Annotated in this window: 96 protein-coding genes and 6 tRNA genes (2 of these 102 cut by a window edge); 24 read left to right on the forward strand and 78 right to left on the reverse strand. The window is 54.4% G+C overall.

Translation table 11 applies throughout. The annotated features are described in order from the left end of the window. The 6 genes from JTP09_RS02645 to ftsY form a co-directional block, all read right to left on the reverse strand. Positions 1 to 142, reverse strand: partial view of a hypothetical protein gene (locus JTP09_RS02645; RefSeq protein WP_204876750.1) — the beginning only. The gene continues 1,745 nt to the left of window position 1, outside the view; only the first 142 of its 1,887 coding nucleotides appear in the window; it begins with the start codon at positions 140 to 142; its stop codon lies beyond the left edge, outside the window. A 130-nt stretch (positions 143 to 272) separates the two neighbouring features. After that, positions 273 to 758, reverse strand: a complete 486-nt coding sequence (locus tag JTP09_RS02650; RefSeq protein ID WP_204876752.1) for an NUDIX hydrolase — start codon at positions 756 to 758, stop codon at positions 273 to 275. A gap of 150 nt (positions 759 to 908) precedes the next feature. Continuing rightward, complete coding sequence (gene ffh, locus JTP09_RS02655) at positions 909 to 2,486, reverse strand: signal recognition particle protein (RefSeq protein WP_204876753.1); 1,578 nt, start codon at positions 2,484 to 2,486, stop codon at positions 909 to 911. 458 nt (positions 2,487 to 2,944) lie between these two features. Beyond that, complete coding sequence (locus tag JTP09_RS02660) at positions 2,945 to 3,772, reverse strand: exodeoxyribonuclease III (protein WP_204876754.1); 828 nt, start codon at positions 3,770 to 3,772, stop codon at positions 2,945 to 2,947. Positions 3,773 to 3,824: 52 nt separating this feature from the next. Further along, positions 3,825 to 4,034, reverse strand: a complete 210-nt coding sequence (locus tag JTP09_RS02665) for a hypothetical protein (protein ID WP_204876755.1) — start codon at positions 4,032 to 4,034, stop codon at positions 3,825 to 3,827. A gap of 545 nt (positions 4,035 to 4,579) precedes the next feature. Further along, positions 4,580 to 5,668, reverse strand: a complete 1,089-nt coding sequence (gene ftsY / locus JTP09_RS02670; protein WP_204876756.1) for a signal recognition particle-docking protein FtsY — start codon at positions 5,666 to 5,668, stop codon at positions 4,580 to 4,582. Between the two features lie 144 nt (positions 5,669 to 5,812). Between ftsY and JTP09_RS02675 the strand changes: the two genes are divergently transcribed. After that, the gene (locus tag JTP09_RS02675; RefSeq protein WP_239478665.1) at positions 5,813 to 7,162 is read left to right on the forward strand and encodes an MFS transporter; all 1,350 of its coding nucleotides are present in this window, start codon (positions 5,813 to 5,815) and stop codon (positions 7,160 to 7,162) included. A 108-nt stretch (positions 7,163 to 7,270) separates the two neighbouring features. Here the strand turns inward: JTP09_RS02675 and smc are convergent, their stop codons facing one another. Continuing rightward, the gene (smc, locus tag JTP09_RS02680) at positions 7,271 to 10,726 is read right to left on the reverse strand and encodes a chromosome segregation protein SMC (protein WP_204876760.1); all 3,456 of its coding nucleotides are present in this window, start codon (positions 10,724 to 10,726) and stop codon (positions 7,271 to 7,273) included. A 309-nt stretch (positions 10,727 to 11,035) separates the two neighbouring features. On the opposite strand from smc, the gene JTP09_RS02685 reads away from it, so the two are divergent. From JTP09_RS02685 to JTP09_RS02695, 3 genes are all read left to right on the forward strand, one after another. Beyond that, positions 11,036 to 12,067, forward strand: a complete 1,032-nt coding sequence (locus JTP09_RS02685; RefSeq protein ID WP_204876761.1) for a 3-oxoacyl-ACP synthase III — start codon at positions 11,036 to 11,038, stop codon at positions 12,065 to 12,067. Positions 12,068 to 12,171: 104 nt separating this feature from the next. Beyond that, on the forward strand, positions 12,172 to 14,850 hold the full coding sequence (locus JTP09_RS02690; protein ID WP_204876765.1) for an alpha/beta fold hydrolase: 2,679 nt from the start codon (positions 12,172 to 12,174) through the stop codon (positions 14,848 to 14,850). Further along, positions 14,850 to 15,914, forward strand: coding sequence for an NAD(P)-dependent oxidoreductase (locus JTP09_RS02695; RefSeq protein ID WP_204876767.1), 1,065 nt, complete (start codon positions 14,850 to 14,852; stop codon positions 15,912 to 15,914). Before JTP09_RS02690 ends, JTP09_RS02695 begins: the two co-directional genes overlap by 1 nt. Before the next feature lie 72 nt (positions 15,915 to 15,986). On the opposite strand, the gene mutM is transcribed toward JTP09_RS02695, so the two are convergent. The 5 genes from mutM to coaD form a co-directional block, all read right to left on the reverse strand. After that, positions 15,987 to 16,946, reverse strand: coding sequence for a bifunctional DNA-formamidopyrimidine glycosylase/DNA-(apurinic or apyrimidinic site) lyase (gene mutM / locus JTP09_RS02700; protein ID WP_204876769.1), 960 nt, complete (start codon positions 16,944 to 16,946; stop codon positions 15,987 to 15,989). Positions 16,947 to 17,079: 133 nt separating this feature from the next. Then, positions 17,080 to 17,790 (reverse strand): ribonuclease III, encoded by a 711-nt coding sequence (rnc, locus tag JTP09_RS02705; protein WP_204876771.1) that lies wholly within the window; start codon positions 17,788 to 17,790, stop codon positions 17,080 to 17,082. Positions 17,791 to 17,803: 13 nt separating this feature from the next. Continuing rightward, on the reverse strand, positions 17,804 to 18,007 hold the full coding sequence (gene rpmF, locus JTP09_RS02710) for a 50S ribosomal protein L32 (protein WP_204876773.1): 204 nt from the start codon (positions 18,005 to 18,007) through the stop codon (positions 17,804 to 17,806). Positions 18,008 to 18,032: 25 nt separating this feature from the next. Next, positions 18,033 to 18,521 (reverse strand): DUF177 domain-containing protein, encoded by a 489-nt coding sequence (locus JTP09_RS02715; RefSeq protein ID WP_204876775.1) that lies wholly within the window; start codon positions 18,519 to 18,521, stop codon positions 18,033 to 18,035. A gap of 233 nt (positions 18,522 to 18,754) precedes the next feature. Further along, positions 18,755 to 19,216: a pantetheine-phosphate adenylyltransferase gene (gene coaD / locus JTP09_RS02720; protein ID WP_370592476.1), complete on the reverse strand. Its 462-nt coding sequence runs from the start codon at positions 19,214 to 19,216 to the stop codon at positions 18,755 to 18,757. 238 nt (positions 19,217 to 19,454) lie between these two features. On the opposite strand from coaD, the gene JTP09_RS02725 reads away from it, so the two are divergent. Next, positions 19,455 to 20,036: an LURP-one-related/scramblase family protein gene (locus JTP09_RS02725; protein WP_204876779.1), complete on the forward strand. Its 582-nt coding sequence runs from the start codon at positions 19,455 to 19,457 to the stop codon at positions 20,034 to 20,036. A gap of 97 nt (positions 20,037 to 20,133) precedes the next feature. Here JTP09_RS02725 and rsmD read toward each other — a convergent pair whose 3' ends face one another. The 5 genes from rsmD to JTP09_RS02750 form a co-directional block, all read right to left on the reverse strand. Next, positions 20,134 to 20,700: a 16S rRNA (guanine(966)-N(2))-methyltransferase RsmD gene (gene rsmD, locus JTP09_RS02730; RefSeq protein ID WP_204876781.1), complete on the reverse strand. Its 567-nt coding sequence runs from the start codon at positions 20,698 to 20,700 to the stop codon at positions 20,134 to 20,136. 439 nt (positions 20,701 to 21,139) lie between these two features. After that, entirely contained in the window at positions 21,140 to 23,899 is a 2,760-nt protein-coding gene (locus tag JTP09_RS02735; protein WP_204876783.1) for a DEAD/DEAH box helicase, read from the reverse strand. Between the two features lie 29 nt (positions 23,900 to 23,928). Continuing rightward, a complete protein-coding gene (locus tag JTP09_RS02740) occupies positions 23,929 to 24,780 on the reverse strand; it encodes a DAK2 domain-containing protein (RefSeq protein WP_204876785.1) in 852 nt (283 codons plus the stop codon). Further along, on the reverse strand, positions 24,773 to 25,816 hold the full coding sequence (thiL, locus tag JTP09_RS02745) for a thiamine-phosphate kinase (RefSeq protein ID WP_204876787.1): 1,044 nt from the start codon (positions 25,814 to 25,816) through the stop codon (positions 24,773 to 24,775). Before thiL ends, JTP09_RS02740 begins: the two co-directional genes overlap by 8 nt. A gap of 41 nt (positions 25,817 to 25,857) precedes the next feature. Beyond that, on the reverse strand, positions 25,858 to 27,063 hold the full coding sequence (locus JTP09_RS02750; RefSeq protein ID WP_204876790.1) for a hypothetical protein: 1,206 nt from the start codon (positions 27,061 to 27,063) through the stop codon (positions 25,858 to 25,860). A gap of 117 nt (positions 27,064 to 27,180) precedes the next feature. Between JTP09_RS02750 and JTP09_RS02755 the strand changes: the two genes are divergently transcribed. Then, entirely contained in the window at positions 27,181 to 27,738 is a 558-nt protein-coding gene (locus JTP09_RS02755) for a DUF3515 family protein (protein WP_240334019.1), read from the forward strand. Between the two features lie 71 nt (positions 27,739 to 27,809). Here the strand turns inward: JTP09_RS02755 and JTP09_RS02760 are convergent, their stop codons facing one another. From JTP09_RS02760 to leuC, 6 genes are all read right to left on the reverse strand, one after another. Next, on the reverse strand, positions 27,810 to 28,928 hold the full coding sequence (locus JTP09_RS02760) for a D-alanine--D-alanine ligase family protein (RefSeq protein WP_204876792.1): 1,119 nt from the start codon (positions 28,926 to 28,928) through the stop codon (positions 27,810 to 27,812). A 36-nt stretch (positions 28,929 to 28,964) separates the two neighbouring features. Then, a complete protein-coding gene (locus tag JTP09_RS02765; RefSeq protein ID WP_370592477.1) occupies positions 28,965 to 30,017 on the reverse strand; it encodes an NAD(P)H-dependent glycerol-3-phosphate dehydrogenase in 1,053 nt (350 codons plus the stop codon). Continuing rightward, complete coding sequence (locus JTP09_RS02770; protein ID WP_204876794.1) at positions 30,018 to 30,797, reverse strand: 1-acyl-sn-glycerol-3-phosphate acyltransferase; 780 nt, start codon at positions 30,795 to 30,797, stop codon at positions 30,018 to 30,020. It lies immediately after the preceding gene. 5 nt (positions 30,798 to 30,802) lie between these two features. Then, a complete protein-coding gene (gene murA / locus JTP09_RS02775; RefSeq protein ID WP_204876796.1) occupies positions 30,803 to 32,125 on the reverse strand; it encodes a UDP-N-acetylglucosamine 1-carboxyvinyltransferase in 1,323 nt (440 codons plus the stop codon). Positions 32,126 to 32,371: 246 nt separating this feature from the next. Next, the gene (gene leuD, locus JTP09_RS02780) at positions 32,372 to 32,971 is read right to left on the reverse strand and encodes a 3-isopropylmalate dehydratase small subunit (protein ID WP_204876798.1); all 600 of its coding nucleotides are present in this window, start codon (positions 32,969 to 32,971) and stop codon (positions 32,372 to 32,374) included. A gap of 37 nt (positions 32,972 to 33,008) precedes the next feature. After that, positions 33,009 to 34,430 (reverse strand): 3-isopropylmalate dehydratase large subunit, encoded by a 1,422-nt coding sequence (gene leuC / locus JTP09_RS02785; protein WP_204876799.1) that lies wholly within the window; start codon positions 34,428 to 34,430, stop codon positions 33,009 to 33,011. A 217-nt stretch (positions 34,431 to 34,647) separates the two neighbouring features. Here leuC and JTP09_RS02790 point away from each other — a divergent pair, with 217 nt between their 5' ends. Then, the gene (locus JTP09_RS02790) at positions 34,648 to 35,355 is read left to right on the forward strand and encodes an IclR family transcriptional regulator (RefSeq protein WP_204877202.1); all 708 of its coding nucleotides are present in this window, start codon (positions 34,648 to 34,650) and stop codon (positions 35,353 to 35,355) included. A gap of 98 nt (positions 35,356 to 35,453) precedes the next feature. Here the strand turns inward: JTP09_RS02790 and JTP09_RS02795 are convergent, their stop codons facing one another. The 11 genes from JTP09_RS02795 to JTP09_RS02845 all read right to left on the reverse strand — a co-directional run bounded on the left by JTP09_RS02795 (position 35,454) and on the right by JTP09_RS02845 (position 47,413). Continuing rightward, positions 35,454 to 37,178: a dynamin family protein gene (locus tag JTP09_RS02795; protein WP_370592478.1), complete on the reverse strand. Its 1,725-nt coding sequence runs from the start codon at positions 37,176 to 37,178 to the stop codon at positions 35,454 to 35,456. Next, the gene (locus JTP09_RS02800) at positions 37,171 to 38,880 is read right to left on the reverse strand and encodes a dynamin family protein (RefSeq protein WP_370592492.1); all 1,710 of its coding nucleotides are present in this window, start codon (positions 38,878 to 38,880) and stop codon (positions 37,171 to 37,173) included. Before JTP09_RS02800 ends, JTP09_RS02795 begins: the two co-directional genes overlap by 8 nt. 322 nt (positions 38,881 to 39,202) lie before the next feature. Then, positions 39,203 to 39,275 (reverse strand) — tRNA-Glu (locus tag JTP09_RS02805). A gap of 246 nt (positions 39,276 to 39,521) precedes the next feature. After that, a tRNA-Glu gene (locus tag JTP09_RS02810) sits at positions 39,522 to 39,594 on the reverse strand. Positions 39,595 to 39,618: 24 nt separating this feature from the next. After that, positions 39,619 to 39,690, reverse strand: a tRNA-Gln gene (locus JTP09_RS02815). Positions 39,691 to 40,046: 356 nt separating this feature from the next. Then, entirely contained in the window at positions 40,047 to 41,564 is a 1,518-nt protein-coding gene (gltX, locus tag JTP09_RS02820; RefSeq protein WP_204876800.1) for a glutamate--tRNA ligase, read from the reverse strand. 45 nt (positions 41,565 to 41,609) lie between these two features. Continuing rightward, positions 41,610 to 42,383: a fumarylacetoacetate hydrolase family protein gene (locus JTP09_RS02825; protein ID WP_204876801.1), complete on the reverse strand. Its 774-nt coding sequence runs from the start codon at positions 42,381 to 42,383 to the stop codon at positions 41,610 to 41,612. A 211-nt stretch (positions 42,384 to 42,594) separates the two neighbouring features. Next, positions 42,595 to 43,698, reverse strand: coding sequence for a branched-chain amino acid aminotransferase (locus JTP09_RS02830; RefSeq protein ID WP_204876802.1), 1,104 nt, complete (start codon positions 43,696 to 43,698; stop codon positions 42,595 to 42,597). Positions 43,699 to 43,776: 78 nt separating this feature from the next. Next, entirely contained in the window at positions 43,777 to 44,832 is a 1,056-nt protein-coding gene (locus JTP09_RS02835; protein ID WP_204876803.1) for a 3-isopropylmalate dehydrogenase, read from the reverse strand. 137 nt (positions 44,833 to 44,969) lie between these two features. Further along, positions 44,970 to 46,403 (reverse strand): threonine synthase, encoded by a 1,434-nt coding sequence (gene thrC, locus JTP09_RS02840; RefSeq protein WP_204876805.1) that lies wholly within the window; start codon positions 46,401 to 46,403, stop codon positions 44,970 to 44,972. An 80-nt stretch (positions 46,404 to 46,483) separates the two neighbouring features. After that, positions 46,484 to 47,413: a hypothetical protein gene (locus JTP09_RS02845; RefSeq protein WP_204876806.1), complete on the reverse strand. Its 930-nt coding sequence runs from the start codon at positions 47,411 to 47,413 to the stop codon at positions 46,484 to 46,486. Between the two features lie 112 nt (positions 47,414 to 47,525). On the opposite strand from JTP09_RS02845, the gene JTP09_RS02850 reads away from it, so the two are divergent. Beyond that, the gene (locus JTP09_RS02850) at positions 47,526 to 48,572 is read left to right on the forward strand and encodes a hypothetical protein (protein ID WP_204876808.1); all 1,047 of its coding nucleotides are present in this window, start codon (positions 47,526 to 47,528) and stop codon (positions 48,570 to 48,572) included. A 122-nt stretch (positions 48,573 to 48,694) separates the two neighbouring features. Here the strand turns inward: JTP09_RS02850 and metG are convergent, their stop codons facing one another. From metG to JTP09_RS02875, 5 genes are all read right to left on the reverse strand, one after another. Next, positions 48,695 to 50,236, reverse strand: a complete 1,542-nt coding sequence (metG, locus tag JTP09_RS02855) for a methionine--tRNA ligase (RefSeq protein WP_204876810.1) — start codon at positions 50,234 to 50,236, stop codon at positions 48,695 to 48,697. Positions 50,237 to 50,418: 182 nt separating this feature from the next. Further along, the gene (gene serA / locus JTP09_RS02860; RefSeq protein WP_204876812.1) at positions 50,419 to 52,014 is read right to left on the reverse strand and encodes a phosphoglycerate dehydrogenase; all 1,596 of its coding nucleotides are present in this window, start codon (positions 52,012 to 52,014) and stop codon (positions 50,419 to 50,421) included. A gap of 364 nt (positions 52,015 to 52,378) precedes the next feature. Continuing rightward, positions 52,379 to 53,407, reverse strand: a complete 1,029-nt coding sequence (ilvC, locus tag JTP09_RS02865; protein WP_204876814.1) for a ketol-acid reductoisomerase — start codon at positions 53,405 to 53,407, stop codon at positions 52,379 to 52,381. Positions 53,408 to 53,549: 142 nt separating this feature from the next. Beyond that, positions 53,550 to 54,059, reverse strand: coding sequence for an acetolactate synthase small subunit (gene ilvN, locus JTP09_RS02870; RefSeq protein WP_204876820.1), 510 nt, complete (start codon positions 54,057 to 54,059; stop codon positions 53,550 to 53,552). A 5-nt stretch (positions 54,060 to 54,064) separates the two neighbouring features. Then, entirely contained in the window at positions 54,065 to 55,909 is a 1,845-nt protein-coding gene (locus JTP09_RS02875) for an acetolactate synthase large subunit (protein ID WP_204876821.1), read from the reverse strand. 462 nt (positions 55,910 to 56,371) lie between these two features. Here JTP09_RS02875 and JTP09_RS02880 point away from each other — a divergent pair, with 462 nt between their 5' ends. After that, on the forward strand, positions 56,372 to 56,833 hold the full coding sequence (locus JTP09_RS02880) for a hypothetical protein (RefSeq protein WP_204876822.1): 462 nt from the start codon (positions 56,372 to 56,374) through the stop codon (positions 56,831 to 56,833). A gap of 187 nt (positions 56,834 to 57,020) precedes the next feature. Here the strand turns inward: JTP09_RS02880 and JTP09_RS02885 are convergent. From JTP09_RS02885 to JTP09_RS02895, 3 genes are all read right to left on the reverse strand, one after another. Then, a tRNA-Lys gene (locus JTP09_RS02885) sits at positions 57,021 to 57,093 on the reverse strand. 306 nt (positions 57,094 to 57,399) lie between these two features. After that, positions 57,400 to 57,472: transfer RNA gene (locus JTP09_RS02890), tRNA-Lys, on the reverse strand. Positions 57,473 to 57,672: 200 nt separating this feature from the next. Beyond that, positions 57,673 to 58,191: a MarR family winged helix-turn-helix transcriptional regulator gene (locus JTP09_RS02895; protein WP_239478667.1), complete on the reverse strand. Its 519-nt coding sequence runs from the start codon at positions 58,189 to 58,191 to the stop codon at positions 57,673 to 57,675. A gap of 193 nt (positions 58,192 to 58,384) precedes the next feature. Here JTP09_RS02895 and bcp point away from each other — a divergent pair, with 193 nt between their 5' ends. The 8 genes from bcp to JTP09_RS02935 all read left to right on the forward strand — a co-directional run bounded on the left by bcp (position 58,385) and on the right by JTP09_RS02935 (position 66,468). Next, positions 58,385 to 58,858 (forward strand): thioredoxin-dependent thiol peroxidase, encoded by a 474-nt coding sequence (gene bcp / locus JTP09_RS02900; RefSeq protein WP_204876824.1) that lies wholly within the window; start codon positions 58,385 to 58,387, stop codon positions 58,856 to 58,858. Positions 58,859 to 58,939: 81 nt separating this feature from the next. Beyond that, positions 58,940 to 59,021 (forward strand) — tRNA-Leu (locus JTP09_RS02905). Positions 59,022 to 59,156: 135 nt separating this feature from the next. Further along, positions 59,157 to 60,857: an ABC transporter substrate-binding protein gene (locus tag JTP09_RS02910; RefSeq protein WP_204876825.1), complete on the forward strand. Its 1,701-nt coding sequence runs from the start codon at positions 59,157 to 59,159 to the stop codon at positions 60,855 to 60,857. 141 nt (positions 60,858 to 60,998) lie between these two features. Then, complete coding sequence (locus tag JTP09_RS02915) at positions 60,999 to 62,489, forward strand: malate:quinone oxidoreductase (RefSeq protein ID WP_204876827.1); 1,491 nt, start codon at positions 60,999 to 61,001, stop codon at positions 62,487 to 62,489. Between the two features lie 171 nt (positions 62,490 to 62,660). Then, positions 62,661 to 63,791: a YihY/virulence factor BrkB family protein gene (locus JTP09_RS02920; RefSeq protein ID WP_204876829.1), complete on the forward strand. Its 1,131-nt coding sequence runs from the start codon at positions 62,661 to 62,663 to the stop codon at positions 63,789 to 63,791. 99 nt (positions 63,792 to 63,890) lie between these two features. Then, a complete protein-coding gene (locus JTP09_RS02925; RefSeq protein ID WP_204876830.1) occupies positions 63,891 to 64,658 on the forward strand; it encodes an alpha/beta fold hydrolase in 768 nt (255 codons plus the stop codon). Positions 64,659 to 64,718: 60 nt separating this feature from the next. After that, positions 64,719 to 65,807, forward strand: coding sequence for an S-(hydroxymethyl)mycothiol dehydrogenase (locus JTP09_RS02930; RefSeq protein WP_204876831.1), 1,089 nt, complete (start codon positions 64,719 to 64,721; stop codon positions 65,805 to 65,807). Positions 65,808 to 65,820: 13 nt separating this feature from the next. Beyond that, on the forward strand, positions 65,821 to 66,468 hold the full coding sequence (locus JTP09_RS02935) for an MBL fold metallo-hydrolase (RefSeq protein WP_204876832.1): 648 nt from the start codon (positions 65,821 to 65,823) through the stop codon (positions 66,466 to 66,468). 100 nt (positions 66,469 to 66,568) lie between these two features. Here JTP09_RS02935 and JTP09_RS02940 read toward each other — a convergent pair whose 3' ends face one another. From JTP09_RS02940 to JTP09_RS02950, 3 genes are read right to left on the reverse strand one after another with little or no spacing between them, the layout of a single operon-like run. Next, positions 66,569 to 67,909, reverse strand: a complete 1,341-nt coding sequence (locus JTP09_RS02940; RefSeq protein WP_204876833.1) for a hypothetical protein — start codon at positions 67,907 to 67,909, stop codon at positions 66,569 to 66,571. Next, the gene (locus JTP09_RS02945) at positions 67,896 to 71,051 is read right to left on the reverse strand and encodes an AAA family ATPase (protein ID WP_204876834.1); all 3,156 of its coding nucleotides are present in this window, start codon (positions 71,049 to 71,051) and stop codon (positions 67,896 to 67,898) included. Before JTP09_RS02945 ends, JTP09_RS02940 begins: the two co-directional genes overlap by 14 nt. Beyond that, on the reverse strand, positions 71,048 to 72,193 hold the full coding sequence (locus JTP09_RS02950; RefSeq protein ID WP_204876835.1) for an exonuclease SbcCD subunit D: 1,146 nt from the start codon (positions 72,191 to 72,193) through the stop codon (positions 71,048 to 71,050). The genes JTP09_RS02945 and JTP09_RS02950 overlap by 4 nt, the downstream gene beginning before the upstream one ends. 71 nt (positions 72,194 to 72,264) lie before the next feature. Here JTP09_RS02950 and JTP09_RS02955 point away from each other — a divergent pair, with 71 nt between their 5' ends. Next, on the forward strand, positions 72,265 to 73,305 hold the full coding sequence (locus JTP09_RS02955) for an ADP-ribosylglycohydrolase family protein (protein ID WP_204876838.1): 1,041 nt from the start codon (positions 72,265 to 72,267) through the stop codon (positions 73,303 to 73,305). Positions 73,306 to 73,348: 43 nt separating this feature from the next. Here the strand turns inward: JTP09_RS02955 and JTP09_RS02960 are convergent, their stop codons facing one another. From JTP09_RS02960 to clpS, 7 genes are all read right to left on the reverse strand, one after another. Further along, a complete protein-coding gene (locus JTP09_RS02960; protein ID WP_204876839.1) occupies positions 73,349 to 74,218 on the reverse strand; it encodes a phosphotransferase in 870 nt (289 codons plus the stop codon). A 32-nt stretch (positions 74,219 to 74,250) separates the two neighbouring features. Next, positions 74,251 to 74,886 (reverse strand): RdgB/HAM1 family non-canonical purine NTP pyrophosphatase, encoded by a 636-nt coding sequence (gene rdgB, locus JTP09_RS02965; RefSeq protein ID WP_204876840.1) that lies wholly within the window; start codon positions 74,884 to 74,886, stop codon positions 74,251 to 74,253. A gap of 1 nt (position 74,887) precedes the next feature. Next, positions 74,888 to 75,628, reverse strand: coding sequence for a ribonuclease PH (rph, locus tag JTP09_RS02970; protein ID WP_204876842.1), 741 nt, complete (start codon positions 75,626 to 75,628; stop codon positions 74,888 to 74,890). Positions 75,629 to 75,660: 32 nt separating this feature from the next. After that, on the reverse strand, positions 75,661 to 76,506 hold the full coding sequence (locus tag JTP09_RS02975; RefSeq protein WP_204876843.1) for an MBL fold metallo-hydrolase: 846 nt from the start codon (positions 76,504 to 76,506) through the stop codon (positions 75,661 to 75,663). 11 nt (positions 76,507 to 76,517) lie between these two features. Then, positions 76,518 to 77,522, reverse strand: a complete 1,005-nt coding sequence (gene murI / locus JTP09_RS02980) for a glutamate racemase (RefSeq protein WP_204876844.1) — start codon at positions 77,520 to 77,522, stop codon at positions 76,518 to 76,520. A gap of 147 nt (positions 77,523 to 77,669) precedes the next feature. Next, a complete protein-coding gene (locus JTP09_RS02985) occupies positions 77,670 to 78,251 on the reverse strand; it encodes a DUF2017 family protein (RefSeq protein WP_204876845.1) in 582 nt (193 codons plus the stop codon). 3 nt (positions 78,252 to 78,254) lie between these two features. Beyond that, entirely contained in the window at positions 78,255 to 78,569 is a 315-nt protein-coding gene (gene clpS / locus JTP09_RS02990; RefSeq protein ID WP_370592479.1) for an ATP-dependent Clp protease adapter ClpS, read from the reverse strand. Positions 78,570 to 78,734: 165 nt separating this feature from the next. On the opposite strand from clpS, the gene JTP09_RS02995 reads away from it, so the two are divergent. The 3 genes from JTP09_RS02995 to JTP09_RS10280 all read left to right on the forward strand — a co-directional run bounded on the left by JTP09_RS02995 (position 78,735) and on the right by JTP09_RS10280 (position 81,975). Then, entirely contained in the window at positions 78,735 to 80,048 is a 1,314-nt protein-coding gene (locus tag JTP09_RS02995; protein WP_370592480.1) for a nicotinate phosphoribosyltransferase, read from the forward strand. A gap of 4 nt (positions 80,049 to 80,052) precedes the next feature. Then, on the forward strand, positions 80,053 to 80,679 hold the full coding sequence (locus JTP09_RS03000; RefSeq protein WP_204876848.1) for an isochorismatase family protein: 627 nt from the start codon (positions 80,053 to 80,055) through the stop codon (positions 80,677 to 80,679). 213 nt (positions 80,680 to 80,892) lie between these two features. Beyond that, entirely contained in the window at positions 80,893 to 81,975 is a 1,083-nt protein-coding gene (locus JTP09_RS10280) for a CAP domain-containing protein (protein WP_204876850.1), read from the forward strand. Between the two features lie 218 nt (positions 81,976 to 82,193). Here the strand turns inward: JTP09_RS10280 and JTP09_RS03010 are convergent, their stop codons facing one another. From JTP09_RS03010 to JTP09_RS03030, 5 genes are all read right to left on the reverse strand, one after another. Continuing rightward, positions 82,194 to 83,990, reverse strand: a complete 1,797-nt coding sequence (locus JTP09_RS03010; RefSeq protein WP_370592481.1) for a DEAD/DEAH box helicase — start codon at positions 83,988 to 83,990, stop codon at positions 82,194 to 82,196. 247 nt (positions 83,991 to 84,237) lie between these two features. Beyond that, the gene (locus JTP09_RS03015; RefSeq protein WP_204876853.1) at positions 84,238 to 84,525 is read right to left on the reverse strand and encodes a DUF3039 domain-containing protein; all 288 of its coding nucleotides are present in this window, start codon (positions 84,523 to 84,525) and stop codon (positions 84,238 to 84,240) included. Positions 84,526 to 84,614: 89 nt separating this feature from the next. After that, positions 84,615 to 86,198 carry a hypothetical protein gene (locus JTP09_RS03020; protein ID WP_204876854.1) on the reverse strand — a complete coding sequence of 528 codons (1,584 nt, stop codon included), beginning with the start codon at positions 86,196 to 86,198 and terminating at the stop codon, positions 84,615 to 84,617. Further along, complete coding sequence (locus JTP09_RS03025) at positions 86,183 to 87,103, reverse strand: ABC transporter ATP-binding protein (protein WP_204876855.1); 921 nt, start codon at positions 87,101 to 87,103, stop codon at positions 86,183 to 86,185. The genes JTP09_RS03020 and JTP09_RS03025 overlap by 16 nt, the downstream gene beginning before the upstream one ends. Before the next feature lie 130 nt (positions 87,104 to 87,233). Continuing rightward, positions 87,234 to 88,163, reverse strand: a complete 930-nt coding sequence (locus JTP09_RS03030; protein WP_204876856.1) for a tetratricopeptide repeat protein — start codon at positions 88,161 to 88,163, stop codon at positions 87,234 to 87,236. Positions 88,164 to 88,319: 156 nt separating this feature from the next. On the opposite strand from JTP09_RS03030, the gene JTP09_RS03035 reads away from it, so the two are divergent. Further along, a complete protein-coding gene (locus tag JTP09_RS03035) occupies positions 88,320 to 89,570 on the forward strand; it encodes an AI-2E family transporter (protein WP_204876857.1) in 1,251 nt (416 codons plus the stop codon). A gap of 106 nt (positions 89,571 to 89,676) precedes the next feature. On the opposite strand, the gene JTP09_RS03040 is transcribed toward JTP09_RS03035, so the two are convergent. Next, positions 89,677 to 89,988 (reverse strand): ATP/GTP-binding protein, encoded by a 312-nt coding sequence (locus JTP09_RS03040; RefSeq protein WP_204876858.1) that lies wholly within the window; start codon positions 89,986 to 89,988, stop codon positions 89,677 to 89,679. A gap of 104 nt (positions 89,989 to 90,092) precedes the next feature. Here JTP09_RS03040 and nucS point away from each other — a divergent pair, with 104 nt between their 5' ends. After that, complete coding sequence (gene nucS / locus JTP09_RS03045; protein WP_204876864.1) at positions 90,093 to 90,809, forward strand: endonuclease NucS; 717 nt, start codon at positions 90,093 to 90,095, stop codon at positions 90,807 to 90,809. A 94-nt stretch (positions 90,810 to 90,903) separates the two neighbouring features. Here the strand turns inward: nucS and JTP09_RS03050 are convergent, their stop codons facing one another. The 12 genes from JTP09_RS03050 to JTP09_RS03105 form a co-directional block, all read right to left on the reverse strand. Beyond that, positions 90,904 to 91,161 carry a F0F1 ATP synthase subunit epsilon gene (locus JTP09_RS03050; RefSeq protein WP_204876866.1) on the reverse strand — a complete coding sequence of 86 codons (258 nt, stop codon included), beginning with the start codon at positions 91,159 to 91,161 and terminating at the stop codon, positions 90,904 to 90,906. A gap of 2 nt (positions 91,162 to 91,163) precedes the next feature. After that, positions 91,164 to 92,627, reverse strand: a complete 1,464-nt coding sequence (gene atpD, locus JTP09_RS03055) for a F0F1 ATP synthase subunit beta (protein ID WP_204876875.1) — start codon at positions 92,625 to 92,627, stop codon at positions 91,164 to 91,166. A 52-nt stretch (positions 92,628 to 92,679) separates the two neighbouring features. Next, positions 92,680 to 93,606, reverse strand: a complete 927-nt coding sequence (locus JTP09_RS03060; RefSeq protein ID WP_204876877.1) for a F0F1 ATP synthase subunit gamma — start codon at positions 93,604 to 93,606, stop codon at positions 92,680 to 92,682. Positions 93,607 to 93,690: 84 nt separating this feature from the next. Further along, on the reverse strand, positions 93,691 to 95,316 hold the full coding sequence (gene atpA, locus JTP09_RS03065; protein ID WP_204876879.1) for a F0F1 ATP synthase subunit alpha: 1,626 nt from the start codon (positions 95,314 to 95,316) through the stop codon (positions 93,691 to 93,693). A gap of 170 nt (positions 95,317 to 95,486) precedes the next feature. Continuing rightward, complete coding sequence (locus JTP09_RS03070; RefSeq protein WP_204876881.1) at positions 95,487 to 96,299, reverse strand: F0F1 ATP synthase subunit delta; 813 nt, start codon at positions 96,297 to 96,299, stop codon at positions 95,487 to 95,489. Beyond that, positions 96,299 to 96,850 carry a F0F1 ATP synthase subunit B gene (locus JTP09_RS03075; protein ID WP_204876883.1) on the reverse strand — a complete coding sequence of 184 codons (552 nt, stop codon included), beginning with the start codon at positions 96,848 to 96,850 and terminating at the stop codon, positions 96,299 to 96,301. Before JTP09_RS03075 ends, JTP09_RS03070 begins: the two co-directional genes overlap by 1 nt. Positions 96,851 to 96,899: 49 nt before the next feature. Then, positions 96,900 to 97,109: an ATP synthase F0 subunit C gene (atpE, locus tag JTP09_RS03080; RefSeq protein WP_204876885.1), complete on the reverse strand. Its 210-nt coding sequence runs from the start codon at positions 97,107 to 97,109 to the stop codon at positions 96,900 to 96,902. Between the two features lie 150 nt (positions 97,110 to 97,259). Next, positions 97,260 to 98,048 carry a F0F1 ATP synthase subunit A gene (gene atpB / locus JTP09_RS03085; RefSeq protein ID WP_239478672.1) on the reverse strand — a complete coding sequence of 263 codons (789 nt, stop codon included), beginning with the start codon at positions 98,046 to 98,048 and terminating at the stop codon, positions 97,260 to 97,262. A 341-nt stretch (positions 98,049 to 98,389) separates the two neighbouring features. Further along, entirely contained in the window at positions 98,390 to 98,857 is a 468-nt protein-coding gene (locus JTP09_RS03090) for a hypothetical protein (protein WP_204876887.1), read from the reverse strand. Beyond that, positions 98,850 to 99,869, reverse strand: a complete 1,020-nt coding sequence (locus JTP09_RS03095; protein WP_239478674.1) for a glycosyltransferase family 4 protein — start codon at positions 99,867 to 99,869, stop codon at positions 98,850 to 98,852. The genes JTP09_RS03090 and JTP09_RS03095 overlap by 8 nt, the downstream gene beginning before the upstream one ends. Continuing rightward, entirely contained in the window at positions 99,866 to 101,758 is a 1,893-nt protein-coding gene (locus tag JTP09_RS03100; RefSeq protein WP_204876889.1) for a nucleoside-diphosphate sugar epimerase/dehydratase, read from the reverse strand. Before JTP09_RS03100 ends, JTP09_RS03095 begins: the two co-directional genes overlap by 4 nt. Positions 101,759 to 101,762: 4 nt before the next feature. Then, positions 101,763 to 103,637, reverse strand: a complete 1,875-nt coding sequence (locus JTP09_RS03105) for a glycosyltransferase (protein WP_239478676.1) — start codon at positions 103,635 to 103,637, stop codon at positions 101,763 to 101,765. A gap of 261 nt (positions 103,638 to 103,898) precedes the next feature. Here JTP09_RS03105 and JTP09_RS03110 point away from each other — a divergent pair, with 261 nt between their 5' ends. Beyond that, a complete protein-coding gene (locus JTP09_RS03110; RefSeq protein WP_204876890.1) occupies positions 103,899 to 104,969 on the forward strand; it encodes an NAD(P)-dependent oxidoreductase in 1,071 nt (356 codons plus the stop codon). A gap of 116 nt (positions 104,970 to 105,085) precedes the next feature. Here the strand turns inward: JTP09_RS03110 and JTP09_RS03115 are convergent, their stop codons facing one another. From JTP09_RS03115 to argS, 8 genes are all read right to left on the reverse strand, one after another. Next, on the reverse strand, positions 105,086 to 106,087 hold the full coding sequence (locus JTP09_RS03115) for an L-threonylcarbamoyladenylate synthase (protein WP_370592482.1): 1,002 nt from the start codon (positions 106,085 to 106,087) through the stop codon (positions 105,086 to 105,088). 39 nt (positions 106,088 to 106,126) lie between these two features. Beyond that, positions 106,127 to 107,032, reverse strand: a complete 906-nt coding sequence (gene prmC, locus JTP09_RS03120) for a peptide chain release factor N(5)-glutamine methyltransferase (RefSeq protein WP_204876895.1) — start codon at positions 107,030 to 107,032, stop codon at positions 106,127 to 106,129. A 6-nt stretch (positions 107,033 to 107,038) separates the two neighbouring features. After that, positions 107,039 to 108,118: a peptide chain release factor 1 gene (prfA, locus tag JTP09_RS03125; protein ID WP_204876897.1), complete on the reverse strand. Its 1,080-nt coding sequence runs from the start codon at positions 108,116 to 108,118 to the stop codon at positions 107,039 to 107,041. A gap of 142 nt (positions 108,119 to 108,260) precedes the next feature. Next, positions 108,261 to 110,357, reverse strand: a complete 2,097-nt coding sequence (rho, locus tag JTP09_RS03130) for a transcription termination factor Rho (RefSeq protein ID WP_204876899.1) — start codon at positions 110,355 to 110,357, stop codon at positions 108,261 to 108,263. A gap of 512 nt (positions 110,358 to 110,869) precedes the next feature. Continuing rightward, positions 110,870 to 111,862 carry a homoserine kinase gene (gene thrB, locus JTP09_RS03135; protein ID WP_204877210.1) on the reverse strand — a complete coding sequence of 331 codons (993 nt, stop codon included), beginning with the start codon at positions 111,860 to 111,862 and terminating at the stop codon, positions 110,870 to 110,872. 62 nt (positions 111,863 to 111,924) lie between these two features. Further along, positions 111,925 to 113,223: a homoserine dehydrogenase gene (locus JTP09_RS03140; RefSeq protein ID WP_204876901.1), complete on the reverse strand. Its 1,299-nt coding sequence runs from the start codon at positions 113,221 to 113,223 to the stop codon at positions 111,925 to 111,927. A gap of 145 nt (positions 113,224 to 113,368) precedes the next feature. Then, positions 113,369 to 114,853 carry a diaminopimelate decarboxylase gene (locus tag JTP09_RS03145; protein WP_204876903.1) on the reverse strand — a complete coding sequence of 495 codons (1,485 nt, stop codon included), beginning with the start codon at positions 114,851 to 114,853 and terminating at the stop codon, positions 113,369 to 113,371. After that, positions 114,854 to 115,343, reverse strand: partial view of an arginine--tRNA ligase gene (argS, locus tag JTP09_RS03150; RefSeq protein WP_204876905.1) — the 3' end only. It continues 1,172 nt past the right edge of the window; only the last 490 of its 1,662 coding nucleotides appear in the window; its start codon lies off the right edge, out of view; its stop codon occupies positions 114,854 to 114,856.

Raw genomic sequence — 115,343 nt, forward strand, 5'->3', positions numbered from 1 at the left:
CGCCCTGATCCTCTTCACCTGCGATCTCTTCTGCCAGCTCATAGCCGCGCGGTCCGAAATCAAGGCTAATTCGAGCCCATGAGGTTTCGTAAACAGGCGCACTATCATCCCCTGAAAGTGGTTCAGAGTAATGATCAGACATATTGATACGTATTCCTTAACTCAAATTTTTTATGACACTACCTACTAAGACGGGCGTGTACCGTTACTTCTCACGCGGCGCACACACCCCGCGCAGTCAGTATCAATTATATAAAGCCAGATAGCCCTTATTACGCGATGCTGCTATCAAGTTCAACAACGCACCCAGTTTCAAGCGCCCGGTAACACTGCCTAAGATTGTAGGTAAAACTAGCTGAAAAGTAATCATCAAGATCCTCTTCAGCTACCCAGCGGTACTCGGTGAGTTCCTCTTCTTGCAAGGTAATCTGCGCCGACGAGTCAATCACGCCACCATCGTAAATGTAGTAGGTGGAGTCACCCCAGATACCCATCTGCAACCCGTGGAATAGGAGCAAGAGCCTACCGGGCTCCAAATCTAAACCGACCTCTTCAATAACTTCGCGGAAGCATCCCACCTTAGGCGACTCGCCTGCCTCAACGGTGCCGCCAGGCATCGTCCAACCGTCCTTGTAATTAGGCTTAACAGCGAGCATCCGCCCCTTCTCATCGCGAATCAAAGCAGCAGCTGCCAAACGACGGGTCGGTAAGCTCTCAATGAACTTCACCAATTCATCCTGCGGAAGATAAGAATTCACGGCGCGCTCCTTACACACATAGCGGTTATCACAAACTACATTACGCCCTGAGAACAGTAAAGGCGCGATGATCCAACGATCAACGCGCCCCTCACCTCAAACACGCTTGACTCAGCACCTACCAAAACTTCACAAGTGCCAGTTCAAAACCTAGTTGCCCAGGAACTTCTCAAAACCCTTCGGCAGGTTCATGTCCTTCATATCGAAGTCTTGGTTGTTCTGCTGACCAAATGCTGAACCCTTAGCCGCCTGGGCCTTCTGCTGCACTGCCTGCTCCTGCTGAGCGCGCTTGGCAGGGTTGCCCGAGCCCTTCTTCTTTTTGTTGTTGCCCTTAGCGTTCTTCTTCTTAGCACCACCGGCTGCTGCCATACCGGGAACCTGCATACCGCCGGGCATACCGGGCATCTGACCGTTAGCCAACTTCTTCATCATCTTCTGTGCCTGAGCGAAGCGTTCCATGAGCTGGTTAACCTCAGAAACGGTAACGCCTGAACCCTTAGCAATACGAGCACGACGCGAACCGTTAATAATCTTGGGTGCCACACGTTCGTGGGGGGTCATCGAGCGGACGATTGCCTCAACACGGTCAATTTCACGCTCATCAAATGCCTCTAGCTGCTGGCGCATCTGCGCAGCGCCGGGCATCATCATGAGCAGCTTCTTCATGGAACCCATCTTGCGGATCTGTTGCATCTGCGCCAAGAAATCCTCAAAAGTGAAGTCTTCGCGATCGACGAACTTCTGCGCCATACGGTCGGCTTCAGCCTTGTCCCAGGTCTGCTCCGCCTGCTCAATGAGTGAGAGCACATCACCCATATCAAGAATGCGCGATGCCATACGGTCGGGGTGGAACTGCTCAAAGTCAGTGACGTTCTCGCCGGTGGAGGCGAACATGATGGGCTTGCCGGTTACTGATGCTACTGACAGCGCTGCACCACCGCGGGCATCGCCATCGAGCTTTGAGAGCACCACGCCGGTGAAATCTACACCCTCGTTGAAGGCGTTAGCGGTGTTCACCGCGTCCTGACCAATCATCGCATCGATGACGAACAGAACTTCGTGAGGGTTGATAGCGTCGCGGATATTGCGTGCCTGAGCCATCAGCTCTGCATCAACACCCAAACGACCCGCGGTATCGACGATAACGACGTCGTGCAGTTTAGCGCGAGCTTCAGCGACACCGTCGCGGGCTACCTGAACCGGGTCGCCGGTAACGGTATCAAACTCGCTGGTAACGCCGGGGTGAGGAGCGTAGACGGGAACTCCCGCGCGCGAGCCCACCACCTTCAACTGGTTAACCGCGTTGGGGCGCTGCAAATCGGACGCCACCAGCATGGGGGTGTGCCCCTGCGCTTTGAGCCAGTGCGAGAGTTTACCTGCCAGAGTGGTTTTACCGGCACCCTGCAAACCAGCCAGCATAATGATGGTCGGGCCGGTCTTCGCCATATTGATGCGGCGAGTCTGACCACCCAAGATTTTAACGAGCTCTTCGTTAACAATCTTGACAATCTGCTGGGAGGGGTTCAGAGCCTCTGAAACCTCAGTGCCTAGGGCACGTTCTTTAACACCAGCGGTGAACTCGCGAACCACAGGAACCGCGACGTCAGCATCGAGCAGCGCACGGCGAATCTCGCGAACTGTTGCATCAATATCAGCTTCGGTCAGGCGGCCCTTGCCGCGGAGGTTCTTAAAGGTTGCTGTCAACCGGTCTGAGAGTGAATTGAACACGGTACGTGATCTACTTTCATCGCTTGGGATTTCGGAGCAAAGCCCGCTGGTCTATAAGTCAACTTCTAACAATATCGCATCGGGTGAGCAGACGCGAAGACACAGGCTAACAACGTGCCAGTTACGCTGGCAACCGCCCCATGCTGGCAGGCATGAGATTCACCCCTTGCTATTGGATTCTTTATCACTGGTTGAAAAGGCGTGATAGGGAGTCAACGAGTTGAGCGATAGCTCGGACTAAATCTGCGATGGGCGCAATCCATTCGCGGTTGGTCCGAGCTATTTTTGCTCTTACCCTTAGACACAATAGCCACCCCCCTTCGGTGGCTTCACTTCACGGCAAGTTGATGACGTGTTGTACCGTGAGGAGTCCGCGAAGAGGGTTCTTAAAGTGTGAAGGCTAGGATGCAATAAGGCACCCTAGCCCTGATCATCAAGAGAGTTTCCCTGGCAATACTTTACAGCTCAATCTCCAGCAGAATCGGGGTGTGATCCTGGCGGGTGCCCGAGTCAATCATCTCTGACTTTGTGACCTTATCTGCCACACGATTAGAGACCAGCCAGTAGTCGATGCGCCAGCCCGTGTTATTAATTTTTGAGGTGCGCGAGCGCTGTGCCCACCAGGTGTAGGCGCCGGTGACGTCCCCGTGCAGGTGGCGGAAGGTGTCGGTGAAGCCCTTGGCTAGCAGGTTGGTAAAGCCCTCGCGTTCTTCGATGGTGAAGCCTGGTGAGCGGGTGTTGGATTTGGGGTTTGCCAGGTCGATTTCAGTGTGGGCTACGTTGAAGTCGCCGGTAGCCAGTACGGGTTTGCGTGCGTCCAGAGTTGCAAGGTAGTTAGCGTAGAGGGTATCCCATACCTGGCGGTCGGCTAGGCGCTTCAGCCCGTCGGAGGCGTTGGGGGTGTAGACTTGGGTGACGTAGAAATCCTCAAATTCGAGGGTAATCATGCGTCCCTCGGCGTCCATGGTGGTGGGGCTTTCAATCTTGGGGTAGGTCACCGTTGGCGTGTGCTCGGGCTTGTAGAGGAACATGGTTCCGGCATAGCCTTTGCGGGCGGGCTCATCTGAAGATACCCAGGCAATCTGGTAGCCGGGAAAGTAATCCTCAAGCACTTCGAGGTGCTTTTTGGTAGGGCCCTTGGCTGGGAGCTTGGTTTCCTGGATAGCAAGGACGTCGGGTTCGTGGTTGGTGACGGTGCGCAAGACTTCGCGGGACAGCAGGGCGCGCGGTGAATCGCTGGTGAGGGCGGCGTTCAGTGAGTCAATGTTCCAGGAGATAAGTTTCATGCTCACCATTCTACCCAGTGCCCATCAGCGTACCGGGTAGAGCAGCTAGATTCTAGGCAAGGTCGAAAGCGACTACCGAATAAGGGCGGTTATCACGTTCAAAACTGCCGATTTTTTCTGCTTCCAGGTGCCGGTGCATAGCCAGTGATTTTTCGTTGGCATCTTCAACGGAAGCTGTCAGATGACTGAACCCGTGTTCCCATCCCAAACGGGCGACGTCCGCAATGGGTGCCTTACCCAGCCCCTGCCCCGGCGTAGTCATCAAGCACAGCGAGGGGCCACGTACAAGGTGCTTCTCAGCAGCGAGGTGAGAGTGCTCTTACACTGCTGTAGCAATACCCAGCGCCATCTGCAGGCTCTGTTAGTTCTGTGGGCACCGGTGAGCCAAAGAGCACGCCCACAGCCTTTTCGTGGTGTTCGATAAGGCTTGCCCCGCGTGTGAACACGGTAATCTCTCTTTCTTAAATCTTAGGAGGTACTTGCTGGGTACGTTACTCCACGGGCCGGGTAAAAATGCTAAAAAGCCTGTCCTCAAATTCGTACTCTGCAAGCATTTCTAGCTGCACTTTGTGGTGAACTGTCGTTGAGACAGTGCTGACACTCTCAACAAAAGAAATAATGCGCTCGGCACCGCGTCTACAGCTGAGAACGGGCATACGCCCCGTCCCTCTTGCTCACACGTAGTTGCTGAGGATAGTTTTCTTCCCCAGCTAAGAAAAAGTGAGTGTCATCTGTCTGCCCACTATGTCACTTGAACATGATGAGGAAACAGCCGACACCCACCTTCAAAAAGCGGTGTATGTAGCTTTAGTCAATCAGCGCGTCCACGAACTCTTCAGCATTGAAAGGTGCCAAATCGTCCGGGCCTTCGCCCAGACCAACCAGCTTGACCGGTACACCCAGGGTTTCCTGGATAGCAACTACGATGCCGCCCTTAGCAGTTCCATCAAGCTTAGTCAGTACGATACCGGTAATATTCACTACCTCAGCAAAGACCTTCGCCTGCACCATGCCGTTCTGACCGGTGGTTGCATCAATGACCAGCAACACCTCGGTAACAGGAGCTTCTTTCTCAACCACACGCTTGATTTTGCCCAGCTGGTCCATCAGCCCTGCTTTATTCTGCAGGCGTCCGGCGGTATCGATCATCACGGTATCAACCCCGCGTTCTTTACCGACCTTGATGGTCTCAAAAGCAACCGATGCGGGATCTGCACCCTCCTTATCGCTGCGCACGGTCTCAACGCCCACGCGGTCGCCCCAGGTCTGCAACTGATCGGCTGCCGCTGCACGGAAGGTATCGGCGGCACCCAGCAGAAGGTTCTTCTCTTCTGCCACCATAACGCGGGCTAGCTTACCTACGGTGGTTGTCTTGCCAACACCATTGACACCTACCACCAGCACAACACCGGGGTTACCGTCAGCACCGTCAAGTGCCAGCGAGCGGTCAAGGGACGGGTCTACGACCTTCAGCAATTCTTCACGCAGCATCTGCTTCACGTGGGCGGGGTTCTCAGTGCCCTCAACCCGGACGCGTGCCTGTAAAGCCTCTACCAAACGCTGGGAAGGCTCAGCGCCCAGATCAGCCATGAGCAGAGTTTCTTCAACCTCATCCCACACATCCTGATCAATGCGGTCGCGAGAGAGAAGAGCAAGAAGACCTTTGCCCAGCATCGAGTTTGAGCGTGAAAGACGCTCGCGCAGGCGAACCATACGACCAGCAACGGGCGATGGACGCTCGGTAGTGGGCGTTTCTTCAGCGGGATCATTGGGGTCGCGGGTGGTGGGGTAACCCCCGGGAGGCGCTTTCGGGCCGCGCAATAGCACAGCCAGCAAACCGCCCAGTACCGCAACGCCCAGCACAATGTACAAAACTAAGGTCAGGGTATCGTTCATACTCTCTAGCTTGCCACAGAATGTTCCCCCTGCACCGGCTCAGACTTATTTTGGTCGGTAATTGGAATTTTTTTAGCAAGGCGTAGAGTTGATAATTATTAGTTTATTGAGCAACTACATACTGTGGGAAGGTGCCTACGCACGATGAAAGAAGATACGGAACCGCTCGACACTAATTCGATGTCTGTTGTTCCCCCTGAAACCGGTGTCATACCTGTTATTCCCCCCGCCGATCGGCAAGTGCCGTTGCCGGTGAAGGTTAAGATTCCTGAGCAGATTAAGGTCATGCTCATTGCGTCCTTCCTTATTGCGCTGGGCTTTGGGTTGATTGCCCCGGTTCTGCCACGCTACGCCACGACCTTCGGTGTAGGAACAGCTGTTGCTGGTGTAGTGATTTCAATTTTCGCAACCACTCGTCTGCTGTTCGCCCCGACCTCTGGCAAACTTATTGAGAAGTTCACCGAGCGTCCTATCTACATAGCTGGGTTGCTCATTGTGGCGTTGGGGTCATTAGGTACTGCCTTCTCCCCCAATATTTGGGTTCTTCTTTTCTTTCGCGCCTTCGGTGGTATTGGCTCCGTCATGTTCACCGTTTCGGCAATGGCTCTGCTGGTACGTCTTGCCCCTCCCACGATTCGCGGACGTGTCAGTGGCTACTACGCGACGTCCTTTTTGATGGGCAATATTTTGGGCCCGGTTGCCGGGGCGCTAGCTGCTCCCCTGGGTATGCGTCTGCCCTTTATCTTTTATTCGCTGATGCTCTTTATCGCCTCAGGTTTTATCTACTTCAAACTCAAAGACACGGGTATGACCACCACCATGTTGCGGGCGCAGTCCAACCCGCCGCTGACCTTCAAACAGGCTCTGGGGTTCAGCAACTACCGTTCGGCTCTCTTTGGTAACTTCGCTATCGGCTGGGCCGCTTTCGGTATTCGAGTTTCGCTGGTGCCACTGGCGGCGCTGGCAGTGGTTACTCTCATGTACGGTGAAAACGGCAACCTCGATAACCAGGCAGCAATGCTCGCCGGTGTCTCGATGGCAACCTATGCCGCCGGTAACGCCCTCTCGCAGAATATCGCCGGACGCTACAGCGACCGCGGTGCCCGCCGTCCTTACATTTTTGCGGGCTTTTTGGTTGCCGGTGCTGCTACCGTTTTCTTCGGTCTGGCACCCAACGCTCTCTGGTTCATTGCCCTTTCGGTGCTCACCGGCATCGGCACCGGCATTCTCGCCCCTGCGATGCAGGCGTCCCTAGCAGATATTATCGGCAACAAACGATCCGGTGGTGCCGCCCTGGCAAATGCTCAGATGTTTGCCGACGTAGGTCAGATTATTGGCCCCATTCTTGCCGGCGCTATCGCCGACTCACTCGGTTTTGGGTGGGCATTTGGTGTCTCCGGCGCTCTCATGATTATTGCCGCTTTCGTGTGGAGCCCCCTGCGCAAACCTACCTTCCCCGTTCATCTGGCGGACGAAGGCTACACCGGCCGTTAGCCGCTACTACTACCGCCCCCTGCCACTGGTGAAGCACACACAAGAAAAGGGGGTAGGTTCTTTAAAGAACCTACCCCCTTTTCTCGTATGCACAGCCATTTTTTGTGGCTACGCTCCAGCGCTGTTGAGCAACTGGCGAATACGATCAACATTCTGGCTCACCACGCGTGATACGCCCTCGCGCATACTCACACCGTAGAGGGAGTTAGCTGCCTCCATAGAACGAGTTTTATGGGTAATCATCAATACCTGGGATTGTTCTGCCAAGTCATCTATAACCTCCAGCACCCTCCCCAAGTTACGGTCATCGAGGGTAGCTTCAACCTCATCCAGCACATAAAAAGGTGCCGGGCGCGCCTTGAACAGCGCCACTGCGAATGCCAGTGACGCAAGTGATCGCTCACCACCCGAAAGGAGGGAAAGTCGCTTGACCTTTTTGCCGGCTGGACGCGCGTGTACCTCTACCCCGGTGTTAAGGGCATCCGCGGGGTCTGTGAGCACCAGGGTTCCTTCGCCGCCTGGGAAAAGAGCTGAAAAGGCATCGGTGAAGGCGGCGCTGACATCCTTAAAGGCGCTCATAAAAGCATCGGTAATGTGGGTGTTCACATCTTTCATAATGGAACGCAAATCAGACCGCGACGCTTTCAAATCGCTCAGCTGGTCCGTAAGATAACGGTGGCGTTCACTCAGCGCCGTGTACTCTTCAAGTGCCAGCGGGTTAGTGACCCCCATCTTTTCAAGCTGGGAGTTGAGCTTTTCAAGATCGGTCGCTAGCTGCATTTCATCGTTTTCTACCGGAGAATCCTGCAAGAGCTGACTGATCTCAAGAGCAAGCGTCTCATAAACACGCCTCGCTAATTCGTCCAGAGCGGTTTCGAGCTTTGCCAAGCGGATTGAGCGTTGGTTTTTCTCGGTGTCATGTGCCTGCTGGTGGGCACGGGCAATGGTCAGCTGTGAGGTGATATCTTCACGCTGCACAGCAAGTTTTTCACTGCGAGCGCGAAGCTGTTCAAGATGATGGGTTTCGTGGGCGCGGGCTTTTTCGAGGACGCGGGTCATCACTTCAGTTTTCGCCAAGGTCTCTGCTGCTTGTGTCCTTAGCCGTTGGTTGCCCTGGTACTGGGCGAGCGCGTCCGCTAATTGTTGCTGGGCTGTGTGCAGGTTCTGGCGGGCATCGTCGCGGCGGGTAGCGCTGAGTTGGGCTGAGGTGCTGGTGGCATCGTATCTGGCGGAGGCGGCAGAGAGGGCTGCTGACGCGCGGGTTGCGCGGGTGCGAGCTGTCATTAGGGCGTGTTCTAAGTGCTCGATTTCAGCAGGTGATGAGTTGTTAGGCGCGTCGAGCTGGGCACGGGCGGCGGTCAGTTTTTCTTCAGCTGCCCTGTGCCTCTCGGTGGCTGTTTTGACCCGGTGGGTGTGGCGGGTGAGCTCTTGGTCCAGTGTTTCAAGACGCGCTTTAGCACCAGAGATGGCGCGTTCTGATTCGTGGACGCGGGTGGTAAGAACACCCACGGTATGTGCAGACTTTTTCTCGGCTTTTACCGCCTCTTGCTTGCGCGCTACCAGTTGTTTTTGCTTTTCTTCTGCGGCAGTGATTTTGTGCTGCAATTCTTCGTGCTGGGCACGCGCGGAAGAAAGAGCCGCTGAGAGTTCGGTGAGGCTGGTTGTTTGGTGGGTATAGAGCACTGACCAGCGGCTAATTCGTGTTCCTTCTGGTGTATAGGCGAGCGTGTGTGGGCGCTGTGTGACGAGTTCGAGTCCTTCTTCAACTGTTGCTACAGCGTAGGTGTGGGCTAAAGCTGCTTCGAGCATCGGTCGGACGCGCTGGTTGGCTGTCACCAGTTGAAGCAGGGGCTGAAACTCAGCAGGCGGAGGCGTTGAGTTATCAGCTGTAGATAGGTCGATGGGCAGGTACACCTGCGAGAGGTGTTCTTCATCAGGTTGAAGGCGTGTATCGGGAGCTAACCAGGCTTCGTCAGCGCCGTGAAGTGCTGCGGCGAGGGCTGGCTCCCATCCCGGTTCCACCGTGTATTCGGTGTACAGCTGTGAGTAGGATTCAGGCGCATTGGCTGCTTGGCTACGGGAACCAACGGTGCGTTGCAGGGTATTGATTTCTGCTGTGAGAGCAACATGGTGCTGATGGATGCGTGCCTGCTGGGCGGCGCAGTCAGTGACTTCTTCTGCTGCGCGCGTCCTGGCAATCCGCGCGTCTTCAGCTGCCTGTTGAGCTTCAGCTAGTTCTACCTTCAGTGCCCGGTGGGCTTCACGCTGCTGCGACAGGGTGTGATCGCCGTGCGTGATGAGTTCTTGCACATCAGATAACTCTCGCTGGCGCTCCTGAAGTTCATCGGCGGCGCGAACAGTGCGGGCGTGTGCAGCCGCAACCTGCTCTAAAGCACGCGAACGGGCGGCTGCCTCTTCTTTAGCCGCGGTGTGGGCGGTGTCCACACGCTGCTGGGCAGTTACCTGCTCTGTCTCGGCAAGAGCGGTGATGATGCGTGCGGTTTCCAAGCGTTCGCGGGCGTCATGGCTAGCCCATGACGCTTCAAGGTTCTCGCTAGTAGTCAGCGTGTAAAGAGCTGTAGCACGATTGACGGCGTGTTCGTAAGGCTCACTTTCAAAAGCACGCTGTTGGCTGCGTTCGTGAGCGAGTGCTTGGGTTGCTTGCACCTGGTGGTGAAGCCCCCGGTAGGTGTGTACTCGCGATTCAGTAGCGGTTATTTGCCGCTGGGTATCAACAATGTGCTGGGAAATCTCACTGTCTTGGCTCTGCAAGGACTCAATTGTTTTAGCCGCCGCCTCATGCTCCTGCCCCGATGCCGATAAGGCGGTGCGCGCGTTGAGTACCTGCTGTTGAAGATTCTGGGCTTGAACAGTCAGTAACTGCCGCTGAGTGGCGCGAATCTGCGCCTGCACTTCACCGGCTGCACGGGCTGCTTCTGCTTGCTCCCCCAAGGGTTCTAACTGGGTTTCAAGCTCACGGGTCAAGTCTTCAACGCGGGTGAGGTTCTCTCGCATCGAATCCAACCGGCGAGCGGTTTGATCTTGTCGGCGACGATAAACTGTAATGCCCGCTGCCTCTTCAATCAGGGTACGACGCTCATCGGGGCTGGCAGTCAGAAAGCGTTCCAGCTGCCCCTGCCCCACCACGGTATGCATGTGTTTACCGATGCCAGCGCGCGCCAAGAGTTCCTGAACATCCGCCAGCCGGACGGGCGAACCATTAATCTCGTATTCAGACCCGCCCGATCGAAACATCGTGCGACTGATTGTTACCTCGTCGGTGGGCAACTCCAAGCTAGCATCAGAATTATCGAGGGTTAGCACCACTTGGGCACGACCCAGCGCCGCTCTTTCACCAGAGCCGGCAAAAATAACGTCCTGCATGGTGCCGCCGCGCAACGATTTACTGCCCTGCTCGCCCATCACCCAGCTCAGCGCGTCCACTACATTCGACTTGCCCGATCCATTCGGACCCACCACAGCCGTCAGCCCACGGTCAAACTCAAAAGTAGTAGCCGAAGCAAAAGATTTAAAACCGCGAATGGTCACAGAACGCACATGCATACTAGCTCAGGCCTCTAACTTTCACGAGGAATCAGAATATTTGATGAGAACTGCAGAAGAAAACTGCCCCTTAACCGTACCGCAGGTGGCAGGCAATACTACCGCACAGACACCCCACCGAGACTTTCTGCAAGTGCGAGTACACAAAACGCCCTGTGATATTGCCCCGAGGGTGAAATCCGTACGCTGAGGGTCAAAGGGAACTAAACTAATAGCTACTTATGCATTTTTTTGATAAATGCACCCCGCCATCGTTTCTGCAGGTTTATCTACAGAAACCCCCAGCTCACGGTACGAAAGCGTAGCCCCTTGACTCAGAATTCCGATATCCGCCACTCGAATGCTTCGTTACTAGCAATTGCTCACGAGATTCCCACCGAGGTCGTTCCCTCTTCTTTCTTTGAAGACCAGCTCTCAGATACTTACAAGCGCTTGGGTCTGCCCAAAGGTCTTCTAGAGCGTTTGGCAGGCATCAAAGAACGACGTGCGTGGGCTGATGGTGTGCATTTTGAAGACGGCGCTGTGGCGGCTGCTGAAAAAGCTATCGCAGAGTCAGGTGTTACTAAAGATCAGATTGGTCTGATTATCAACGCTTCTGTTACCCGTGACAACCTCGAACCCGCTGTAGCTGTTGGTATTCACGACCGCCTCGATCTACCGCGCCATGCTCTAGATTTCGATATCACCAACGCTTGTCTTGGTTTTGTAAACGCAATGACCGTCGCCTCATCCATGATTGATGCCGGTTCTGTTAAGTACGCGCTGATTGTTGCTGCCGAAGATCCCTCGCCCTGGCACCGCACCGCCATGCGTATTCTGAGCAAGCCCGATACCACCCGCGATGACGTTTTGGCGCAGTTCGCCACCCTCACCCTGGGTTCTGGTGCCGCTGCTGCCGTTATCGGTCCCAGCAACGCGCATCCTGAAGGTCACAAGATTGTGGGCACCGTTTCACGCGCGGGCACCGAGCACCGCAACCTGTGCATCGGTGGCGAAGCTGACCAGGGCATGCAAACGGATGCAGCAGGTCTGCTCAAGCACGGTCTGCAGCTGGTTGCCGAAGCATGGCGCGAAGCTCAGAATGAAGGCTGGGACTGGTCAAACATGGATTCAATTGTGACCCACCAGGTCTCTAACGCCCACACTAACGCCATTATTGAGGCTGTCGACCTTGACCGAGAGAAGCTGCCGCTGACCTTCCCCACCTGGGGCAACGTGGCATCAGCAGCTCTGCCCATGACTCTCGCACAGCAGGCACCCACCTACTCAAAGGGTGACCGCATTCTTTGCCTGGGTGTAGGCTCCGGTCTGAACACCGCGCTCACCGAAATTATTTGGTAAGCTCCCCCCCCCCCATTTTTAGCTCAGAACGCTGCCCATTGCCTGCGCCCCAGGCATTGAAGGTCACGTTTGACGTTCCATTGATAGTTTGAAAGTAGTTGCTGATGGCACAGATTCCCTTTGATGCTTCATACTGGCCCGGAATAAACCCTCTCTGGTCAAAAACTCTCACCGTTGAATCAACCGCGCCCGTTGAGGCTGCTGGCACTTCACGCACCTGGCACTACCTCGATAACATTGATGCCCTAGAGGGTCGAGAGTATGTAGGCACGATTCTGTGCGTTCACGGTAACCCTACCTGGTCATATCTGTGGCGTAGCGTCATCGCCGCGGCAACCGACGCTGAGCGTCCCTGGCGCGTTATTGCCGTTGACCAGATTGATATGGGCTTTTCAGAACGCACAGGCTTGGTGCGTTCGCTTGAAGATCGTCTGGCTGATTTAGGAGACTTCACCGCCGCTGTTGGTCTTGATGATACTCAATTGCCGGTAGTTACCCTCGCCCACGACTGGGGCGGTCTCATCTCTTTGGGCTGGGTTTTGGCTCACCGTCATCTGGTGCGCGGTGTCATGCTCACCAACACCGGAGTCTTCCACGACTACCGCGAAAAACTGCCCGCTGCCCTGCGTCTAGCCTTGGCACCCAAGTTCCATCCCTTCGGTACCTCAAAGACCACCGCTTTCTTGGACGTCACGCTGGGTCTTACCCAGGGAGGATTACCCAAGGACGTACGCGCCACCTACCGTGCCCCCTACCGCACCGAATCCAGGCGCGCCGCCATCCAGCATTTCGTGGGTGATATTCCCTTTAATCCCGGCACCAAGTCACACCCCTTTATGGTGAAGATCGCTGAGGGTATTAAAACTCTGGACGTTCCTGCTTTCTTCCAATGGGGCACTAAGGACCCGGTCTTCCAGCGCAAGTACATGATGGATCTGATACGCCGTATGCCTCACGCCCAGGTACACCGCTACGAGAACGCATCTCACCTGGTGGCTGAGGACGAAGATATCGCCTCCCCCATCATGAGCTGGTTAACCCAGCACTTTGTCGATGAACAAACCCACCGCCAGGCGCACACCCAAGCACGCGCGTCCTTGCACGGTTCTGCCAACTACCTATCAATGCTCAGCGAGATTACCGCTCGCAGTAACGATTCCAGCCTTGCCGTGGTTGATATGGGAGGCGATGGTACTGAAGTGATTGCTCAAAAGAGCTGGGCGCAGTTGGCAGCAGAGGTAAACCGCCTAGCTGCCGGTCTGAGCCAGCTGGGTGTCAAGCGCGGAGACCGCATCAACCTCATGGTGCCTCCGGGTTCACGCCTCACTGCGATACTGTACGCTTGCCTCAAAATTGGTGCTGTCGTGGTCGTTGCAGACACCGGTTTGGGTGCCAAGGGTCTAACTCGTGCCCTCAAGGGCGCCCAACCCGATTTTATCGTCGGTATTAAAACTGCTCTTCTTGCAGCAAAAACTCTGGGCTGGCCCGGTGCTCGCATCAGTGCGGACGCCCTGCCTGCACCCGCTCTGAAGGCTCTTGGTGCCCTGGGTTCAATAGCAGATTTCGCGCCCGTTTCACTCTTCGAGGTAGAAGAAGCTGACCCCGATGCTGATGCTGCGGTGCTCTACACCTCCGGTTCGACAGGCCCGGCCAAGGGCGTTGTTTACACCCACCGTCAAATGGCTGGTATGCGCGATGCTATTAAAAACACCTACGGTCTAAAAGCTGGTACCGGTTTGGTTGCCGGGTTCGCGCCTTTTGCTCTGCTGGGCCCCGGTCTAGGATGCACCTCGGTCACCCCCAAGATGGATGTCACCAAGCCCAAGACCCTCTCGGCTTCGGCGCTGGCGTCCGCTGCCGCGGCCATTGATGCAACCGCCATTTTTGCCTCCCCTGCAGCTCTCGTAAATGTGGTGGCAACAGCCGATGAGCTGACCGCCGCCCAGCGTCAGGGACTCTCCTCGGTGAATCTGTTGCTCTCGGCAGGTGCGCCTATTCCGCTGCCGTTGCTGGAGAAAGTACAGCAGCTACTGCCCTCGGCTTCACTTCACACCCCCTACGGCATGACTGAGGCTCTGCCCATTACCGATGTCAGCTTTGAAACTATTTTGGCTGCCCACGATGACGGCGAGAACGAGCTGCACACTACTCCCATGGTTGGTGCCGGTAACGGCGTCTGCGTAGGTACTGCTGTCTACGGTGCCCAGGTTCGTCTCGCTCCCCTTAATGCGCACGGTGTGCCCGCAGCAGAGCTAACCGAGGAGCCGGGCATAACCGGTGAGATTGTGGTCAGCGCCCCGCACGTCAAAGACCGCTACGACACTCTCTGGGTGACGGAGGAAACTTCCATTCAGAACCCGGGCTGGCATCGCACTGGCGATGTGGGGCACTTCGATGCTGAGGGCCGTCTGTGGGTTGAGGGTCGTCTAGCCCACGTTATGGTTACCGGGCAGGGGGTACTCACCCCGGTAGCTGCTGAGCTTGCTGCTGAAACGGTGGCAGGTATCAAGCGTGCTGCTGTAGTGGCAGTGGGACCTTCGGGGACGGCAACTCCCGTGGCAGTGGTTGAGACGCACGAAAAGATGCCCGCAGGTCAGGCACCTTTTGATCTGACTCAGCAGGTGCGCTCGGCAGTAGCTGAGCATACCGGTGTTGATCTCGCAGCGGTTTTGGTCGTGGATGAACACCCCACCGATGTTCGCCACAATTCTAAGATTGATCGCCCCCTGTTGGCTCAGTGGGCAGATAAAATTCTCAGCGGCAAGAAAGCGAAGCTCGCATAATGTCTGTTATTTCTTTGCATTCACTCACCGAAGATTCTTTTGCTGACGCTCGTAGCGAGCGGGTACTCGTGACCGGCGCGTCCGGTATGCTCGGACGCGAGGTGGCTCTGAAGCTCTTGCGCGAGGGTTTTGAAGTGCGTGTTTTCCAGCGTTCGGACGCGGGCTTGGCTGCTTTGCTGCCTAAGTCGGTGCGCGAGCGTTTGAGCCAGGTGCGCGGTTCGGTTTCTGATTTTCATGCTGTTGATCAGGCAATGGCAGATGTTGATGGTGTTATTCACATCGCGGCGAAGGTTTCGGTTTCTGGTCAGTGGGATCAGTACCTGGAAGCCAATGTTATTGGTACCCGCACCCTTTTAGAGACCGCTAAAAACCACGGCGTTGAGAAGTTTGTGTACATTTCTTCACCGTCGGTGGCGCACGCAGGTTCTTCGCTGGTAGGTGAGGGTAACACTCCAGCTGACCCTGATCACGCCCGGGGTAATTATGCCCGTTCTAAGGCGTACGCCGAAAAACTGGCTCTAGAGGCTGATGCCGATGACTTCCGGGTCGGTGTTTTGCGTCCGCATCTGATCTGGGGCCCCGGTGATACCCAGCTGGTGGAGCGGTTAATTGAGCGCTCCGCCGCCGGTCGTTTGCCGTTACTTAGCGGTGGTACAGCCCTGATAGACACACTCTATATTGACAACGCGGTGGACGCTGTTCTTGCCGCCTACCAGCGTCTTGAGCATATTCACGGTCAGCCGTTGGTTGTCACCAATGGTCAGCCGCGCACTGTTGCTGAGATTCTGGCGGGTTTTACTCATGCGGCAGGTGTGCCTGCACCTCAGCGCTCGGTGCCCGCTAAGGCAGCCTATGCTGCCGGTTGGGTTATTGAGAAGGTCTGGGAGGTTAAGCCCGGCGAGGACGAGCCGCCCATGACCGCCTTCTTGGCTGAGCAGCTATCGACCGCCCACTGGTTTGACCAGCGCACCACCCGCGAACTTTTACAGTGGGATCCCGCTGTTTCTATTGAAGAGGGCTACGAGCGCCTGCGCAGCTTTTATCGAGGGCGCTACAGCGCATAAATCAAGTATTAAAGTGCAAGAGCACCGCCTCCATGGCGGTGGTGCTCCTGTTCTCTCTATAACTGGAGGGCACTATCGTGGTTGTCGCGGGGTGCGCTGACAGTGGGGGCAGCGGTAGGAGCTGCGGTTCATAAAAGGTTCTCGCACAATGATCGATGTTCGCCCAGATTCAAGGCAGCGGCTACAGGGCTTACCCGCCTGACCATAGGCGTTGAGCGACCGGTCAAAATAACCGGACTGACCGTTCACATTCACATAGAGAGCATCAAAAGAGGTGCCACCGGCGACCAATGCTGCCTGCATAACCTCGGTCACTGCGTCCAAAAGTTCACGAGTCTGCGCGGCGGTGAGCGTTTTAGCGGGCTTGTTATAGTGTAGCTTCGCCCGCCACAGCGCCTCATCAGCATAAATATTGCCCACCCCCGAAATCACCGATTGATCCAGCAGTAACCTTTTCACACCAGAAGAAGTACGCAGCATTCGAGAACGCACCTCAGCGTAAGAAAAATGAGAATCCAGCGGATCACGAGCAATATGAGCAACCGCCCGCGGAATCACCGGTAGCTGCTGCTCAGACCGCGACGCAGCAGGAATCAAGGTACCCTCCACGTCGGTAGTGGGTTCTAATTCATCAAGAAACATGCCACCGAAGATTCTCTGATCCACAAACCGAAGCTGCATCGCTGCCCCATCAGGTAACAGCACATCCAGAGTAATTTTCAGATGCTTATCGGGAGCAAAAGTTGAATCTTTAATGAGCAACTGACCGCTCATTCCCAGATGCACCACCAACCCGGGCAGGGCACGCGCGTCCCCCTGCGCTGATTCTGCCAAGAGCAGCCACAGGTACTTGCCACGGCGGGCAACATCCACAATGAAGGTTCCCTCCAACACGCGAACAAAATCAACAGAGCCACCGGTATGACGTCTCACAGAACGGGCATCGTGTACCGTCACAGACTCGATGCAGGCACCCAGCAGATGATGAGCGACCCCGGCACGCACCGTCTCAACTTCGGGTAATTCAGGCATGACAAACCCACCTATCTTTTCTCTTGATGATCGCTACCATAAGTTCTTCTTCAAGATACAACAAAAGCGCAGCAGGCTCTCTTTCTCAGAACCCGCCACGCTTCTGTTGGCTGGTGTCATTGCCTTGCAACTTTTAGGATTGGTTGATTCCAAAGCGCTGTTTGAGAATCTCAAAACCACGGTGGGCAGCTTCTCGCTCAGCTTCTTTTTTATTGCTGCTTTCACCGCCGCTAGCAACGATGTCTTCGCCAGCAACTACCAAAACCGCAGTATAACGACGCTCGTGGTCGGGGCCAACACCATCAACCCGGTAACTGGGCTCTCCCAGCCCCTGGTGAGCCACCAGCTCCTGAACAGATGTTTTCCAGTCGGCACCGGCACCCAAAACCTGCTCGTCCTCCAACAAATTGCCGGTCAAACGCAAGACTAAATCACGTGCCGCTTCACGTCCTTGGTGCATATACACAGCACCAAAAATCGCTTCGAGTGTATCAGCGAGAATAGAATCTTTATTCGCGCCGCCGCTTTGTTTCTCACCCTTGCCCAAAAGAATGTGCTCACCCAAACCGAGTGAACGGGCAATCTGCGCCAGAGTACGAGTAGACACCACAGCATGGTGACGCGATACCAACTCACGCTCAGGAACATCGGGCAGACGACGGTACAGCTCTTCAGCTACAGCCAGTGAAAGAACAGAGTCGCCCAAAAACTCCAGGCGCTCATTATGGGGCACACCGTTGTTCTCAAAAGAATATGAGCGGTGTGTCAGCGCAAGCACAAACGTCTCGGCGTCGATATCGACGCCGAGACGTTGCAAAAAAGCTCTATGTACAGAGTCAGTCATTGACGCTTAAGAATTAGGCGTCAGCGACCTTGCGGCCCTTGTACTCGTAGAACAGTGCGTTACCGGTTGAATCGGTAACAACCTTAGCCTGGTGAGGCAGGCTGTAGGTTACGCGACCGTTTTCGATGGTCTTTACCAGCTGAGGCACTGATGCCTTCCACTGTGAACGACGTGCGCGGGTGTTAGCACGGGACATTTTCCGCTTGGGAACAGCCACAGCTATCTCTTTTCTCTTAAATAACTTATAAGTTCTTAGTCTTCTCGTCGAACAACCCGGCTAGGGCGTTCCAACGAGAATCAAGCACCTCATGGTGATGCTCGGGGTCATCTTCGAGGCGTAATCCGCACTCAGAGCACAAGCCCAAGCAGTTTTCCCGACAAACGGGCTGGAACGGCAGCTGAAGAATCACTGCGTCCCGCAGTACAGGCTCAAGGTCGATTGAATCGTCCTCTACAGCGTACTGTTCATCAATTTCATCTTCGGGGCCACCAGCGGGTGCCTTCTCGAAGACAAAGAGCTCTTGAACATCGGCAGATACTTCATAGTCGATTGAATCAAGGCATCGGCTACACTCACCGTGTACATCCACGGTGGCAACACCGCTTACCAGAATACCATCTACAACGGATTCAAGGCGAACATCAAGATTGATGTCGCTGCCTTCTTCCGCCCCAATGAGAGCATTACCAAAATCTTTTGGCGCTGGAACTACTTCATCGAGCGTTTCCATAGCTCCCGGTCGATGACTCAGCTCTCGCACCGAGATCTCCAGGGGCGATGAATTTTTTCGTGAAATGACGAACTCCTGACGAATTTTAGAACCAACCTACAATTTTAGATGCAAATTGCAGGTAGTACAAGCATTCCACGTTAAACCTTATCAATCAATGCGGTGAACTGTGGGTTTAAGCTCACTGCGAGCGTATGGTGATTGTGATGTGAGCGGACGCGGCGGGGCTGATTTCAGAGTTGCCCGAAGGCTTTTTGCACCGAGCGTGGCACGAAAGCTGTTACGTCCCCCTTGTAGAAAGCGATCTCTTTAACAATGGTCGATGAAAGGTGAGTCCACTTGGGGTCACCCACCACAAAGGAGGTTTCAACCCCTGAGATATGGCGGTTCATAGATGCCATCGGTGCTTCGTACTCAAAATCCGCGACGTTGCGTAACCCCTTGACCATGAGACTTGAGCCCTTGGAACGCACAAAGTCAGCGAGAAGAACATCTGGTGGCAGCGCCTCCACTGTTACCCCATCAAGGTACTCAAAGGTATCGCGCACCATCTGAACCCTCTCGTCCAAAGAGAACCGGTAGTTCTTTTTAGAGTTGTGAGCAACCGCCACCAGCACAGAACCATAGGTTTTGGCGGCGCGGGTAATAATTTCAACGTGACCGTTGTGAATGGGGTCAAAAGAGCCGGGGCACACTACTAACTGCATAAAATAAGGGTACAGGGTTTTAGGTCTCGCGTGCGGTTGATAAGCACTCAATTACTGAGAGGCTTTACCTGCCAATAGAATATGATTCACCGGTTAGTTCCCTCTTAGCTATTTTTGCGCTAGAGGTCACACTGCATCAGGTAAACTACACACATACAATGTTTCGTGAGCGATGAATATCGCTGACGGTAGCTAGTACCTGCACCCAAGAACGAGGAGTGTCATCATGACCGAAGCACCCCATCCCCAGCAGAACCTCCCGGCGCTACTCACCGAAAATTCTCTCATCTTTCAGCAGACCAGCGGTTTTATGAGCAACGATTTCCAGTTGCTTTCTGCTAACGACCAGGTACTCGGTGAGTTCAAAACCCAGGGTGACTCAGTATCCCGCATGGTAATGGGCAGCCGCTATTTTGATCTTTTGGGTCCCGACGGTCTGGTCTACCTCAAGGTGAATGATGAGGTGACATTGGGGCGCGACCGCTTTGAGATATACAAAGGCAACGGTGAGCACCTAGCGTCCGTGGTGCAAAACTTCACCCTCTTCAAAACCAAAGTAACCGTTGAGATGGCGCAGAACCTCACCCTCACCTTAGAGGGCAACCCCCTTAGCTTTGATTTTGCGGTGATGGTCAATAACCACCGTGCCGCGCAAGTATCACGCGCATGGGCAGGGCTGGGTAAGGGACTGCTGGGTCGCAGTAAATACCAGCTTGAGCTCGATCCGCAGGCCCCGGCAGATGTGCGTCTAGCAATCTTCGGCACCGTGCTGGCGCTCGATCTCATCAGAGCTAAAGCCAAAAAGTAATTTAGCGAAAAAAGACCGGTGGGGTAGCTATCGTGGTATAGCTACCCCACCGGCTTTTCTCATGGTGTTCTTTCCACAGACTGAGATGATCGACCGATTACGCAGCAGGTTCTACGTACCAGAGGGTCGTTTCGCCATACTTTTTGGACGCGAAAACCTCCAACCCCGACGGAGGCAGGGGGTCATCGCTGCGAGTAGAGCGTTCCAACACCACAACAGCACCCGCTGCTAGATGAGGAGTGAGTAGCTCAAGAATCTCCGACAGCTCCTCGTTAGTCATCGCATACGGCGGATCACAGAAAACCAGATCAAAAGGCTCACTGAAATAGTGAGCCACAAAGGAACGCGCAGTCATCTTGTGTACGCGCCCACCTGCATCCGGCACAGCCTTCAACACCGCAGCAAGGTTCTTTTCACAGGTAGCCACCGCTTTCGGATACACATCAAGAACATCCGCATACGCCGCCCCTCGCGAGAGCGCCTCACACGCCAAAGCACCCGAACCACCAAAAACATCAAGCACGCGAGCGCCCTCAACAACACCGTAGCTCTCCAACCGAGAAAAAAGCGCCTCCTTCACCCGATCAGTCGTCGGACGCGTGTTATCCCCCGCCACACCCGCCAACCGCAACCCACCAGCAACACCAGCAACAATACGACTCATCAAACACTCCTCACGTCAAACAACAAGACAGCAATAATCTACAACACCCAGACCCCAAACCGCCCGCCCCTCAAAAGTGTCATCACTCTATAAGCGAGTAAGCACACTGCAAAAACTCAAACACCAAACACATCAACCCCACGCCCACACACACCACACAACAAGTGGCAGCTAACGCGGCTGAAAATTTATTTCCTCGCTCGAACGTAGTCATCAAACACGCGCATTAAATAAGTCAACCCAGCGCTGATTCTAGCCATTCTCAAAAGAGCTGCCCAGCGGTGGCTAACGCGGCTAACTTTTTCTTTCCGCTGGCGCATAGTAATCGAGCACTCATCACTAATAGGTCGTCCCAGCACCGGTTCTAGCCATTCTCGTGAGTCTTGACTAGCGGCGGCTAACGCGGCTGAAAATTTATTTCCTCGCTCGCTCGGAATTTTCAGCCGCGTCCTAAAAATGCCTCGGCATCATCATCCAAAGCACGCTCCAACGTCCGCACAATATCCGGATACCCCGCCAACGTCGGATCAACATCCACCAACCCCTGAGCATCCTCCCGAGCTTTCTCAATCAACGGCGCATCAGTCAAAGCACGCAAAAGTTTCAAAGTCGACTTCTTCCCCGACTGCGCCGCACCCAAAATATCACCCTCACGCCGCTGCTCCAGGTCAATCTTCGACAACTCAAAACCATCCGTCGACGCAGCCAACGCAGCAAGACGCTCACGCGAAACCCCATCCGCCGGCTGCTTAGTCACCAACAAACACGTACCCGCCAAAGAGCCACGCCCAATACGCCCGCGCAACTGATGCAACCCAGAAATACCAAAGCGGTCCGCATCCATAATCACCATCAATGTAGCATTCGGAACGTTCACACCCACCTCAATAACCGTGGTTGAAACAAGCACATCAACCTCACCGGCACCGAACCTGCGCATCACATCAGACTTCACCGCCGTATCCATACGACCGTGCAAGCCCTCAATACGTACACCGCATAAAGCAGGAACAGTCGAAAGCTCATCAAGCATCGACGCCACAGAAGTGAGCGGCTCACGTAATTTCTCCTGCGCATCCGCCCCTAAAAGAGTCTGCCCCGTCCCATCACTGCCCATCTCATCAGCCGTACCAGCACCGATCTTGGGAACCACAATGTAAACTTGGTGACCAGCATCAACTTCTTCGCGGGCACGCTGCCACAGACGCTCTCGCCAGGTAGGTTTCTCAGCAAGAGGAACCACGTGGGTAGTAATTTTCTGGCGTCCGGCAGGTAGCTGATCGAGCACCGAGGTATCAAGGTCACCAAAAACTGTCATCGCCACAGTACGTGGGATAGGGGTAGCTGTCATGACCAGCCGGTGCGGGAGTGCCCCGTCAGCACCGCGCAGAGCGTCGCGCTGCTCCACACCAAACCGGTGTTGCTCATCAACCACAACCATGCCCAAATCAGCGAACTGAACCGCATCGGCTAAGAGGGCATGGGTGCCAATCACAATGTGAGCCTGCCCCGATGCCATTTCCAGCAGGGTCTGTTTCTTGATTTTGGCGGGCATAGACGCCTTAAGCAGTACTACACGCACCCCAGCGGTGCCCGGCTTACTGGTAGCAAGCTGTCCCAAAATATCGAGAATCGAATAGTAGTGCTGTTCAGCCAGTACTTCGGTGGGCGCTAGCATGGCAGCTTGACCGCCGTTATCTGCTACCTGCAACATGGCACGCAAGGCAACCACTGTTTTTCCCGAGCCTACATCTCCCTGCAGCAACCTGTTCATGGGTATTTCAGACGCTAAATCAGAGGCAATCTGCGACCCTACTTTCTGCTGACCTACAGTCAGTTCATAGGGCAATAGCTCCAGCAGTTTCTGAGCATACCCTTGTTCGAGAGCGGGTCGGGCAACAGTCTGGTGGGCTTTGCGGGCAGCACGGGTGCGTGCCAGGGCAATTTGCAGAATAAATGCTTCGCGGTACCGCAAAGAGTAGTGGGCTGACCGCCACGTCTCTTCAGTATCTGGAGTGTGAAGGGCACGGTAGGTCCATGCAAGCGAGGGGATCTTGCGGGCACGGCGAATAGAGGCGGGCACGGGGTCTTCTAGCTCGCGCAGGGGCGCTTTATCGAGTACTTGCTCGATGGCTGCAGCAATGCGGTCGGTAGGTAGTTTTGCCGGTGCTTTGTAGACGGGTATGGGAGCTGTTGCCCGGTGTTTGGCGCGTTCGATGGCTTCTGCGGACGCGCGTTCGGGTACTTCGTCGCCAGTGAGTACGGCGAAGTGAGGGTTGGTGAGGGTGAGTTCACCTCGATAGGTGCCGACCTTGCCTGAGAACATGACGTGATCGCCGCGGTGGATTTCTCGTGCTGCCGTCCAGGCGTTGAAGAAACTGAGGGTCATCTGTGATTGGTTGCGGGTGAAGTTGCCTGTGCCCCAGTGCCCTAGTGGTGCGTGAGTCGGTGGAAAGTCAAAGAAAGCGTCATTGGGGACCCCGTAGGTGTCGGAGTAGCCAGAGGCGCTACCTGTCACCCGTGGGTTGGTTGCACCGCCACCAGGGGTAAAGGTGGAGCGTCCGCCCTGCACGCCAAATCCACCGGTGGATGCGGTCGTATCATCATCGGTGAGTTGGTCGGTGATAACGATTTCGGTGATGGATCCACGACGCGATTGCATAGAGCGGGTGCTGACGCTGAGCACTTTAGCGAGCAAGGTGACGTCTTGACCTTCGATGAGTTGCGCGAAACTGGTGAGTTCCCCGCGGGGTAGGTATTTGCGCGGGTAGTATTCGAGCAGCTCCCCCACTGTCTTGCAGCCTATGTGGGTAGAGATGCTTTTGGCAGTGGTGTGATGTAAATAGGTGGTGAGTGGCTCATTTTCTAGGCGTTTTTCGCTGCTGTACTGCGCTTTGATTTTTTGTACCTGCTGTCGGGTGTTATCGCTGGCAGGTGTGCGGGGTGAGGTTTTCTGTGAGCGGGTTTTCTTGACCGGCGCTTTTTTCTCAGGTGTTGAGGCGGAGGTAGCCGGTGCGGTTTGCTGGGTGCCGTCCGTGGTTTTCGCTGTGCGCGGGGTACGCGCTGTTGCTGTTCGCTTTTTCTGCGAAGAAGCAGCTTTGCCCTTGTCAGGACGCTTGGCGCGGGCAGGACGTGAGGAGGCTGGACCTTCGGGGTCGGGAATCGTGAAGAGCGCCTCGGTATCGGGTGCATCCAGCATGGCTACATCGTTCTTTCTGTGGTTCAGGTTTAGAGAGCGGTGGTGCGCCAGTTGCTCAGGGTGCCTGCGTATTCAAGAGCTTGGCGCACGGCACCGGGGTCATCAGTGTGAAGGTGTACTGCCCAGAGCAGAGGGTCTGCTGATGAGTCAGCGAGAGCCACACTGAGGGAATCGCCCATTTGTGCTAGCTGGCTACGGGCAATCGCCATGGAGGTAGCGTCTGCCTGCACGCTCACCATGACTTCAAGGGCAGCAGATGAGTCGCGCCCTGACGAGGCTGTTTGTGGCATCTCGCCGCTAGAAAGATGATCTTTATCGATCTCCTCAGTTACCGAATCGCCCGTATAAAGTTCAGCGAGCACACTAAAAACGTAGAGAAAGCCCAAAGCGCCTGAATCGACCCGCTGAGTACCGGCTAGTTCTTTGAGCTGCGAAGAGGTAAGAGCAACTGCTTGCCGAGCTGCCGTTACAGCGGATGACATATCCGTGACCGTGCCCTCTGCCAGGCGATCAGCGACGCTGAGCATGGTTCCCTCAACAGGTTCTGTCAGTGCCTCACGCATAGCAGAAGCACCGGCAAGAAAGGCCTCCACCAAGGCTTGTTGGGTGGGTAGTTCGTCCCGGTCCTGGGTAAGTTCGCCAGCTACCGCCGACCACCAGATACTCCACAGCGTCCCCGAATTACCGCGCGCATCCAATAATGCTGCACGGGCAGATTCCACCGCAGTATGACCGCTACCGGCAGCCTGCAAGGTCAAGCGCAGATTAGTGCCAGTATCAGCATCAGGAACAGGAAAAACATTCATGGCGTTAAGCTGCTGCTCGCGCTCGCTGATGACGCGCTGAGCTGATTCAAGCCATGTCTTCCACCAGTTACTCAAAATGATCCCATCCCTGACCCGCGTAGACTGCCCCGTCTACCGTGACGGGCTGATTTTTATCATACGCAAAACAGGTGCCCACCTGCACAAAGTCAGCAGGCATCTCATCTACCCGCGAAAAAGTAGCCAGCAACCCGTGGTTTTCACCGCCGGTTAGCACCCATTTTTGGGCTAGCTCGTAAGGTGTTCCGTGCTCAAGAGCCTCATCAGTATCTTGCAAGAGCTTGGCAACAGGAACCAAAGGTGCAATAAAAGGCTCTAACGCCTGGGAAGAAAAATTCAGGCTCACCTGTGAAGCCGCTGCAATGCGCGCGGCATCTCGCAACGGCCCATCAGAAATATCCATCATTGCGCTGGCTTTACCCGCCGCAGCTACTCCGGCTGCCAGCGGTGCAACAGGACGCTGTTGGGCGCTCACGCAGGCACGGGCGTTTGTCTCAAAGACGTGATTCGAGAGGGGGGAATCCAAAAGCTCTAACCCAGCAGCGGCGGTGCCCAGCTCCCCTGCAACGGCAAGAATATGCCCTGGGCGCGCCCCGCTTCGATAGACAGGGTGCAAGGTAGTACCCAACGCTGTAACCGTCACCGATATTTCAGTGGATCCACCAATATCTCCCCCAGCAATAGTGCAGGTACTCGCACCCATCGCCACGCAGGCGTCCGTAAGCCCTTTCGCGAAGTCAGTAACGAACTCTAGGGGTGTGTGAGGTGGCAACGAAAGCGAAACTACCATGGACGCAGGTTGCGCACCCATCGAGGCAACATCGGCAAGGTTCTGGGTGGCTGCTTTCCACCCCACATCGTATCCGCCGGTGATGGCACCGCTTGACCATTCAAGCCTGAAATCTTGCCCCTCAGTCTGGGTATCGGTGGTAACCACCGTCAGTGCCCCGCGCAAATCAAGTACAGCAGCATCATCCCCCGGTCCCGTCACTAGCACCTGAGACCGTTCCTGGGCACGCTGGTTGTGAGCGCTCAGCTGCGGGGCAAATGCCGCGATGATCTCCTGCTCCGAAAAGTCACTGACCTGCGCCATGTACCGCCCCTTTCACGTGTGAGCCAATCGTCCTCACAATTTTAGTCACCGTTATTGGTCTGCGCGAACCGCCGCACAATGACGGAGATGATTGTCACCGCGATACCGGTAAAGAGCAAGAGCGGCCCAGCACCGGGAATGACGGAGACCCCGCGGGTGATAGTGCCGGAGCTTTCAACGGTACCTGCTTGAGCATTTGCCCCGTCTGCACCCGAAACACCAAGATTATTACCGGCAGCTGCTACTTTGTCTTTGTTTTTAGTGCTGTGCTGAAGGTAGTCGCCTACCCAGTCCTCAGCCCCAGGAATCCTCAAGAGATTGCTCATCGCTGCATCTGTTGGCTCATCAGCACGCACGCGTCCTTCAATGCCTTCTACGGGGTTCTCAAAGTGTACGCCGAAGATTTCTCCGGAGCTCAACTGCCTCTCAGTAGAGTCGATTTCGCCCAGCAAGGCTGATGAAAAATCAGAGCTTGAACTCTGCCTGTTTTCACCCCGTCCGGCAAAAGTGTCTTCGAGTTTCCCCGTAGCGCCCTGCGATCTTTGAGAATCAGAGGTCGAATTCTGCGCTCTCCCAGGAACCTCTAGGGAAGGCGTATTATCTGACCCATCGACGGCCCCTGGTGCTCGGTTGGAGGGCTGCACGGTGTCAGATTCCCCGTCGGGCTGTGCCTCAGCTGATTCGTCATCTGCCGGTGGCACCTGATTATCACCGCCCGAGTCATCAACGCTAGCTGCTCCACCGATGATGGGTGACTCCGGTGACGGGTCAGGTTGCTCGGGCGTGGGCGTAGGCTCCGGTGATTCAGGTTCTGGTGAGGGCTGCTCTGGCTCTGATGGCGCGGGCGTTTCAGGATCAGGCACCTCAGGTTCAGGAGACTTCGGTGAGGGGTCTGCCGGTGTTGAGGGGTCAGGTGAGGGTTCTGCCGATTCCCCTGGATCAACCGGAGCGACGGGGTCTTCAGGGGTATCAGAAGATGAAGGCGGTGCTATAGGCTCCTGCGTAACGGATGGTACCTGCGACGGTTCGGCAGGTTCAGCGGGTTCGGCGGTGACCGTGGGCTGCGCGACAAGCTCCCTAAACCTTAAATCCGCGGCACCATTTGTCTGCGGTGCAGAGAGCAATTCCCCCACCGAAAATTGAGAGGGAATCACGGCATCATCACCGTATGCAGCACTTGCCGGCAGTGATAGGGCTGCTACTGCGCCCCAGACCGGAAGGCTGTACTGGATCAAACGTCGTTGCATATTCTCTCTTTCATCAATTGATGTTGTTTAGCTTACCGGCTGATCTCTTGAACACTCAATAGCACGCATCACCCTTTCTCGACACCGGCACCGTTTGTCATCGCCTAAGATGAAAGGGTGTCAACTTCATCTTTTCTCTCTCGTTTGTTCCCACTCACCGGTGTGACCGCTCTTTGTCTGGTGGCGTGTTCGTCTCCGGTGAACCTTACAGCAGCACCGGACGCCGCCCACCCGGATTGCGCCAAAGCAATGGTGGCGATGCCCCAAGAACTGATGGGTTTTACCCAGCGCGAGACCACGGCGCAGGCTACTACAGCCTGGGGCGATCCGGCTGCAATTATTGTCAAGTGCGGGGTGAACATTGAGCAGCCGGTGACTGACCCGTGTGCTGAAGTCAATGGGGTCGATTGGATTCTCAACCCCCTTAAAGAATCTGAACCTCAGGACACGAGCGTCCCCGCAGATGCTGGGGTGAGCGAAACATTGCGCTCCTCTGAGCAAACAGCTACAGGCACCTGGACGGCTACCACCTTCGGCAGAGCCCCCGCAATCACCGTTACTTTTAATGCCGACGAAGTTGCATCGTCCACCCTGCTCACCAGCCTTAACTCCGCTGTTGCACAGATTGAACAAACCCAACAGTGTCTCAGTGCTGATGATGTGACCGGTTCTTAGATGAATGTATAAAAGCTGCCTCATTGTTGTTCGCAGTGAGGCAGCTTTTATGTTTAATCTTGTTCAAAGATTTAGCGCAAACCCAGCGGTCGGGCCAGTGCTAATTCAATCAGCTCATCAATAAGATCAGAGTAGTTAATACCGGAGTTCTCCCACATGGTTTTGTACATCGAAATGGGAGTGAAACCGGGCAGCGTATTGACCTCGTTGATGATTAGCTTTCCGTCTTGAGTGTAGAAGAAATCAGCGCGGCATAGCCCCTCACCATCAACTGATAGAAAAGCTGCAACAGCAAGCTCACGCAAACGCTCTGAGACCTTAATCGGCAAATCTGCCGGGCATTGGGTGGTAGCAGAGGTTTTTGAAACGTATTTGGCATCAAAGTCGTAGAAGCCGTGTTCTTCATCGGTCACCACAATTTCGCCTGGGTAGGACGCTCGTGGCTGGGCACCGTTGAGGCTATCAAGCACAGCGCATTCGACTTCGCGGCCCACGATACCGGCTTCAACAACGAGCTTGGGGTCGAACTTATGGGCTTCTTCAATGGCGGCATCAAGTTCTGCTACGGAATCCACTTTGGTAATACCGAAGGAAGAACCCGCGCGGGCAGGTTTGACGAAAACAGGAAAGCCAAGACTCTCAATGCGGGTACGCGCAGCTTCCGGGTTCTGTAGCCACTGGCGTTTGGTGATGACTTCGTAGGGGCCAACCTGCAAACCGGCAGCTTCAAAAGCGACCTTCATGAAATGCTTATCCATCGCAACAGCTGACGAGGTAACGCCGCAGCCCACGTATTTCAGGTCAGCCATTTCAAGCAGACCCTGCAGGGTGCCATCTTCGCCGAAGGGACCGTGTAGCAGCGGAAAAACCACGTCTACTGACTCTGAATGATTCAGCGAACCGTCCTCATTAATGACGCGCAGGCGGGAATCCCCTGCTCCCAGCGGCAAGAAAACCTGCTGACCGCCTTCCGGGAAACTAGCAAGCGCATCCCGACGAGTGAGTTCGCGTAGCTGCTCTTCGGTGGTGAGATACCACTTACCGTCGCGGGTGATACCGATCGGTAGAACGTTGTATTTTTCGGTGTCGATGGCTCCCAGTACACCGCAGGCGGTGATGAGTGAGATGGAGTGCTCTGATGAACGACCACCGCACAGCAGGGCTACGGTTGGCTTGGTTGCACTGGTCATAAAAATGTTTACTCTTTCTTCGGTATCGAAAGTCGCTTAGTGGTTCGCCTCAGACTTGAGGGTGCGCCCCAGTAGCGCGGGGGCGAGTTCATCCACAGTAATTTTGTGCGATAACACGGCAACTACCGCCTCAGTAATGGGCATTTCGATGCCCAGTCGATGGGCGAGTTGGGCAACCACGGGGGCTGTTTTCACGGACTCAGCGGTTTGGGTCATGACGGCGCCCAGTTGGTCGGGGTCTATTCCCTGTGCCAGTAGTTTACCGGCGGTGTGGTTACGTGAGAGTGGGGACGAGCAGGTTGCGATGAGATCGCCCATACCCGCCAGGCCACTCATAGTTTCTAGTTTGCCACCAAGAGCCAACGCTAGGCGCGTGGTTTCGGCGAGTCCGCGGGTCATGACGGAGGCTTTAGAGTTGTCCCCGTAGTTTTTTCCCTCGCACATGCCAACGCACAGCGCGATAACGTTTTTAACCAAGCCGCCAATTTCAACGCCCACAATATCAGTGTTGGTATAGGGACGAAAATAACCGTTAGCGCACACTGTAGCAACACGTGCTGCTGTGGGTTCGTCGGGGGCAGCTATTACAGACGCGGTGGGTTCTTCCTGCACAATTTCGCGGGCAAGATTGGGCCCTGACAGCACCGTGACGCGCTGAACTACATTCTGGTTGCCGAGCTCGGTGAGAACTTCGGTGATGACCTCGGACATACGGTAGCCGGTGCCGCCCTCTAGACCCTTTGCCAGTGACACCAGCACGGCACCGGGTTCAATCTGGGTGCCCCAGTTCTTCAGGTTCTCGCGCAAAGATTGTGCTGGCACCGCCAACACCACGATACCTGCATCTTTCAGGGCAGCTGCCGTGTCAGAGCTGTACTCGATGCCCGCAGGCAACTGAACCTCAGGAAAATACCGCTCGTTGATACCGCTAGCGCTCATGGACGCCATTGCCTCAGCGTTGCGTCCCCACAGGCTCACGGTGAGATTTTGCTGGGTTTGGGCTGCCGTGTCAGCAACAATTTTGGCAAAGGCAGTACCCCACGAGCCTGCGCCCATGACAGCTACTTTTTCAGTAGATAGTGCTGTCACTTAGCGACCGCCTTCTATACGGGGTTCGCGGACGCCGGTGCTGGGGTTCCAGCGTCCGGTCGGTGCTTCCTCGCCACGAATATCAGCCAGCAGCTCGGTCACTGAATCCATCATGAGGTCGGTGACCTCCATGAGCTGGGCGCGGGTGGGCTTAGACGATCCGTTCTTATCTACAAGGTCAGAAAAATCCAGAGGGTCGCCGATAGAGACCACTGCGCGGTGGCGCTTACCGAATACGGGCTTACCGCTATAGGGCAAGAATTCGTGGTCACCCCAGTGAGCAATAGGCACCACCGGCGCACCGGTTGCCAGGGCGAGGCGTGCCGCACCGGTGCGTCCGCTCATCGGCCATCCGTCAGGATCTGTTGTCAGAGTACCCTCAGGGTAGATAATGATCGAACCGCCAGCATCAACAATGTTTTGTGCTGTTTCTAAGGATTTACGTGCGTCCACTGACCCGCGTGACACCGGAACGTGCGCGATAGTACGCATCAACCAGCCCAAAGCAGGGGCATGGAACAGGGATTCTTTCGCCAAAAAACGAGGCAACGCACCCTTGATGAACATGGGGTAGGCTACGGTAATCGGATCTACCATGCTGGTGTGGTTAGCAACAACAATAAACCCGCCTCGCGGTAGTTTGTCCTGTCCGCGGAACTCAATATCAATCACCAGGTTGTAAAGTGGTCGAACGATGTTGCCCGCAACCTTGTAAACGATATCTCCCCACTTGGTGGGTTTGAGTTCGGGTAGCTGCCTCTTTTTTGATGATGAAGCCATGGTCTTTAGCCCACAACCTCGAAGCTCGCACCGAGATCAGTGAGCTTGTCGACGAAATGCTCGTAACCGCGTGAAATAACCTGTATGCCAGTGACATTGGAGGTGCCTTCAGCTGCCAAGGCTGCAATGACGTGCGAGAAGCCACCGCGCAAATCCGGCACGTGAATGTCAGCGCCGTGCAACTGTGATTTACCGGTAATGATTGCGGAGTGTTTAAAGTTCTTGTGGCCAAAACGGCAGGGTGTCGGGCCCAAGCAGTCTTTATGCAGCTGTACCGTTGCGCCCATGCGAACCAGCGCGTCCGTAAAACCAAAACGGTTCTCGTACACGGTTTCGTGAACCACAGAGACACCCTGCGCTTGGGTCATCGCAACCACTAGGGGCTGTTGCCAATCGGTCATGAAACCGGGGTGTACATTGGTCTCAACAAAGAGGGGATTCAAATCGCCGCCGGGGTGGTAAAAACGAATACCGTCTTCACGAATATCCAAACCGCCACCGAGCTTGCGGAAAACGTTAATGAAGGTGCTCATATCTTTCTGCGACGCATTGCGCACAAAGATATCGCCACCGGTAGCAAGAGCTGCTGATGCCCATGATGCTGACTCGTTGCGGTCAGGCAGTGCAACATGGTTGTAGCCCTTGAGTTCTACAACGCCCTCAATAATAATCTGACGGTCAGTCTCAACAGTGATGATGGCACCCATCTTCTGCAGAACAGCAATGAGATCCATGATCTCAGGTTCAATAGCCGCGTTCTTCAGCTCAGTCTTGCCTTCTGCCATGGTGGCTGCCAGCAGAACCTGCTCGGTAGCACCCACAGAGGGGAACGGCAGAGTAATAGAAGCGCCCTTAAGGCCACCAGCAGGTGCTTTCATAGAGATACCGGTGGGTAGTTTCTCAACCTGCGCACCAAATTCTTCCAAAACGCGCAGGTGGTAGTTAATGGGTCGATCACCAATACGGCAACCACCGAGATCAGGAATAAACGCCTCACCGATGGTGTGCAAGAGCGGACCACAAAGCAAAATCGGGATGCGTGAATCACCAGCGTGAGCATCGATATCAGCGTGCTGAGCTACCGACACATTGGAGGGATCCATGGTGAGATCCCCGGTGCTCTTATCGAGAGTCACAGCGACACCGTGAAGTTCAACCAGTGAGGTGACAACCTGAACATCTTTAATCTCAGGTACGTTGCGCAATACTGAGGGGGTAGAGCCGAGCAGAGCGGCAACCATCGCCTTGGGAACCAGGTTTTTGGCTCCTCGAACATTGACCTCACCGGTCAGCGGAGTACCACCTTCGATACGAAGTGCGCTGGTCATGTAAATCCAATCGTTTATAAGCCTGTAAACACGCCACCGCACGAAGGCAGAAGCGTGTTGAATGAGAAATTCTCTTGTATGGCCGTGCGAATAAGCTAATACGTCTTATCAAATAGCCTAGCACTATAAGCATAATCTACCGACATTAAATTCCCGTACTTAATATGGGTATATATCGCTCACACCGACTCACACAATGAGGTCAGAATGCCTATAAAAAAGCGTTCTGACCTCGTTGGTTTTTACTTAGGACTGTGCAGACAAAGTACACGGCAACCACGCCGGACGATTCGCTTCAAACTCGATAATCGCGTCCTCATGGTGCAGAGTCAATCCAATATCATCGAGACCTTCCATGAGACGCCAGCGCACATAATCATCAATCTGGAAAGGTACGGTCAGGGCACCGCACTGTACGGTCTTTGATTCCAAGTCGACAGTAATCTCGGTGCCGGGTTCGTTCTCAATCTGCTTCCAGATCAACTCAATATCATCCTGAGCTACCTGAGCTGCAACCAAACCCTGTTTGCCGGAATTACCGCGGAAGATATCTGCAAAACGGGCTGAGATGACAACCTTGAAACCGTAATCTTTCAGCGCCCAGACAGCGTGCTCACGCGATGAACCTGTACCAAAATCAGGACCTGCTACCAGCACTGAACCGCGTTTGTACGGCTCCTGATTGAGAATAAAATTCTCATCTTTACGCCACCCAGCAAAGAGGGCATCGTCAAAACCAGTTTTAGTAACGCGCTTGAGATACACCGCGGGAATAATCTGGTCGGTATCAACATTTGATTGGCGTAGCGGAACGCCAATACCGGTGTGCTTAATAATCGGTTCCATCAAAGAATCCTTTATCTCTTTCAGTTCCGTGACGTTCTTATAAATCTGCAGGTGATGAGAGCGTGCCGCGAATAGCGGTTGCTGCTGCTACCAACGGGGAGACCAGGTGGGTGCGTCCGCCCTTGCCCTGGCGGCCTTCAAAATTGCGGTTCGAGGTGGACGCGCAACGCTCCCCCGGTGCCAGCTGGTCGGGGTTCATCCCCAGACACATGGAGCAACCGGCAAAGCGCCAGTCTGCACCGAAGTCCCTAAAGATTTGGTCGATTCCCTCTGCTTCTGCGGCAGCACGCACCTTAGCGGAGCCAGGCACCACCATCATACGAACATTCTCAGCCAGCTTCTGCCCCTTGACAATCTCAGCTGCGGCGCGGAGGTCTTCAAGACGCGAGTTAGTACAGGAACCCAAGAAGACCACATCAACGGGAACCTCTTTCAAAGGGGTGCCCGCTTTGAGGTCCATATATTCAAGGGCACGGGCGGCAGCTTTCTGCTCGTTCTCATCCTCAAACTCTTCGGGGAAAGGCACCGCCTGCGAGAGAGGCACACCCTGACCGGGGTTGGTGCCCCAGGTGACGAAGGGCTCTAGTTCATCGGCGTTGATGAAAACTTCTGCATCGTAGGTGGCACCTTCATCAGTTTTCAGGGACTCCCAGTAGTCAACAGCCTGGTTCCAGGTTTCACCGGTGGGTGCATGCGGGCGACCCTTGACATAGTTGAAGGTAGTCTCATCGGGTGCCACCATTCCGGCGCGAGCACCAGCCTCAATCGACATGTTGCACATGGTCATGCGTCCCTCCATCGAGAGGGATTCAATAGCTGAACCGCGGTATTCCAGCACGTAGCCTTGACCGCCACCGGTACCGATCTTGGCAATAACCGCAAGAATAATGTCTTTAGCGGTAACGCCGGGCTTAAGGGTGCCCTCAACGTTGATAGCCATGGTCTTGAAAGGAGCAAGAGGAAGGGTCTGGGTTGCCATGACGTGCTCCACCTCTGAGGTGCCAATGCCGAAAGCGAGCGCACCAAAGGCACCGTGGGTTGAGGTGTGGGAGTCACCGCATACTACGGTCATGCCGGGCATCGTCAGACCCAGCTGGGGGCCCACCACATGCACAATGCCCTGTTCAGCATCTCCCAGGGAGTGGATGCGGACGCCGAACTCTTCTGCATTGTTGCGCAGGGTTTCAATCTGGGTGCGCGAGGTGATATCTGCGATGGTCGAGAAGATATTCTCGGTGGGAGTGTTGTGATCTTCGGTGGCGATCGTTAAATCGAGACGGCGAAGGGGGCGGTTTTCTAGGCGCAGACCCTCGAATGCCTGGGGCGAGGTGACTTCGTGGATGAGGTGCAGGTCGATGTAGAGGAGGTCGGGTTTTCCGTTTTCTCCTCGGACGACGGTATGTGCGTCCCAGACTTTTTCAGCCAGGGTGCGAGGTGCTGTTGTGGTGCCACCTGCCATGTTTGCCTCCAGTGTGATGAGTTCTCTTCTGTTCTATAGTCGCTGAAACATAAAGTGGTTTCCAGAGAATGAACTTGCATATCATAATATGAGACTGCATCATGGTTCTATGAACTCACGCCCGTACCAGCACCTCGCCCAGCGTCAAGCCGCCGCTCAACCACCGCTTGCTACGCCAGTAGCCCCTTCTGCAGCTGACCTCGAAGACACCGCTAGCATGCGCTCTTCGGGCGTCGGTGTTCTAGACAAAGCTGCTTATATTTTGGATTGTCTTGAAGCTGGCCCTGCTACTCTCTCTCAGCTCGTGAAGGCAACCGGGTTAGCGCGTCCTACCGCCCACCGACTCGCGGTTGCTTTAGCCCACCACCGTTTTGTAGCGCGCGATATTCAAGGACGTTTTACTTTGGGTCCGCGTATGAGTGAGCTTGCTTCGGCAGCAGGTGAAGATCGTCTGATTGCTGCAGCCGGTCCTATTCTCAATAACCTGCGTAACGTGACCGGTGAGAGTTCCCAGGTTTTCAGGCGCCAGGGTGATTGGCGTGTGTGCGTGGCTTCAGCCGAGCGTCCGATTGGTCTGCGCGATACCATTCCGGTAGGTACTCAGCTGTCGATGAAGGCTGGTTCAGCGGCTCAGATTTTGGTGGCGTGGGAAGATCACTCTCGTTTGGTAGAGGGTCTACGCAATGCGCGCTTCTCAGCGACCATGCTGGCTGCTGTGCGCCGTCGTGGATGGGCGCAGTCTATTGGCGAGCGCGAACGCGGTACAGCCTCGGTGTCAGCGCCCGTACGAAATCCTTCGGGTAAGGTCGTCGCCGCTATTTCTATCTCGGGGCCGATGGAGCGTCTCACCCGCCAGCCCGGACGTTTGCACGCTGAGGTGGTCTGCGAGGCAGCTACTCAGCTGACCGAGGCACTGCGCAACTAAAACAGTTCTATCGGTAGCTCTAATAGACACCGCTGCGATAAAAAGCCGGGGTGAAATCAGTTTTTAGGCTGATCTCACCCCGGCTTTGTATAACGGTTTTAGTTGCTCAGGCGAGCGTTGTAGAGGGCATCTACATAGGCTTCGCGCCGCTCCAGTTCCTTGCGAACCGGCTCTACCACGTAGTCACGAGTAGTGTCGCTCACGTGGCTAAAAATTTGCCGTTCAATCTTACGAGCATAGATTTTGTGCCCAATTGCTGCGCACACTCTACCCAATGCCGCAATAACAATGCCTAGCAGCAAACCGGTCATCACCAGTAGCGTCGGCAACGGGAAGGGGAATCCTTCCACATACGGCGGGGGCGGCAGTTGAATCTGGAAGTACTGGGCAGCGAAGATACCGGTGAGCCAGAGTAAGCCCACCAAAGCCGCGGCAATACCCAACCACTGAATAACGTTGAAGAGCTGCCACCACCACTGCTTCTTGGTGGCGCGGTAGTTGGTGCGAGCAATCGAACGTTCTAAGGCATTGGGTAGCTCAGCTTCGCGGCTGCGGGCAGCATCGCGAATACTGTGACTCCACGGCTCTCCCGTTCTCTGGGCACTAGAGGTTGCAAAACTGCGTAGCGCCGAGCTCATCGCCGCTTTCTGCGAGGGATTCAGGGGAGGCAGGGAGGATTTCGAGAGGGGTTCACCCGAGTGATCTTCGTGAAGGTGCAAGCGTTTGAGCGGATCTTTACGCATCTTAAGTAACCAGCGGGTAGGAATCCACCCCGTATTTTGCGCCGCATGCAGTTTGTAGGCGTCTCCGGCTGCTTTGACCACCTGGGGCGCTCCCGATGCTTCATAGAGTTTGTTCTCAAGAGTTCGGGTACTGGTGCCGGTAATACCACCTGGAATTCCCCCACCATCGTGAGCTGCTAAGGACGCACGGGCGGTCTCAACATCAGCACCGATACGTGCCACCGCGGCGGATTTTTCAACCGCCACGCGTCCAAGAGTTTCCCGCAACTTAGCGATGTTGTACCCGGTCATTGCCGAGACCGCCAGCGGAGGTGCCAGCAAATTACCGGTGAGACCGTCTTGTGCGAGTAAAAGCTTCAACGAGTCCAGCACATGAGGAATCTCTGCTTCATCCAGTCGATCTGCCTGGTTGAGCACCGCCAACATGACGCCGCCGTGCTCAGCCAGCGGTGCAATGAAGTCATCGTGAATAACAGCGTCGGCGTATTTCTGGGGATCAACCACCCACACCAACACATCAACCATAGAGACCATACGCTCAACGATAGTGCGATTAGACGCCTCTACCGAGTCGAAGTCGGGCAGATCTAACAGAATCAGACCGCCCTGAGCAGTTTCAGTGGAACCACGACCAACCGAAGTTTTCACCCTGTTCCAGAAGCCAGTGGTGACCGGTACCTGCGCACTGTTGAGAGCTTGAGCGGCATCATCCCCACTACTGTCCATCACGGTTGCGTTCTTAACCTGCAACCAGTCCAGTAACTCCTGGCTGCCTGCCTCGCCCCAGACAGCGGCTTGGGCGGTGGACGTGGTGGGCCGGCGAGCGGCAGAGCGGGCGAGTTCTTTGCCCACAACAGCGTTAAAGAGGGTAGATTTACCCGACCCCGTTGCACCGAAAAAGCCAATCACAGTGTGTTCAGCTGACAGCTCACGGCGCGAAGCAGTACGCTCCAGCACCCGCTCAACATCAACCAGCACGGCAGGGTCAACTCGTCCTTGACCCAGCTCCCAGGCAACCTGAACCTGCTCCACTGAGCGCGAGAGCGCAGTCATCTTTGATTCCGTTTCAACCTTAGCCACGGGTGCCTCCTGCGGTCATCGAGTCACTGACAATTTCAAGGCTACCGGCAGCCTGCTCTACTACAGCAGGTTCGGGGCCCAAGTCTACGGCATCAAGACGCGCATCAAAACGCTGTTGGTGAGTAGAAAGCACCTCGCGGATGCGTGCCTCAAGACTCTCACGCGCTGCCCTGGTCATACGGCGTACTGCGTCCTCACCGAAAATAGCTTCCAGTAGTTTCTGCCCGACAACACCCGAGCCACCTGCGATGCCCACTTCAAGACCGGTCAAGCCACCTGTCATCGAGAACACCGCTACCATAAGAACCACAGCGGTTGCGTTCAGACCCAAAGACATGAAACGCGCCTTCTGGCGTTTGTCAGCGCCTTCACGCTGAATCAGATCCATGATGTCCTGCTGCCAAGCGCGAATACTCTCGGCAACCTCACCGGAGAATCCCTCGTGCAACTGACCGAGGTCATCTCCTGCTAACAGGGCGCGTCCGGCGGGTTCATCAAGCCACCGACGCTGAGAAGTTTCAGCAGCTTTGGCTGCCTCCTCAAGAATAATGGCGTGCAGCCCAACTTCAAGAGCCTCTTCAACCGGGGCAGCCTGGGTAGGCTGACCGTTGAAGAAACCTGCGATGCGGTCGCGCAAACGACCAATGCTGGTCTCCAATGACCGGAAAAACTCGCCCGTTCCCACAAAATCTTGCCAGCGTGAGAGCACCTCACCCCGCAGCAGAGAACCATCTTGGGTTGCTGCGTGAATATTTGCGTACGCATCTTCATAAGCACGGCCTACGGTAGTACGCAGATGCTGGGCTGTTGCATACTGGGCGCTCTGCCCCTTTTGCAAAGACCGGGTTTGGGCAGCAATCGAGCGCAAGGCACCTTCAAGGGTCTTACGCGCAATCTGCGAACGTTGAGCGCTATCAGCGCCCAGCTCACGCAACCAGTAAATCAAAGGAACAACAGAGGCGGGTGAAATCAGCCCCTGCTCATCGCGCTCTTGCTCAATGACGGTCATCAAGAAAGCAGCCTCAATACCCGCATCTGCAAGCATGCGCCGTAGATCCTCTTCAATTTCGTCCTCACCCCCCTCAGGGACGCGGTTGAGCACCACAGCAACCGTAATATCGCGGGTTGCCGCCTCATTCAACAGTTCCCAGGGCACAGCGTCCGCATAGCGGTTAGCCGTGGTGACGAACAACCACAAATCAGCAGCCGAGAGAAGCTGCTTCGCCAAACGGCGGTTATCTTCAGAGACCGAATCAATATCGGGGGCATCAATGAGTGCAATGCCAGCAGGAATCTCTTCTTCGGGCATCATTATGAGCTGATCGACACCGGTGTGCGGGTCTGCACCGGGCAAACGACCGTTTTCAGCGTGGACGCGCACCAGATGCGGCAGAATGCGCTCGGGAGCGTAAGCCGCCGCATCTTCAGGACGGTGCAATAAAACTGGCTGACGCGTCGTGGGACGGATAGCCCCCGAGCGGGTAACAGGCTTACCGATGAGGGTGTTGACCAGAGTTGATTTACCCGCGCCCGTTGAACCGCCGACCACCACCGTCAGTGGGGAATCCACAGAAGCAAGTTTAGGCAAAACATAATCATCGAGTTGCGTCGCCGTTTTACGTAACTGGGTGCGGTAACCGGGTGCATCCGTCGTTTCTAGAGGAAAGCTAAGGTCTTTGACAACTGCTGTTGCAGTTCGCACCTGACGCAGGTCTTCGGCGACGCTTTCATCGACCGGTGCGGCAGCAGAGTGCTCTACAGCCCAGGACTGAGAGAGGTCGGAGGCTAGCTCGAGAGACGAAATAACCTCGGTTGGCTGATCCTGTGACTCGTCATTGAGCGGCAGATCAAGGCGAGTTGGTTCGCTCTCATGGGCGTTATGTTTTTGATTGTTGTTCTCCACTCCCCCATTTTCGCACGAAACAAAGAGTTTGAGGGGCGTTTTCAGCAAGCATTACTAAGGGTGGTGATATTTTGGGGCAAGAAAAAGCTCCCAGGTGTAATACCTGAGAGCTTTTAGTCTGTGACCCCAACCGGATTTGAACCGGTGTTGCCGCCGTGAGAGGGCGGAGTACTAGGCCGCTATACGATGGGGCCGTGCAACTTCTGAGAAGAAGCAACAGATAAAAGTCTACACAGTAAGCATCCCGTAGACAAATCGAGAGTTGGTGACATGCATCTCTGTCAACAAAACAAGCAATTCACTTTTTAATGCAGGATTCACCCCTTGTCGCGAGGTGAATCATGCACCTAAAGGTGAACTGCCCGCAGACAGAACCCCAAGGGGCAAAACTCTCTAAACACAAAAGCTCCCAGGTGTAATACCTGAGAGCTTTTAGTCTGTGACCCCAACCGGATTTGAACCGGTGTTGCCGCCGTGAGAGGGCGGAGTACTAGGCCGCTATACGATGGGGCCGAAACATTTTCAAGAAAATGTCCGCTGGGATACCAGGACTCGAACCTAGAATGACGGTACCAGAAACCGTAGTGTTGCCAATTACACCATATCCCATTACGCTACTGTGATGCTTTTCAATTTCTCACTGTCATCACCGCAACGAGTAATAACTCTACGCGAGGTTTTTTAGCCACGCAAATCGAAAACCATTGACAGTCGTCACATTTTACGCCGAACAGTCGAAAAAACCTTGATATTTCAAGGTGAAACTGGCAAAAACTTTTTCAAAACTTTTTTCCCAGAGCCCCAAAACACCCATTTTTGGTGCTTTATGGGGTGCCTCGGGGGGGGCAGTGAACTCATCTCAAGGGTCCTCGCTCTACTCAGAAGGTGGCGGATATCAAATGTGGTGGCAGCTCTCAAGAGCTACCACCACGCTAATTTCTGATGTTGTTTTCTGCCGTTAGAACCTATGCCTGCAGCTGAATCAGCAGTGCCCGCAATCGAATCAGTGAAGATTCTTTACCCAGAATCTCCATAGATTCAAAGAGCGGGGGTGAAATGCGCTCGCCTGAAATAGCAGTACGCACAGGACCAAAAGCCAAACGAGGCTTGATACCCAAACCATCAACAATGGATTCGCGCAAGGCGCTCTGAATGCCCTCAGCGGTGAAGTCCTCCAAGGATTCTACGGACGAGATAGCCGCCTCAAGAACCTGCGGAGCCGACTCTTTGAGCTGCTTGGCTGCGTCCTCAGCAACAACAATCTCTTCGTCCTTCTTGAACAGGAAGCCGAGCAGCTGCGGGGCTTCACCCAGCAGTTGCATACGCTCCTGGGTTAGCGGAGCAGCAGCAGTCAAGATTTCCTGCTCGCGGGCGGTCAACGCCTCAAAGGTCTCCGCTGAGAGGATGCCCGCAGTGCGCAGGTAGGGTACTAGGCGGTTGCGGAAGTCTTCAGCATCCAACAAACGCACGTGCGAGCCGTTAATAGCCTCAGCCTTCTTCACATCAAAACGTGCCGGGTTGCCCAGAACGTCCTTGATATCGAAGTTAGCTACAAGATCATCGATACTGAAAACGTCTTGGTCAGAGGAAAGCGACCAACCCAGCAGTGACAGGTAGTTCAGCAAGCCTTCCTTGATGAAACCGGCATCGCGCAGTAAGAAGAGGTTAGATTCGGGGTCTCGCTTTGAGAGCTTCTTATTGCCCTGACCCATCACGTAGGGCAGGTGACCGAACTCAGGAATAAAGGAGGCAACACCCACCTCAACCAGGGCACGGTACAAAGCGATTTGGCGGGGAGTTGATGAGAGCAAATCTTCACCGCGCAGAACATGGGTAATGCCCATCAGAGCATCGTCCACCGGGTTAACCAGGGTGTAGAGAGGCTTGCCGTTGGCGCGAACTACGACGAAGTCAGGCACAGAACCCGCGCGGAAGGTAATTTCGCCGCGTACCAGGTCAGTAAAAGTGATGTCTTCATCGGGCATACGCAAACGCAGTACGGGTTCGCGACCCTCGGCGCGGTAAGCTGCCTTCTGCTCTTCGGAGAGGTCGCGGTCAAAGTTATCGTAGCCCAGCTTGGGATCTTCGCCCTTGGCTTTGTGGCGGGCTTCTACTTCCTCAGGGGTTGAGAAATCCTCGTAAACGTAACCGCCTTCTTTGAGCTTCTCTACGACCTCAGCATATTTATCCATGCGCTGGGACTGACGGTAGGGCTCGTGGGGACCGCCCACTCCAACGCCCTCGTCCCACTCAATACCCAACCAGTGCAAGCTATCGAGCACCTGGTTGAAGGACTCTTCAGAGTCACGGGCAGCGTCGGTATCTTCAATACGGAAAATCAACTTGCCGCCGGTATGACGCGCGTACGCCCAGTTAAAAAGGGCAGTACGAATCAAACCCACGTGAGGGGTGCCAGTGGGTGAGGGGCAAAAGCGAACGCGGGTTTCGCGGGGATCTTTCAGGTTCAACGCGTAATCAGTCATAGCTTTATATCAATGCTTTCAGTAACAATCAGTGAATAAAAGTTTTTAGCGGCGGAAGGTATTGACCAGGGAGCCGATACCCTCAACTTCAATTTCCACTTCGGCGCCTTCATCAATCAGATCAACGCCTGCCGGGGTTCCGGTAAGAATGACGTCGCCGGGCAAGAGAGTGAACATTTCTGATGCAGCAGCAACCACCTCGGCGACCGAGAAGATCATCTCTGCGGTGGTGCCCTCCTGCTTAATATCACCATCAACCCAAGTGGTAATGGAAAGATCGTCGGTATCGAGTTCGGTCTGAATCCAGGGGCCCAGCGGGCAAGCACCGTCGAAGCCTTTAGCCCGCGTCCACTGCAAGTCAGTCTTCTGAGCATCACGTGCGGTGAGGTCGTTTGCCACGGTGTAGCCAAAGATAATTTCGGGGACGCGTTCAACCGGCACCGATTTGGCAATGCGACCAATGACCACAGCAAGTTCACCCTCAAAAGAGACAGCCTCGCTCCACTCGGGTAGAGTCACGGGGTCGTTGGGACCCACCACAGCGGTGTTAGGTTTGATGAAAAACTGCGGTGAGGTAGGTGCCTCATTACCCAGCTCAGCAGCGTGGTCGTGCCAGTTGCGGGCAGTTCCCACCACCTTGGAGCGGGGAATAATGGGCGAAAGCAGACGTACATCTGCAATCTCAAAAGTCTTATTGGTGGTTTGAATACCACCGTAGAAGGGATCCCCTGCCAAGGCAGTCAGTGTCTCCTCGCCGGGTTCACCGTCAACCAGGCCGTAGTACAGTTCATTTTCAGCGGTAAATCGAGCAATGCGCATACACACTAGGCTACCGCGTTTTGGCACGCTGGGGCTAACCCTCTCCTCCCCAAAACCACCGGGTTTACCTCTTACCTCGGCTGAGGGTTATTGGGCTGTGCGTCCACCGAGCGAAAATAAAGGGTAGCTCCTCGCATCTAGTGAGGAGCTACCCTGGCACTGACGCCTATTCGTCCTTGATGAGAAAAACGATCTACGCCCTATTCAAACCTTAGATGAGCTGGGTAAGCCAACCGTACTTATCTTCGCGCAGACCGGTCTGAATACCAACGAGTTCCTCGCGGATTGCCATAGTGATCTCTCCGTTGGTGCCTTCACCGGCAGCATTAGGAATCTCAAAACCCTTAGCTTTGAGCTTGCCGATAGGCTGGATGACAGCGGCGGTGCCGCAGGCAAAAACCTCGGTGATAGAACGGCTGGCAACCCCGTCTTTCCACTCATCTAAAGTAACGCGACGTTCTTCAACGGTCATCCCCCGATCGCGTGCCAGCTGCAGAATTGAGTCACGAGTGACGCCTTCAAGGATGGTGCCAGTCAGCTCAGGAGTGACAATCTTGTTCTCCGGTCCAAAGACAAAGAAAACGTTCATACCGCCGAGCTCTTCAATGGCGTGCCCGTGGTTCTTATCGGTAAAGATAACCTGCTTGCAACCATTGTTCTCAGCCTCGATCTGAGCGACCATTCCACCGGCATAGTTACCGCCGCATTTGGCGAAGCCGGTGCCGCCCTCAGCAGCACGGGAATAGTTGGTGGAGAGCCAGATATCAACCGGTGACGGAGTACCGAAGTAGTTACCAACAGGTGACCCAATCACCATGAACCGTGCCTGGCGGGTGGGGCGTACCCCCAAAAACTTCTCAGTAGCAATTTGGAAAGGACGCAGGTAAAAAGCCTCACCCTCCCCCGTAGGAATCCACTGTGCATCTACCGCAATCAACTGCTTGATAGATTCGATGAAAAGCTCAGGGGGCAGTTCGGGCAAAGCCATACGGCGAGCCGAGCGATTGAAACGTTCAGCGTTCTTTTCGGGGCGGAAGGTCCACACCGAACCGTCAGCGTGACGGTAGGCTTTGAGACCCTCAAAGATTTCCTGTCCGTAGTGCAGTACTGAGGACGCGGGGTCAAGACTGAGCGGACCGTAGGGGATGACCTTGGCTTCGCCCCATTCGCCACCGGTACGGTAGTCCCCGTTCCACTCAATCGAAACCATGTGATCTGAGAAAAAATCACCAAAACCGGGGTTGGCGAAAATTTCCGCGCGAGCTTCTTCACTGGCAGGGTTGGGATTGCGTTCAAGGCTGAATGATGCAGTCATTTTTGTCCTCTGTGAGGTGGGCGGATAGGTAATTGTGAGATAAAGCTGAGAGGGCGTTTTTACTTCTTGTAAAAAGCCTTAAAGAGCTTGAAGAATAGCGTCGCCAACCTCGATCGTTGAACGGCTACTCGCCACGTTCGCAGCAAGATCTTTCTCCACAGCGTCTTCAATCATTCGGGCTTGCTCGGTGTACCCCAGGTGGTTCAGGAGCATACCGGCTGCCAAAATTGCTGCTGTGGGATTAGCGATGTTCTGCCCGGCAATATCGGGAGCTGAACCATGAACAGGTTCAAACATCGAGGGGTAAGTGCCTGAGGCGTTGATGTTGCCTGACGCCGCGTAGCCAATACCACCGGTGATGGCACCTGCTTGGTCAGTAATAATGTCACCAAAAAGGTTATCGGTAACAATCACATCAAAACGTGCCGGGTCGGTGGTCATAAAAATCGTAGCGGCATCAATGTGCAAATAATCTACCGTAACATCGGGGTACTCCGCGGCAACAGCGTTGAAATAGCGCGAGTACAGCTTACCAGCGTTCACGAGCACGTTGGTCTTGTGAATCAGGGTAAGTTTCTTCTTCTCACGTGAATTCGCCAACTCAAAAGCATAACGAATCAAACGCTCCACACCGTGAGCAGTATTCAGAGACACCTCGGTGGCAATTTCTTGGTCAGTATCAGGACGCAGACGCCCACCGTTGCCGGCGTAGGGGCCTTCGGTGCCCTCGCGTACCACGACGAAGTCAATGCCGCCGGGGTTACTCAGCGGCGAAGTCACCCCCGGGTAGAGCTTGGAGGGGCGCAGGTTGATGTAGTGGTCAAAAGTGAAACGCAATTTCAGGAGCATTTCACGCTCAATCAAACCAGAAGGGATGGTGGATGATCGCGGGTCTGCGCCCACCGCGCCAAAAAGAATCGCATCATGGGTGCCTAGCTTCTCCATGGTTTCTTCGGTCAAGGTCTCCCCCGTTGCCAGCCAGTGTTCAGCCCCCAGAGGATATTCGGTGTGGGCAAGATCGAGCCCGGTTTTCGAGGCAACTTTTTCAAGCACACGTAGCGCCTGAGCCACAACCTCCGGGCCAATGCCGTCACCGGGAATTACTGCAAGATTGAGAGAGCGAGTTTCAGTCATGGTTCAACCGTAATACCCACCACACCCTTTTGCCCACACTGTGACATAAATGTTCAGATGATGAACAAACACCGTGAGCGCCAACCAACAATCGCTGGTTGGCGCTCACGGTGTTAACGAGCCGAGCCTATGGCCTTCTAGCGAGCAGCGTTCTCCGCCACGTACTTTTTCACTGCTTCAGCGTCATTGGGAAGATCAACCACGTGACGTTCAGCCTTCATGACGTTAGCAAAACGCTCAGGAACCTCAGGTTCGCTGCCAATTGCCTCAGAAATAGTCTCGGCGAACTTCACCGGCAGAGCAGTTTCCAAGCAGATGATGGGGGTTGAAATTTCGTTGCTGAGTTCGCGGGCAACCTTGATACCGTCGGCGGTGTGGGGGTCAATCAATACCCCCAGGCGCTCGTGTACGTCGCGAATGGTTTTCACTCGGTCAGCGTGGGTTGATTTACCCGATGCAAAACCGAATTTCTGTTTCAGATCAGTGAAAACTGCGTCCTGGCTCAGATCGAAACCGCCGGCTTTGACCTTTTCGCCAAAGAGTTCACGGGTACGATCAGCATCGCGATCGAGTGCATCAAAGATGAAACGTTCAAAGTTGGATGCGCGTGAGATGTCCATGGAGGGGCTTGAGGTCACAAAAGTCTCGGCAGATGAGCGTACTCGGTAGTCACCGGTTTTGAAGAACTCATCGAGCACATCGTTTTCGTTGGTTGCCACAATCAGTCGGTCGATAGGCAAACCCATCTGGCGGGCAATGTGACCGGCACAGATGTCGCCGAAGTTGCCCGTGGGTACGCAGAATGAGACTTTCTGGTCATTACTTTCGGTGATGCGAATCCAGCTCGAGACGTAGTACACCACCTGAGCCAAGAGGCGTGCCCAGTTGATGGAGTTCACGGCACCAATGCGGTGTTCACGCTTGAAATCCGCATCGCTGGCAATGGCTTTAACAACGTCCTGGCAGTCATCGAACATACCGTCGAGGGCAATGTTGAAGATGTTGGGGTCATCAAGACCAAACATCTGTGCCTGTTGAAAAGGGGTCATGCGGTCTTTAGGAGTCAGCATGAATACCCGAATACCACGGCGACCGCGCATAGCGTACTCAGCGGAAGACCCGGTATCACCCGAGGTCGCTCCCACAATTGTCAGGGTGTCATTTCTGCGGGCAAGTTCGTACTCGAAAAGCTCACCGAGCAGTTGCATCGCCATGTCTTTGAAGGCAGCAGTGGGTCCTTCAGAAAGGTGACCAATGTACAGGTTGCCCTCCAGATGACTGACCGGCACAATGTCTTCACTCGCGAATTTGGGGTGGGTGTAGGCACGGGAGGCAATGCCAGCGAGATCTTCTGCGGGAATATCGTCTACAAAAAGTTGCAGAATTTCTGCTGCGAGCGCGTGATACCCCTGATTGGCAAGTACAGTGCGCCAGCGCGTCAGGGTGGCATCGTCAAGCTGAGGATACTCTTCGGGCAAGTAAAGACCGCCGTCGGGTGCTAACCCCGCGAGGAGAATATCGCTAAAGGTTGCCTTGGTGGCTGATGAGTCGCGAGTTGAGATGTAATGCATAGAACAAGATTAGCCCTATTTCTATTCATCTGTCAGACCAGCGTCTCACGATGCACACATGCTAGGCGCTCGGGGTGTTTTTATGATGCGGACGCGGTGGGTGTGGGTTGAAGCTCAATCGGCGAGCTGTCTTTGGGGTCAGTTTTATCTGCCTCAACGTTTTTGGCTGCTTGATCGTGGATTTTTTCAAGCTCGTCGCCCACATTTTTGACGCGTTCGTAGATGCTGGCGAAGTAACGCTGGGAAATATCAGATACTTGAGCGTCGAAGTCTACGTTGTGGCGGCAGGTGGCATCAGCAATTGCGATTTTTTTCTGCTCTTTGGGCAGGTGGCTGTTAGCGTGAGCGGGTGCCTGGGTGGTATCTGAGATATCTGGGAACCCTTTTTCGCTCATGCAGGTTGCCCACCGGTTTTGGAGGTCTTTGTACTTTTCATCATCGAGTACTTCATCGCGCACGGCTCGCCCGAAGGATGGAGCAAGTTCAGCAGCTTTGAGACCATCTTCGACGCTACCGTAGATGTATTGGAAGCTCTGAGCAAGGCAACTGTTAGCAGCAATTTTTCCTGAGGAATACCCCAGAAGTGAGGTCTCAACGGTGCCTAGTTTTGAGTTACCAAAATAGGCTGATCTACCCGCTGTATCAGAGTTAGCAAGCCCGTCTCTTGCACCAGCGTTAGCTAGTTCGTAGCCGTGTTTATCTGCTTCTTCGACGGTGAAACCGGTGCCGAGAATTCCTTCGAGGGTGTTCTGTTGGGCATCGGCTATGGTATAGGTTCCGCCGCCGTTGGCAGCAACGCATCGCTCAATAAAAGCAGCGCGAGCTTTCTCAGCTTCTTCGGGTGGGAAAATCCACGAGGTGAGTTGCTCAAGGTTCTTCTCATTGACCTTATCAACTGGTTCGAGATCGTTGAGGTTTTCGGGTGCGGAGGAGCACCCGGCGACCACCAGCAAACCCAATACAGTAAGAGAGCGCACAATAAAAGAGGACGTGACCATTGTTACCGACAAACTCCACCTTCAGGACGTATCTTTCGTATAGTCTTACACACTACACTGGTTATCTGCCAACGGATTTCGTTGCATTTTTGTACTTTTTGATCACGGAGCAAGATTCACGCTTATGACTTCTGCTGATTTGCCAGCACCAGCCCTAACAACCTCTCGCCGAGCCTTGATGCTTGGTGCTTTGGCAACAGGCGTGGGCGTTGCCGCTGCATCTGCCACCAAAGCTACCGCCGAGGAAGTCATTGAGACCCCTCAGTTTTCATACCAGTCACCCAAGGGTTTTTCTTTGGCCTTGTGGGGTAGCTCAACTATTGAAAACTTGCACGTTGCTCAGGGTGTGCCCAAGGGGTTAGACGCTCGCATCGAGACGTCATTGAAAGCTCTTAACGGTATCGAGGTACTGAATTTTGGACGCAGCGGTGAGATTTCGTCAAATATTCTTGCCCGCCGCGGTGTTAAGGCATACCGTTACCGCTTGGTTTTCCCCAACGATATGATTCCGGCTTCTGGTTCTGTGATGGTCGATGTAGACCCTTCAACTACTACCGAGTGGAACCCCCATACGGTATTCCCCGGTTACGTGCAGGATATCCCCGGTGTGCTTTCGGCTGCTGACGGCGTTAAGGGTCAGCTCCGTTTCTTCCGTTTGGTCAACGGTGAAGAACGCTACGCGCCGGCGGGCATCGCCACAGATTTCCATTCCCGCCAGGAGATGATTTCTCGCGCGTCCCACCACCTTATTCAGATTGGTCGTAACAATCTAAAGAATCTGGCGAAGCTGCAGGAAGACACAGAGGCGGCAATATCAGTTGCCCCCGAAACCACTTTGGTGATGGGCCACTATCCCTCAGCTAAGCAATCCCCTGATTCTGAGCAGCTTGCCCAAGTTAATGCGTACAACACCTGGGCAGCTAACACCTACGGGGACCGCTACCTCGACACCATGGGTTGGCTGCGCATTCGTTCCCAGGAACCCTGGCTACGCTACGGTGACTTAGCTGGTTCTGATGTGTGGAAGTCAGATGATGACCGCAAAGATTTCGATGCTGGTAACGCCCCGCGATCGCTCTACGCCGATGATTACTTCCACCTCAATGGTTGGGGATATCTCGTGATTTCCCACATGATTTCAGCTCAGCTCACCCGCCTGGGCTGGGTCTAGTAACTACGCGAAAAGCTGCACCGACCGGTGCAGCTTTTCGCTTTAAGTAGTCTCTAAACTACGCAAAGGACGCGCAGTGCCCAGACCGCACCTCTTTGCTGGTTGTAAAACTCTTAAGAGTTTTAGGCATCCTTAGGTTCCTCATAACGAGGGAAGACCGGTGACGGTGCGGGTAGCTCGGCACCAACCGTCAACTTGTTCTCCAAGGCCGCGAACACGCGGTTCTCTTCTGAGACGGCCAAAAGGTCAAGTAACTTACCCATCGATTCGGGCATGATCGGCTGAACCAGGGTTGCGACCACGCGCAGAACTTCGGCAGTGACGTAAAGAACGGTATTCATACGTTCGAGGTCAGTTTTACGCAGTTTCCAAGGCTCCTGCGCGGTGAAGTAGCGGTTTGCTTCAGCAATAACCTGCCAGATGCGCTCCAATGCCTTATGGAAAGCAAGATCCTCGCAGTCCGCGCGGACGGGGGTGTACAGGTTATAGGCTGCCTCTAACATCGCGGTGTCTTCGGCAGCGAACTCACCGTGAGCAGGTACCTTACCCTCGCAGTTCTTAGCAACCATCGACAGCGAGCGCTGCGCCAAGTTGCCCAGATCATTTGCCAGATCAGAGTTAATGCGGCTCTTAATCGCTTCTGCTGAGTAAGAACCGTCCTGACCGAAGGTTACCTCGCGCAGGAGGAAGAAACGCACCTGATCCAAACCGAAGGACTTCACTAGGTCGTTGGGATCAACCACGTTGCCCACGGATTTTGACATCTTTTCACCGTCTACCAGCAAGAAACCGTGTGCGAAGACGCGCTTGGGCAGCTCGATACCCGCCGACCAGAGGAAAGCAGGCCAGTAAATAGCGTGGAAGCGGGAAATATCTTTACCAATGACGTGGTAGTTTGCGGGCCAGAACGTAGTGAACAGCTCGCTATCGGTGTCGGGGAAACCAACACCGGTCAGGTAGTTGGTGAGCGCGTCCACCCACACGTACATGACGTGCTTTTCGTTACCGGGCACAGGCACACCCCAGTCAAAGCTGGTGCGAGAGATAGATAGGTCAGTCAGCCCGTCTTTCATGAACCCGGCAAGCTCGTTACGGCGAGATTCGGGGTAGACAAAACCCTCAGCAGCATACAGCTCTTTGAGGCGATCAGCGTACTTCGACAGACGGAAGAAATATGACTCCTCTTCAGTCCATTCTACCTCGGTACCGGTTGAGCTGGCATAGCGTACGCCATCACGCACCTCAGTCTCATCCTCAGCGTAAAATGCCTCATCACGCACCGAGTACCAGCCAGCATACTTGTCAAGATAAATGTCACCGGCTTCTTCCATACGCTTCCAGATCGCCTGGGATGCAGCGTAATGATCAGCATCAGTAGTACGAATGTAACGGTCATACGAGATACCTAGGGCATCATCCATCGCCTTAAAACGAGCAGCATTCTGATCAGCCAGTTCTTTAGCAGTCATCCCCAATTTCGCGGCGGTAGTCTGCATCTTCTGACCGTGTTCATCGGTGCCGGTCAGAAAACGAACGTTGAAACCGTCCAGGCGTTTAAAGCGTGCCATCACATCGGTGGCAATGTGCTCGTAAGCGTGCCCGATGTGGGGGTCTCCATTGGGGTAAGCAATGGCGGTAGTGATGTAAAAAGGTTCTGAAGTCATACACCCAACTTTACCGAAAAAGCAGGTAAAGCCCTATTTAGAGTCTCACCCATGGCAGAAGGAAACCGCAGTCTATACCCCGCACAGTGAGCTAGTACTCGGCGAAGGGTGAGACTGCGGTTTCACGCTCATTGTTCTCGGTTTAGGTCTTGGTTGAATGTAGTGCAGCTGTTGGTGGCAGCTTAGTCAGCCAAATTGATGTGCGCTGCGCGGTTTGCGTTAACAACCTTGCGGATTGACTCCACTACCTCGTGCGGTACTGCTGAATCGAGTGAGAGCACTGAGACAGCACGCTTATTCTTCTCGCTACGAGAAACCTGCATACCCGCGATGTTGATGGACGCGGTACCCAATAGGGTACCCATCGCAGCAATGATGCCAGGACGATCCTCGTATTCAAGAATCAGCATGTAATCAGTGATAGGCGTTTCAAGGTCGTAACCGTTGATACTAGTCAGCTTGATAATGTGCTTGGGTCCGGTCACCGTACCGCCCACACTCAGGTTGTCTCCGTTGCTCAGCGCGCCGGTCAAAATAGTTTCGTTGCGAAAGTAGTCAGTTTCAGCGGTGGTTACCAAATCAACATCTACTCCGCGCTGCTCTGCAATGACGGGTGCGTTCACATACGAGACTTTGTCAGAAACAACATCGGTAAAAACGCCCTTGAGTGCTGACAACTTGAGGGAGGTGACGTCCTTGGTAGCAATCTCGCCGGCGATCTTCACTTCAACGCGAGCAAGAGCCTCATCTTCGCCCAGGGCAGTGAGAATGCGTCCGAGCTTTTCGGCAAGAGGAACACCCGGTCGCACGTCCTTATCAATAGCGCCACCAGCGATATTAACCGCGTCCGGCACCAAATCTCCCTCAAGAGCCAAGCGCACCGAACGAGCCACCGAGATGCCTGCCTTCTCCTGAGCCTCAGCAGTTGAAGCGCCCAGGTGAGGGGTTGCCACCACGTTATCGAGTTCGATAAAGGGCACGTTCTTAGCGGGCTCTTTCACGTAAACGTCAATAGCCGCACCGGCAATCTCACCGGCACGCAAAGCAGCGTCAAGATCAGCTTCATCAATCAAACCGCCACGTGCCACGTTAACGACGCAGGCGCTGTTCTTCATCTTGGCAAAAGCATCGGCGTTAATCATGCCCAAGGTTTCGGGAGTGCGAGGCATATGAATAGTAATAAAATCGCTGCGCTCAATGAGCTCATCAAGTTCAACCAGCTGAGCGCCAACCTGAGAAGCGCGGGCTGCGGTCACAAAGGGATCGTAGGCAATGATCTCGGTGCCAAAAGCTTTCAGACGCTCTGCCACCAAGGCGCCAATGCGCCCCAGACCGATAATGCCAATGGTCTTCTCATACAACTCGGTACCCGAATACAGTGAACGCTTCCACTCCCCCTGCTTCATAGAACGGTCTGCCGCTGAAATATTGCGGGCAAGCCCCAGAATGTGCCCGACCGTAAGCTCTGCCGCTGAAATGACGTTGGAGGTGGGCGCGTTAACAACCATCACGCCAGCTGCGGTAGCTGCCTTGATATCGATGTTGTCCAAGCCCACACCAGCGCGGGCAATCACTTTGAGCTTGTGGGCAGCAGCGATAGCCTCAGCATCAACCTGGGTAGCTGATCGCACCAAAATCGCATCGACATCAGCAATTGCTGACAAAAGCTGGGTGCGGTCAGCCCCGTCAGTGGTGCGGATTTCAAAATCAGGACCCAACGCTTCAATGGTAGCGGGGGAAAGTTCTTCAGCGATCAGTACAACGGGTTTTTCAGTCACGGGAGTGTTCCTTAGAAAATCTTGGGTAAGAAGTCTCTTGCGATGCCGCGCGCTGAGGTAGCTTTATGAGCCGCAGCGCTGGGAAGGGACGCGAAACACAGGGCGCGCTTCGCTACAGAGAGTTTGCATCGGTTCACCATTTACGGCCAACGCACACACCTGTGGGATTGGTTCTATTGTGCCACCAAAATGGCACAGACAATAAACATTGATTGGTGCGAACGGTTAAAAATATGTAACAGTTGCCCAGCGGTTACCTCCTGTTCTATGAAGGCAAGTAACCGGTGCAAAAACACCGCCGAGCACCCGCAGAATTTCTACGGGGTCTCGGCGGTGCATCATGACAGCATCAATAAAACTGAATTTAGCGGGCTACGCTACCTTCGGTGTAGTCATCAGCAGCCTTGTTCCAGGAGAAGAGCTGACGTAGTTCGCGACCGGTTGCCTCGATGGGGTGAGCTTCACCCTTGGCGCGCAGTTCCTTGAACTCGGGAGCGCCAGCAGCCTGATCTTCCATGAAACGCTTCGCAAAAGCGCCTTCCTGAATATCGGTAAGAACAGCCTTCATGTTCTCCTTGACCTCGGGTGAGATCACGCGGGGGCCAGAAACGTAGTCGCCGTACTCAGCGGTGTCTGAGATTGACCAGCGCTGCTTGGCGATGCCACCCTCAATCATCAGATCAACGATCAACTTGAGTTCGTGCAGCACCTCAAAGTAGGCGATTTCAGGCTGGTAGCCAGCTTCGGTCAGAACCTCGAAGCCGTACTGAACGAGCTGTGAGGTACCACCGCACAGCACAGCCTGCTCACCGAACAGGTCAGTCTCGGTTTCTTCAGTGAAAGTAGTTTCGATAGCGCCTGCGCGAGTTGCGCCCATTGCCTTAGCGTAAGCCAGTGCCAGCTCAAGAGCCTTGCCTGACTCGTTCTTTTCAACAGCGACGATGGCGGGGACGCCGCGTCCTGCTTCAAATTCACGACGAACGGTGTGACCGGGACCTTTGGGCGCAACCATTGCGACGTCAACGCCAGCGGGTGCTTCAATGTAGCCGAAACGGATGTTGAAACCGTGAGCGAAGAATAGAGCATCGCCTTCGGAGAGGTTGGGGGCGATATCCTTCTTGTAGACCTCAGCCTGTACCTGATCCGGAACCAGAATCATGATGAGGTCAGCTTCTGCAACGGCGTCTGCTACGTTCAGCACGCGCAAACCTTCGGCTTCTGCCTTAGCGCGTGACTTTGAGCCTTCAGCCAAACCAACACGTACGTCAACACCTGAATCGCGCAGGTTAAGAGCGTGTGCATGACCCTGTGAGCCGTAGCCGATGATAGCTACCTGGCGCTCTGAAATGTTTGCCAGATCAGCGTCATCGTTGTAGAAAATTTTTGCTGCCATAAGAGGTTTCTCTCCTTGATAGTTTTTCAGGCGCTTTTATCAAAGCAATGTACCTGAAATCAATAATAGGGGTTTTGGGTGCGAGATGGTGCCCGGCACCACAGCGTCTTATATAGTGAACATCACATTCACATAATGGGCATTAGCCGCGCAATGCCTTTTCACTCATCGACCGCGGACCTCGCCCAAGCCCCAAAGTACCCGCACGAACAATCTCACGAATACCAAAAGGTTCCAACACATCGAGCAGGGCGTTATTCTTCTCAGCCGAACCCGTTGATTCAATCACCACCGACTCGGTTGAGACATCAACAATGGACGCGCGGAACAAATCAGCTGCCTGAGTCACCTGCAAGCGAGTCGCAATATCAGCACGCACCTTGACCATAATGTGATCGCGCTGCACCGAAGTTTCTGCGGGCAACTCCACAATCTTGAGTACATGAATCAGCTTATTGAGCTGCTTGGTAACCTGCTCAAGGATTGCCGCATCAGCATCAACCACAATCGTGATACGAGAAATACCGGGAACCTCAGTGTGCCCCACTGCCAATGAATCAATGTTGAACATACGGCGGGCGAAAAGCCCAGATACACGCGCCAAAACGCCCGGTTTGTCTTCAACCAAAACTGAAAGAGTATGACGAGCCATGACTTCTAAACTTCCTCTCGGTCAAAGTCGGGTGAAGTTTCTTTAGCAATCTGAATTAAATCGTTTGAAACTCCGGCAGGCACCATCGGCCACACCATCGCATCGGGGCTAACCGTAAAATCAATCACCACAGGACGATCGTTGATAGCCAAAGCCTGCTCAATCGTTGCATCTACCTCATCATCGCTTTCGCAGCGCAGACCCACCGCACCGTAAGCCTCAGCCAGCTTGACGAAATCGGGGATGCGAGCGCTGTTAGCACCGGTGTTGAGGTGGGTGTTGGAGTAGCGACCATCGTAGAAGAGGGTCTGCCACTGGCGCACCATACCCAAGGACGAGTTGTTAATGATGGCTACCTTGATGGGAATGTTGTTCTGAACGCAGGTTGCCAGCTCCTGGTTGGTCATCTGGAAGCAGCCGTCGCCGTCAATTGCCCATACTACAGCTTCGGGATGAGCAACTTTTACGCCCATCGCTGCCGGAACAGAGTAACCCATTGTGCCCAGACCTGCCGAGTTGATCCAGTGACGGGGTTTTTCGTGCTTGATGAACTGGGCTGACCACATCTGGTGCTGACCGACGCCCGCCACATAGTAGGCGTCAGGACCTGTCATTTCACTGATGCGTTCAATCACGTGCTGGGGCTGCCCCAGACCGTCCTCTGTTGAGCTGTAGCCCAGTGGGAAGTTTTTGCGCCACTTCTCAAGAACAGACCACCATGGACTCAAATCACTCATGGAGCCAGCAAGTTCGGTGCTTAGGATTGCGTTCAGCTCAGGCAGAACAGATTTTACATCGCCCACGATCGGCACATCTGCGTAACGAATCTTGGAGATTTCGGCGGGGTCAATATCAATGTGAACGACCTTGGCATCGGGGGCGAAAGTGTCAACCACACCGGTCACGCGGTCATCGAACCGAGCACCCAAGACCACCAGCACATCTGATTTCTGCATAGCGGTCACCGCGGGCACCGTTCCATGCATACCGGGCATGCCCAAACTCTGTGGATGAGAATCAGGGAATGCACCGCGTGAGGTCAAGGTGGTTACTACCGGTGCGCCGGTAATCTCAGCGAGCTGTGCCAATTCGTCGGACGCGTCCGCGCGAGTGACACCACCACCCACGTAGAGCACCGGACGCTGTGCCTCTGCAATCAAATGCGCAGCTTCACGAATCTGTTTGGAGTGACCTCGAGTCACCGGATGATAGCCGCGCACATCGATGGCTGGGGGCCATGAGAAATCCATCATGCCCTGCTGCGCGTCCTTGGTAATATCAACCAGTACCGGACCGGGGCGTCCAGTTGCAGCAATGTGGAAGGCTGTTGCGATGCAACGGGGAATTTCTTGGGCATCTCGCACCATAAAAGAATGCTTGGTGATGGGCATGGTCATACCCACGATATCTGCCTCTTGGAAAGCGTCAGTACCAATAACTTTTGACGAAACCTGACCAGTAATTGCCACCATCGGCACAGAGTCCATGTTCGCATCTGCCAAGGGGGTGAGGAGGTTCGTTGCACCGGGACCAGAGGTCGCAATGCAGACTCCCACTTCACCGGTTGATACCGCATACCCCTGAGCAGCATGACCTGCGCCTTGTTCGTGGCGCACGAGAATATGGTTAATCTTTGTGGAATCAAGAAGCGGATCGTATGTGGGCAAAATAGCGCCACCGGGCAAACCGAAAACTGAAGTGACGCCCAACTCCTCAAGCGAGCGGACAATTGCCTGTGACCCCGTCATGCGCTCTACGGCGGGCTTCGAGGTAGCTGCAGACGCGGCGTTTCGACGCTCACCAGTGTGCGATGCAACTGTCGCAGGAGTGCCTGGTAATCCCGTGCTCATGTTTCATCCTTGCTGATTGATGTCAGTGATAAAAGCTTTAGTACTGTGCGGTGTGATAGCTCAGCGGTCGTTATCTCTAACCTGTTTATAATCTTGTGTCATTTATACCAGCTGTGCCGGCATGTGACGCTTTGGGTACTTAGCGCCTATAAAAAAGCCCTTCGCCGTGGGGGTTGGTGCGAAGGGTGTATGTGTTTTATCAGGGTCATTGATAAGCCTGCGACCACCCTAGGGATTGACCACAAGCTTAAGAATTTCTACCTGAACATACTGCATAGACATATCTAACAGTATGCGGCGGGGGCAGTGGGAGGGTCAAAGCCTGCTCACCTTTTGAGAAGCAGGTCTCATTCATGAAGCAAGTGAGTCACGTAGCTGGGGCTAAACGTAACAAAATGTTTTATGGTTCTTTACAGTTTTTTCTCTGCTCTTTTTACAGGGCTACCGAGTAGACTGGCTCACATGAAACTAGTAGCACTGACCAGCGATGAAATAGCTCAGATACTGCACACCGTCTTTGATGAGCAGATTATCAACTTTGGCGCCTACAACCTCGTCTTAGCCACAGGAACCTCACGCTATGACAATGAGGACATTGCGACCGGTCAGCAAGAAGACCAGACATACTTTCTCGTGGGTTACCGGGACGCACCACGCGGAATCGTTGTTGCACCCGTTACCTTCCCTGAGATCGCCAGCGGAGGAACCCCCACCTCAGTAGACAACACTAATCTCGTGAGCCTTGGTATTGACCCCCACGAACAGCTTGTTATTGAAACCACGAACGGATCATCTTTCGCACTGAACTTTCAAGCCCTACACTCTTTCGAAAGCAGTCACGGCACTGGCACCCTCGATCAGACCGTTGACTTAGAGGATTTTGCAGAGTTCTTGAAGCAATCCACCGTTTTAGAGCAGCTGTAGATTCAATGGCTGTTGTCTCCTGCCTCTTTCTTCATTCAGATTTGAGGCGCAGAGGCAAGTTATCTCACGAGGCTTGAGGTTATAGAGCTTTTCACTCCCCGGGCAAGCAAAAAGCTGATCAAGAATCTTGGGTATAGAAAATACTTGAGGGTCTCACCAAACGGTGAGACCCTCAAGTATTTATATGTACACCCCGTGGGACTTGAACCCACAACCCATTGATTAAGAGTCAATTGCTCTGCCAATTGAGCTAGAGGTGCGTAGCTTCTGAACGAAGCAACAGGTAATACTCTACACAGTCACCAGCTCACGAACAAATCAAAAGGCAGTGATGTGCATCTCTACTAGCCAAAACCACTAAACCACCCATTGATGCATGATTCACCTCTTACCATGAGGTGAATCATGCGCTTAAAGATGAAGCTCGGGATTACAAGAAGTTTTAGAACAAAAAGTGTTCCCCTTACAGCTCAACGGCTCAAGCCGCACTTTTACCGCAACAGCTCAAACAGATTCTTCGGCAGACGCAAAAAAGACCTTACCGTAAGCGGTAAGGTCTTTCTCAGTACACCCCGTGGGACTTGAACCCACAACCCATTGATTAAGAGTCAATTGCTCTGCCAATTGAGCTAGAGGTGCATATCTTTTCGACTAATGCCGTGAAGACTTATATAACTATAGAACACCCAGATGAACCGCGCAACTCAAAAAGAGCAAATGTTAGCAAGGGCACTTTATTTGCTTATTCACCACTGTCCCACCCCGTGCCCACTTCCAGCACCTTAGGGCATAAAAGAAGGCGGCAGTTCGCACTGCCGCCTTACAGGTATATGGATGAACTATTTATTTTTCAGCCCTGACCCAGAGTCTGTTTCAATCACTGCGGTGACGTCTGTGTCTGCTGACAGTTCAGAATCCACCTGCAGGTTGTTCACTTTCTCCGTACTGGGCTTGAGGTTGCCCTCAGTGGCTGACTCGAAGATTTCTTTACCACCTTCGTGGGTGGAGAGCTCTTGAATCACGCTGATGAGCATATTTTGAAAGTCGGGGTTAGCAAGCTCCCCCGACTGCGATAACTTATTATCAACTTCTTCAGCACGATCGAGGGCAGCAAGACCACTCTCAGTGATAGTTAGAAGGTAGCTACGACGATCCGTAGTACTTCTTACCCGTTCAATATGACCGTAGGCTTCAAGACGCGCGAGGGTTTTCCCCATCGTCTGCGCCTGCACGCCTACAATGTGGGCAACTTGCACCTGAGAAATTTCACCGTTTTGAGAGATAACTCCCAAAGCAGTGACTCCTGCGTGCGTCAGCCCCAAGTCTTTGAGTTGAGCATTCCAACTGTGCTCAAGCATCCGAGCTGCTGTTGATAATAAACGATTTATGGACCACTTACCGATATCAGGCATACGGTCATTATAGGGTTAACTGAAGAAATTTTTTATAGCTCTGAGCAAAAAATTTTCTCACCCCGCCTATATTCATGGGGAGAATATTTATAAGATGTTCATGCATTGTTCACAGTCTCTGCAACGAAAGTGATGGGTTATGAGCCAGCGACTTACCCCCGGTGATACAGCACCAGATTTCAGCCTGAAGGACGCAGCAGGCAACACGGTTGCTCTTGCTGACTACAGCGGGCAGCAGGTGATTATCTATTTCTATCCCAAGGCGTCCACCCCCGGATGTACCACCCAGGCTTGCGATTTCCGTGACAGCCTTGAGAGCCTTGCCGGGCATGGGTACAAGGTTTTGGGCGTCTCCCCCGATTTACCGGACGCGTTAGCACGGTTTGCCACCAACCAGTCGCTGACCTTCCCCTTGCTTTCCGATGAAGATCATGCAGTGGCTGAAAGCTACGGTGCGTGGGGCGAGAAGAAGAACTACGGCAAGACCTATGTGGGTTTGATTAGGTCAACCATTATTGTTGATGAGAAGGGCAAGGTAGCGCTTGCTCAATACAACGTGCGGGCCAAAGGTCATGTGGCTAAACTTCGCCGCGATCTGGGTATCGACAGCTAACCAGTCACCTCTCGACCGGTTCGATTAGGAGATTTTCAACGGATTACGGTAGTATGTTTTCCGTTGATATTTACTATCTCAGCGCGAGTGGTGAAATTGGCAGACACGCAGGATTTAGGTTCCTGTGCCTTACGGCGTGAGGGTTCAAGTCCCTCCTCGCGCACTGAAGCCCAGATTTTCATCTGGGCTTCAGTTATTTGTGGCGGTTTGTAAGCGGGTGGCACGCAATGGTGCGTTGCTTTTTCCCCGCTAAAGATTCGCCACTGAGTCGCTAGTTCGTAGAGAAAGCTGAAGATTCATGGATTCGTCTGCCCTCTCCCGCCGAGATTTCACCCGTCTCTCAGCTCTAATCGCCTTGGGTGTCCCCCTCTCAGCATGCACGAGTGATGCGATTTCCCCCGCAGATAGTGCCCCAGCGGTTCCTGAGAAAGTGCTTCGCTTTGCCAACGCTGCCCCCGTTATTTCGCTTGACCCCGGTATCTCAACCAGCTTTGAGACCGGACGCGTGTGCGCGCAGATACTTGAAGGGCTGACTCTTCCTAACCTAGATACCGGGCTACCAGAACCCGGTCTCGCAAAGAGTTGGGAGGTCTCAGACGATGGATTGGTCTACACCTTTGAGGTGCGCACCGATGTTATGTTCCATGACGGAGAAGCCCTCAACGCCGAGGTTGTTGTACAAAACTTCGACAGGTTTAAGCAGCTTGCCAGCGTCCCCCAGTCCAGCGCTGTATCGCGCTACCTCAGCTTTTTTGGCACGGCTACCCCGGCAGGAGAATTAGAGCCGCTCATTGCTTCCTATCAGGGGCAAGGAAATCAGCTAGTTGTGCGGCTATCACGCCCCAGCGTCTCCTTCCTCGCAGCGCTGAGCCAACCAGCTTTCGGTTTACGCTCACCTTCTGCCCTTGACCAACAACCGTCTGCTGAACACCTGATCGTAGGCACAGGCCCTTTCCGTTGTACCTCATGGAACAAGGGCGCAGTAACCCTCGAAAAATTTGAGAATTACTGGGGCACAACGCCCAGTATTGACAGGGTGGAATTTAGCGCCATCACCAGTTCTCAGATGCGTTATTACCGCCTCACCAAGGGTGAGATTGACGGCTACGACCAAGTAGGTCTTAACGATTTTGTGCCCTTGGCGCGTGCGGGCTATCAAACCCGCATCCGCGACCCTTACGCACTTGCCTACGTAGGTTTCAACCTTCAAAACCCCCTCATGCAAGATTCCCTCATTCGTCAGGCTATGACGCATGCTATTGACGCGAACGCTATCGTTTCGGGGATTTTCCCGCAGGGCTCCACCCGCGCGCGCGATTTCATTCCCCCGCTGTTCATGATGGATTCTGATGAAATCAACCAGCTCATTAGCTACGACCCCGAACGCTCCAAAAAGCTGTTGCAAGAATCCGCCTATAAGGGAGAGCCCTTAGAGTTCTATTACCCCACTGATGTCTCTCTCCCCTCCATGGAGAGACCAGAGGTGGTATACGCCAGCGTCGCGGGGCATCTCAGCAGAGCAGGTTTTAACATCAAGCCACGACCGATCAAGTGGTCTGACGGTTACTTAGAAGCCGTACGTTCTGCACCCGCCGAACAGGCTCTTTATCTCGACGGCTTCATTGGTGCTTACCGTGATCCCGCAGCATTTCTAGGACGCGTCCTGGCTCCCCTTCGCGGTATCAGTGGAGACATTGACACTGCCATCTCTTCCTCTGACATTTCAGCGGCAACCGGTGACTCAGCCGCTGTTACCCCCGTGCAGAATCTCTCTGACACTTTCAAAGAACTCTACGCAGCTGATGCTATTGAAGATCTCACCGAGCACCGCGAAAAATACGCGCAAGCAAGCTACCACCTCATGCAACATTTCGTTGCTATACCCCTAGCTTTCGCTGTTAGCTCCGTTGCTCTCGCCAACACAGTCACCACCTACCCTATGAGCGCCACCGGTCTCGACAACCTTGCCTACGCCGGCGTTTCACCCCGTACGTCCTAAGTTTTGCGTCATCTTTGCCCAACCTCGGTAGATACGTTAGGCATTGGTAGGTATCACGCGATACCCTAACAGTAGTAACTGCTCAGAGTAATTTCTGGGCAGATAAAGACGGGTTCTACGGCAGAGCCCTTCGCACAACTGATGGAGTTTTTCACTGTGACACGTACTGAAACTGCAGACGTCGTCCTCGTTGGCGCGGGTATTATGAGCGCCACCCTTGGCGTCCTGCTAAAAGAAGTTGAACCCTCCTGGAACATCACCATTCTTGAACGGCTTGATAAGCCCGCCCAGGAATCGTCTGGTCCGTGGAACAACGCCGGTACCGGTCACTCTGCCCTGTGCGAGCTGAACTACGCACCGGCAGCAGCCGACGGCAGCGTTGATCCCACCAAAGCTATTGGAATCAACGAGCAGTTCCAGATTTCTCGTCAGCTGTGGGCGTCCTTGGTCGAAGAAGGCAAGGTTCCCAACGCTGAGTTTATTAATCCTGTACCGCACATGTCGCTGGTTTTCGGGGACGCGCACAGCGACTATATGAAACAGCGCTACGCAGCTTTGGGCAACCAGAAGCTGTTCGAGCGTATGGAGTTTAGCGAAGACCGCGACCAGATCGCGCAGTGGGCACCGCTGACCATGAACGGTCGTACTCCCGGACGCGTAGCGGCAACCTACTCCCCCGAGGGAACTGACGTTGATTTTGGTGCGCTCACCAAGCACATGATCAACTACCTGAAAGAAAACGGTGCTCAGGTTGAGTTCGGTCAGCAGGTTACCAAGGTCACCAAAGAAACCGACGGTAGCTGGACCCTCTCTGTGAAGAACCGTCTGAACTCAGAGCACAATAAAACCATTCGCGCCAAGTTCGTTTTCTTGGGTGCCGGCGGTGGCGCCTTGAGCCTGCTACAGAAATCGGGCATTCCCGAGGGTAAAGGTTTTGGTGGCTTCCCCGTCTCTGGTCTCTTCTTGCGTAACACCAGTGAAGAAACCGCTCTCAAACACAATGCCAAGGTCTACGGTCAGGCGTCGGTGGGTGCTCCCCCTATGTCTGTTCCTCACCTGGATACCCGCTACGTTAACGGTAAGCGTTCACTGCTGTTTGGCCCTTACGCAGGGTTCAAGACTAACTTCCTCAAGCAGGGATCGCTGCTTGATCTTCCGCTGTCGCTGCGCCCGGATAACATCTACCCCATGGCGCGTGCTGGTCTAGATAACATGTCGCTCACCAAGTACCTCATCACTGAAGTACTCAAAAACCGTGAGGCTCACATCGCGTCTTTGCACGAGTACTACCCCGAAGCTCAGGCAGATGAATGGGAGCTCATCACCGCAGGTCAGCGTGTTCAGGTCATGAAGAAGGACGCGAAAAAGGGCGGCATCTTGCAGTTCGGCACCGAACTTGTTGCCGCAGGTGACGGCTCTATCGCAGCTTTGTTGGGTGCCTCACCCGGTGCTTCCACCGCAGCGCCCATCATGTTCAAGCTCCTTGAGCAGTGCTTCCCCACCCGTATGGGCGAGTGGGAACCACGCCTGAAAGAACTGGTGCCCGCCTACGGTGTTCCCCTCAACAGTAACCCAGAGGTTGCCGATGAAATCATGGCGTACACCGCCAAGATTCTGGGCATCAATAACTAAACTCGCAGTAAAAAAAGTGGGGCTACTAACTCATTCAAAAAGTAGCCCCACTTTTTTGTTGAAGTGGTGCCAGATAAAATTCCACTATTTACTGAACTGAGCAGTAAACTGTGTATTCGATAAAACCACATCTTTGACGTTCACTTTTCTCTCTTTTAGAAAACGAGACCCATGCAAACTCCAGAAGAACAGACCATCAAGCGGGCAGAGCACGGCTCTGACCCGCGTTCCGGTGAAAAGCCGCAGAAACTGACGCAGCTCGGTAAGCCCAGTTGGATTTATATTTTCAAGCGTTCGCTGAGAGAGTTCCTCGCTAACGGCAGCACCGATCTTGCAGCGGCTCTGACCTATTTCGCGGTGTTTTCCATTATGCCGATGCTTCTGGCTTTGGTATCACTTTTGGGTGTTTTCGGTCATGGTCAACAGACTACGGACGCGATTCTGAACTTCCTCTCAGACTACGCTCCCAAAGATATTTTGGGTGTCGTTGAGCAGCCCATCTCTCAGCTGACTGCTTCAAGTGCCGCTGGTTTGGCGTTGGTGACCGGTCTGGTGGGTTCGCTCTGGACGGCATCGGGCTACGTTGGCGCTTTCGGGCGCGCACTCAACCGTATTTACGGTGTTGTTGAGGGGCGTCCTATCTGGAAGCTGCGTCCTATCAATCTTGTTGTTACCCTCATCATGGTCTTGATTATGGTGTCGATGATGATGGTTCTGCTGACTTCTAAGGACGTTCTCGACGTCGTGGGCGATTTCACCGGTATGGATTTTGGTGGCTTCGCAGCTATCTGGAACTATGCTCGCTGGGCTGTCATGCTGATCATTGCCATTATTTTAGTGGGCGTGCTCTACTTCGCGACCCCCAACGTTAAGCAGCCAAAGTTCCGTTGGATATCCCCCGGTGCAGCTTTTGCACTCATCATGATGGGTGTAGCTGGTGCTGGTTTCACCTTCTACGTTTCAAACTTCGCCAACTATAACGCAACCTACGGCGCTATCGGTGGTGTGATTGTCATGCTAATGATGGTCTGGATCATGAACAATGTTCTGCTCTTTGGTGCTCAGATTGATGCTGAAATTCAGCGAGCACGCGAGTTGCACGCCGGTATTCCGGCTGAGGAGACTCTAAAGATTGAACCTCGTGATGACACCATGGCGATTAAGAACCTGGAGAAGCTCGATAAGCTGGTCGAAGAGGGGCGTGAGATTCGCCTACAGAATAACTCTGGCATGAATATGCAAGAAGAAGCTGCAAAGAACGAAAAGGAAAATATCAACGATATCGACCTGTCAAAGAACTAGTAGTCTTGCTGTAGTAGCTAAGTAAGATCTAGTGGGTAAACTCTAAACCCGGTGCTCTGCAAAGAGCGCCGGGTTTTTGTGTGGTGAAAGAAGAACGCGATGGAGTCTCAGGTTTTTGAACCAGTCGGTGAGTATGTGGCAACGGTGGTTGCTGTACACGGGTTTGGTGGTTCTGTGCAGCAGAGCTGGGTGAAAACAGGGTGGGTTAAAACCCTGACGCAGGCAGGTTTTAGGGTGTGGGCGGTAACGCTTCCCCTCCATTCTGTAGAAGATGACGCTGAGGTAGAACCCGGTGAAATGCCCAAAGATATCAACATCATGGTGCAGCATCTCAACAGTGAAATCTACCAGCTAGCTCAACCGGTAGTAGGACTGGGGTTTTCCTTGGGCGGGCGCCTTATCTGGGAGCTGGCAACGGACGCTTCTAGCCCGCTGGCTGCGGCAACCATCATCGGTATGGGAGCACACAATCACCTTGATATTGCCGCCCATGAGCTTGTTTCTTCAGACCCAGCACCGGGGCACGACGAACGACTTTTTGATCAGGTTCTCGCTCACACCCGTGTTCCTCGCCCAGCACTATTGACCTTTGCTCGGGCACTGTCGAACCCGCTCACCAGTTTTCAGGCACGCGTCCCGGTACTTCTACTTCACGGAGAACACGATGCTCTAGCCGCAGGCGCTCAACAATTAGTTGACGCCACGTTAGCCGCAGGTTATTCGGCACGCCTAGAAGTTGTTGCAGGACGCGACCATATCTCGGTGCTCACCTCGGGCAAAGCACGCGCGACAGCCAGAGATTTCTTACGCCAAGAACTAACCTCAACGCTGGAGGTAGAGGTTAAATCACAGCATGGGCTACGGTAGGTAATAGGCACTTTTATCGGTGCGCCACCACACAGATTAATATCGTTGCAAGGAGAATCAGTGCACAAGGTTAAAGCCGTTGTAGCTCTCGAAAAAGGTAATGTCAGCGTTACCACCATTAATATTCCTAACCCCGGCCCCGGTGAAGCATTGGTCAAAGTACTCACCTGCGGTGTATGCCAGACCGATGAGCACTATGTTGCAGGTGGCGTCGGCAGTAACTTTCCCTACCTACTGGGTCACGAGTCATCGGGTGTAGTTGAAGCTGTCGGTGAGGGCGTTACTAACGTTGAGCCCGGCGACAAGGTTATTCTCAACTGGCGTGCAGTGTGCGGTGAATGCCGTGCATGCAAGAAGGGTCAGTTGCAGTACTGCTTTAACACCCACAACGCCACCCAGAAGATGACCCTGGAGGACGGCACTGAGCTTGAGCCTGCACTCGGTATCGGCTCATTTGCAGAAAAGACTCTAGTAGCTGCCGGGCAGTGCACCAAGATTGAAGCTGACCTTGACGATGACCAGTACGCAGCAGTTGGTTTGCTGGGTTGTGGCGTCACCGCAGGCCTCGGCGCAGCCCTGAATACCGGTGAGGTTAAGCGCGGAGAATCTGTTGCTGTTATCGGTTGCGGTGGCGTAGGTACCGCCGCTATTGCCGGTGCTAAGCTCGGCGGTGCAACCACCATTATCGCCGTTGATATTGATGATGCTAAGTTGGAACGCGCCCGCGCGCTGGGTGCTACCCACACTATTAATTCCAAGCAGGCTGATGCGGTCGAGGGCATTCAGAAGCTCACCGGTGGCTTTGGTGCTGATCTGGTGATTGATGCCGTCGGCATTGTGCCCACCTTCAAACAGGCTTTCGAGGCTCGTGATTTGGCAGGACGCATGGTTCTCGTGGGTGTGCCCGCTCCCGATACCATCGCAGAGCTACCTTTAGATCAGGTCTTTGGACGCGGCGGTTCTATCAAGTCATCGTGGTACGGCGACACTCTACCCTCACGCGACTTCCCCATGTTCGTTCAGCACTACCAGCTGGGTAACCTTGACCTCGACGCTTTCGTGACCGAGCGTATTGCCCTTGAAGACGTTGAAAAGGCTTTTGAAACGATGAAGAGCGGCAAAGTCTTGCGCTCAGTCGTTGAGCTGTAAGGAGTACTTTTTCATGTCAGAACGCATTGAAAATGTTGTTACCAGCGGTACCTTCTCGTTAGATGGTGGCACCTGGGAGGTCGATAATAATGTGTGGATTATCGGCAACGATGAATCTGTGGTGATTATCGACCCCGCCCACAACGTTGATAAAATCTCGGCCACCGTTGACGGTCGCACCGTTGAGAAGATTCTCTTGACGCACGCCCACGACGACCACATCCGCAGCGCCAAAGAAGCAGCGGATCGGTTCAACGCGCCCGTTTATCTGAACAGTGCCGATAGGGTGCTGTGGGAGATGGTTTACCCTGATTGGGAGTTCGACAGCGACTTAGCCGATGGTGACACTATCACCATCGGCACCACCGAACTCACCGTTTTAGAAACCCCCGGTCACTCCCCCGGCTCTGTTTGCTTCTACTCACAAGACCTCAGCTGGGAGAACAGTAGCGGTGTCGTCTTCTCAGGCGATACCCTCTTCAGCGGTGGTCCTGGAGCAACCGGGCGTTCGTACTCAGATTTCAATACCATCATCGAATCCATCAAGAACAAGCTGTTCACGCTACCCGATTCAACCGCAGTATTGACCGGTCATGGCGATAGCACCGGCATCGGTCTTGAAGCCCCCGAGCTGGACGCATGGATTGCACGCGGTCACTAGGAGAAACCGCTAGCACCTGGGCGTATAGCGTGCGTTAAAAACCACCGCAGAGGCAAAAAATCTCTGCGGTGGCTTTTGTATATACGCTAAGTTGCGCGGCTTAGAAGGTTGATTCGAGGTGTTCTTCGTACGATCTGCGCCAGTAAAAACCAAAAATGTGACCCACCACGAAGTAGGTGGTGGCAGCAACAACGGGAATCAGCATACCTACCTGGTAGCCGTAAGTCTCGCTCAGAATCGCGCCCCATACCAGTCCCAGCGCTAAGCCCGCAGTCAGAGTTGCCTGCGATGAGGTCAGCGCACGGTCGAGGTAGCCGCGTAAAGAAGCTGAGGTGGTCACAGATTCCATGCAGACTGTTGCCGCACCTGTGCCCACCCCCAGCCCAACCATCGTGAGCACCACACCGAACCCCGTCACCGGGATAGAAAGCAGCATGGTCAAAGCGATAAGAACCGCCCCGCTCACCAACCAGCTGTTCCAGCCTGCCACTCGTACGCGTCCGAAAAGCAAGAAACCACCGGCAAAAGCGCTCGCTAAACCCATCACTGCCACGTAAAAACCCAGCTGTTCAATCGAATCAGAGCCCAAAGTCAGTGACGCTAAAGAAGACTGCGCAGAGCCAACAATCACTCCCACGCACGCGGTGCCTAAGAGAGGCAGCCACGTAAAATCGCGTGAAGAAGGCACCTTGCCTACCGCTGAATAGGTTCTGAACCCCTGGGCTGATACCGCCGGGAACAGCGGTTTGTTGACGCGCGAGACCACAAACAGCATGCCCAACATGTTAATAATAATGAGAGCAAACAGGCAGTACATCGGCCCAATGAGCAGCGCGATCAAGCCGGTAACAACAGCAGCTACCGGCAGCGTAGCCACCTCAAAAAGAGACTCGAAAGCAATAGTTGAGTTCAACATTTTACGGTCGCGGGTACGCTTATATTCCCGGCTCCAATACGAACGCATCATCGAAGACATCGGTGGGATGGTCGCCCCAGCAACACTGGCAGCTATCAAAATACCCGTAGCGTTAACAGTGGTGGGTGCCTGCGCAGCAATCTCTACCAGTTGCCACGACAGCAAAGACATCGCCGGAATATTCGCAATACCTGTACACAGCAAAAGACGGGCATGACCAAACCTTTGAGCCAGGACGCTGTACACCGGCATCATCGCCGCGTACGTGAGAGCAACAATGCCAGCAGCGAACCCGCCCACGCTCACCTCACTCGTCTGTTCAGCAACACCAATCAGCAGCGATAGCGACAGCATAGGCGGCACAAGACGCATCAGCACCACAAAAGCCATAAACTGCCCGCCCAGGGCATCGGAAAGCAACCGGAACCGCTGCAACGTGTAGCGCGCTGAATAGCGCCACCGCTGCCGAATACCCGGATGCGCGTCAAACGCCATCAGTTCACCGCGGGTTTTAAGAGATGACAAGAGAAGAACCCTCCGGTGAACGGTTCACTTGAACCTGGGTTGGGATGCGGTTTTTCATTTCAGCAACGTGCGAAATAAGACCGATAACGCGACCACCGGCTCGCAGCGAATCCAGGGTGTTCATAACTTCTTCCAGGGTCGAATCGTCCAAAGAACCAAAGCCTTCGTCCACAAAGAGCGTGTCTATATCGATACCTCCGCTGCGCTGCTGAACAGCCTCCGCCAGCCCCAAAGCAAGGGCAAGAGAAGCCATGAAAGTTTCACCGCCCGAAAGCGATTTGGTGGGTCTATCATCATCATGCCAGGCATCGTGTACCACAATGCCCAACCCAGCGCGGGAGTTGCCTCTGCCCTTACCTTTTTCTCTCTCGTGGCTGTACTTCAGGGTGTACCTGCCGTGAGTCATCCGCTTAAGATGATCGGAAGCATTAGCCGTCACCTCACGCAACTGGGCAGCCAGCACATACGTCGTAAGAGTCATATTCAGGCTGTTATCAGACCCCGACCCGTTAGCAGTTTTCGCCAACAGGTTCCATCGGGCTGCTTCATCCACTAGGGACTGTGACACTTCAGCCTGACGCTCGTAGCGCTCGCCCACGCTCACCAACGCTCTACTGTTTGCGGTCATCTCAGCTTGTAAATGAATCACACGATCACGGGCATCGGCCAGTTGCTTCACTAGCGTTTCAAGGTCCTCGACTATTTGCGAGTCGGGGGCGTTTACGCCCTGTTCCTGTGCCTGCGCCACTGCCTGAAGCACAGGATCTTCCAGCTGCCCGGTCAAACGCTCATCAGCAGTGCGGAAATCGCTCACCACTGTGTTAAGACGTCTGATCTCAGCAGCTGGTAGCGAGGCTTTCTCCGCATGTTCAGCTGTCTCAAATTCCGATGCCATCAGCAACTGGGTGAGCGCGGTTTTTGCTTGATCTAGACGCTCACTTTCAGAGTCAGTAAGCTCTTTGAGGCGGACGCGCTCAGCTGCTGCGGTGCCGTAGTCACATACCAGCTTTTTGCGGGTGGCTACGCTGCGTTCTGTTTCACGCCCTTCAAGTTCTAGTTGTAATCGGTCAAGCTCCTGGGCATAGACACTCACTAGCTGCTGTTGCTGGGTTATCGTGATTGCTGTTGCAGCCAGTTTCGCTTCAAGTTTCTTGCCTTGCTCTTCTAAGCGAGTAAGAGTTCGGTGGAGAGCATCTCGCTCTGAGATTCTCTGCTGGATACCTTCAACAGCGGTTTTCGCCCGTATCTCAGCCTCGGCAGCGTGCGCCGGTTCTACAGCGCCCTTTGCGACCAGTTCCTTGAGTTTCTGATGGGCTGATTCAAAAGCTGTTTGGGCTTTATCGCAGGTTTTTTCAGCGCGATTACGGTGCTCGATGGCAGCATCAATATCACCCTGTTCGATGAGCTGAGTATCGTGCGGAGCGGTAGCTGGTGCCGGATGTTCGGCGGAACCACAGACGGGGCACTTCTCATTTGCTTGTAGCTGCTGCGCTAACAGATAAGCTGCCTGGCTAAAACGCAGCTGCTGGATATCCTCAGCCGCTTGAGCGGCATTACGCCTGGTAGCTTCAGCTTGTTTGAAAACAGTTTCAGCGCTAGCAACCTTTTTCTGTTGTAGCTTCCACTGCTGCGACAGTTCAACAACAGCGACAGCCCGCTGATGGCTATGCTGAGCCTCTTCAAGCTCTCGTTCGATGCCTTCAAAAGCGGTCAGTTGTTCGATGACCGTTGAGGTTTGCTCCCGATGCTGGGTCTCGGCAACGGAAAGTTCTGCTTGTGCGTGCTCAGCTTTTTCAAGTTCAGACTGCGCCTGTTGGCGTTGAGCCGCGGTACGTTCCCGGTCAGCGAGCGCTTTTTCGAGTCGGTCAAGGGCACTGAGGGCTTGTGCGATCTGGTGGCTGAGTTGATGCTCCGGTGCGCTGAGCACTGTTGCTTCGGGGTGGGTTTCCACCGGGGGTATCTCGGTGAGTACGGCGTGCGCTGCTTGCTCTGCGTCGATGCTTTTGGCATAGGCTTGACGGGCTTTTTCGTAGGCGGCGGTTGAGGTGGCGACCTGTTGGATGGCTGGTAGCACGGGTGCTGCCCGCTGCGCCGCCTGCAGCTGTTGCTCGGTCTGAGCGATGTCGTCGGCTCGCGCATCCAGCTCGCGTTTGCGCTGGGTGATGGTAGCAAAACGTTGCCAGTCACCGAGCTGCTTTCGCAGGTGCTGTACCCTTCCCTGGCTGGTTTCGTGGGTTTGGGTTAGTTGATAAAGGGCGCCGCTTAGTCGCTGCCCAGCATCTGCCAGCTGCTGACGTAGTCGGGTGTGCTCAGTAACGAAGTCAAAGATTTCTTCTGCTGTTTCCTCTTCAGTTTCTGTGAGGTTTAGGTCTTCTAGCTGGGTGAGATAGCCCTGGAGCTGCTCTAGGAAGTCCGTGCTGCCGTCCTGCTCTACGAGCGTTTTGATTTCTTGGTAGAGGTCATGTTCTTTGCGGTGAGTGGACTGCTGGCTCATGCCCTTGAGCGAATCAGTCAGAGCATCTACTGCCTGCTGAGCGGTATGAGAGGCGGCAGTGGCTGAGCGTGCGCGTTCTTGCAGCTGTTCTTGTACTGTCTGAAAGTCCTTAGTATCAAAGAGCTTTTTAAGCAGTGCTTCGCGTTCATCTGATTTTGCGTTGAGGAACTTAGCGAACTCCCCCTGTGGTAGCAGAATTACCTGAGAAAATTGTTCTCGGTTAAGACCGATGCGGTCTTGGATCATTCCGGCAGCCTCGGAGTGACCGGTGCTGAGGGTTTTCCACTGACCGTCTTCTAGTTTTTGCAGCAGTGCCTTAGCATTTTGTGGGGTGAACCCCGTCCCCTTGAGTTTGGGTCTATCCCATCTAGGGTTACGCACTATTTTTAGGCGTTCTGAACCCACCGTGAACTCTAGTTCTACTCCCGGTTCATCATGTTCATTGGCAAAGCGGCTACGCAGTTGAGGACGCACTGTGGGGGTTTCTCCGTAGAGGGCGAAACTGATGGCGTCGAGAATAGAGGTCTTGCCGGCTCCTGTGGGACCGTTCAGCAGAAAGATACCTGCTTCATTCAACCGTTCGAAGTCGATGTGTTCTTCACGCGGGAACGGCCCGTAGGCTTTGAGGGTGAGGGAGTGAATGATCATTGGCTTACCTTGGCTGTGTGGGTTTCTTCGACGACGCTGGTGACGACTACGCGTTCTGCCGGGGTGAGGTCTCTCCCCAGTACGTAGGAGTAGAAATCGGCGCAGACATCGATGAGCGGTCGTTCTTTTTCGGTGAGACGGTGGGCTTTATCGGTTGCAGGACTTATTCCGCTGGGTTTGAAGTAGAGTTCGGCGATGGAGGGAAAGACCGCTCCCAGTTTTTCTAGTGCTTGGGAAGGGCGTTCCGTATCGGTGAGGGTAATGCGGCAGATGGTGTTGGCGTAGTGTTCGGCGTTTTCAGCGGTGGTCAGCTCGTCAAGGGTTCCGGTGAGGCTGGCTAGCTTAATGCCAGCTTCCCATTCGTGCCCCTCAATAGAGGTGATACCGCTTTGATCTACCTCAAGAATCCACGCGCCCTTGCGGTGCTTTTCTTCAGAGAAGGAGTAGGCGATCGGTGATCCGCTATAACGCACTTTCTCGCTTAGCTTTTGTTTGCCGTGCAGGTGCCCCAACGCCGCGTAATCGAAAGAATCAAAAAGGGTCAAAGGCACGCTCAGCGCACCGCCGACGCTGATTCGCCGTTCAGAGTCAGAGTCCACACCGTTGGTTACAAAGCAGTGCGCCATGACGAGGGTGGCGTGCGGGGTGCGGGTGCGCGCGTCCTGCTTGATGCGTTCAAGAGCGTGCCTCAGCACTGCCTCATGGGTGGGTTCTATGTTCCAGTTGCCGGCGAAAGCACGCGGTTCAAGATAAGGAATGCCGTAGACATTCACGTTTACCCCGCCTGCGGTAAGTTCCACCGGGATGTCAAGGGCTGATGCTTCAGTCAGCATAAACAAACCACCGGCGCGCAAAATATCGGCGGCAAACCCCAGGCGCAGGGCAGAATCGTGATTACCGCTGGTCACGATCACCTGCGCCCCCGCCTTGACTAACCGGGTCAGAGTGTGAGAAAGCAAAGCCACAGTATCGGGGCGAGGCTGAGCTTGATCGTATACATCACCGCTAATCAGCACCGCATCAATAGCACGGGTAGTCACCAGTTCTACTAGCTCGTTAGTAAATTCGACGCAGGTTTCGTGCAGCGAGAGACCGTGAAAAGTGCGGCCTAAGTGCCAGTCAGAGGTGTGAAGAATACGCATAGTCTCTAGTTTACGGGGCGTTATGTACCGCACCTAGCAGATGACAATTTATCACCCGTAGAATGGTGGTTATGGATACCCGTTTCCCAGCCCCCGATGCCAGCACCCACCGTTACCGAGACCAGGTTGCTGCCCTCGTCCGTGCTCTTTTCGCGGTGCCCGGTGGCGGTTCGTCGACGGCTCTTGCCGATGCTCAGTTAGCTCTGTATACGCTCGATGGCATCAGCGAGGTTTTGGAGTGGAATAACGATGGAGTCCACGCCGATGAACTTGCCTGCATCTGGCTTGCTTATACGCGCTGGTTGCGTACCGGCGGCACTCTGATATCAGATGCGGTGCCATTTGCTCCTCCGCGTCCCCTCGATAACACCGCTGTAATGCGCAGCAGACGCAGTACGGACGCCGCCACCCTCACGATTTTGAACGGTGGTGAAATGCAGCTGGTGGGTAAGGCTCCCATTACCACCAACGATTCAGCATCAGCGATGCTGCCCGTAGCGATGCTGGGTTTGCTACCGGTTGCTGATGAGCGCACTGTAATCTCTTTAGCAGCTAAAACAGCGACGCTGACCCATGATGCCGAGCAGGCACGGGCGGCGGCAGTAAGCTGCGCCCTATTGCTACGTTCTTTACTCGGTGCCCAGGACGCTCAGGAGTCTGCCCTGCACACCGCAACCCTCAGGGTGCGGGATTGGTTGGCAGATACCCGCGACGCCGCATTTACTCACGGTGCTGCCGAGGTTTTGGAGGCAGTCGATGCCGCCCTCAAGTGCGCACGTCAGCCGCTGACCTTACAAAATCTTTCTGCTGCTTTTGGATCGGGTCTGACCGCGTCTGCCCAGCTAGGGGCTACTCTGACAATGGTCTTGCATGCCGAAGCCAGCCTGCAAAAACAAGAAAATACAATCACTGAGATACTGAGTGAAATCGCCGAGTATGACAGAGCACTCACCGGCACAACTGACTACCGGATGTTCGCGTTGAGCACCGTTTTACTGGCAGCATGCCACCCAGCATCAGCCACCGACGACATCGAGGTTCTGCCCGAGGCGCTGCCTGCTCTCGATCTCATTCTCAGCAACTGGTTGGCGCAAATCGGTTCACCACAGTAACCGCACGGTGAGTATCTAAGCAGGTGCCCCCTTGGTGTAAGGATTATGTGAGTTCGTCCCTGTGGCTTCTTAACCAGTCGTCGGCGCGTTCCACAGCAAGGCGGACAATTGCACCGCCCATACCGTTGTTGAGGGTGTAAGCCACAGCTTGGAGTGCCAGCAGACGAGAGAGAACCCGCGCCCGTTCGATCTCAGCCGGTGTTGCCGCTTTGCTCAAGGACTCCCAGCCGTACCAATTGCCCAAAGTGGCAAGGTCAAAGGCAGGGTCACCAATGGTGGTATGATCCCAGTCAATGACCCCTGCCAAACGATCGCCCTGCCAAAGAATGTTATGCCCCGCTAAATCACCGTGTACAAGGGTTGGTTCAACCGGTTCAAGAGCGAGCACACTGTCAATGGCTGCGCGGGCTAGTTTCTGGTTACTACTGAGCAGTAGCGGTACAACCTGTTCACGCAAGGTTTTCTCCCAGTCGGTCCCGCCCCAGTGTGCGTGCTGGGTATCGAGATAGGGCACCATGCCCACGGTATCTACCGCCCGGATCTCTTTTACTAAAGTAGCCAAAGCCTTTTCGGGGGCTGAACCTGGATTACGAGGTTCACCCTTAATCCAGGTATAGCCAATAGCGGTGTACCCGTTACGGGTAATAACGCGGGTGATGGGTCGGGGAACTTCAAAGGAAAGGTTGGTGGGCAGTCGCCTCAAAACTTCAGTGCGTCTAGCTACTAAAAAAGCAGTGCGGTCGGTCTTAGCAACGCGCACGCTCAGCTGGTTGCCCATATTGATAACCACATGAGCGCTACCGCTATTGCGCACGTCCCAGCGATCCATCGCAATGTTCAGACCGGCTTGGGTCATGACTGCCTTCACGACGGGCAGAAACTTCATCTGCTCCAGATGCGCTACTGTGGGCATCCTACTCACCAACCTTTATACAGTGATTCACCTTACTTTACAGCAAGAGCTTTCTGCAGGTGGGGAATCAGGGCGGTAAATGCCCGAGCGCGGTGACTCATCGAGTTTTTGACCTCCGCACCAATTTCTGCACAGGATTTTCCCGCTAGTTCTCCGGTGAGTTCGGTGGGGGCAAGAATTGGGTCGTAACCAAAGCCGCCTTCTCCGCGGGGTTCGCGTAGCAAAATGCCCGGAAGCTCTCCGTGCTCCACGGCGGTCTCACCCTTAGGCGTTGCCAAGGACGCCGCGCACATGAAGCGAGCGCCGCGGTGCTCCTCGGCGATATCTGCTAATTGCGCCAGTAGCAGGTTGAGGTTGGCGGTGTCGTCCCCGTGCTGCCCAGCCCAGCGGGCAGAGAAGATGCCGGGGGCTCCCCCGAGAACATCAACGGCTAGCCCGGAGTCATCGGCAATGGCGATAAGACCGGACTCGCTGGCTGCGGCGCGTGCTTTGAGCAGGGAGTTCTCTGCAAAGGTGACTCCGTCTTCCACAACATCGGGCAGGCTGACCTCTGCTGCTGACACCACATCGGTATCAACGTCAAGACCTTCAATGCGACCGCGCAGAATCTCGCGTAGTTCACGCAGTTTACCCGCGTTGTGGGTGGCAAGTACTACTTTCGCGCCCATCTTAGCTCTCCAAGGTTTCACGCTGAATACGGGTCAGTTCGGTGGTGCCCACCAGCGCCAAATCGAGCAGCTGGTTGAGTTCATCGCGGTCAAAAGCAGCACCCTCGGCGGTGCCCTGTACCTCAACAAACTTACCCTCACCGGTAACTACAACGTTCATGTCAGTCTCAGCACGCACGTCCTCAACGTAGGGAAGATCGAGCATAGGAACACCGTCGATAATGCCCACAGAAATAGCGGCAACAGAACCGGTCAGTGGCTGAGCGTTCTTAGGCAGAATCTTCTCATTCTTAGCCCACTGGATTGCCTCAGCCAAAGCCACGTAGGCACCGGTGATCGCTGCGGTGCGGGTACCGCCGTCTGCCTGGAGTACGTCGCAGTCAAGAACAATCGTGTTCTCCCCCAGTGCTTTGGTGTCGATGATGGCTCGTAGGGAGCGACCAATCAGACGTGAAATCTCATGGGTGCGTCCGCCAATCTTGCCTTTGACTGATTCACGGGAGGAACGGGTACCGGTCGCGCGCGGCAGCATAGCGTACTCCGCCGTTACCCAACCGGTGCCCTGCCCCTTAAGCCAGCGGGGCACGCCTTCTGTGAAAGAAGCGGTACACAGCACGCGGGTATTGCCAAATTCAATCAGGGCTGAGCCTTCAGCGTTGGCTGACCAGCCGCGGGTAATCTTCACCGGACGCAACTGATCGGTGGCGCGTCCGTCTTCTCGCTGTACAGAAATTTCGCTCATAGTTTTTGTGCTCTCTTTATCTCTAGAAAATCTTAGTGACGCTGCACCACAGATAAGGTGGTGGTAGGCGGGTTGGTAGGTTGCGGTTGCGGATGCACCCGGTAGCTTGCCGATACTTCGGCGATACCGGTGGGCCCAGAAAAAGTTTCTTGTGCCTCGGCGAGCGCCGTTGCAGGGTCAGTCCACACCGGCAGGTGCGTGAGCAGAAGGTTACGCGCCCCCGCCTCTTCAGCTACCTGACCGGCGCGCTTGCCCGTAAGGTGAATACCGCGCAGGGCATCGTCGCGCCCTTCCTGATAGGCGGCCTCACACAGCAGCAAATCAGCACCCTGCGATGCCTCAACAATGCCCCGACAGTAATCGGTATCACCCGAATAGGTCAGCACTGTTTTACCCTCAGCGGTAGTACACTCAATGCGCATCGCGTAGGGCTCCTCGGTAGGGTGCAGCACCTCAAAAGGCGTCACGGTGAAAGGACCAATGTGTACTTGTTCGTGATGAGCCCAACTGTGAAAATTAAACTCGGTGCTCATGCCCACCTCATCGTAATGACCGTGTGTATGACGCAAATAATCATGCAGAGTTGAAGGACCGTACAGAGGAATAGGCTCTTTCTCCCAACCACGCGGATCCCACTTCACCGCCACGTGCACCCCCGATAAGTCGATACAGTGATCGGGGTGCAAGTGCGAAATCAAAATAGCATCAACATCTTTGAGATCAACATGGCGTTGCAACACGCCAAAAGCGCCATTACCCATATCAAGCACAATGCGCCAAGTTTTACCCGCATCATCCGTCGCCGTCACCATATAGCATGACGCCGGAGAATGGGGGCTGGGAAAAGATCCTGAATTTCCGATAATGGTAAGACGCATTGGATTTTTCCTTACGCAGTGCCCGAGGAATGACCTGGGAAAGTTGAATCAGCAGGTGAACCCTTAGGCTGATCTGATAGTTCCGGTGAAACATTCACCGTCGGTGCAGCTGGCACCACGGCTAATGAACCTGTTGGGAAACGCTCCGCCACAGATTCAGTGTGGCGGACGCGAGCATCCACCGAGCCCAGAAAACGGTGAACAAGACGGTCAAAAGTTTCGGTTTCTCCGGTTGCCAAGAACTCGTGGGAGGTCGGTAGCTCAGCAGAACGCTCCATCGAGTGCTCCACTAGGGCACGAAAAACGTCCTTGGCGCTCTCCTCAGATGAAGACACTAGGGTCACATCATCACCCATCAAGTATGAAATAACGCCGGTCAGCAACGGGTAATGGGTGCAGCCCAACACCACGGTATCGACCCCCGCGTCCTTCAAGGGCTGCAAATACTGACGCGCCGTTTCAAGTAGTTCCGAACCGCTCGTGATGCCTTTTTCAACAAACTCCACGAAACGAGGGCAGGCAACAGATATCACCTCAATATCAGAGGCAACAGCAAAAGTATCTTCATAAGCACGCGAGGTCACTGTCGCTTCAGTGGCGATCACTCCCACCTTACGGTTTCGGGTCGCGGCAACGGCACGACGCGCGGCGGGTTGAATAACCTCAACCACCGGAATACCGTACGAACGGGTGTAACGCTCGCGCGCATCACGCAGCACCGCGGCAGAAGCGGTATTGCAGGCAATCACTAACATCTTCACGCCCGAATCGACCAACTCATCCATAATACGCAGAGCATGTGCCCGCACCTGGGCAATAGTCAGCGGTCCGTAAGGCCCGTGCGCGGTATCGCCAACATAAATAATGTTCTCGTGCGGCAGCTGATCCATAATGGCACGCGCAACCGTCAGCCCACCCACACCAGAATCAAACACACCAATAGGCGCACTGGGAGTGGGGCGTGCGGGTATCTGAGAGCCCCACGCACTCGAAACGGTTTCAGCTGAATATGTCATAGTCTTTCGTAACCTACAGTAGTAGAAATCAGCACCCGCTAGCTGTAGTTGCGGACACCTTTTAGTGCGTTGAGGGAGCCATCACGCTACTGCGCTTCTCTCTCTTCTCCCACTCAGAGCACAGTAACAACACCGCACCCGACTCGCTTACCGGTTTGCATCATTCTCAGCAAGGTCAAGGCTCTCCAGCATTGAGCTCATTAATGTCTCCTGTAGCCAGGTAGTGAAGTTATACAGCAAAGCCATATACCCCTCGATGTCCTCAACAGATTCAGGATCAGAATAGAGTTTCTCCAAGCGAGCTGAATCCTCGTCAGTCTTAAGATTCAACCGGGTGCCCAAGGTCAGACGCACATCGTTGAGAGCGCCCGCCCACACTCTGGCTTTCTCCTGGTTCAGCACCACGCGTCCGCTGTGCACGTCCATCGACGCTTGCGTCAAAGCCCTCATCTTCTGCTCGCGCAAACCCAATTCGGTGAATTTACGGAACTCATCAGCAACTTCAGGATCATCGCTAGCCACCGGCAACATACGCAACACCGCAGTATCAGTGGGCGCAGCGGCGTCCGCCTTAATACCTAATAACCGCGCGAACTCGTCCTCATGCTGAGCAGCCTCAGGCTCCAAAGTCAGGGCGACATCCTCAAATAACTTAGTGAGCAGCTGAACTTCTTCAGGTTCGAAAACAGCAACGTACCCGGCAGTAGTGCGGGTGAATCCTTCAGCCATCTCTTATACCTCCACTCGTTCAAAGGTTGCCCACAAACCCCAACCGTGCAAGGCAGAGGTGTGCTGTTCAGCTTCTTCGCGAGAACCGGTAAACACCACCGCTTTGCCTTCTTCATGTACAGCGAGCATCAGCCGCTGGGCTTTCTCGGTGCTAAACCCAAAGTGAGAACGAAAAACGTAGGTCACAAAACTCATCAAGTTCACCGGGTCATTCCACACAACTACCTGCCACGGGGAATCAAGGCTCACAGCCTCATCAAAATCCGCCCGAGGCAAGGTTTCAGTCTCGCCTACCGATAGCAGCGGTGATACAAACACAGTCTCACTCCCCAACCCACGCCAAGTAATCAGCGAACTCTTACATTCCCATCTATCCTAAACCACGTGTGCCCCCAGCTTTTACTTTGTGAAGTTTTAGCCCCAATCTGTTCGCTGCCATCGGTGCCTAGGTAAAACCCCCTCGCACCGATTAGACTTGACACCGTGGCTTTATCAACAGCATTACTGACAGATCATTACGAACTCACCATGCTTCAGGCAGCCCTGAAGTCGGGGGCAGCGCACCGCCAGTGTACCTTCGAGGTGTTCACCCGCAGGCTACCGGCAGGACGCCGCTACGGGGTACTCGCGGGCACCGGTAGATTCTTAGAAGGGTTGCAGAATTTCACCTTCTCCAGCAAAGAACTCGACTTCTTAGCTAACCGGGGCATCGTCAACGACGAAACCCTTGAATATCTTGAGAACTACCGGTTCAGCGGAAACATCTCAGGCTACGCCGAGGGAGAGGTATTCTTCCCTTACTCCCCCGTACTTCAGATACAAGGTACCTTCGCTGAAGCAGTGTTGCTTGAAACCTACCTTCTTTCTATTCTCAACTACGACTCTGCTGTGGCATCAGCAGCCTCGCGCATGTCTCTTGCCGCAGGAACGCGTCCCTGCCTTGAAATGGGTTCGCGCCGCGCCCACGACCAAGCAGCAGTAGCAGCGGCACGCGCAGCCATTATCTCGGGCTTCACCGCCACCTCAAACCTAGAAGCCGGTCTGCGTTACGATCTGCCCACCATCGGCACCAGCGCCCACGCCTTTACCCTGCTGCACGATAGCGAAGAAGACGCCTTCCGCGCCCAACTCGACTCACTCGGTCTCGACACCACTTTGCTCGTTGATACCTACGACGTTGAAAAAGCGGTACGCCTTGCCATTGAGCTAGCAGGCGACAAGCTCGGCGGCGTCAGGCTAGATTCCGGCGACCTCATCGCCCAGGCAATGTGGGTGAGAGAACTCCTTGACTCCCTCGGCAACCACAACACTAAAATCACTGTTACCAGCGATCTCGACGAGTACGCCATCGCGTCCCTCGCAGCTGCCCCGGTGAACTCCTACGGTGTGGGCACCAAGCTCGTCACCGGCTCGGGCGCACCCACCAGCTCCATGGTCTACAAAATCGTTGCCCGCGAAAACTCAGCAGGCAAGATGGAACCCGTTGCCAAGGCATCTGCTGGCAAGGCATCTGTTGGTGGAGTCAAACAAGCCGTTCGCAAGCTTGACCGCTACGGGGTAGCAACTGCCGAAGTCATTGGCGTTGATACAGAATCCCCCGCAGACTCTAACGACCGCGCACTCATTGTCGATCTGGTACGTAACGGTGAACTTGTCAAAGGGTACACAGGTGCTACCGGCGTTCAGGCTGCGACCAAACGCCACGCGTCCTCAGTCTTGGAGCTGCCCAAGGCAGCCACCCGTCTCTCAAACGGCGACCCCGTAATTCCCACCGAATTTGTCACCACCGAAAGGTAAAAATATGTCACGCGCACTCATTATTGTTGATGTTCAAAACGATTTCTGCCCCGGTGGTACCCTGGCTACCGAGCGTGGTGCCGAGGTTGCCGCGCTCATCAGTGAATACGTTGAACGAACCCATGACACCTACGATGCCATTGCCGCTACCCAGGATTGGCACATCGAACCCGGTAACCATTTCAGTGAAACCCCTGATTACAAAGACTCTTGGCCCGTACACTGCGTCGCTGAATCAGCTGGCGCTGAGATTCACCCCGATTTGGACACCGACTACATTGAGGCGTACTTTCGCAAAGGTACCTACGATGCAGCCTACTCAGGTTTTGAGGGTCTGCTTGCCCCCGAAGATACCGTGATGACCGGAGAACGCGAAGCCAACGCCCGAGTTGAGGATGACACCCCCAAGCTCTCCCTCGATGACTGGCTGAACGAACGCGAGATCACCGATATTGATGTTGTAGGTATCGCCACAGATTTCTGTGTCAAAGCAACCGCCCTTGATGCAGTGGATGCAGGCTACGAAACTCGCGTACTAACCGACCTCACCTCCCCCGTGTCTGAGGATGGCTACGAGGACGCGCTTGAAGAACTCGAGGACGCAGGCATCACGCTCGCAGAAGCCCTCTAGATTTTTCTCTTGCCCTCCGGTGCTGCGGTTACCGGAGGGTTTTTGTATACCCGTTGTTCGGTACATCCATCGACAACTGTGGGGGGCGGTGGCTCTGGTTACAGGTGTAACATTTCGTTTTTTAGGACGCCACGGGCGTTACCTCCTAGAGATCTGTTCGGGCTTTATACGATAGATGCGTATCACATTCGCTTCATCTTACAAGGAGTTCTCATGGGCAATCTCGTCTTTTCTCGCCGCGCGTTTCTAACCGGTGTTACAGCGGCTGGTGTTAGTCTCACGCTACCGCAGGCAGCCTCAGCAGCAACGTTCATTGACGTTCCACCCAGCACAGCTTTTTCTCATGAAATCAACTGGCTCGCTCGCATCGGAATCACCACGGGCTGGGATACCCCTCACGGCAAGGAATACCGCCCTCTTCTTTCTATCAAGAGGGACGCGATGGCAGCCTTCCTTTACCGTCACGCGGGCTATCCTGCCTTCACGCCCCCGACCGTTTCGCCTTTCAGCGACCTTTCGCCCAGCCAGCAGTTCTACAAAGAGATGTGTTGGCTACGTTCTCAGGGTATTTCAACCGGTTGGGTTACTGCCCGCGGCGCTGAATACCGCCCTCTCGAACCCATCAACCGCGATGCCATGGCAGCTTTCCTCTACCGTTACGCTGGTTCACCGAACTTCTCAGCCCCGGTGCGGTCGCCTTTTGTCGATCTAGTACCCAGCCAGCAGTTCTATAAAGAAATGTGCTGGCTCTACGCTCAAGGCATTTCGACCGGTTGGGTTACTGCCCGCGGCGCTGAATACCGCCCTCTCGAACCCATCAACCGCGATGCCATGGCAGCTTTCCTCTACCGCTTTAGTCACAAGGTCAAGCCCGTGGGCAAGGTAAGCCCCGTGACTCCGTCCTTGAGCTATGAGCAGCAGGTCGTACAAGCTCTGCTCCCCTTGGTGAACGCCGAACGAGCTAAAGTCGGGTCTCCTGCCTTGAAGCACAATCTTTCAATCCAGAAGGTAGCTCAAGGTTGGTCAGGTGTTATGGCTCGTGAGGATTCGCTCTACCACAACCCCTCGTATAGCGACCAGATTCCCGCTGGGTGGAATCTGGCTGCCGAGAACGTGGCTTATAACTGGAAGAAAAACAGTGCCCAAGATATGGCGAAAGCGCTGATGACCCAGTGGATGAATTCCCCCGGTCACCGCAGGAATATTCTCACCCCCGGGTTTACCGATTTCGGTGCTGGCGTCTCGATAACCGCTGCCAATAAGGTCTTCGGTTGTCAGGTATTCGCTCGATACTAGAGTCAACGCCTTATACCTTCTCAGGGGATTTCCCGTGTCAGCGGGGAAAGTCCTCTTTTCTATAGTTACTTCCGTCCCAAGAACCAGTCCTGCAACTTATCTAAGCGGGCTTGCAACTGGTCGGCGTTAGCTTGCTGGAGGGAGATTTCCCGAGTAAGCGAGGAACAAGAAATCTCCCTCCAGAAAAGTTCCATCACAGATAACTCTGTGAAAAGTGGCTACTTCCGTCCCAAGAACCAGTCCTGCAACTTATCTAAGCGGGCTTGCAACTGGTCGGCGTTAGCTTGAGGTACCGCCGGTCCTCCGCATACTCTTCTAAGTTCATTGTGAACAGAACCGTGGGGTTTGCCAGTTTTGGCTGCCCAGGCTGAGACATTTTTGGCGAGTTGGTTGCGGAGGTTTTTGAGTTGGCGGTGGTCGACGACGTTGGGTTCGGTGGTGCGGGCAGATGCTGGACGTTTGGAGGCGTATTCTTGTTGGCGGGCGCGCAGTAGGGTGCCTACTTGGTCGGCGTCGAGCAGTCCGGGTATGCCGAGGTAGTCTTGGTCTTCGTCGGTGGCGTCGTCCATGCCGCCCATGGAGAATTCTGAGCCGTCGAAGAGGACTCCGTGAAATGAGGCTTGGGAGCCGATGGCTTCAAATTTTCCGCAGGTGAGTTCGTCGGATGCTTTTTCTTCTTGGTTAGCTTCGTTGATGAGGTGATCGTCGAGACCTTCGTTGAGGGGGTCTTGGGGTATATCGTCGCCGGTGGTTTTGCGGTCGAGGGCGTGGTCGCGTTCTTCTTCCATTTCGTTGGCGAGCATCATGAGCTGCGGTACGGAGGGCAAGAAGACGGAGGCTGTTTCGCCGCGTTTGCGCGAGCGCACGAAACGTCCGATTGCCTGGGCGAAGAAGAGCGGGGTTGAGGTGGAGGTAGCGTAGACACCGACCGCTAGGCGAGGAACGTCCACGCCTTCAGATACCATGCGTACCGCTACCATCCAGCGGGAGGTTCCCTCTGAGAACTTGTCGATGTTGTTGGAGGCTTCTTTGTCGTCAGAGAGGATAACCGCGGGTTTTTCACCGGTGATTTTCTGTAGCTGCGTGGCGTAGGCTTTGGCGTCGGCGTGGTCAGTAGCGATGACGAGACCTCCAGCGTCCGGCACTGTTCGACGCACTTCGGTCAAACGTTTATCTGCCGCGGCAAGGACGGTAGGAATCCACTGCCCCTGAGGGTCAAGGGCTGTGCGCCATGCCTGGGCGGTGATGTCTTTGGTGAATCCTTCACCCAGGTTAGCTGCCATTTCTTCGCCTGCGCTGGTTCGCCAGCGCATCTGACCGGAATATGCCATGAAGATGACCGGTCGCACAACGTGGTCTTTGAGGGCGGGCCCGTAACCGTAGGAGTAGTCGGACTTTGAGCGGCGGATGCCTTCTTTATCTTCTTCGTACTGTACGAAGGGAATAGCGGCGGTGTCTGAGCGAAAGGGTGTGCCGGTGAGAGCCAAGCGGCGGTGGGCTGGTTCGAAGGCTTCACGCAGACCATCGCCCCAGCTCAGGGAGTCACCGGCGTGGTGGATTTCATCGAGGATCACCAGGGTGCGCCCGTTTTCGGTGCGTGCCCGGTGCAGCAGGGGTTTGTTGGCGACCTGGGAGTAGGTGAGCGCAACTCCCTGGTACTCGCGTCCGTGGGAGCCGTCAGAGTTCTTGAAGTTCGGGTCAATAGAGATACCGACGCGAGCGGCGGCGTCCGCCCATTGACGCTTGAGGTGGTCGGTGGGTGCCACAACGGTCATGCGGTTGATGGTTCCGCGGTTGAAGAGTTCTTTAGCAACGGTAAGCGCGAAGGTGGTTTTACCCGCGCCGGGGGTTGCTACCGCCATGAAGTCGCGCGGGTTGGTGGCAAAGTATTTTTCCATGGCTTCTTGCTGCCAGGCACGCAGTTTAGGGGCTGTGCCCCATGCGGCGCGTTCGGGGTAAGCCGGAGGCAAATCAGCGCCAGCGCCAAACAAAGTGGGTTGTTCGTGAGTGCTCACTTCTACCTCCATAGTGTGCGGGTTACCCCTCTTGAGCTCACAGAGGGTCAGCTTTAAGATTCTAGCCCCCGTATGCCGCGCTTGCCCACCCCCAGTGGGTAGCAGAAAGTCACACTGTTTCTTTGTCTCTGGATAGTTACCGCAGTATTCGTGAGAATATCGCGGGTTTCACAGTGATAGTGTTTTGCAGGAAGAAAAAAGTACCGCCGTCAGGCGGTACTTTCTTTGCTCTTTGGGTCTGGGGAGCTTACTGCTCGTCATCCTTACCCGGTGCTAGACCCTCGTACACCTCTTTGCACTGGGGGCAAACGGGGAACTTCTCAGGATCACGCCCGGGGGTCCAGATTTTGCCGCAGAGCGCACGCACCGGCTCACCGGTGAGGGCTGATTCCATAATCTTTTCTTTACGCACGTAGTGTGAAAAACGCTCGTGGTCGCCGGGCTCAGCAGCCTGGGTCTCTTCGCGTTCTAGGACGGCGGTACCGCCTGAGGTGCTCGGTGCGAAAGGGTCTTCAACGCCGGGAATAGATGACATACTGGCATGCTCCTTGTCTGTGAGGTCTTTCCAGTTTCAGTCTAAGGGATGATGAGGAGCTAAAAAAGCTGCCCTGCCCCCCCCCTACCCTAGGCTTTGCGACTCACCCGCTGGAGAGCGTCCGCCGAATGCCGATCAAAGCGTTTTGCGCCGATGGTGATACCGAGGTAGAAGAAGGCAAGACCAAAAATCAGGCTAAAGGCAACACCAATCCAGCTCCACAGGGGGTTCTGTGTAACGGCGTACGCAATCCAGAAGCCGCTGCTGGGAAGGGCGGTAGCAAAAAGCAAGATAGTAAAGCCCATCTGCACAAAGCTTTTGGCAACACCGTCTGGGTTGCGCTGGCTTTTCCAGGGGCTGGTGCCCGGTGGTGGCGTGGGTATGGAAAGCACCATATCAAGTAAAGCGCCCATACCAATACCGTTGAGGAACATCATGATGCTCATGGCAAGCACAATCGGTAGGTAGGTAATGCTATGTATGATTAGCATGTAGGCGGTGGTTCCGATGAGAATCATCGGGCCTAACACGAGCATCAAACCGTAGGCACGCCCCAGCCTGTCATCAATACCGCGCAGAGGGGCAAGCACATGCATAGAGAATGCAGAGTTATCGTAAGAGACCAGATAGGCGTAGACATAACCTGCCATTGCCGGTACAAGGAAGGGAACCACCGGATTTACAAAGGGGTCATCGCTGTTGATCCCGGTCACCGAGAAGATAACATAAAGTGCCGGCACCATAATGACGTGCAAGCTTGGGCGCGGGTCTTTGAGCAGGGTAAGCACCGTGCGGGCTGCGATAGCGCCACGGGCAGTTGCGGGGAAAACACCCAGCAGACCAATACTGCCGCGGTTCACCGTTTTGCTAGCGGTATTGCCAGAGTATGCCCCCACATTTACCATCGTCAGAGCTAGCTGTCTGTGCCAGAGCCACCAAGCAACAGCAGTGTAGATAAGAGCCAGAACCAGGCTCAACCCCGCCAACAGATAATCGCCCACGGCAAGGTGGGCGGGCACCGCCCAGGGGGCACCTAACGGAGTAAATCCTAGGACGCGCGCGATAGTAGGCAGCTGATCCCATACCGCTGACAGAAGGTTAGTTAGTCCCATAAAAATAGGACCTAAACCTATCAGAAGAACAAAAGCAACGCCACTCATGATTTGAGCGGTTTTGCGGTTAGAGCGCAAACGCAGACTTACCAGGGTGATGAAGCGAGAGAAAGAAATAATGAGTAGCACCGCTACAGGTGCTACCAGCAGGTAGCTTAAAGCAACGAGCGGATGTCTCACAGTGGCAACGGTAGCCACCGCGATAAAGGCAAGGGTGATGAACCCCGGCAAGCCGATAAAACCGCCCCAAAACTGCCCCCACTGCAGCTGACGAGTGGTCAGAGGGTAGGGCACCAGACGGTCGGGGTCTAAAGTGGCATCGGCACCCGATGCAACCACTGGCACCGTCCACCATAATAGTGCCAGAGCAGAGCCAAAAAGAATCAGGAAGATAAAAATTGCTTCACGGCTGCTGCCTGCGGCAACAGCGCCAGCACCGAAACCGATGAGAGCGCCCAAAGCGTACAAGCCACCGAAAATTGCACCGATTAAAGACCAGATATTATTGCGGAACGAGGCCTTGAAATACTCCCATTTCAAAGAGGTTAGGATCTTAACCATGAGATACCCTCCCCCGCCTCGTGGCGTCCACCCACCAGCGAAATAAAGCGCTCCTCCAGGCTGAGACCCTGGCTCACATCTTCGGTGGTACCTGCTGCCAGAATACGTCCGTCGTTCATAATGGCAACGTGATCGCACAGGCGCTGCACCAGATCCATGACGTGCGAGGAAAGAATAACGGTGCCTCCGTGTACCACAAAGGCTTTGAGAATATCTTGAATATTCGAGGCAGAAACCGGATCAACTGCCTCAAAGGGCTCATCGAGTACCAGTACCGAGGGCGCATGAATCATAGCCGCAGCGAGCGCAACTTTCTTGGTCATGCCCGCAGAGTAGTCGGCAACGACGCGTCCAGCTGCTTCTTCTAGATCCATAGCCCGCAGAAGGTCAGCGGTTCGTTCGGTGACGGTCTGCGCGTCCAAACCGTGCAGACGCCCCGCGTAGGTAATGAGCTGTTCACCGGTGAGGCGATCAAAGAGATACACCCCGTCAGGAAGAACGCCCACGCGCCTTTTAGCATCCAGTGGTTGCTGCCACACATCAATTCCACCGATATGCACCTGACCCTGGGTCGGACGCAGCATACCGGTAGCCATAGAGAGGGTGGTGGTTTTACCCGCACCGTTGCGCCCCACCAGTCCGTAAAAAGAGCCTCGGGGTACGACCAAGTTGATGCCATCGACAGCGACCTTATCACCGAATACTTTAACCAATCCCGAGATTGAGACTGCAGGTGAGCTGGGTTCTGTTGTTTCAGGCGTCACAGGGGTTTCCGTCACGGGCGGACGCGCGGGCGCTGCACCTACCGAGAGGTTTGAGTCGGGGGCTACCTGTTCGGTCTCGTAGCGGTTGTAGTCAGCTTTATTCTGGTCACTGCTTAAAGGTTCCGGGATTATATCACTCATGTAAATCACATTACTATAAAAGCGGTGACCGCGCCCGCAAGAGCACAAAACCCGCTATCGACCGGGGCAGTTTCTACTGTCGGTCGGTAGCGGGTCATGAAGTTATCCGGGCAATAATATGCCAGCTTTACTAGAAGATAGCCATCATCAAATCAGCGCGGGCTTTCTTCACTCGGGGATCGTCAGACCCCACCACGTCAAATAGTTCTAGCAAACGCTCACGCACAGTATTCTTCTGCTCTGCATCTACTGCTTTGAACAGCGTAATCAACCGGTTGAAAGCGTCCTCAACATGACCGCCGGTGACGTCAAGATCAGCCACGTTAAAGGCTGCTTGAACATCAGTGGGATTGGCAGCCGCGGCAGCACGCGCGTCCGCCAACGACAAATCTCCCACGCGCTCCAGCAAACCAACCTGTGCCAGCCCAATCTTGGCATCGCGGTCACCGGGGTTCTCGTTGAGAGCCTGAGTATAGGCATCACGGGCACCAGCAAAGTCCCCAGCGTCAATAGCATCTACAGCTTTTTGATGCAGCGGCGGCAGAGGCTTCTCTGCTTCCCCACCGTGAGGTTCAAAACCACCGGGGAGCTGGTGCTGGGCGGAGAGCTGCAAAACCTGCTGCAGCAGTTGAAGAATCTGCTCTTCACCTACTTGAGAGTTAAACATGGGCGCGGGCTGACCAGCAATCACAGCAATAGCTGCCGGCACGCCCTGGATTTGAAATGCCTGACCGATTTCGGGCAACTTAACAATATTCACAGCTGCCAGTAGAAGATTGCCCCCGGCAGTATTAATAGTGCGTTCAAGAATCTCAAGAGTTTCTTTGGACGCCGGTGAGTGTTCAGCCCACAGGGCAAAAATTACCGCGCCCTGCTGAGAGAGCTGAACGTACTTTTGAAAATCCTCTGGGGTTTCAACATCAAAACGCCAGCTGGGTTCTGCCGCAGGTTCAGGCGAAGGCGCAGCAGCTTGTGCTTGGGAGAGGTCGTAGGCACCGCGTACAGAAGCGGGAATCGGTGTCTGCGGCTGTTGGGGTAAAGGTTGGGTCGGCTGAGTCATCAAAACACCCTTTCATAAAAATTGGTCAGTGTTCTCTCAGCTCCATTCTAAAGCTCCTCCGAGAAGCTCAAGGCAACCATCAAGCCAGCAGCGTAACTACCGGGTGCAGGGGTTAGACTTATAACCGTTATTGAGGGAAAAATTCAGGAGCATACCATGAACGCCGGGGCATCTTTTCGCAAGAAAGGCTCGCATATAGCGCGCAAAGTAAAAAATAAGGTTAAGGAGGGTCATGCGCACCGCAGTTCGCTCTCCCACGCCCCCGAACCTCGCTTTGCGCCCCAAGAAGAACACGCCCAGTTGCTCCCCGAAAAACCCGAAAACCTAGAGAGTACACCTCGCGAGTACATTGCATCAAGCACCATTGCCAACCCCTTTTACTTCGGTTTCTGGGCAACCTCGGGTGTCAGTGCCGCCCTCATCATTTGGTTTGCCTTCAGTAACATAGGCGCATTAGCTGGCTGGGTAACAGGTGCCGTTTTCATTGCGCTGGGTTTAGAGCCGCTGGTTCAGAGACTCACCGCTTGGGGGTTGCCTCGCCTTGCCAGTGTTGCCACCGTCGTTGGCGCCTTTTTACTGGTCGTGGCTGGTTTCATCGTTTACGCGGTGCCTGTCGTCGGCAAGCAGGCTGTTTCCTTCATCAACGACTTTCCCGACACCCTCGAGACCTTCCTCAATTCCGATTTCTTCACCCGTTTAGATCAGCAGTTCCAAGTACGCTCCTACATTGATAACGGAGTGCAAGACTTCTTCGCCCACCTCACCCAAGACTCCAACGTCATGAGCGGTTTCTTCAACGGACTCATCAGTGCCGGATCAACCATCGCTGAAATTGGCACGGGCATTCTAATCGTCACTATTCTCTCAATCTACTTTCTCGCCTCACTACCCATCATCAAAAGCTGGGGTGTTCGCCTGGCGCCAGCGTCTCGGCGTCCGCGCGTCAAAGACCTGACCGAGAAAATCACACACTCCGTCGGTCAATACGTAGCGGGGCAGGCACTGGTTGCTGTGCTCAATGCAAGCTTCGCGCTCATTGTTATGCTGATCGTCCAAGCGCCCTTCCCCCAGCTCCTAGCGCTGTTCGTGCTTATCCTCGCATTTATCCCCCTGGTGGGTGGGGTCACCGCCATGATTTTTGTGTCGCTCGTCTGTCTCGTGGTGAGCTGGAAAACAGCTCTACTTTTTGCCATCTGCCACATCATCTACCTGCAAATTGAGGCGTACCTGATTTCCCCACGCATCATGTCAAAAGCAGTGGCAGTTCCCGGCGGGCTTGCCATCATTGCTGTAGCAGCCGGCGGCGCCCTGTGGGGAGTACTCGGAGCAATCATCGCTATTCCGGTAGCCGCCTCCCTACTGATTCTGGTACGAGAGGTCTTCATACCGGTTCAAGATCGCAGGTAGGTATCCAACGCTAGCCACATTAGACCACCAGCAGATAGATCCGTAAAAAACGCGTCCTTGCTCCAACCAGCAAGGACGCGTTTTCACAAGTATTTATACCGAGCACCTAGTATTTGCGGCGGGTATTCCAACATTTTTGATGCCAGTGACGGCGCTCTTCACCAAAAAGATGATCTTCCTGCCACGCCACCAAATGTGCAACACCCGGTTTAACGGAACCATTGCATCCTGGGCACTTATAGGTTTTCTTAGCATTGACTGCGGGAATGTGAGCAATAAACCAGTCTCCATCCCAGGCAGATTCCACTGTGGGCAGGGGGTCGAGAATACGCGAGATATCGCGCCCACCAGTAGGTCTTGGCTTCTGCCATTTGCTCAGGTTAGAGGACGAGCGCGGCTTGGGTGATCTTCTGGGCATGCTGAACATTTTCCCATACTTTTTTACCGCTCGGTAGCAGCGGGTAGCTGAGATTACCCCGCATGAACTAGAGCTGCTCAATACCCGTGCGTTAGAGTTGAACGGTGCAACTAGTAATAGCAACATGTTCCGTAGACTACGAAGGTCGCCTGCGCGCCCACCTACCCCGTGCCAAGCGCCTACTTATGGTGAAAAATGATGGCTCGGTGCTTATTCACTCAGACGGCGGCTCTTATAAGCCGCTCAACTGGATGAGCCCACCGGCGCGTCTTCATATCGCCACTCGCGAAGAGTTTGAGGACACCGAAATTGGTGAGGACGTTGATGCTGAAGTCATTGAGCTTTGGCGTGTACAAGCGGCAAAAACCGATGACAGGCTCGTCATTAAGGTTTACGAGAAGTTTGAGGAGGTCAAACACGATCTTGGTATTGACCCCGGGCTGATTAAAGACGGTGTGGAGGCTGATTTACAGCGCCTACTGGCTGAGCAAATCGAGGTACTCGGCGCAGGTCACACCCTGGTTCGTAGGGAGTACCCCACCGCTATTGGTCCTGTCGATATTCTGGCGAAGGACGCCAACGGCGCTACCGTTGCTATCGAGCTCAAGCGCGTCGGTGATATTGACGGTGTTGAACAGCTCACCCGCTATCTGGAACTACTTAACCGCGACCCCCTGTTGCGTCCTGTCAAGGGCGTCTTTGCTGCCCAGCGCATCAAACCACAGGCCCGTACTCTTGCCGAAGACCGCGGCATCCGCTGCCAGACCTTGGACTACGACGCTATGCGCGGTGTAGACGATGTGGAGTCACGACTCTTCTAATTTTCCCCGCACCACGGCAGTAACTTTTAGACACACCACAAAATGAGCGGCACTTCCCTTGAAAGGGAAGTGCCGCTCATTTTTTAGTCAGAGACTAGACAGTCGCCGCGGTTGCTGCAATAGTCACGCGGTTATTTGACACCGTCAAAAAACCCTCGTGCAGGCGAGCAGTAAACTTCTCACCGTTCATTGCTTCAACCAACAATTCGCCGTCTTCAGCAAGCAAAGCTAAGGTAGGAACGTGACCAGTCATAATACCCATGTCGCCCTCAGTGGTGCGAGCACGAACATACTTAGCTTCGCCGGTCCACACGGTTTCTTCGCGTGATACAACTTCTACCTTGAGAGCCATGATTACTTAGCTCCAGTCTGTGCCTTGAGTTCCTCAAAACGGCGCATGACGTCGTCCATACCACCGATGTTGTAGAAGGCCTGCTCGGGGATATGATCCACATCGCCGTTACAGATCATCTGGAAGGACTCGATGGTTTCCTTGAGCGGAACAGTTGAACCCTCAACACCGGTGAACTGCTTAGCAGTGTAGGTGTTCTGTGAGAGGAACTGCTCGATACGACGTGCACGTGACACAACGACCTTCTGCTCTTCGGAAAGCTCGTCAACACCAAGAATCGCAATGATGTCCTGGAGTTCCTTGTTTTCCTGCAGAATCGCCTTGACGCGAATAGCGGTGTCGTAGTGTTCCTGCCCGATGTACTGGGGGTCAAGAATACGTGAGGTCGAGGTCAAGGGGTCGATCGCGGGGTACAGACCACGGGACGCGATGTCACGGTTGAGCTCGGTGGTTGCATCCAAGTGTGCGAAGGTGGTTGCAGGTGCCGGGTCGGTGTAGTCATCCGCAGGCACATAAATTGCCTGCATCGAGGTAATCGAATGACCGCGGGTTGAGGTGATGCGTTCCTGCAACAGACCCATTTCGTCAGCCAGGTTGGGCTGGTAACCCACAGCTGAAGGCATACGACCCAGAAGGGTTGAGACCTCAGAACCCGCCTGAGTAAAGCGGAAGATGTTGTCGATGAAGAGCAGAACATCCTGGTTCTGAACATCGCGGAAGTACTCCGCCATGGTCAGACCGGTCAGCGCAACGCGCAGACGAGTTCCAGGGGGTTCATCCATCTGGCCGAAGACGAGTGCGGTGTCTTTAAGAACACCTGCCTCTTCCATTTCTACCCAGAGGTCGTTACCTTCACGGGTACGCTCACCAACACCGGTGAACACTGAGGTACCACCAAAGTTACGAGCAACACGGGTAATCATTTCCTGGATCAGAACGGTCTTACCAACACCAGCACCACCGAACAGACCAATCTTACCGCCCTTGATGTAAGGGGTCAGAAGGTCGATGGATTTGATGCCGGTCTCCAACATTTCAGTGGAGCCTTCAAGATCAGCAAAGTTAGGTGCTGAACGGTGGATCGGCCAGTAAGTATCAGCCTTGATCTCATCGTTGGAAACATCCAATGCGTCACCGAGAACGTTGAAGATGTGACCCTTGACGGCATCTCCCACGGGAACGGTGATAGGTGCTCCGGTATCTACTACGTGCTGACCGCGGACGAGACCGTCGGTAGCCTGCAGTGAAATCGCACGAACCAGTGAATCACCGAGGTGCTGTGCGGTTTCAAAAGTAATTTTGCGGGTCTGACCGTTGACGGTGAGGTCAGCGGTGAGTGCATTGTAGATACCCGGAACCTGACCGGCGGGGAATTCTACGTCAATCACAGGCCCGATAACACGGGCAATGCGACCAGTAGCGCCGCCAGTCGGCTGGGTAGCCGATTCATTCAAAGTGGCAGTCATTTCTCTCACTTACCTGGTTGAGATTAAAGTTTGTTGTTGAGGTAGTTTCAGGTTATGAGGCCAGCGCGTCCGCGCCACCCACAATTTCTGACAGCTCCTGAGTAATCGCAGCCTGACGAGCGTTGTTCATCAGTCGCTTGTACTTCTTGATGAGCTCATCAGCGTTATCGCCCGCTGACTTCATCGCGCGCTGGCGAGATGCCAGTTCGGATGCTGCTGCTTCAAGGAGGCAAGCGTAAAGGCGAGACGCGATGTATCGAGGCATCAGCGCATCGAGTACATTCTGCGGGTTGGGCTCAAAGTCGAAGGCTGAGTTCTGCTTGAACTCATCATCTTCAAGACGGTGACCAGGAACGATTTCTTCGCCCATTGAACGGGCATCGCTCACTGCCAGAGGCAGCAGACGCAGAATCTTGGTTTCCTGGGTAACCATTGAGATGAACTCGGTGTACACGATGTGAAGATCGTCAACGCCGCCCTCTTCAAAGGGACGAGCGTAGGCTTCAAGCAACGCATCACGAATATCAACTGCGGTCTGGACCTCGGGCGCATCGGTGTTACCCTCCCACGCCTTCTCATAGGAACGCTCGCGGAAATCAAAATATGACTTTGCCTTACGACCTACAAGATACAGCTGAACCTCGCGTCCTTCACCACGCAACTTCTCAATCAAACCTTCAGTCTTCTTCAGCACGGAGGCTGAGTAAGAACCTGCAAGGCCGCGATCAGAAGTCAGAACCAACACTGCCGACCGGCGGGAGTTGACGCTCTGGTTGATGAGCGGATGCGAGATTGAGCTCTGAGTTGCGATAGCAGTAACCGCTTTGGTCAAAGCATTTGCGTAGGGGCTAGCGGCGTTAGCGTTACGACGAGCCTTATTGATGCGTGAGGTTGCGATCATCTCCATCGCCTTGAAGATTTTCTTCATCGACGATGTTGAAGCAATCTTTTGACGGTAAACCCTAATCTGGGCTCCCATGAAGCTTCCTTTCTGTTTCTGTAGGCTTTCGGGCTTTGAGATTTCTCGACAAAGCCCGAAAGCTTATTTTTCAGAAACTAATCGCTAACCAATGGTTTCCTGTGACACTTCTGCGTCTGAAACCGGCTTGAACTCTTCATGACCCGCATCAACCAGGTGGCTTGAACCCTCTGAGCGGAAGTCACGCTTGACCTCAGCAACCGCCGCCTCAAGTGCATCCTTATCAGCGTCTTCGAGCTTACCAGTTGCACCGATGTTGTCGAGAACGTTGGTGGTACGACGCAGGTGGTCGATGAACTGCTCTTCGAAGCGAAGAACGTCTGAGACCTCGAGGTGATCCAGGTGACCTGAAGTACCAGCCCAGATTGAAACAACCTGTTCTTCAACCGCGTAGGGGGTGTACTGGGGCTGACGCAGAAGCTCAGTCAGACGTGCGCCACGGGTCAGCTGCTGCTTTGAGGCATCATCAAGGTCAGATGCGAACATAGCGAATGCTTCCATTGCGCGGTACTGAGCAAGTTCGAGCTTCAAGGTACCTGAAACCTTCTTCATTGCCTTGGTCTGAGCCGCACCACCAACGCGTGACACCGAGATACCCACGTCTACTGCGGGGCGCTGGTTTGCATTGAAGAGGTCTGACTGCAAGAAGATCTGACCGTCGGTAATCGAAATAACGTTGGTCGGAATGAAGGCTGAAACGTCGTTTGCCTTAGTTTCAATGATTGGGAAGCCGGTCATAGAACCTGCACCCAGCTCGTCTGAGAGCTTTGCACAGCGTTCAAGCAAACGAGAGTGCAAGTAGAAGACATCGCCGGGGTATGCTTCACGACCCGGAGGACGGCGGAGCAGCAGTGACACTGCACGGTAGGCTTCTGCCTGTTTTGACAGGTCATCAAAGATAATCAGAACGTGCTTGCCACCGTACATCCAGTGCTGGCCGATAGCCGAGCCGGTGTAAGGTGCCAGGTACTTGAAGCCTGCAGCATCGGATGCAGGAGACGCCACGATGGTGGTGTACTCCAAAGCGCCCTGCGCCTCAAGGGTGGTACGTACTGCGGCAATAGTTGATGCCTTCTGACCCACTGCAACATAGATGCAACGAACCTGCTTGTTGACGTCGCCTGAAGCCCAGTTAGCTTTCTGGTTCAAAATCGCGTCAACCGCAATTGCGGTTTTACCGGTCTGACGGTCACCAATAATCAGCTGACGCTGACCGCGACCAATCGGGATCATGGCGTCGATTGCCTTGAGACCGGTCTGGAGCGGTTCGTGAACTGACTTACGCTGGGTAACACCGGGTGCTTGGAGTTCCAATGCACGGCGTCCCTCAGCCTTGATGGGGCCCAAATCGTCAATGGGTTGACCGAGGGGGTCAACTACACGACCGAGGAACTCGTCACCTACGGGTACAGACAGTACTTCACCGGTGCGGTGAACTGCCTGACCTTCTTCGATACCGGTGAAATCGCCAAGGACGATTACACCGATTTCACGGGTGTCAAGGTTCTGTGCCAGGCCCAAAGTGCCGTCTTCAAAGCGAAGCAGCTCATTAGCCATTACTGAGGGAAGGCCCTCAACACGTGCGATACCGTCTGATGCGGTTGCAACGCGACCTACCTCAACACGTTCTGCGTTGCCGGGTTCGTAAGACGCCGCGAAGTCATTCAGCGCATTACGGACATCATCGGCGTTGATGGTCAAATCGGCCATCTTGTGTCCTGCTCTCCTAATTTGTGGCTGGTATACGGTTTTATCAACGGTATACACAGACCGAATCTTGCGTGAGTGTTCTCTGACGGGTTGGTGATTATCCACTAACCGGTCGAGAACAAACCGTTGTATCTACTAAATCACCGTCTGCATCAAGACAGATGCGTTTGTTACGCTACTGCGCGATCGAGCTCAGAAAGTTTGGTTGAGACGGTACCGTCTACAATTTCGTCTCCGACCTGAACACGAAGACCACCAACAACCGCGGGGTCGATAGTGATATCGAGCTTAAGGTTCTTGTTGTATACCTTGTTCAGTGCGTTCTGGAGCTTCACGATCTGAGCCTCAGACAGCGGACGCGCCGCGGTAACACGGGCGATCCAGCGGTTTTGACGCTTGACGATGATTTCCACGAACTTTTGTGCGACGCGGGCTGCTGTGAGACCGCGCGGACGCGCGCCAGCACGTTCCAGCAGAAGCTGAGATTCAGGGGCAACGTTGGTGCCGCCCAGTGAAATCGCCAGCTTCTTTTTTGCTTCATTGCTTGCCCGACCATCGACGAGTGCTTCCTGAGCCTGAGCCGAAGTGTTCACAGTGTTGATGAAGATCAGCAGGTTGTTGACGACTGTCTCCAGTGCCTCAACTCCCCCGCGTGACTCTGCAGCAATAGCTGCTGACAAAGTTGCTACGGTTTCAAGAGCATCTGCCAAATCTCGTTCTTCGCTCCAACGCTGTGATACTGCTTCAGCCACAACGTTCAAAGCGGAGTCTGAGATTTTGCCTGCAAAGACTGCTTTGACGATTCCAGTGCGAGATTCAATCTCGCGGGAAGGATCAATTAGTGCTCGACGCAAGGTGCCATCGCGGTCGATAACATCAACGACTGCGAAGAGTTCCTCAGCCAGTGAAGCGGCATGCTGCGAGGCATTTGTCTGCAACGCTGCTTCAACCTTTTTCAGTGATTCAGTCGATACTCCTGTCATTACCGAGTAGCACCTACACTCTGCTGTTCGGTTTCAAGGTCAGCAAGAAAACGATCTACTACACGGTTTGAGCGTGCATCGTCGTTCAGGGATTCGCCGACAATCTTGCCTGCAAGAACTGTTGCCAGGGTGCCAACCTCAGCACGAAGTGAGGTCAACGCTGCTGCGCGTTCTGCTTCGATAGTCTTCTGAGCGTTATCGGTGATGCGGGTAGCTTCAACGGTTGCACGCTGTTTGAAGTCTGCAAGAATAGCTTCGCCTTCTGCACGAGCTTCTTCACGAATCTTCTGAGCTTCCAGACGAGCGCTTTCGAGCTGCTGGTTGTACTCATCACGAGCCGCTGCAGCCTCAGCCTGGGCCTTTTCAGCCTTGGCGAGACCGCCCTCGATAGCTTCTTTTCGGTCCTGATAAATTCTTTCGAACATCGGGACAACGAACTTGATGACGATGCCAAGGAGCAGCAGGAACCCAATGGCGGCAATGGCGATTTCCCAAGGGTTGGGAAAGAGGGGGTTAGCGTGACCCTCTGCAGCTGCCATCAAATGTGACATGGGGAATTTTCCTGTTCTCTAGTTGGTGTGGACGTGTTTGCTAATCAGACTAGCTAATCAGTGCAAGCACGAAACCGAGAACTGCGAGTGCTTCAACCAGCGCGAAGCCAACGAACAGCATGGGCTGCAAGGTGCGCTGCGACTCGGGCTGGCGAGCTACTGAGGTGAAGTAAGCTGCGAAGATGATGCCTACGCCAATGCCACCACCGATGGTTGCAAGACCGTAACCAATTGCGCTCAATGAACCAGCGATTTCCATTGTGTTTCCTTTCGATTGCATCTAGAACTGTTGTGTCTTCATGACACTGTATGTGTTGTGTTCTAGATGTAGTTTTGAGGGTTTGTTGACCCGCGGGTGACGGGTTGCTTTATTCTCCACGAAAAAGGTTTCTCGCGAGAAAATCTTTATTTAGTGACCTTCAGCGACTGCGCCCTGGATGTAGACCGCGAAGAGCAGGGTGAAGACGTATGCCTGGATAACCTGAATCATAAGCTCCAGGAAGAAGAGGAAGATACCCAGGAAGCCTGATGCCAGACCAACTACTGCGGTGGCGCCACCTACCTCAGTGACCAGGTAGGCAGTCAGCGACGAGGCAACCATCAAAGCGATGTGACCACCGAACATGGTTGCGAACAGACGCAGAGCGTGAGTGACAGGGCGAATCACCAGGTTTGACAACAGCTCAATCGGAATCAAGATAACAAGTAGCAACGGAGGAACGCCTGAAGGCATGGTCATATCCTTGAAGAACTGACCCAGGCCCTTTGCCTTGATACCGGCGACAATCCACGAGATGTAGGCGATGCCAGCAAGTGCGTAAGCGCTACCAGCGTGCGAGAAGCTGGGAAGCTGAAGGACGGGAATTGAACCGTAAAGGTTGTTCACCAAGACAAAGAAGAATGAGGTGAAGAGCAGGGGAACAAAGGGCTTGAAGTGGTGTACGCCAATCATTTCCTTAGCAATGGAGTTACGAGTGAACAAGTAACCCGATTCAGCTAGGAACTGTGCGCGTGAAGGCACCATTGCGCGCTTGCGTCCAGCCCACATGAAGAAGCCAGCAACAATGACGACCGAGAGCAGCACCAGCAGCATCTGCTTGCCGAAGCCAAACGAACCAATCTGGAAGAAATCGGGTAGATGCATATCATCCACAGTGGGCGGGGTGTATGCCGCTACTACTAGCCCGTTTGAAATCAAGGCAAGTTCCTTTCCTGCTACGCATGCTGCTGTTACCAGAGCAGACAGCTGTAAGTTTTATCAAGTTATGTCAGAGAAAATTATTTTTCTCGTTCTTGAGTGTGGGTCATGTGGTAGTACACCAAGTAGAAACCGCCAACGGCTCCTAAGAGAACTCCTACCCAGATAAAAAAATGAGTGCTAAAGAGCCTATCGAGGACAAAGCCTACCAAACTCCAGAAAGCAATCCCGATTACGACATAGATAAGTGTCATAACAGCACCCGATAGCCCTCCCCCAGCAACAAGTTGACCGGGTGATCTCAAATCGGATTTTCGGGGTTGATTATTCGGTTTTTTCATCTATCTCTTTCTTGCTTGTGCGTCAATCGAGTGAGAGCCATCATGGGCATCAAAGTATAAGATTCTCATACCCATGACTGTTTTCATCTCCACACTGAGCCAAACCACCACTGCGATGAGGGCGCCTACAGCAAGCCAGTTGTTTCTTAAGTAATCGGGAACAGGCACTGTCAGCAACACAAGCCCCAAGAAGGTTACTTTCGCGACGTATGCCAGCATCAGCGCCCTTACTGCCTCAGACATCGAACGACGCCCAGCAACAATGACAACCACGATTCCAACTGCAAAACAGATGTAGACCAGCGCAGCCCCCAAGCCGAAACTTAAAGCCGCGTTGATACCATCTACGATAATAGCAAGGATTAAGCCTCCTGTTACTACCCACAGGAAATATTTACTGACCTCGCGAAAAATTCGTAACCACGGAATATCAGAATCGTAGCTAGTACGCTGTGATGCCTTACTCATGTTTCTCCGCCCGACGCTTGAGAAGGTATGGGAGGACAAGGTAAAAACCAATCAGAATCAAAACCACCAGCCCGGCGCCCAGCGCCTGCTGCGTTTCAAAAGGCAACGCCACAATTGTGATGACAGAGACAACCAACGATAGGCCGTTGACTAATAGAGCACTTGCCACATGACTAAAGCCGTAGTCTGTAAGACGTTGGTAAGTGTGCGAACGGTGGGGTTTGTACCACTGTTCTCCGCGGAGGACGCGGCGTAAGAGAGTAGTGCCGGTATCTGCTAAGTAAATGAGCAGCGGCGAGAGAATGTACTCAACATAGATGCCCGAGAGAAAAGCACCCACCGCCATACAGGCAATGGCTCCACCCAGGAAGTAGGATCCGGCGTCCCCCAAGAAGACGTTTTTACCGGTACGAATATTCCAGGGTAAGAAGGCAAGATAACCGACGGCAAGGGCGGCACCGCCTACCATGAGCCATCGAGTATCAGTGCTGTAACCAGCGTAGGCATAAACTCCGCCCACAATGAAACCGTGCAAGCCCGAAATACCATTGACACCGTCCATGAAGTTAGTGACATTGATATAAGCAATGACGGCAATAACGCCCAAAGGAATCCACCAGATAGAAGTTCCCAAAACCAGGGTCAGACCGATGGTGACTGCCGCGCCCACCAAAAACTGAACCGCTAGTCGAGCAATGATTGGCACCCCGCGGAAGTCTTCACCCCACCCAAGCATGCCCGATGCGATAGCGCCTGCTAAAACAATGATCGCAATCGAGCGATCGACCGTCACGAGTCCCAGAACCAGGCTGATAAAAAAGGCGATAGCTACCGCGCAGGCAATTGCTAGCCCCATGCCACGGAAAACCGGTGTTGTGTGGGAAGAGCGGGCAGTGGGTAAATCAACCAGGTTCCAACGGTGCAACAAAGGACGCACCGCGAAAGGAAGCAGAAGCCCCAGCACACCGGCAATCGCAGCGGGTACCGCTAAGGTCATGATGTCGTGGTTCATGATTGCTCCTGTGATATTTCGGTACGGTGCGCCATCTTTTGGGCGTGAAGCTGACCTGATGAGTCACGCCCGTAGGTGCGGTCATCAAGATAGTGCTTGTACCACTTGGAGTAATCTAAGTGCTCAGGATCAAGCGGAATAGCGCGCGTGTGGGAGATAAAGGAGTTCTTATCGCTCACCCTGAAATCCTCGCTGCTACCAAACAGAACCTCGTCCCGTTTCTCTCCCGGACGCAACCCGGTCACGGCGATGTTCACGTCATAACGTTCGTAAGTTCGAATAAGGTTTTCAGCCACCCTGTAGATTTTGACAGGCTTTCCCATATCGAGCACCATCACTTCGCCGGGGGCACCGATTGCTCCCGCTGTCATCACTAGCAGGCAAGCATCGGGAATCAGCATAAAGTAACGGGTAGCGTCAGGGTCGGTCACAGTGATCGGGCCGCCGTCCATAATCTGACGGGTGAAGAGCGGTTTAATAGAGCCCCTCGATCCAAAGACATTACCAAAGCGTACTGATACATAGCGTTTGCCGGTCTGTTCCCCGTACCATGCGGTGAGCATCTCGGCGCTCAACTTTGACTGACCAAGAGCGGTTGTGGGGTCAGCAGCCTTATCCGTCGAGATATTAACAAAAGCTTCAACATTAACCTTAGATGCAGCTTCTAGTACGTTCTTGGTGCCCAATGTATTGGTTTTCCAGGCTTCTTCGGGGTAAGCCTCAAGCGCTGTAACGTGCTTAAGAGCGGCAGCGTGAAATACAACCTCAGGTTGACGTTCAGTAAATACTTTCTCCAGCGCGTCCCGATCACGAATATCAGCCAGCACCACTGAGGGGTCATTGAGGTTGGAGTCACCCCAGATAGTGTAGCGGGTCTCCATCAAAAGGGTCTCATCGCGGTCAAGCATCATCAGCTCAGCGGGCTCAAATTCATGAATCTGACGACACAGCTCTGAACCTATAGAACCACCGGCACCGGTCACCAGCACCCGCTTACCCGTAATGTAGGCTTTGATGTCTTCGGTGCGAATCTGATAATCAATCTTGCCGCGAATACCTTCAAGAATATGGCGGTTGACGTCTTTAACGCTCTCGTCATTCAAACCGGCAATATTAGAAATCATGTTCTTAACCCGGTGCACATCAACACCCAGCTCATGCATACGCTGACTAATATTGCTCAATTTCGAGTCTTTGATATCGGTCATTGCAACAAAGACCTTAGTTGCATGGTAGCGCTTGACCAGGGTCTCGAGGTCTTTGCCAGTACCCATAACAGCAACAGACTGGATGCGCGCATTACGCAAAGAAGGATCATCATCGACAATAGCTACCGGTCGGTAGGTCGACTTTGAATCCGACATCAAATTCGAAACAAAAGAACGACCCACAAAACCGCCACCGTAGACAATAACCGGCTCAGTATGTTCGTAAGAAGGACGATTGGTGTAATCCTCAACGATGCGTTTGAGATAGCGCATGACCATCATCAGCAGCAAGGCAAAGGGGAAGGCAATAAGAATGACAGAACGGGGCACGCTAATGTGCCAGGCGAAAAGCAAGAGCGCCAGTAGCATGAAGACCGTAACCGCTAGGGTGACGGGGTAAAGAATTTTGCCCTCGGCAAATGACCCGTAGGAGTAGCGTCCGCGGTAAAGACCGAAAAGCGCGCCCAGCCCAATCTGCACAATGATAGCGGTGAGCACCACAACGGTGATACCGGTGGGGTTAATCTGCTCCAGCTGACCGCCATAACGCAGGAAGAATCCCAGGGGCAGGGCAAGGCTCCATGACAGCGAGTCCAAGGCAATCTGAACGTACTGCCACCATTTCTTACGCTCGTAACCGGTATTTACCACGGGCAGGGTTGTTGTGTTGGTAGTTTCCATGTGTTTACCCTCCCTTCCTGAAAGTAGAAGCAAATGAACGACCAATCATTGATCGGTACAGGTTCTTTCGAGTACCAACCGGTAACGCCCGGTAAACCAGACGCACACTCAAGTTTTTGGCGGTTTGAATTCCTGTGAGGAATCCTCCGGTGTAAAGGCGATGTTGAAGTTCGAAGTCTTTTCGCAGCGCTTCGGTGCCACCCCTGCGCTCATAGGCGCCGGCTCCGACCCTGTAGCGCACCAAAGGTTGAGCCAGATTATCAAGACGATAGCCTCGCATACTCAAGCGTGCCCACAACCAGTAGTCTTCGGCACCTGTCACGTGTTCGTACCCGCCCACTGATTCCACCGCGCTTTTACGGAAAACGACGGTGGGGTGCATGATGGGGTTGCGCGAGCGCAGCACCCTGCGAATATTTTGCACCCCGGTGCATGCTTGGCGCACAGGCTGATCGGTGCTAGTGGTGCTTTCAAATTCAAGCATGGACGCGCCCAACACCGCTAGGTTACCCGCGGCGATACGCGGGATCTGTGTTGAGAAACGCTGCGGGGTTGAGACGTCATCAGCATCCGCTCGCGCGATGATGTCGTGGTTGCAGTAGCGCAATCCTTCGGTCAGGGCTGCGGCTAGACCTGCGTTCTCTGTCAGACGGACGAGAGTGATAGGGCAGGTGCTCCCCTGCTGGGAGCTGTGCATCCAGCGGTCGATGGTTGCTTCTACGTCTGGGGCAAGGAGCCCGTCGAGAACAAGGACCAGCTCGGCAGGCTTGAGCTCTTGTTCCACGAGGTTTGAGCGAAGCGATTCTTCAAGTTGCTCAGCGGTATCGGCACGGTAAACACTCATGAGCACGGTAAAGTCTGTTGCCACCGGGGCAAGTTCTACGGGGTGGGTGGATTCCAAGCTATAGAGGTTGTGCAGAACCTGCTCATTACTGCGAAAGCGAATCAGCGCGTCCTTGATTCCCTGAGCCAGGTACCCACCGTAGGTTTTTTTGTCAGTGGTGTTGAGCATGGTACTCATCCACAGACGTACAGTGGATCCCCCGTACAAGAATTTTTCAAGGGGGTTGAGGGTGCGGCGGCGGGTAAAGACCCAGAGCTTATTACGCACGTCATTGTAAAAACGCGGGCCGGGGGCAGCGTTAGTGGTACCGAAGGTTTTGGTGTGGTGTTTAGCCACTGATCCTTCGACAGATATTCCGTTGCTGTGGCGGATCAGCGCGGTGGAATACTCAAAATCGTCATTCCAGATAAAGAAGTCAGCCAGCGGTAACCCGTACTGGCGCATGACGGCAGCATCCATCATCAGAGAGACAAAGGAGCCAGAGCGAATGGGACGGGCGCCAACAGCTTGAGCGCGACGGTGGCGCTGTTCCCCCGCTGCGAACATAGTGCGCGGAGTATTCATAGGGTGCTCTTGGCCGTTATCCCACACCACCGTTGAGGCAACAACTGCAGGACGTTGCAAACGCACCGGGGCATAGTTGTACCAGGCTGCATACGATTCGCTCAAGGTATTTTCGGTCGGTTCAGTATCGTCGTCCATCACCCACACGAGATCAGCCTGGTGTCGTGTCAGCGCTCTATCGATGCCCACTGCAAAACCCCCGGCACCACCGGTATTTTCATCGAGTCGCACCACATCAACAGTGAGAGACGTTTCAAGGTTAACCAAGAAAGAAGGAGTATCGTCAGTCGAAGCGTTATCAACGATGACAACAGCATCAGGCACCTTCGCACCGTTTTCGATGCCTTGCAGGGTCAAGCGCAGCAGGTTAAGGCGGTTGTAGGTCACGACTACGGCGACCACACGATCGGGGGCAGTCATGACGTTGCGGGTGCTTGAAGTGACCGACACTGCCGGTTGCAGTTGATTCATCGAAGAGAACAGAGCCTTTCTGAAAATTCGTAGCTCGCAGCACCCTCCACTATGAAGGTGCGGCGAGAGACGACTATCTTAGGTAAGTTTACCGAAAGTCAGAGAAGACTTTGTTGCCTACTTCTACCTTTGTCCCCTCCGACTCTGATAAATCTTCGTGTTTTTAGCCTCTTCCTGTGTCACAGTTATAGGTGTGTACCTCAAAAGTGCTTATCAGTAAGCAGCACACCTATTTTTATAAAAGAGGGGAAGATACAACAGATGAGTTCATCACCGTGGAAAGTCATTGGAGCCAGCGGTTTCGTGGGGTCTGCCATTTTAGCTCGACTGCGAGCTGAAGGTACTGAAGCTGACCCTATTGAGGCTCCCCGCCTATCAACTCACGCAACCGATGCTAAAACCCTGATTAAAGAGGCACGACGGTTAGAAGCAATTATTGACTCTCTCGCAGATTCTTTTGCCGGGGCTGAAGTTGTTATTAACGCTTCTGGCTTAGCTGCCCCCTCACAACAAGATTTAGCGCCCCTAGTCGGTGCCAACGCCCTGCTCCCCGCTGTTATCGCTATCGCAGCTCAACGAACAGGCATCAAGCGCCTAATTCACATGAGCAGTGCAGCGGTGCAGGGCAACGTGGAAGTGCTTGACTCTACCCCCGTTACCCAGCCATTCTCCGCTTACTCATTTTCCAAAGCTCTCGGCGAAGAAGTTCTGTTGAACCTCGAACGTTTCATTAACAAGCAGGCTGCTGCAGGTGCTGCCCCCGGCTCCGCACACTCAGATTTCCCGGCAGCACCCGCGTCCGCCCCCGCAACGGTGGCACCGCATCATGCACTTGAGCTGTGCATTGTGCGTGCGACGTCAGTGATGGGCAGAGGACGGCGCACCACCGAGGCATTTGCCCGCTTTGCATCTTCTCCCCTAGCATCTGTCGCAGCAGGTAACCACCGCACCCCCATTGCCTCAAACTACGCCCTCGCTGAGTTCACGGTTAAGGTCGGTGCTTTCGACGGACATCTCCCCAGCATCGTTCTGCAACCCTGGGAAGGAGCAACTGCCAAGAGTGTGCTGGTGGATGCAGGACGCCGCCTACCCCTGCAGATTCCTGTCAGCATCGCCCGCGCCGCCGTTGCAGCCGGTTACGCTATTTCTGAAGCACTGGGTGACCGCTTTCAAGCACCCGTGCGCCGCATTGAGCTAATGTGGTTCGGGCAAGATCAAGACGATTCATGGGCACAAGAGCACCAGCTGATTCCCACCCCACGGGTGAGCGAGGTCTTGCGCGATGCGCACACAGCGCTGGGCAAAAAGCAGGACGCTCGGTTCACCAGCTAGCGAAAGCAGCGCGGTATCTAAGAGTTGCAGCACACACAGCCCATAAAAAGAGGGGATCGATGACTTGTTCAGTCACCGACCCCCTCTTTGCTATACCCGTGTTGAAGTGCGGTGTTCTACTTCTTAGTGCCGAACACCAGTGAACGCGCCGTATCAACAGAGAGCGGCTTGGTAACACCCTGAGCGCGCTGGCTCTCTACAAAGTGCGCGCCCTCAGTACGTAGCTGGTCCACCCCGCCCGTTGAGGTGCTAGCTCCCACCAGTTTGCTGAGATGGCTGGTGTTGCTGGGTGCAGACGCGCGGCGGGCAGGCTTGATAGGCTCGTGCTCAATCTCGTCTGCTACCTGAGCCGCAGAAACACTACCTGCGGTCGGTTCCTCAGCCATAGCTCGAGCGTCTAGTGCTTGTTGAGCTTCAATGCGTCGCTGTTCGTCCCACTGTCTTTTGGTTAAAGCACCGGGTGCCACAGAACGAATCTCGTCCGCGCCAATAGCGCCCTCACGCACAATAACCGGGGTTTCTCCGGTGCAATCAACAATGGTGGAGGGCATGACGTCTTTGGCTTCAACATCTTCACCGCGATTAACCGGGCGGATGCCTCCGTCCACAATCAATTCGACATTTTCACCCAGCTGGTCGGCTGCCTCGGCAGCAGTAGTTGCGGCAACGCGACCGGTTTTGTTTGCGGAAGAAACCGCTAGCGGGCCGGTTTGGCGCAGTAAATCAATGGTCAAATCGTCGCTGGGCACACGCAGCGCCACAGTGCCCTTGGTATCGCCTAAGTCCCAGGTCAGTGATGGCTGGGCATAGCAGATGAGAGTCAACGGACCGGGCCAGAAAGCATCGGCAAGAGCGCGCGCCTCATCACTGATATCATCGGCTAACCCAGCCAGGACCGAGCTGCTATAAATCAGCACGGGCGGCGGCATTTGCCGGGAACGTCCCTTCGCCGCCAGTAGCGCTCGAACTCCCCCTGCCGAAAAAGCGTCGGCAGCAATACCGTAGACGGTGTCGGTGGGAACAACAATTACTTTGCCGCCCTGCACAGCGGTAGCTGCCGCGCTAAGGGCTTCAGCGCGCTCGGCGGCAGTTTCAACAGAATAAATCTTTGCGTTCACAGCATCCATTCTTTCACGAAACCTTCAAAAGTTACTGACTCACGAAATCAGGTGCGGTTTATAGCCGCTCGTGTGGCGAGGTTTTCCCGCTAAATCATTTATAGATTCAACCTTCTCAAAGCCAACGACCGCGAACATAGCGGCGGCTAACTCCCGCTGAGTTTCAGCGTGTTCCATGACGAGGTACCCTCCCGGCTTCAATAATTCAAAGGCGCGCAAGGCTATCTTATAGGGAATGTCCATACCGTCTTCGCTACCACCGTAGAGCGCCATCTGAGGATCGTGCTCACGCACCTCAGGGTCTTTCGGAACAGCACCCGTTGGAATATAGGGTGGGTTGGTTGCCACCGCATCAACTTCTCCCAGCAAGTCCTCACACGCAACCGTTGCATCACCCCGGCGCAGATCGACTCCCAGCGGTTCAAGGTTTAGATGTGCCCACGCATATGCCTCTGCACTCAGCTCTACCGCGTGAACGGTAGCAGCAGGAAACTCCGTGGCAAGAGCAGCAGCGATGGCACCAGAGCCGGTACACAAATCAACCACCACAGGCTTACCTACACCCTGCGCCTTGAACCGCTCCAAGGCGTTCAGTGCGTGATCGACCAACAACTCAGTCTCAGGACGCGGGGTAAAAACTCCCGGTCCCACGTTCAGCTCCAGATGACGAAAGTAAGCAACACCGGTCAAATGCTGCAAAGGAACACGTTGGGCACGTTGACTCACCAGCTCCGCAAAACCGGGAGGCACCTGCGCTCCTGACAGAGCGAGCGCCTGCACACGTCCACGCGACACGCTCTCCCCCAGCTCAGCGCTCACAAGGTGAGCAGCCAAAAGCTGAGCATCAACCATCGCAGATTCAATGCCAGCAGAAATAAGAAAAGCGCCAGCCCGGCGAAGAGCTGAATCTAGTTCTTCACCGGGCTGTATCTGAAAATCAGTCACTGAGTTTTATTTCTCCTGGCCCAGTGCCTCAAGACGGTGAGCTTCATCCATCTCAATGGCAGACTGAATCACAGGCTCCAGAGCACCATCAATCACAGCGTCAAGGTTGTACGCCTTGTAGCCGGTGCGGTGATCGGCAATACGGTTTTCGGGGTAATTGTAGGTGCGGATGCGCTCGGAACGGTCCATGGTACGCACCTGAGAGGCACGGTGGGCAGCGTTCTCAGCATCAATCTGTTCCTGCTGGTGCGCCAGCAAACGAGCACGCAACACGCGCATTGCCGCTTCGCGGTTCTGCAGCTGCGACTTCTCGTTCTGCATCGCAACCACAATGCCGGTAGGCAAGTGGGTAATACGAACAGCGGAATCAGTGGTGTTCACTGACTGACCGCCGGGACCTGACGAACGGTAAACATCAATCTTCAAATCATTCTGGTTGATAGCGATTTCATCGGGCTCATCAACTTCGGGGAAGACCAGCACACCGGCAGCCGAGGTATGAATGCGTCCCTGCGATTCGGTCGCGGGAACGCGCTGCACACGGTGTACACCACCTTCATACTTGAGGTGCGCCCAAACGCCTTCAGCAGGATCATTGGAGTTACCCTTAATAGCTACCTGAACGTCCTTGTAGCCGCCCACATCGGTCATATTCGACTCGATGATTTCGGTCTTCCAGCCCTTAGACTCAGCGTAACGAGTGTACATACGCAGCAAATCGCCAGCGAAAAGTGAAGCCTCATCGCCGCCTTCACCGCCCTTAACTTCAAGAATGACGTTACGGCCATCGTCCGGGTCACGGGGAATCAGCAAACGGCGCAACTTCTCTTCTGCCGCGGGCAAAGCAGCTTCGAGCTCTTCGACCTCAGCAGCAAAATCGGAATCTTCATCAGCCATCTCCTGAGCAGCTTCGAGATCGCCCTTGATACCTTGATAACGGGTGTGTGCCTCTACGATGCCGTTAAGTTCGGCGTAACGACGGCCCAGTTTACGCGCTTTACCCTGATCGGCGTGTACCGCGGGGTCAGCCAGCTGTTTCTGTAGCTCAGCGTGTTCATCAAGCAGAGTCTGAATGGAATCAAACATTGTTCATGCTTTCTTGTAGATGTAAAAGGTGGCAGCCGCAGCAAACCACAAAAAATGATCGGGAATGAACCGGGTAGGGCGCTACCTTACTGAAGGGTGTATCAGCAAGGTAGCGCCTACAAACAGTGACGAACGCCGCCGGTTAATCGTGGTTCTTATTGAGCTGTGACTTCTGCACAGCGAGCAAGAACTCAACGTTTGAACCGGTCTCACGCAGGCGTGAGGTCAGCAGGTTCAGTGCCTGTTCCTGTTCCATACCTGCAAGGACGCGGCGCAGACCCCACATAATCTTGACTTCTTCACCAGAAAGCAGGTTCTCTTCGCGGCGGGTACCTGAGCCGTTGACATCAACAGCGGGGAAGATGCGCTTATCAGCAAGCTGACGTGAAAGACGCAGCTCCATGTTACCGGTGCCCTTGAACTCTTCGAAGATGACTTCGTCCATCTTTGAACCGGTCTCTACCAAAGCGGTTGCCAAAATGGTGAGTGAGCCGCCCTCTTCGATGTTGCGTGCAGCACCGAAGAATTTCTTGGGCGGGTAGAGCGCAGCAGAATCAACGCCGCCCGAGAGAATACGACCAGACGCAGGAGCCGCTAGGTTGTAGGCGCGTCCCAAACGGGTCATTGAATCGAGCAGCACAACAACGTCGTGCCCCTGTTCTACCAGGCGCTTAGCGCGCTCAATAGCAAGTTCAGCCACGGTGGTGTGATCTTCGGCGGGGCGGTCAAAGGTTGAGGCGATAACCTCACCCTTAACAGTGCGCTTCATATCGGTTACTTCTTCAGGACGCTCATCAACGAGCACCATCATCAAGTGAACCTCAGGGTTGTTGGTAGTAATTGCGTTAGCAATAGACTGCAGCATAAGGGTCTTACCTGCCTTAGGAGGTGAGACAATCAGACCGCGCTGACCCTTACCAATCGGTGCAACCAAGTCAACAACGCGGGTGCCCAGCTTCTTAGGCTCAGTCTCAAGGCGCAGACGCTCCTTGGGGTAGAGCGGGGTCAGCTTCGCAAAATCACGGCGCTGAGCTGATTCTTCAGGGGTCAGACCATTGATAGAGGTCAGCTGCACCAGAGCGTTGAACTTCTGACGTGAGTTGTTCTGATTCTCACCTTCACGCAGAGCACGAATAGCACCCACCACGGCATCGCCCTTACGCAGACCGTAACGCTTGACCTGCGCCAAAGAAACGTAAACGTCGTTGGGGCCGGGCAGCCAGCCTGAGGTACGAACAAAAGCGTAGTTATCAAGAACGTCCAAGATACCGGCCACAGGTACTAGAACGTCATCCTCTGAAATCTCGGGTTCATCGTTATCACCGCGACGGTTACGGCGTTCGCGGCGTTCCTGGTTGCGGTCGCGGCGATTGCGGTTGCGGCGCTCGCGGCGGTCGTTATCGTCCGGGCCGTTGTTGCGGTCATCGCGATTGCTACGGTCATCGCGGTTCGGGCGTTCTGACCTGTCGTACTTCTCAGACTTGTCTTCTGAGCGGTCTTCACGGTTGTTGCGCTGGGGGCGCTCACGGCGGGTACGGCGTTCAGGACGCTCGTTGCGGTTATTCTTCTCTGACTTCTCGTCAGCACCATCGTTGTTCTCAGTCTTCTCTGCTGAATCTGATGACTCGTTGGAGGACTTGGACGGCTGTGAAGAATCCTGAGTCTCTGTTGCCTCGCTGTTATCGTCGCTCTTTTTGCGGCGGCGGTCTGAGCGGGTACGGGTACGGCGGTTAGTTGTGTTTTCGGTGGAATCATCTGATGATTCTGCACCCTCACGAGCAACAGCGTCGGTAGAAGCATCCTTCTGCTCACCGCTTTCCTGAGTACCCTTTTCGGTTGCTGATTCCTGATTTTCAGCTAAAGCGTTGCTGGTGGCGCGGCGGTTACCGCGGCGCTTGCGAACGGGCTTAGCGTCCTCCGCTGTTACCTCGCCCTGTGATGCTTCAGTGTTCTGCTGGGTGTTCTCATCAGCAGTTTCTGATGCCTTTGCCTGAGCTGCGCGCTTGCGAGCAGGTTTTTCAGCAGGTGCCTGAGTTTCTTCGGCACGATCTGCGACGGAGGAACCACGCTGGTGGGCTGCAATAGCCTCCACCAAGTTTGATTTACGCAGTCGACGAGCGCCAACAATGCCCAACTGCGATGCCAAAGACTGAAGTTGAGCCAATTTCAGGCTGCTCAGGCTTGATGATTTGTTGTCGGTAATTTCCGCGCCAGTTGTCTGGTCGGTAGATTCAGCCACGAAGGTTCCTTCCCTCTTTATGTGGAAAATGTAGTGATATGACGGTGCGATTTCAGAAGACACACCCCGACATCGCTATAGCAAGCGATGTCTATTTGCGTAGCAATTATGTGTAAGAAACATAAAGCATAAACGTTCTTTGCCGGTGGGTGTCACCTCAGGCGAAATCCCAACACGGGCATGACATCCAAATTCAATGAACCGGGTGCCCGGTGCTACAAAGAGCGGGTGTTAGTGCCATGCGCTGACCACAAACTCATCAGCGGGCGTTTCAAATCAGCGGAGCGTGCGAACACGGCTATGTTTTTTCGCATGACCGATGCATTTGAAAGTTTATGAGTCAAGTGAGCGCATCAAGGAAACGCATCTACTCAGTGCGGTAGGTATAGATAATTATCTGTACACTGAGAACCGCACGCATAAACTTATAAGTGATATCAGATGCCCTCAAGAGTGAGCGCCTGTCTCAAGCACGTCAAGCCGGTCGCGTCTTGAGTCAAGAAACCAGCGGCTTACTGTGCTCTAGTAACTATAACACCTTGCGTATCAATTTCCACCGGCAGCACACGCCAGGTGAGACGGCGATCATGGTAGACCGAGGCAGGGGCGGTTGCCGCGAAATTCTCAATAGCCGCTATAACGGACGCGCGTTCTTCCTCGCCGCGGGCAAACACCATGACTGTGGGACCAGCACCTGAAATAACAGCCGGGTAGCCGTGACCGCGCAGAACCGCCACCAGCGCCGCGCTAGGCTTCATAGCAGTAGCTCGGTAGGACTGGTGCAGCAAATCCTTGGTTGCCGCCACCATAAACTCCGGTGAGCTGCTCAAAGCCTGGGTCAGCAGTGCCGCGCGTCCTGAATTCGCGGCAGCATCGCGGTGCGGTACGGTTTCGGGAATCAGACCACGAGCAACCTTGGTAGGCACCTCGTAATCGGGAACGGCAACCACGGGTTTGATTCTCTCATGCACGGCAACAGGTAGCGAGTGCCAGCCTTCCTCATCACCGTAAGAAATCACGAGGTTACCGTACAGTGAGGGCGCCACGTTATCAGGGTGCCCTTCCATTCCCGAACAAATCTGTAAAACAGCATCGGCATCAAGCTGAACCTCTTGGGGCAGCAAAGCATTCGCCGCCACCACACCTGCGACAATCGCAGAGGCAGATGACCCCATGCCCCGTGAATGAGGAATCTTGTTCTCAGCTTTCAAGCGCAAGCCGGGCAACTCGAAGAGCCCCACTGCCTTCCAAGCAGTCTGCATTGCCTTGATGACTAGGTGGGTCTCGTCGTGGGGAACCTCGTCTGAGCCCTCACCTGTCAGCTCAAATTCCAGTCCCTGTTCAATGCGGGTTACCGTCAGTTCATCAAAGTACGCTAACGAGACGCCCAGGGAATCATACCCCGGCCCCAGGTTTGCGCTTGAAGCGGGAACACTGACTGTGACGCTAGCACCCACCGGAATGATATCCGGGGAATACTGAGCCTCATCAGAACCATCAATCATAGGCAGAACAGACACTGAAACTTTACCTTTATCTATCAAAAACTATCGCGCGGACTATGCCGTTACTCGCCCTCAACACGAATGACGCTGGTAATCTTACGCACGGTGCCCAGCGCATCTACCACAGCCATACACTTGGTGAGATTCTCGTTGGTCGCGCGATGCGTAATGATACGAATGGTCGCCATTTTATTATCAGCGCTACCGCCGGTACGGGTCTGACGGATGGTCTGAATCGAGACAGAGTGTTCTGAGAAAATGCGGGTAATATCAGCCAGTACACCCAGCTTGTCATCAACCTGCAGACCAACGGAGAAACGCGAAACAACATTAGACAGGCTAGTTGCTACAAGGGACGCGTGGGAAGACTCAGGAATACCGGGACCGCCCAAGACCATGCGGCGGGCAATCGATACGAAGTCACCCAGTACAGCGGACGCCGTAGGTGCCCCACCTGCACCGGGACCGTAGAACATAAGCTCACCCGCGTTATCAGCCTGCACAAAAACGGCGTTGTAAGCATCGTGAACCGATGCCAGCGGATGCTCGCGGGGAATCAACATGGGATTCACTCGAATGTTAACGCCCTCACCGTCACGTTCGCACACTGCCAGCAATTTGATGACAAAACCATCATCAGCTGCCGCTTTAACGTCTTCGGCGCTGATAGAAGTAATACCTTCGATGTGAACATCGTCGATAGTGAATTCTGAGTGGAAGGCAAGGGATGCAACAATAGCTGCCTTGGACGCTGCGTCGTGACCCTCAACATCAGCGGTGGGGTCAGCTTCAGCGTAGCCAAGACGCTGCGCCTCAGCCAGCGCGTCCGAGAACTGAGCGCCGGTGGTGTCCATCTGATCGAGAATGTAGTTGGTGGTGCCGTTCATAATGCCCAAGACGCGGGTTACATGATCGCCTGCCAACGAATCGCGCAAGGGGCGAATAATCGGAATAGCACCGGCAACTGCTGCCTCGTAAGATAGCTGGGCACCGGTTTTATTAGCAGCTGCTTGCAGCTCCATACCGTGCTTAGCCAGCAACGCTTTATTACCGGAAACCACCGACTTACCGGCATTGAGGGCACGAAGAATACGAGTGCGCGCCGGTTCAATACCACCGGTCAGCTCAATCACCACATCGGCGGCGTCAATCAAAGCGTCCGCATTGGTTGTGAGCAAAGAAGAATCAATATCAACCTGGCGAGGGGCTGCAGTATCGCGCACAGCAATACCAATAAGCTCCACACCGGTACCAATACGCTGAGACAGCACCGAAGCGTCATCCATCAACATACGCGCAACCTGCGCGCCGACGTTACCTGCGCCCAAGAGGGCTACTTTGATGGGCTGGGGGTCACTCATAAATAAAACTCCGAAAAATCAGCTAATAACTCGTTGATGGACGATGTACTGATAACTCTAGCGGGTGAACCTTTTAGATGGCTCCCCCACTAGAGTTTGTGCTGCACTGTTACCGTATTACGGGCGCAGTACGCAGATGATGGTTCTAAACAATACCCATATCGCGCGCCAACATATCTTCTTCTGTCTCGCGGCGAACGATTTCGCGCGGAGCGTGCTGGGCACTGGTTGCTACCACACCGGGTTTGGTGAGGTAATTGTAGTTTGAGCTCAGCGCGAAGCAGTAAGCACCGGTAGCGGGTACTGCCAAGATGTCCCCTGCCCCCAGGTCTTCTGGCAGGTAAACGTAACGCACCACGATATCGCCTGATTCGCAGTGCTTACCCACCACGCGTGAGAGCACCTGGCTGCCGCGCGGGGCACGGTTGGCAAGGGTTGCAGTGTAGTCAGATTCGTAGAGAACCGGACGCGCATTATCGCTCATACCACCATCGACCGAAACATAGCGACGCACGCGAGTGTCACCGTTTTCATCCTCGATAGAGACGTTCTTGATAGTGCCAACCGTGTAAAGCGTAATACCCGAAGGACCAGCGATAGAACGCCCCGGTTCAAAGGAGAGGTGCGGAATCTTCATGCCCAAACGGGTGCAAGTATCAGCGACCATCTGCGCCAAAGACTGAGCTATTTCGGCAGCACCGCGCGGATGATCCGCCTCAGTGTAACCAATACCGTAGCCACCGCCAAGGTCAATCTCGGGCATAGTAATACTAAAGCGTTGGTTCATCTCGTGCATAAAGTCCAGCACCTTTTCAGCTGCTTTGCCAAAGCCGTCAGCCTCAAAAATCTGAGAACCAATGTGGCAGTGCAGACCGCGCAAATCAAGGGAAGGTTCACGGTGAGCTATCGCCACAGAAATCGCCGCGTAGCAATCATTGGCATCAAGACCAAGTTCCAGTAGGTCTTCCAGCGCCAGACCAGAGAGACCGCTCGTACCTTCTACCAGGGACTGACCGAATTTCTGATCTTCGTGGGCGGTAGCAATAAAGTCGTGAGTGGACGCGTGTACACCGGGAGTCACCCGAAGCATCACCGGGGCTACAACCCCCATCTTAGCGGCAACCTGAGCGATCAGCTGCACCTCAGGAACAGAGTCAGCAACAATACGACCCACCTTGTTCTCCAAAGCGCGGCGAATCTCAGCCACGGACTTGTTGTTGCCGTGCAAAGCAATGCGCTCCCCCGGGACCTGCGCACGCAGGGCAATACCCAACTCGCCACCCGAAGCTGTATCAAGGTTCAGCCCCTCTTCTTTTGCCCACGCAGCAACAGCAGTGGTCAAAAAAGCCTTACCTGCGTAGTAGACCGAAACCTCCGCACCAAAGGGAACAAACGCGCCCTCAAAGGCAGCGCGGAACTCGCGAGCACGTGCTCTGAAGGTATCTTCAGAAAAAACGTACTCGGGAGTACCGAACTCCTGCACCAGCTGGCTGACTTTTACGCCATCGACGGTAAGCTCACCGCTATCGTCACGGGCAAAAGAGGAAGTCCAGATACGGCGATCCAGTGCCTCGGGATGCTCCGGGTACGTCAGCCACTCAGGCTTGTACAAAGCTGCCTCAGCACCCATTTACATCTTCTCCGGCGCAGTAACACCCAACAGACCCAAACCATTAGCAAGAACCTGACGAGCAGCATCGTTGAGCCACAAACGGGTGCGGTGCAGGTCAGTAATTTCTTCATCTCCCTGAGGTGCAACACGAGAAGCACCGTACCAGCGGTGGTAAGCACCCGCCAAGGTCTCCAAGTAGCGGGCAACGCGGTGCGGCTCGCGGAAGTTCGCTGCCTCTTTGACGGTCGCCGGGAACTGCCCCAAAGCTGCCAACAATGCTGAATCGGCGTTGGAGTCAAGCAAGGACGCATCGAAAGAGCTACGCTCAACACCGGCGGCAGCAGCGTTACGCGCCACAGCACAGGTACGAGCATGCGCGTACTGCACATAGAAAACAGGGTTTTCATTTGACTGCTTGGTGAGCAAATCAAGGTCAATATCAATGTTTGAATCTACCGAGTAACGGGTCAGGGAGTAACGCGCGGCGTCCACGCCCACAATCTCTACC

Origin of the sequence: Rothia sp. ZJ1223, from assembly GCF_016900985.1 — a bacterium.
In the GTDB taxonomy this organism is placed as follows: domain Bacteria; phylum Actinomycetota; class Actinomycetes; order Actinomycetales; family Micrococcaceae; genus Rothia.

Bases quoted from the DNA above. Each gene is read 5' to 3' on its own strand.
- JTP09_RS03040 (WP_204876858.1), bottom strand. From the start codon at position 89,988: ATGCCCAGAAGATCACCCAAGCCGCGCTCGTCCTCTAACCTGAGCAAA.
- JTP09_RS02675 (WP_239478665.1), top strand. From the start codon at position 5,813: ATGAAAGAAGATACGGAACCGCTCGACACTAATTCGATGTCTGTTGTT.
- JTP09_RS02830 (WP_204876802.1), bottom strand. From the start codon at position 43,698: ATGACTGCATCATTCAGCCTTGAACGCAATCCCAACCCTGCCAGTGAA.
- JTP09_RS03050 (WP_204876866.1), bottom strand. From the start codon at position 91,161: ATGGCTCTCAAGGTAGAAGTTGTATCACGCGAAGAAACCGTGTGGACC.
- atpD (WP_204876875.1), bottom strand. From the start codon at position 92,627: ATGACTGCCACTTTGAATGAATCGGCTACCCAGCCGACTGGCGGCGCT.
- JTP09_RS03025 (WP_204876855.1), bottom strand. From the start codon at position 87,103: ATGAGTGATATAATCCCGGAACCTTTAAGCAGTGACCAGAATAAAGCT.
- thrB (WP_204877210.1), bottom strand. From the start codon at position 111,862: ATGATTGATGGTTCTGATGAGGCTCAGTATTCCCCGGATATCATTCCG.
- JTP09_RS02715 (WP_204876775.1), bottom strand. From the start codon at position 18,521: ATGGAAACGCTCGATGAAGTAGTTCCAGCGCCAAAAGATTTTGGTAAT.
- JTP09_RS03035 (WP_204876857.1), top strand. From the start codon at position 88,320: ATGAACGCCGGGGCATCTTTTCGCAAGAAAGGCTCGCATATAGCGCGC.
- thiL (WP_204876787.1), bottom strand. From the start codon at position 25,816: ATGGCGCAGGTCAGTGACTTTTCGGAGCAGGAGATCATCGCGGCATTT.
- JTP09_RS02735 (WP_204876783.1), bottom strand. From the start codon at position 23,899: ATGCTGGATGCACCCGATACCGAGGCGCTCTTCACGATTCCCGACCCC.
- JTP09_RS03075 (WP_204876883.1), bottom strand. From the start codon at position 96,850: ATGTCACATTTGATGGCAGCTGCAGAGGGTCACGCTAACCCCCTCTTT.
- JTP09_RS02880 (WP_204876822.1), top strand. From the start codon at position 56,372: ATGAAACTAGTAGCACTGACCAGCGATGAAATAGCTCAGATACTGCAC.
- JTP09_RS02660 (WP_204876754.1), bottom strand. From the start codon at position 3,772: ATGAAACTTATCTCCTGGAACATTGACTCACTGAACGCCGCCCTCACC.
- JTP09_RS02825 (WP_204876801.1), bottom strand. From the start codon at position 42,383: ATGCGCATTGCTCGATTTACCGCTGAAAATGAACTGTACTACGGCCTG.
- JTP09_RS03015 (WP_204876853.1), bottom strand. From the start codon at position 84,525: ATGTCATCTATTCCCGGCGTTGAAGACCCTTTCGCACCGAGCACCTCA.
- JTP09_RS02935 (WP_204876832.1), top strand. From the start codon at position 65,821: ATGTCAGAACGCATTGAAAATGTTGTTACCAGCGGTACCTTCTCGTTA.
- JTP09_RS03145 (WP_204876903.1), bottom strand. From the start codon at position 114,853: ATGGGTGCTGAGGCAGCTTTGTACAAGCCTGAGTGGCTGACGTACCCG.
- JTP09_RS02750 (WP_204876790.1), bottom strand. From the start codon at position 27,063: ATGCAACGACGTTTGATCCAGTACAGCCTTCCGGTCTGGGGCGCAGTA.
- smc (WP_204876760.1), bottom strand. From the start codon at position 10,726: ATGCATGTGCGTTCTGTGACCATTCGCGGTTTTAAATCTTTTGCTTCG.
- JTP09_RS02895 (WP_239478667.1), bottom strand. From the start codon at position 58,191: ATGCTTGAGCACAGTTGGAATGCTCAACTCAAAGACTTGGGGCTGACG.
- rdgB (WP_204876840.1), bottom strand. From the start codon at position 74,886: ATGGGCGCGAAAGTAGTACTTGCCACCCACAACGCGGGTAAACTGCGT.
- JTP09_RS03100 (WP_204876889.1), bottom strand. From the start codon at position 101,758: ATGGAAACTACCAACACAACAACCCTGCCCGTGGTAAATACCGGTTAC.
- thrC (WP_204876805.1), bottom strand. From the start codon at position 46,403: ATGCATTACATCTCAACTCGCGACTCATCAGCCACCAAGGCAACCTTT.
- JTP09_RS02790 (WP_204877202.1), top strand. From the start codon at position 34,648: ATGCGCTCTTCGGGCGTCGGTGTTCTAGACAAAGCTGCTTATATTTTG.
- JTP09_RS02875 (WP_204876821.1), bottom strand. From the start codon at position 55,909: ATGAGCACGGGATTACCAGGCACTCCTGCGACAGTTGCATCGCACACT.
- JTP09_RS02770 (WP_204876794.1), bottom strand. From the start codon at position 30,797: ATGGCTTCATCATCAAAAAAGAGGCAGCTACCCGAACTCAAACCCACC.
- JTP09_RS03060 (WP_204876877.1), bottom strand. From the start codon at position 93,606: ATGGGAGCCCAGATTAGGGTTTACCGTCAAAAGATTGCTTCAACATCG.
- JTP09_RS02725 (WP_204876779.1), top strand. From the start codon at position 19,455: ATGACCGAAGCACCCCATCCCCAGCAGAACCTCCCGGCGCTACTCACC.
- JTP09_RS02955 (WP_204876838.1), top strand. From the start codon at position 72,265: ATGGATACCCGTTTCCCAGCCCCCGATGCCAGCACCCACCGTTACCGA.
- JTP09_RS02915 (WP_204876827.1), top strand. From the start codon at position 60,999: ATGGAGTTTTTCACTGTGACACGTACTGAAACTGCAGACGTCGTCCTC.
- JTP09_RS03110 (WP_204876890.1), top strand. From the start codon at position 103,899: ATGAGTTCATCACCGTGGAAAGTCATTGGAGCCAGCGGTTTCGTGGGG.
- murI (WP_204876844.1), bottom strand. From the start codon at position 77,522: ATGACATATTCAGCTGAAACCGTTTCGAGTGCGTGGGGCTCTCAGATA.
- ilvC (WP_204876814.1), bottom strand. From the start codon at position 53,407: ATGGCAGCAAAAATTTTCTACAACGATGACGCTGATCTGGCAAACATT.
- rsmD (WP_204876781.1), bottom strand. From the start codon at position 20,700: ATGAGTCGTATTGTTGCTGGTGTTGCTGGTGGGTTGCGGTTGGCGGGT.
- leuD (WP_204876798.1), bottom strand. From the start codon at position 32,971: ATGGAACCGATTATTAAGCACACCGGTATTGGCGTTCCGCTACGCCAA.
- JTP09_RS03000 (WP_204876848.1), top strand. From the start codon at position 80,053: ATGTCACGCGCACTCATTATTGTTGATGTTCAAAACGATTTCTGCCCC.
- murA (WP_204876796.1), bottom strand. From the start codon at position 32,125: ATGACCAGCGCACTTCGTATCGAAGGTGGTACTCCGCTGACCGGTGAG.
- JTP09_RS02950 (WP_204876835.1), bottom strand. From the start codon at position 72,193: ATGCGTATTCTTCACACCTCTGACTGGCACTTAGGCCGCACTTTTCAC.
- rph (WP_204876842.1), bottom strand. From the start codon at position 75,628: ATGAGCGAAATTTCTGTACAGCGAGAAGACGGACGCGCCACCGATCAG.
- JTP09_RS02985 (WP_204876845.1), bottom strand. From the start codon at position 78,251: ATGGCTGAAGGATTCACCCGCACTACTGCCGGGTACGTTGCTGTTTTC.
- JTP09_RS02925 (WP_204876830.1), top strand. From the start codon at position 63,891: ATGGAGTCTCAGGTTTTTGAACCAGTCGGTGAGTATGTGGCAACGGTG.
- rnc (WP_204876771.1), bottom strand. From the start codon at position 17,790: ATGACTGACTCTGTACATAGAGCTTTTTTGCAACGTCTCGGCGTCGAT.
- JTP09_RS03095 (WP_239478674.1), bottom strand. From the start codon at position 99,869: ATGAACCACGACATCATGACCTTAGCGGTACCCGCTGCGATTGCCGGT.
- metG (WP_204876810.1), bottom strand. From the start codon at position 50,236: ATGACTTCAGAACCTTTTTACATCACTACCGCCATTGCTTACCCCAAT.
- ilvN (WP_204876820.1), bottom strand. From the start codon at position 54,059: ATGGCTCGTCATACTCTTTCAGTTTTGGTTGAAGACAAACCGGGCGTT.
- JTP09_RS02760 (WP_204876792.1), bottom strand. From the start codon at position 28,928: ATGACCAGTGCAACCAAGCCAACCGTAGCCCTGCTGTGCGGTGGTCGT.
- mutM (WP_204876769.1), bottom strand. From the start codon at position 16,946: ATGCCTGAATTACCCGAAGTTGAGACGGTGCGTGCCGGGGTCGCTCAT.
- JTP09_RS10280 (WP_204876850.1), top strand. From the start codon at position 80,893: ATGGGCAATCTCGTCTTTTCTCGCCGCGCGTTTCTAACCGGTGTTACA.
- JTP09_RS03090 (WP_204876887.1), bottom strand. From the start codon at position 98,857: ATGAGTAAGGCATCACAGCGTACTAGCTACGATTCTGATATTCCGTGG.
- JTP09_RS02690 (WP_204876765.1), top strand. From the start codon at position 12,172: ATGGCACAGATTCCCTTTGATGCTTCATACTGGCCCGGAATAAACCCT.
- bcp (WP_204876824.1), top strand. From the start codon at position 58,385: ATGAGCCAGCGACTTACCCCCGGTGATACAGCACCAGATTTCAGCCTG.
- atpA (WP_204876879.1), bottom strand. From the start codon at position 95,316: ATGGCCGATTTGACCATCAACGCCGATGATGTCCGTAATGCGCTGAAT.
- JTP09_RS02850 (WP_204876808.1), top strand. From the start codon at position 47,526: ATGACTTCTGCTGATTTGCCAGCACCAGCCCTAACAACCTCTCGCCGA.
- JTP09_RS02835 (WP_204876803.1), bottom strand. From the start codon at position 44,832: ATGACTGAAACTCGCTCTCTCAATCTTGCAGTAATTCCCGGTGACGGC.
- JTP09_RS02695 (WP_204876767.1), top strand. From the start codon at position 14,850: ATGTCTGTTATTTCTTTGCATTCACTCACCGAAGATTCTTTTGCTGAC.
- JTP09_RS03105 (WP_239478676.1), bottom strand. From the start codon at position 103,637: ATGAATCAACTGCAACCGGCAGTGTCGGTCACTTCAAGCACCCGCAAC.
- JTP09_RS02960 (WP_204876839.1), bottom strand. From the start codon at position 74,218: ATGCCCACAGTAGCGCATCTGGAGCAGATGAAGTTTCTGCCCGTCGTG.
- ftsY (WP_204876756.1), bottom strand. From the start codon at position 5,668: ATGAACGATACCCTGACCTTAGTTTTGTACATTGTGCTGGGCGTTGCG.
- atpE (WP_204876885.1), bottom strand. From the start codon at position 97,109: ATGGAAATCGCTGGTTCATTGAGCGCAATTGGTTACGGTCTTGCAACC.
- JTP09_RS03030 (WP_204876856.1), bottom strand. From the start codon at position 88,163: ATGACTCAGCCGACCCAACCTTTACCCCAACAGCCGCAGACACCGATT.
- JTP09_RS02910 (WP_204876825.1), top strand. From the start codon at position 59,157: ATGGATTCGTCTGCCCTCTCCCGCCGAGATTTCACCCGTCTCTCAGCT.
- JTP09_RS03020 (WP_204876854.1), bottom strand. From the start codon at position 86,198: ATGGTTAAGATCCTAACCTCTTTGAAATGGGAGTATTTCAAGGCCTCG.
- JTP09_RS02665 (WP_204876755.1), bottom strand. From the start codon at position 4,034: ATGACTACGCCGGGGCAGGGGCTGGGTAAGGCACCCATTGCGGACGTC.
- JTP09_RS02975 (WP_204876843.1), bottom strand. From the start codon at position 76,506: ATGCGTCTTACCATTATCGGAAATTCAGGATCTTTTCCCAGCCCCCAT.
- gltX (WP_204876800.1), bottom strand. From the start codon at position 41,564: ATGACTGATTACGCGTTGAACCTGAAAGATCCCCGCGAAACCCGCGTT.
- JTP09_RS02920 (WP_204876829.1), top strand. From the start codon at position 62,661: ATGCAAACTCCAGAAGAACAGACCATCAAGCGGGCAGAGCACGGCTCT.
- JTP09_RS02945 (WP_204876834.1), bottom strand. From the start codon at position 71,051: ATGATCATTCACTCCCTCACCCTCAAAGCCTACGGGCCGTTCCCGCGT.
- prfA (WP_204876897.1), bottom strand. From the start codon at position 108,118: ATGTTTGATTCCATTCAGACTCTGCTTGATGAACACGCTGAGCTACAG.
- JTP09_RS03140 (WP_204876901.1), bottom strand. From the start codon at position 113,223: ATGAGTGACCCCCAGCCCATCAAAGTAGCCCTCTTGGGCGCAGGTAAC.
- JTP09_RS03070 (WP_204876881.1), bottom strand. From the start codon at position 96,299: ATGACAGGAGTATCGACTGAATCACTGAAAAAGGTTGAAGCAGCGTTG.
- leuC (WP_204876799.1), bottom strand. From the start codon at position 34,430: ATGGCAGGTGGCACCACAACAGCACCTCGCACCCTGGCTGAAAAAGTC.